116 protein-coding genes and 4 tRNA genes (1 of these 120 cut by a window edge) are annotated in these 111,523 nt (G+C 67.8%); 38 read left to right on the forward strand and 82 right to left on the reverse strand.

Going from position 1 to position 111,523, the window contains the following annotated elements:
* The 18 genes from ACFYO1_RS20535 to rplJ form a co-directional block, all read right to left on the reverse strand.
* Positions 1-12, reverse strand: the beginning of a protein-coding gene (locus ACFYO1_RS20535; protein WP_387233155.1) for a glycerophosphodiester phosphodiesterase family protein. It extends 1,053 nt beyond the left edge of the window; 12 of the gene's 1,065 nt are visible here — the first part of the coding sequence; it begins with the start codon at positions 10-12; its stop codon lies beyond the left edge, outside the window.
* Positions 13-64: 52 nt separating this feature from the next.
* On the reverse strand, positions 65-202 hold the full coding sequence (locus ACFYO1_RS20540) for a hypothetical protein (protein WP_387233157.1): 138 nt from the start codon (positions 200-202) through the stop codon (positions 65-67).
* 9 nt (positions 203-211) lie between these two features.
* Complete coding sequence (locus ACFYO1_RS20545) at positions 212-1,246, reverse strand: alpha/beta fold hydrolase (protein ID WP_387233160.1); 1,035 nt, start codon at positions 1,244-1,246, stop codon at positions 212-214.
* Between the two features lie 221 nt (positions 1,247-1,467).
* Positions 1,468-5,421, reverse strand: coding sequence for a DNA-directed RNA polymerase subunit beta' (locus ACFYO1_RS20550; RefSeq protein ID WP_387233163.1), 3,954 nt, complete (start codon positions 5,419-5,421; stop codon positions 1,468-1,470).
* A gap of 142 nt (positions 5,422-5,563) precedes the next feature.
* Positions 5,564-9,070, reverse strand: coding sequence for a DNA-directed RNA polymerase subunit beta (locus tag ACFYO1_RS20555; RefSeq protein ID WP_387233166.1), 3,507 nt, complete (start codon positions 9,068-9,070; stop codon positions 5,564-5,566).
* 411 nt (positions 9,071-9,481) lie between these two features.
* Positions 9,482-10,219 carry a hypothetical protein gene (locus ACFYO1_RS20560; protein ID WP_387233169.1) on the reverse strand — a complete coding sequence of 246 codons (738 nt, stop codon included), beginning with the start codon at positions 10,217-10,219 and terminating at the stop codon, positions 9,482-9,484.
* Positions 10,220-10,230: 11 nt separating this feature from the next.
* Entirely contained in the window at positions 10,231-10,947 is a 717-nt protein-coding gene (locus tag ACFYO1_RS20565) for a hypothetical protein (RefSeq protein ID WP_387233172.1), read from the reverse strand.
* Between the two features lie 29 nt (positions 10,948-10,976).
* A complete protein-coding gene (locus tag ACFYO1_RS20570) occupies positions 10,977-12,218 on the reverse strand; it encodes an MCE family protein (RefSeq protein ID WP_387233175.1) in 1,242 nt (413 codons plus the stop codon).
* Positions 12,215-13,453, reverse strand: coding sequence for an MCE family protein (locus tag ACFYO1_RS20575; RefSeq protein ID WP_387233177.1), 1,239 nt, complete (start codon positions 13,451-13,453; stop codon positions 12,215-12,217). The genes ACFYO1_RS20570 and ACFYO1_RS20575 overlap by 4 nt, the downstream gene beginning before the upstream one ends.
* Positions 13,450-14,703, reverse strand: a complete 1,254-nt coding sequence (locus tag ACFYO1_RS20580) for an MCE family protein (protein WP_387233180.1) — start codon at positions 14,701-14,703, stop codon at positions 13,450-13,452. Before ACFYO1_RS20580 ends, ACFYO1_RS20575 begins: the two co-directional genes overlap by 4 nt.
* Position 14,704: 1 nt before the next feature.
* On the reverse strand, positions 14,705-15,715 hold the full coding sequence (locus ACFYO1_RS20585; RefSeq protein ID WP_387233183.1) for an MCE family protein: 1,011 nt from the start codon (positions 15,713-15,715) through the stop codon (positions 14,705-14,707).
* Positions 15,715-16,791 carry an MCE family protein gene (locus ACFYO1_RS20590; protein ID WP_387233186.1) on the reverse strand — a complete coding sequence of 359 codons (1,077 nt, stop codon included), beginning with the start codon at positions 16,789-16,791 and terminating at the stop codon, positions 15,715-15,717. Before ACFYO1_RS20590 ends, ACFYO1_RS20585 begins: the two co-directional genes overlap by 1 nt.
* Entirely contained in the window at positions 16,788-18,140 is a 1,353-nt protein-coding gene (locus ACFYO1_RS20595) for an MCE family protein (RefSeq protein ID WP_387235249.1), read from the reverse strand. Before ACFYO1_RS20595 ends, ACFYO1_RS20590 begins: the two co-directional genes overlap by 4 nt.
* Positions 18,137-18,901, reverse strand: coding sequence for an ABC transporter permease (locus tag ACFYO1_RS20600; protein ID WP_223884852.1), 765 nt, complete (start codon positions 18,899-18,901; stop codon positions 18,137-18,139). The genes ACFYO1_RS20595 and ACFYO1_RS20600 overlap by 4 nt, the downstream gene beginning before the upstream one ends.
* Before the next feature lie 105 nt (positions 18,902-19,006).
* Positions 19,007-19,801, reverse strand: coding sequence for an ABC transporter permease (locus tag ACFYO1_RS20605; protein WP_150399750.1), 795 nt, complete (start codon positions 19,799-19,801; stop codon positions 19,007-19,009).
* Positions 19,802-19,812: 11 nt separating this feature from the next.
* Positions 19,813-20,889, reverse strand: coding sequence for an ABC transporter ATP-binding protein (locus ACFYO1_RS20610; protein WP_387233190.1), 1,077 nt, complete (start codon positions 20,887-20,889; stop codon positions 19,813-19,815).
* A 275-nt stretch (positions 20,890-21,164) separates the two neighbouring features.
* Positions 21,165-21,545, reverse strand: a complete 381-nt coding sequence (rplL, locus tag ACFYO1_RS20615; protein ID WP_378723419.1) for a 50S ribosomal protein L7/L12 — start codon at positions 21,543-21,545, stop codon at positions 21,165-21,167.
* Between the two features lie 65 nt (positions 21,546-21,610).
* Entirely contained in the window at positions 21,611-22,156 is a 546-nt protein-coding gene (rplJ, locus tag ACFYO1_RS20620) for a 50S ribosomal protein L10 (RefSeq protein WP_150399753.1), read from the reverse strand.
* Between the two features lie 411 nt (positions 22,157-22,567).
* Here rplJ and ACFYO1_RS20625 point away from each other — a divergent pair, with 411 nt between their 5' ends.
* Positions 22,568-24,190, forward strand: a complete 1,623-nt coding sequence (locus ACFYO1_RS20625) for an MFS transporter (protein WP_387233195.1) — start codon at positions 22,568-22,570, stop codon at positions 24,188-24,190.
* 49 nt (positions 24,191-24,239) lie between these two features.
* On the opposite strand, the gene ACFYO1_RS20630 is transcribed toward ACFYO1_RS20625, so the two are convergent.
* The 11 genes from ACFYO1_RS20630 to ACFYO1_RS20680 form a co-directional block, all read right to left on the reverse strand.
* Positions 24,240-24,770, reverse strand: coding sequence for an NADPH-dependent FMN reductase (locus ACFYO1_RS20630; RefSeq protein WP_387233198.1), 531 nt, complete (start codon positions 24,768-24,770; stop codon positions 24,240-24,242).
* A gap of 106 nt (positions 24,771-24,876) precedes the next feature.
* On the reverse strand, positions 24,877-25,593 hold the full coding sequence (gene rplA / locus ACFYO1_RS20635) for a 50S ribosomal protein L1 (RefSeq protein ID WP_378720659.1): 717 nt from the start codon (positions 25,591-25,593) through the stop codon (positions 24,877-24,879).
* A gap of 77 nt (positions 25,594-25,670) precedes the next feature.
* Complete coding sequence (gene rplK, locus ACFYO1_RS20640; protein WP_378720658.1) at positions 25,671-26,105, reverse strand: 50S ribosomal protein L11; 435 nt, start codon at positions 26,103-26,105, stop codon at positions 25,671-25,673.
* A 96-nt stretch (positions 26,106-26,201) separates the two neighbouring features.
* Positions 26,202-27,008, reverse strand: coding sequence for a transcription termination/antitermination protein NusG (nusG, locus tag ACFYO1_RS20645; protein ID WP_387235253.1), 807 nt, complete (start codon positions 27,006-27,008; stop codon positions 26,202-26,204).
* A gap of 118 nt (positions 27,009-27,126) precedes the next feature.
* Entirely contained in the window at positions 27,127-27,513 is a 387-nt protein-coding gene (secE, locus tag ACFYO1_RS20650; RefSeq protein ID WP_387233201.1) for a preprotein translocase subunit SecE, read from the reverse strand.
* A gap of 29 nt (positions 27,514-27,542) precedes the next feature.
* A tRNA-Trp gene (locus ACFYO1_RS20655) sits at positions 27,543-27,615 on the reverse strand.
* A gap of 296 nt (positions 27,616-27,911) precedes the next feature.
* Complete coding sequence (locus ACFYO1_RS20660) at positions 27,912-28,970, reverse strand: fused (3R)-hydroxyacyl-ACP dehydratase subunits HadA/HadB (protein WP_387235256.1); 1,059 nt, start codon at positions 28,968-28,970, stop codon at positions 27,912-27,914.
* Between the two features lie 190 nt (positions 28,971-29,160).
* A complete protein-coding gene (gene rpmG, locus ACFYO1_RS20665; RefSeq protein ID WP_150399758.1) occupies positions 29,161-29,331 on the reverse strand; it encodes a 50S ribosomal protein L33 in 171 nt (56 codons plus the stop codon).
* 42 nt (positions 29,332-29,373) lie between these two features.
* A tRNA-Met gene (locus ACFYO1_RS20670) sits at positions 29,374-29,449 on the reverse strand.
* Between the two features lie 109 nt (positions 29,450-29,558).
* Positions 29,559-29,631, reverse strand: a tRNA-Thr gene (locus ACFYO1_RS20675).
* Between the two features lie 213 nt (positions 29,632-29,844).
* Positions 29,845-29,927, reverse strand: a tRNA-Tyr gene (locus ACFYO1_RS20680).
* A gap of 164 nt (positions 29,928-30,091) precedes the next feature.
* Between ACFYO1_RS20680 and ACFYO1_RS20685 the strand changes: the two genes are divergently transcribed.
* Positions 30,092-30,583 carry a YajQ family cyclic di-GMP-binding protein gene (locus ACFYO1_RS20685; RefSeq protein WP_378720656.1) on the forward strand — a complete coding sequence of 164 codons (492 nt, stop codon included), beginning with the start codon at positions 30,092-30,094 and terminating at the stop codon, positions 30,581-30,583.
* A gap of 20 nt (positions 30,584-30,603) precedes the next feature.
* The gene (locus tag ACFYO1_RS20690) at positions 30,604-31,077 is read left to right on the forward strand and encodes a MarR family winged helix-turn-helix transcriptional regulator (RefSeq protein WP_387233205.1); all 474 of its coding nucleotides are present in this window, start codon (positions 30,604-30,606) and stop codon (positions 31,075-31,077) included.
* Here the strand turns inward: ACFYO1_RS20690 and htpX are convergent.
* Together htpX and ACFYO1_RS20700 are read right to left on the reverse strand one after the other, a co-directional pair.
* A complete protein-coding gene (gene htpX, locus ACFYO1_RS20695; protein WP_387233208.1) occupies positions 31,071-31,946 on the reverse strand; it encodes a zinc metalloprotease HtpX in 876 nt (291 codons plus the stop codon). The genes ACFYO1_RS20690 and htpX overlap by 7 nt on opposite strands.
* Before the next feature lie 196 nt (positions 31,947-32,142).
* Positions 32,143-33,165 carry a polyprenyl synthetase family protein gene (locus ACFYO1_RS20700; RefSeq protein ID WP_387233211.1) on the reverse strand — a complete coding sequence of 341 codons (1,023 nt, stop codon included), beginning with the start codon at positions 33,163-33,165 and terminating at the stop codon, positions 32,143-32,145.
* A 183-nt stretch (positions 33,166-33,348) separates the two neighbouring features.
* On the opposite strand from ACFYO1_RS20700, the gene ACFYO1_RS20705 reads away from it, so the two are divergent.
* The 3 genes from ACFYO1_RS20705 to ACFYO1_RS20715 all read left to right on the forward strand — a co-directional run bounded on the left by ACFYO1_RS20705 (position 33,349) and on the right by ACFYO1_RS20715 (position 35,616).
* Positions 33,349-34,614: a geranylgeranyl reductase family protein gene (locus tag ACFYO1_RS20705; RefSeq protein ID WP_387233214.1), complete on the forward strand. Its 1,266-nt coding sequence runs from the start codon at positions 33,349-33,351 to the stop codon at positions 34,612-34,614.
* Positions 34,615-34,692: 78 nt separating this feature from the next.
* On the forward strand, positions 34,693-35,121 hold the full coding sequence (locus tag ACFYO1_RS20710) for a helix-turn-helix transcriptional regulator (protein WP_387233216.1): 429 nt from the start codon (positions 34,693-34,695) through the stop codon (positions 35,119-35,121).
* Between the two features lie 57 nt (positions 35,122-35,178).
* Positions 35,179-35,616, forward strand: coding sequence for a VOC family protein (locus tag ACFYO1_RS20715; RefSeq protein WP_387233219.1), 438 nt, complete (start codon positions 35,179-35,181; stop codon positions 35,614-35,616).
* A 52-nt stretch (positions 35,617-35,668) separates the two neighbouring features.
* Here the strand turns inward: ACFYO1_RS20715 and ACFYO1_RS20720 are convergent, their stop codons facing one another.
* Positions 35,669-36,175, reverse strand: coding sequence for a DUF2505 domain-containing protein (locus ACFYO1_RS20720; RefSeq protein ID WP_387233222.1), 507 nt, complete (start codon positions 36,173-36,175; stop codon positions 35,669-35,671).
* Between the two features lie 40 nt (positions 36,176-36,215).
* Between ACFYO1_RS20720 and ACFYO1_RS20725 the strand changes: the two genes are divergently transcribed.
* The 4 genes from ACFYO1_RS20725 to ACFYO1_RS20740 all read left to right on the forward strand — a co-directional run bounded on the left by ACFYO1_RS20725 (position 36,216) and on the right by ACFYO1_RS20740 (position 42,968).
* Positions 36,216-36,668 (forward strand): DUF3592 domain-containing protein, encoded by a 453-nt coding sequence (locus ACFYO1_RS20725; protein WP_387233225.1) that lies wholly within the window; start codon positions 36,216-36,218, stop codon positions 36,666-36,668.
* A gap of 84 nt (positions 36,669-36,752) precedes the next feature.
* On the forward strand, positions 36,753-37,892 hold the full coding sequence (locus ACFYO1_RS20730; RefSeq protein ID WP_387233228.1) for a glycosyltransferase family 4 protein: 1,140 nt from the start codon (positions 36,753-36,755) through the stop codon (positions 37,890-37,892).
* Between the two features lie 85 nt (positions 37,893-37,977).
* On the forward strand, positions 37,978-38,682 hold the full coding sequence (locus tag ACFYO1_RS20735; protein ID WP_364723478.1) for a demethylmenaquinone methyltransferase: 705 nt from the start codon (positions 37,978-37,980) through the stop codon (positions 38,680-38,682).
* A gap of 113 nt (positions 38,683-38,795) precedes the next feature.
* The gene (locus tag ACFYO1_RS20740; protein WP_387233231.1) at positions 38,796-42,968 is read left to right on the forward strand and encodes a molybdopterin-dependent oxidoreductase; all 4,173 of its coding nucleotides are present in this window, start codon (positions 38,796-38,798) and stop codon (positions 42,966-42,968) included.
* A 20-nt stretch (positions 42,969-42,988) separates the two neighbouring features.
* Here the strand turns inward: ACFYO1_RS20740 and ACFYO1_RS20745 are convergent, their stop codons facing one another.
* Positions 42,989-44,023, reverse strand: a complete 1,035-nt coding sequence (locus ACFYO1_RS20745; RefSeq protein ID WP_387233234.1) for an aldo/keto reductase — start codon at positions 44,021-44,023, stop codon at positions 42,989-42,991.
* An 82-nt stretch (positions 44,024-44,105) separates the two neighbouring features.
* Here ACFYO1_RS20745 and ACFYO1_RS20750 point away from each other — a divergent pair, with 82 nt between their 5' ends.
* Entirely contained in the window at positions 44,106-44,738 is a 633-nt protein-coding gene (locus ACFYO1_RS20750; RefSeq protein WP_387233236.1) for a TetR-like C-terminal domain-containing protein, read from the forward strand.
* 45 nt (positions 44,739-44,783) lie between these two features.
* On the opposite strand, the gene ACFYO1_RS20755 is transcribed toward ACFYO1_RS20750, so the two are convergent.
* On the reverse strand, positions 44,784-45,362 hold the full coding sequence (locus ACFYO1_RS20755) for a TIGR03086 family metal-binding protein (RefSeq protein WP_387233239.1): 579 nt from the start codon (positions 45,360-45,362) through the stop codon (positions 44,784-44,786).
* 218 nt (positions 45,363-45,580) lie between these two features.
* Between ACFYO1_RS20755 and ACFYO1_RS20760 the strand changes: the two genes are divergently transcribed.
* Together ACFYO1_RS20760 and ACFYO1_RS20765 are read left to right on the forward strand one after the other, a co-directional pair.
* A complete protein-coding gene (locus ACFYO1_RS20760; protein WP_150399775.1) occupies positions 45,581-45,817 on the forward strand; it encodes a hypothetical protein in 237 nt (78 codons plus the stop codon).
* Between the two features lie 131 nt (positions 45,818-45,948).
* On the forward strand, positions 45,949-46,164 hold the full coding sequence (locus tag ACFYO1_RS20765) for a hypothetical protein (RefSeq protein WP_387233243.1): 216 nt from the start codon (positions 45,949-45,951) through the stop codon (positions 46,162-46,164).
* Positions 46,165-46,182: 18 nt separating this feature from the next.
* Here ACFYO1_RS20765 and menD read toward each other — a convergent pair whose 3' ends face one another.
* The 3 genes from menD to ACFYO1_RS20780 form a co-directional block, all read right to left on the reverse strand.
* Positions 46,183-47,826 carry a 2-succinyl-5-enolpyruvyl-6-hydroxy-3-cyclohexene-1-carboxylic-acid synthase gene (gene menD / locus ACFYO1_RS20770; protein ID WP_387233246.1) on the reverse strand — a complete coding sequence of 548 codons (1,644 nt, stop codon included), beginning with the start codon at positions 47,824-47,826 and terminating at the stop codon, positions 46,183-46,185.
* A gap of 161 nt (positions 47,827-47,987) precedes the next feature.
* Positions 47,988-48,437: a DUF6918 family protein gene (locus ACFYO1_RS20775; RefSeq protein WP_150400817.1), complete on the reverse strand. Its 450-nt coding sequence runs from the start codon at positions 48,435-48,437 to the stop codon at positions 47,988-47,990.
* An 85-nt stretch (positions 48,438-48,522) separates the two neighbouring features.
* Positions 48,523-49,179, reverse strand: a complete 657-nt coding sequence (locus ACFYO1_RS20780; RefSeq protein WP_387233249.1) for a PaaI family thioesterase — start codon at positions 49,177-49,179, stop codon at positions 48,523-48,525.
* Positions 49,180-49,272: 93 nt separating this feature from the next.
* On the opposite strand from ACFYO1_RS20780, the gene ACFYO1_RS20785 reads away from it, so the two are divergent.
* The 3 genes from ACFYO1_RS20785 to menE all read left to right on the forward strand — a co-directional run bounded on the left by ACFYO1_RS20785 (position 49,273) and on the right by menE (position 52,102).
* A complete protein-coding gene (locus ACFYO1_RS20785) occupies positions 49,273-50,166 on the forward strand; it encodes a 1,4-dihydroxy-2-naphthoyl-CoA synthase (protein WP_150399779.1) in 894 nt (297 codons plus the stop codon).
* Between the two features lies 1 nt (position 50,167).
* Positions 50,168-50,560, forward strand: a complete 393-nt coding sequence (locus ACFYO1_RS20790) for a VOC family protein (RefSeq protein ID WP_387233253.1) — start codon at positions 50,168-50,170, stop codon at positions 50,558-50,560.
* 408 nt (positions 50,561-50,968) lie between these two features.
* On the forward strand, positions 50,969-52,102 hold the full coding sequence (menE, locus tag ACFYO1_RS20795; RefSeq protein WP_387235259.1) for an o-succinylbenzoate--CoA ligase: 1,134 nt from the start codon (positions 50,969-50,971) through the stop codon (positions 52,100-52,102).
* Here menE and ACFYO1_RS20800 read toward each other — a convergent pair.
* Both ACFYO1_RS20800 and ACFYO1_RS20805 read right to left on the reverse strand, forming a co-directional pair.
* On the reverse strand, positions 52,099-52,542 hold the full coding sequence (locus tag ACFYO1_RS20800) for a TA system VapC family ribonuclease toxin (protein WP_387233256.1): 444 nt from the start codon (positions 52,540-52,542) through the stop codon (positions 52,099-52,101). The genes menE and ACFYO1_RS20800 overlap by 4 nt on opposite strands.
* Positions 52,542-52,772 carry an antitoxin gene (locus ACFYO1_RS20805; protein ID WP_387233259.1) on the reverse strand — a complete coding sequence of 77 codons (231 nt, stop codon included), beginning with the start codon at positions 52,770-52,772 and terminating at the stop codon, positions 52,542-52,544. The genes ACFYO1_RS20800 and ACFYO1_RS20805 overlap by 1 nt, the downstream gene beginning before the upstream one ends.
* A 92-nt stretch (positions 52,773-52,864) precedes the next feature.
* Between ACFYO1_RS20805 and ACFYO1_RS20810 the strand changes: the two genes are divergently transcribed.
* Positions 52,865-53,851, forward strand: coding sequence for an ATP-binding cassette domain-containing protein (locus tag ACFYO1_RS20810; RefSeq protein WP_387233262.1), 987 nt, complete (start codon positions 52,865-52,867; stop codon positions 53,849-53,851).
* Positions 53,848-54,684 (forward strand): ABC transporter permease, encoded by an 837-nt coding sequence (locus tag ACFYO1_RS20815; protein ID WP_387233264.1) that lies wholly within the window; start codon positions 53,848-53,850, stop codon positions 54,682-54,684. The genes ACFYO1_RS20810 and ACFYO1_RS20815 overlap by 4 nt, the downstream gene beginning before the upstream one ends.
* Before the next feature lie 72 nt (positions 54,685-54,756).
* Here the strand turns inward: ACFYO1_RS20815 and ACFYO1_RS20820 are convergent, their stop codons facing one another.
* Positions 54,757-58,140, reverse strand: a complete 3,384-nt coding sequence (locus ACFYO1_RS20820) for a BTAD domain-containing putative transcriptional regulator (RefSeq protein ID WP_387233267.1) — start codon at positions 58,138-58,140, stop codon at positions 54,757-54,759.
* Between the two features lie 87 nt (positions 58,141-58,227).
* Between ACFYO1_RS20820 and ACFYO1_RS20825 the strand changes: the two genes are divergently transcribed.
* Together ACFYO1_RS20825 and ACFYO1_RS20830 are read left to right on the forward strand one after the other, a co-directional pair.
* The gene (locus ACFYO1_RS20825) at positions 58,228-58,695 is read left to right on the forward strand and encodes an SRPBCC family protein (RefSeq protein ID WP_387233270.1); all 468 of its coding nucleotides are present in this window, start codon (positions 58,228-58,230) and stop codon (positions 58,693-58,695) included.
* A gap of 36 nt (positions 58,696-58,731) precedes the next feature.
* On the forward strand, positions 58,732-59,601 hold the full coding sequence (locus ACFYO1_RS20830; RefSeq protein WP_387233273.1) for a 1,4-dihydroxy-2-naphthoate polyprenyltransferase: 870 nt from the start codon (positions 58,732-58,734) through the stop codon (positions 59,599-59,601).
* 14 nt (positions 59,602-59,615) lie between these two features.
* Here the strand turns inward: ACFYO1_RS20830 and ACFYO1_RS20835 are convergent, their stop codons facing one another.
* From ACFYO1_RS20835 to ACFYO1_RS20855, 5 genes are all read right to left on the reverse strand, one after another.
* On the reverse strand, positions 59,616-60,002 hold the full coding sequence (locus ACFYO1_RS20835; RefSeq protein WP_150399786.1) for a phage holin family protein: 387 nt from the start codon (positions 60,000-60,002) through the stop codon (positions 59,616-59,618).
* A gap of 83 nt (positions 60,003-60,085) precedes the next feature.
* Positions 60,086-60,682 (reverse strand): Clp protease N-terminal domain-containing protein, encoded by a 597-nt coding sequence (locus tag ACFYO1_RS20840; protein ID WP_387233277.1) that lies wholly within the window; start codon positions 60,680-60,682, stop codon positions 60,086-60,088.
* Positions 60,682-60,903 (reverse strand): helix-turn-helix domain-containing protein, encoded by a 222-nt coding sequence (locus tag ACFYO1_RS20845; RefSeq protein ID WP_150399788.1) that lies wholly within the window; start codon positions 60,901-60,903, stop codon positions 60,682-60,684. The genes ACFYO1_RS20840 and ACFYO1_RS20845 overlap by 1 nt, the downstream gene beginning before the upstream one ends.
* A 152-nt stretch (positions 60,904-61,055) precedes the next feature.
* On the reverse strand, positions 61,056-62,141 hold the full coding sequence (locus tag ACFYO1_RS20850) for a PLP-dependent cysteine synthase family protein (protein ID WP_387233281.1): 1,086 nt from the start codon (positions 62,139-62,141) through the stop codon (positions 61,056-61,058).
* A complete protein-coding gene (locus ACFYO1_RS20855) occupies positions 62,138-62,491 on the reverse strand; it encodes a DUF4229 domain-containing protein (RefSeq protein ID WP_387233284.1) in 354 nt (117 codons plus the stop codon). The genes ACFYO1_RS20850 and ACFYO1_RS20855 overlap by 4 nt, the downstream gene beginning before the upstream one ends.
* 183 nt (positions 62,492-62,674) lie before the next feature.
* Between ACFYO1_RS20855 and ACFYO1_RS20860 the strand changes: the two genes are divergently transcribed.
* Together ACFYO1_RS20860 and ACFYO1_RS20865 are read left to right on the forward strand one after the other, a co-directional pair.
* Positions 62,675-62,884 (forward strand): BldC family transcriptional regulator, encoded by a 210-nt coding sequence (locus ACFYO1_RS20860; RefSeq protein WP_040739417.1) that lies wholly within the window; start codon positions 62,675-62,677, stop codon positions 62,882-62,884.
* A 118-nt stretch (positions 62,885-63,002) separates the two neighbouring features.
* Positions 63,003-63,212 carry a hypothetical protein gene (locus ACFYO1_RS20865; RefSeq protein ID WP_378723288.1) on the forward strand — a complete coding sequence of 70 codons (210 nt, stop codon included), beginning with the start codon at positions 63,003-63,005 and terminating at the stop codon, positions 63,210-63,212.
* A 29-nt stretch (positions 63,213-63,241) separates the two neighbouring features.
* Here the strand turns inward: ACFYO1_RS20865 and ACFYO1_RS20870 are convergent, their stop codons facing one another.
* The gene (locus tag ACFYO1_RS20870; RefSeq protein WP_387233287.1) at positions 63,242-63,454 is read right to left on the reverse strand and encodes a hypothetical protein; all 213 of its coding nucleotides are present in this window, start codon (positions 63,452-63,454) and stop codon (positions 63,242-63,244) included.
* A gap of 492 nt (positions 63,455-63,946) precedes the next feature.
* On the opposite strand from ACFYO1_RS20870, the gene ACFYO1_RS20875 reads away from it, so the two are divergent.
* The 4 genes from ACFYO1_RS20875 to ACFYO1_RS20890 are packed head-to-tail and all read left to right on the forward strand — an operon-like array spanning position 63,947 to position 65,973.
* Positions 63,947-64,357 (forward strand): hypothetical protein, encoded by a 411-nt coding sequence (locus ACFYO1_RS20875; RefSeq protein WP_387233290.1) that lies wholly within the window; start codon positions 63,947-63,949, stop codon positions 64,355-64,357.
* Positions 64,347-65,120 (forward strand): hypothetical protein, encoded by a 774-nt coding sequence (locus tag ACFYO1_RS20880; RefSeq protein WP_387233293.1) that lies wholly within the window; start codon positions 64,347-64,349, stop codon positions 65,118-65,120. The genes ACFYO1_RS20875 and ACFYO1_RS20880 overlap by 11 nt, the downstream gene beginning before the upstream one ends.
* Positions 65,117-65,590: a roadblock/LC7 domain-containing protein gene (locus tag ACFYO1_RS20885; protein WP_387233295.1), complete on the forward strand. Its 474-nt coding sequence runs from the start codon at positions 65,117-65,119 to the stop codon at positions 65,588-65,590. The genes ACFYO1_RS20880 and ACFYO1_RS20885 overlap by 4 nt, the downstream gene beginning before the upstream one ends.
* 11 nt (positions 65,591-65,601) lie before the next feature.
* On the forward strand, positions 65,602-65,973 hold the full coding sequence (locus tag ACFYO1_RS20890) for a hypothetical protein (RefSeq protein ID WP_387233297.1): 372 nt from the start codon (positions 65,602-65,604) through the stop codon (positions 65,971-65,973).
* 96 nt (positions 65,974-66,069) lie between these two features.
* Here the strand turns inward: ACFYO1_RS20890 and ACFYO1_RS20895 are convergent, their stop codons facing one another.
* Positions 66,070-66,534: a hypothetical protein gene (locus ACFYO1_RS20895; protein WP_387233300.1), complete on the reverse strand. Its 465-nt coding sequence runs from the start codon at positions 66,532-66,534 to the stop codon at positions 66,070-66,072.
* Positions 66,535-66,696: 162 nt separating this feature from the next.
* On the opposite strand from ACFYO1_RS20895, the gene ACFYO1_RS20900 reads away from it, so the two are divergent.
* On the forward strand, positions 66,697-66,873 hold the full coding sequence (locus ACFYO1_RS20900) for a hypothetical protein (protein WP_387233303.1): 177 nt from the start codon (positions 66,697-66,699) through the stop codon (positions 66,871-66,873).
* A gap of 1,158 nt (positions 66,874-68,031) precedes the next feature.
* Here ACFYO1_RS20900 and ACFYO1_RS20905 read toward each other — a convergent pair.
* Complete coding sequence (locus ACFYO1_RS20905) at positions 68,032-68,520, reverse strand: HIT family protein (protein WP_387233306.1); 489 nt, start codon at positions 68,518-68,520, stop codon at positions 68,032-68,034.
* Positions 68,517-69,287: a GntR family transcriptional regulator gene (locus tag ACFYO1_RS20910; protein WP_387233309.1), complete on the reverse strand. Its 771-nt coding sequence runs from the start codon at positions 69,285-69,287 to the stop codon at positions 68,517-68,519. Before ACFYO1_RS20910 ends, ACFYO1_RS20905 begins: the two co-directional genes overlap by 4 nt.
* A 621-nt stretch (positions 69,288-69,908) precedes the next feature.
* Between ACFYO1_RS20910 and ACFYO1_RS20915 the strand changes: the two genes are divergently transcribed.
* The 3 genes from ACFYO1_RS20915 to ACFYO1_RS20925 are packed head-to-tail and all read left to right on the forward strand — an operon-like array spanning position 69,909 to position 73,005.
* Positions 69,909-71,567, forward strand: coding sequence for a replication initiator (locus ACFYO1_RS20915; RefSeq protein ID WP_387233311.1), 1,659 nt, complete (start codon positions 69,909-69,911; stop codon positions 71,565-71,567).
* Positions 71,568-71,578: 11 nt separating this feature from the next.
* On the forward strand, positions 71,579-71,785 hold the full coding sequence (locus tag ACFYO1_RS20920) for a helix-turn-helix transcriptional regulator (protein WP_387233314.1): 207 nt from the start codon (positions 71,579-71,581) through the stop codon (positions 71,783-71,785).
* Entirely contained in the window at positions 71,782-73,005 is a 1,224-nt protein-coding gene (locus ACFYO1_RS20925) for a tyrosine-type recombinase/integrase (protein ID WP_387233317.1), read from the forward strand. The genes ACFYO1_RS20920 and ACFYO1_RS20925 overlap by 4 nt, the downstream gene beginning before the upstream one ends.
* On the opposite strand, the gene ccsB is transcribed toward ACFYO1_RS20925, so the two are convergent.
* From ccsB to hemL, 7 genes are all read right to left on the reverse strand, one after another.
* Positions 73,002-73,967, reverse strand: coding sequence for a c-type cytochrome biogenesis protein CcsB (gene ccsB / locus ACFYO1_RS20930; RefSeq protein WP_387233320.1), 966 nt, complete (start codon positions 73,965-73,967; stop codon positions 73,002-73,004). The genes ACFYO1_RS20925 and ccsB overlap by 4 nt on opposite strands.
* A 2-nt stretch (positions 73,968-73,969) precedes the next feature.
* Positions 73,970-75,610, reverse strand: coding sequence for a cytochrome c biogenesis protein ResB (locus tag ACFYO1_RS20935; RefSeq protein WP_387235262.1), 1,641 nt, complete (start codon positions 75,608-75,610; stop codon positions 73,970-73,972).
* 62 nt (positions 75,611-75,672) lie between these two features.
* A complete protein-coding gene (locus tag ACFYO1_RS20940; protein WP_387235264.1) occupies positions 75,673-76,515 on the reverse strand; it encodes a cytochrome c biogenesis CcdA family protein in 843 nt (280 codons plus the stop codon).
* A gap of 28 nt (positions 76,516-76,543) precedes the next feature.
* Positions 76,544-76,795, reverse strand: coding sequence for a hypothetical protein (locus ACFYO1_RS20945; RefSeq protein ID WP_387233323.1), 252 nt, complete (start codon positions 76,793-76,795; stop codon positions 76,544-76,546).
* Positions 76,792-77,433 (reverse strand): TlpA disulfide reductase family protein, encoded by a 642-nt coding sequence (locus ACFYO1_RS20950; RefSeq protein WP_387233326.1) that lies wholly within the window; start codon positions 77,431-77,433, stop codon positions 76,792-76,794. Before ACFYO1_RS20950 ends, ACFYO1_RS20945 begins: the two co-directional genes overlap by 4 nt.
* Positions 77,430-78,101, reverse strand: a complete 672-nt coding sequence (locus ACFYO1_RS20955; RefSeq protein ID WP_387235267.1) for a histidine phosphatase family protein — start codon at positions 78,099-78,101, stop codon at positions 77,430-77,432. Before ACFYO1_RS20955 ends, ACFYO1_RS20950 begins: the two co-directional genes overlap by 4 nt.
* Before the next feature lie 152 nt (positions 78,102-78,253).
* Positions 78,254-79,591 carry a glutamate-1-semialdehyde 2,1-aminomutase gene (hemL, locus tag ACFYO1_RS20960; protein WP_387233329.1) on the reverse strand — a complete coding sequence of 446 codons (1,338 nt, stop codon included), beginning with the start codon at positions 79,589-79,591 and terminating at the stop codon, positions 78,254-78,256.
* Between the two features lie 164 nt (positions 79,592-79,755).
* On the opposite strand from hemL, the gene ACFYO1_RS20965 reads away from it, so the two are divergent.
* Complete coding sequence (locus ACFYO1_RS20965) at positions 79,756-80,139, forward strand: hypothetical protein (RefSeq protein ID WP_387233332.1); 384 nt, start codon at positions 79,756-79,758, stop codon at positions 80,137-80,139.
* Between the two features lie 7 nt (positions 80,140-80,146).
* Here ACFYO1_RS20965 and ACFYO1_RS20970 read toward each other — a convergent pair whose 3' ends face one another.
* From ACFYO1_RS20970 to hemB, 6 genes are all read right to left on the reverse strand, one after another.
* Positions 80,147-80,389 carry a hypothetical protein gene (locus ACFYO1_RS20970; RefSeq protein WP_378723273.1) on the reverse strand — a complete coding sequence of 81 codons (243 nt, stop codon included), beginning with the start codon at positions 80,387-80,389 and terminating at the stop codon, positions 80,147-80,149.
* A gap of 154 nt (positions 80,390-80,543) precedes the next feature.
* Positions 80,544-80,780 carry a hypothetical protein gene (locus tag ACFYO1_RS20975; protein ID WP_387233336.1) on the reverse strand — a complete coding sequence of 79 codons (237 nt, stop codon included), beginning with the start codon at positions 80,778-80,780 and terminating at the stop codon, positions 80,544-80,546.
* Positions 80,781-80,824: 44 nt separating this feature from the next.
* Positions 80,825-81,073, reverse strand: a complete 249-nt coding sequence (locus ACFYO1_RS20980) for a hypothetical protein (protein ID WP_387233339.1) — start codon at positions 81,071-81,073, stop codon at positions 80,825-80,827.
* Positions 81,070-81,618: a hypothetical protein gene (locus ACFYO1_RS20985; RefSeq protein WP_387233342.1), complete on the reverse strand. Its 549-nt coding sequence runs from the start codon at positions 81,616-81,618 to the stop codon at positions 81,070-81,072. Before ACFYO1_RS20985 ends, ACFYO1_RS20980 begins: the two co-directional genes overlap by 4 nt.
* A 312-nt stretch (positions 81,619-81,930) precedes the next feature.
* Positions 81,931-82,455: a hypothetical protein gene (locus ACFYO1_RS20990; RefSeq protein WP_387233344.1), complete on the reverse strand. Its 525-nt coding sequence runs from the start codon at positions 82,453-82,455 to the stop codon at positions 81,931-81,933.
* Entirely contained in the window at positions 82,452-83,429 is a 978-nt protein-coding gene (gene hemB / locus ACFYO1_RS20995; protein WP_150399819.1) for a porphobilinogen synthase, read from the reverse strand. Before hemB ends, ACFYO1_RS20990 begins: the two co-directional genes overlap by 4 nt.
* Positions 83,430-83,662: 233 nt before the next feature.
* On the opposite strand from hemB, the gene ACFYO1_RS21000 reads away from it, so the two are divergent.
* The 3 genes from ACFYO1_RS21000 (at position 83,663) to ACFYO1_RS21010 (ending at position 85,950) form a co-directional block, all read left to right on the forward strand.
* Positions 83,663-84,448 (forward strand): hypothetical protein, encoded by a 786-nt coding sequence (locus tag ACFYO1_RS21000; RefSeq protein WP_387233348.1) that lies wholly within the window; start codon positions 83,663-83,665, stop codon positions 84,446-84,448.
* Between the two features lie 30 nt (positions 84,449-84,478).
* Positions 84,479-85,561: a tetratricopeptide repeat protein gene (locus ACFYO1_RS21005; protein ID WP_387233351.1), complete on the forward strand. Its 1,083-nt coding sequence runs from the start codon at positions 84,479-84,481 to the stop codon at positions 85,559-85,561.
* A gap of 116 nt (positions 85,562-85,677) precedes the next feature.
* A complete protein-coding gene (locus tag ACFYO1_RS21010) occupies positions 85,678-85,950 on the forward strand; it encodes a hypothetical protein (RefSeq protein WP_378723263.1) in 273 nt (90 codons plus the stop codon).
* Between the two features lie 61 nt (positions 85,951-86,011).
* Here ACFYO1_RS21010 and ACFYO1_RS21015 read toward each other — a convergent pair whose 3' ends face one another.
* From ACFYO1_RS21015 to ACFYO1_RS21040, 6 genes are all read right to left on the reverse strand, one after another.
* The gene (locus ACFYO1_RS21015) at positions 86,012-86,245 is read right to left on the reverse strand and encodes a hypothetical protein (RefSeq protein ID WP_387233356.1); all 234 of its coding nucleotides are present in this window, start codon (positions 86,243-86,245) and stop codon (positions 86,012-86,014) included.
* A 211-nt stretch (positions 86,246-86,456) separates the two neighbouring features.
* Positions 86,457-88,022: a bifunctional uroporphyrinogen-III C-methyltransferase/uroporphyrinogen-III synthase gene (locus ACFYO1_RS21020; RefSeq protein ID WP_357385440.1), complete on the reverse strand. Its 1,566-nt coding sequence runs from the start codon at positions 88,020-88,022 to the stop codon at positions 86,457-86,459.
* A gap of 73 nt (positions 88,023-88,095) precedes the next feature.
* Positions 88,096-89,175, reverse strand: a complete 1,080-nt coding sequence (gene hemC, locus ACFYO1_RS21025) for a hydroxymethylbilane synthase (protein WP_387233359.1) — start codon at positions 89,173-89,175, stop codon at positions 88,096-88,098.
* A 49-nt stretch (positions 89,176-89,224) separates the two neighbouring features.
* Positions 89,225-90,700, reverse strand: a complete 1,476-nt coding sequence (locus ACFYO1_RS21030; RefSeq protein WP_387233362.1) for a glutamyl-tRNA reductase — start codon at positions 90,698-90,700, stop codon at positions 89,225-89,227.
* Positions 90,697-91,545 (reverse strand): redox-sensing transcriptional repressor Rex, encoded by an 849-nt coding sequence (locus ACFYO1_RS21035; RefSeq protein WP_387233365.1) that lies wholly within the window; start codon positions 91,543-91,545, stop codon positions 90,697-90,699. Before ACFYO1_RS21035 ends, ACFYO1_RS21030 begins: the two co-directional genes overlap by 4 nt.
* Positions 91,546-91,797: 252 nt before the next feature.
* Positions 91,798-92,058 carry a glutaredoxin family protein gene (locus ACFYO1_RS21040; protein ID WP_387233368.1) on the reverse strand — a complete coding sequence of 87 codons (261 nt, stop codon included), beginning with the start codon at positions 92,056-92,058 and terminating at the stop codon, positions 91,798-91,800.
* Between the two features lie 257 nt (positions 92,059-92,315).
* On the opposite strand from ACFYO1_RS21040, the gene ACFYO1_RS21045 reads away from it, so the two are divergent.
* Positions 92,316-93,269 carry an HAD family hydrolase gene (locus ACFYO1_RS21045; protein WP_387235270.1) on the forward strand — a complete coding sequence of 318 codons (954 nt, stop codon included), beginning with the start codon at positions 92,316-92,318 and terminating at the stop codon, positions 93,267-93,269.
* 150 nt (positions 93,270-93,419) lie between these two features.
* On the opposite strand, the gene ACFYO1_RS21050 is transcribed toward ACFYO1_RS21045, so the two are convergent.
* The 9 genes from ACFYO1_RS21050 to ACFYO1_RS21090 form a co-directional block, all read right to left on the reverse strand.
* Positions 93,420-94,445 carry a lysophospholipid acyltransferase family protein gene (locus tag ACFYO1_RS21050; RefSeq protein ID WP_387233371.1) on the reverse strand — a complete coding sequence of 342 codons (1,026 nt, stop codon included), beginning with the start codon at positions 94,443-94,445 and terminating at the stop codon, positions 93,420-93,422.
* Entirely contained in the window at positions 94,442-95,476 is a 1,035-nt protein-coding gene (locus ACFYO1_RS21055) for an NAD-dependent epimerase/dehydratase family protein (RefSeq protein ID WP_387235273.1), read from the reverse strand. Before ACFYO1_RS21055 ends, ACFYO1_RS21050 begins: the two co-directional genes overlap by 4 nt.
* 216 nt (positions 95,477-95,692) lie before the next feature.
* Complete coding sequence (locus ACFYO1_RS21060; RefSeq protein WP_003402602.1) at positions 95,693-95,794, reverse strand: 30S ribosomal protein bS22; 102 nt, start codon at positions 95,792-95,794, stop codon at positions 95,693-95,695.
* 262 nt (positions 95,795-96,056) lie between these two features.
* Positions 96,057-96,341 carry a helix-turn-helix domain-containing protein gene (locus ACFYO1_RS21065; protein ID WP_375911616.1) on the reverse strand — a complete coding sequence of 95 codons (285 nt, stop codon included), beginning with the start codon at positions 96,339-96,341 and terminating at the stop codon, positions 96,057-96,059.
* 194 nt (positions 96,342-96,535) lie between these two features.
* Positions 96,536-97,393 carry a pyrroline-5-carboxylate reductase gene (gene proC / locus ACFYO1_RS21070; RefSeq protein WP_387233374.1) on the reverse strand — a complete coding sequence of 286 codons (858 nt, stop codon included), beginning with the start codon at positions 97,391-97,393 and terminating at the stop codon, positions 96,536-96,538.
* Positions 97,394-97,566: 173 nt separating this feature from the next.
* Complete coding sequence (locus tag ACFYO1_RS21075) at positions 97,567-98,448, reverse strand: thioesterase family protein (protein WP_387233378.1); 882 nt, start codon at positions 98,446-98,448, stop codon at positions 97,567-97,569.
* Positions 98,449-98,712: 264 nt separating this feature from the next.
* Positions 98,713-99,618 (reverse strand): sugar phosphate isomerase/epimerase family protein, encoded by a 906-nt coding sequence (locus ACFYO1_RS21080; protein WP_387233381.1) that lies wholly within the window; start codon positions 99,616-99,618, stop codon positions 98,713-98,715.
* Positions 99,619-99,632: 14 nt separating this feature from the next.
* Positions 99,633-101,174 (reverse strand): hypothetical protein, encoded by a 1,542-nt coding sequence (locus ACFYO1_RS21085; protein ID WP_387233383.1) that lies wholly within the window; start codon positions 101,172-101,174, stop codon positions 99,633-99,635.
* Positions 101,171-102,202, reverse strand: coding sequence for a hypothetical protein (locus ACFYO1_RS21090; RefSeq protein ID WP_387233386.1), 1,032 nt, complete (start codon positions 102,200-102,202; stop codon positions 101,171-101,173). Before ACFYO1_RS21090 ends, ACFYO1_RS21085 begins: the two co-directional genes overlap by 4 nt.
* A 65-nt stretch (positions 102,203-102,267) precedes the next feature.
* Here ACFYO1_RS21090 and ACFYO1_RS21095 point away from each other — a divergent pair, with 65 nt between their 5' ends.
* A complete protein-coding gene (locus tag ACFYO1_RS21095; protein WP_387233389.1) occupies positions 102,268-103,143 on the forward strand; it encodes a hypothetical protein in 876 nt (291 codons plus the stop codon).
* 79 nt (positions 103,144-103,222) lie between these two features.
* Positions 103,223-103,555 carry a hypothetical protein gene (locus ACFYO1_RS21100; protein ID WP_387233392.1) on the forward strand — a complete coding sequence of 111 codons (333 nt, stop codon included), beginning with the start codon at positions 103,223-103,225 and terminating at the stop codon, positions 103,553-103,555.
* A gap of 81 nt (positions 103,556-103,636) precedes the next feature.
* On the opposite strand, the gene ACFYO1_RS21105 is transcribed toward ACFYO1_RS21100, so the two are convergent.
* The 3 genes from ACFYO1_RS21105 to ACFYO1_RS21115 all read right to left on the reverse strand — a co-directional run bounded on the left by ACFYO1_RS21105 (position 103,637) and on the right by ACFYO1_RS21115 (position 106,116).
* On the reverse strand, positions 103,637-104,326 hold the full coding sequence (locus ACFYO1_RS21105; RefSeq protein ID WP_069160635.1) for a response regulator transcription factor: 690 nt from the start codon (positions 104,324-104,326) through the stop codon (positions 103,637-103,639).
* Complete coding sequence (locus tag ACFYO1_RS21110) at positions 104,323-105,558, reverse strand: sensor histidine kinase (protein ID WP_387233396.1); 1,236 nt, start codon at positions 105,556-105,558, stop codon at positions 104,323-104,325. The genes ACFYO1_RS21105 and ACFYO1_RS21110 overlap by 4 nt, the downstream gene beginning before the upstream one ends.
* Positions 105,559-105,711: 153 nt before the next feature.
* Positions 105,712-106,116, reverse strand: coding sequence for a winged helix-turn-helix transcriptional regulator (locus ACFYO1_RS21115; RefSeq protein WP_387233399.1), 405 nt, complete (start codon positions 106,114-106,116; stop codon positions 105,712-105,714).
* A 92-nt stretch (positions 106,117-106,208) separates the two neighbouring features.
* On the opposite strand from ACFYO1_RS21115, the gene ACFYO1_RS21120 reads away from it, so the two are divergent.
* Complete coding sequence (locus ACFYO1_RS21120; RefSeq protein ID WP_387233402.1) at positions 106,209-106,868, forward strand: NADPH-dependent F420 reductase; 660 nt, start codon at positions 106,209-106,211, stop codon at positions 106,866-106,868.
* A 93-nt stretch (positions 106,869-106,961) separates the two neighbouring features.
* Here the strand turns inward: ACFYO1_RS21120 and ACFYO1_RS21125 are convergent, their stop codons facing one another.
* Both ACFYO1_RS21125 and ACFYO1_RS21130 read right to left on the reverse strand, forming a co-directional pair.
* Complete coding sequence (locus ACFYO1_RS21125; protein ID WP_387233405.1) at positions 106,962-108,983, reverse strand: CocE/NonD family hydrolase; 2,022 nt, start codon at positions 108,981-108,983, stop codon at positions 106,962-106,964.
* Positions 108,984-109,178: 195 nt separating this feature from the next.
* Positions 109,179-111,236 carry a CocE/NonD family hydrolase gene (locus ACFYO1_RS21130; protein ID WP_387233408.1) on the reverse strand — a complete coding sequence of 686 codons (2,058 nt, stop codon included), beginning with the start codon at positions 111,234-111,236 and terminating at the stop codon, positions 109,179-109,181.
* Positions 111,237-111,523 lie beyond the last annotated feature (287 nt).

Consider the following 111,523-nt stretch of genomic DNA (forward strand, 5'->3'; position numbering starts at 1 on the left):
CGTTCGACGCATGCCTCCATTGTGACGGTCGCCGCCGACGTCGCGATGACTCTCGCATGAACCCTCAGCGATGCTTTATCCGCTCCTCGTCGGACTGGCCGGAAGTGTCTTCGCCTCGATCGCGCAGATCATCCCAGGCCGCGAGCACGACGATGCCGATGAGTAGCAGTGCGCCGAGCGCGACCGCGAATGTGTAATGCACGGCCCGGAATCAGGCCAGGCCACCGGGTTTACCTAGTAGGTCGGCTAGCGCGGTGTCGATGAACCGGGTGTCGTCCGGGTTCGTGCCGTGGCCGGCGAAGTGACCCCAGATGCCGGGGATGACCCGGAGTTCGGCGTCGGGGATGTGCGAGACCGCCCAGGCTTCGTCTTCCGGCGGGAAGTAGAGGTCCTTCTCGGCGGGCAGGACCAGGGCGGTCGCCTTGATCGAGGCGAGGGCGGCCTCGGTGTTGCCGTCGAAGCCGGGGGTGCGCCCGACGTCGGCGTTCTGCCAGGTCCAGAGCATGGTCAGCAGGTTGTTGGGGTCGCGGTCGTCGAGGAAGAAGCCTTCCCAGAAACCGATGAGGAAGTCTTCGAGCGAGGTGTAGCCGAGCTTCTCGTACTCGTGCTCCCAGTAGAAGGCCTGGGAGAAGCCCCAGCCCGCGTAAACCCTTGCCAGGGCGCGCAATCCGGTGGTCGGCCAGTTCTCGCCGTACCAGCCGCCGGCGAACGCGGAATCGGCGGTCAGGGCCGCCTTCACGCCCTCCAGGAAGACCTTGTTGTGCACGCTCGTCCGGGCCGAGCCGCAGAACGGGGCGATCCGTTCGACCATCTCCGGATGGCTCACCGCCCACTGATAGGTCTGGCCCGCACCCATCGACCAGCCGGTGACCAGCGCGAGCCGCTCGATGCCGAAATGCTCTGTCACCAAACGATATTGCGCGGCCACCTGGTCGTAGACGGTGATGCCGGGGAAGCGCGCGCGATCGTAGGGTTGCAGGGTGTTGCTCGGCGAGCTGGACAGGCCGTTGCCGAGCATGTTCGGCACGATGATGAAATACTCGGCCGGGTCCAGCGCCAGGCCCGCGCCGATCAACCACTCGTTGTCCCAATGTCGCCCGGAGTACCACGTCGGATAGACGATCGCGTTGCTCTTGTCGGCATTGAGCTCGCCGTAGGTGGCATACGCCAGGAAGGCGCCGCGCAAGGTGGCGCCGTGCTGCGTGGTGAAGTCACCGAGATCGAAGATCTGGTGGTGCTCGGGCATGAAGCGACTCGCTTTCGCAACGGGCGGAACAGGATTCGGCAGGCCGCAGCCGCGCTCACGCACCACCCAACCCCTTCAATTGAAAATATTCTTACAGAAAATATTCCCCCAAAAGTAAATTTCCCATCACTCTTTCGACACCCCGGCCGATCGGCTACCAGAACACAAACGGCCCCCGCTCCGAGGGGAGCGGGGGCCGGATGTGGTTGAGCGGTACCGGGTCAGCGGTAGTCGCTGAAACCGTAGTCGTCGAGCGGGACTGCGGCGCCGGTGGTTTGGCCGAAGCTGTCCGGGCTGTAGTAGGTGTCGTCGTAGGACGGCACCGCGTACGCGGCGGCACGGGCTTCTTCGGTCGGCTGCACCGTGATGTTGCGGTAACGGTTGATACCGGTACCGGCCGGGATCAGCTTGCCGATGATCACGTTCTCCTTGAGGCCGATGAGCTTGTCGGAGCGGCAGTTGATCGCCGCGTCCGTCAGGACTCGAGTGGTCTCCTGGAAGGACGCCGCCGACAGCCACGAATCCGTCGCGAGCGACGCCTTCGTGATACCCATCAGCACCGGGCGACCCGCCGCGGGCTCGTTGCCCTCGGCGACGACGCGACGGTTGGAGGCCTCGAACTCGGACCGCTCGGTGAGCGAACCGGGCAGGAACTCCGTGGCACCCGAATCGATGATCGTCACGCGACGCAGCATCTGGCGCACGATGACCTCGATGTGCTTGTCGTGGATCGACACACCCTGCGAGCGGTAGACCTCCTGGACCTCGTGGACCAGGTGGATCTGCACCTGACGGGGACCCATGATGCGCAGCACCTCGTGCGGATCCGCCGCGCCTTCCAGCAGCTGCTGGCCGACCTCGACGTGGTCACCGTCGGAGAGCAGACGCTCGGTGCCGTCGTCGTGCTTGAAGACACGCAGACGCTGACGCTTCGAGAGCTTGTCGTAGACAACCTCTTCACCACCGTCATCCGGGATGATGGTGATCTTGTAGAAGCGGTCGTCGTCTTCCATCCGCACCCGGCCACTGACCTCGGCGATCGGAGCCTTGCCCTTCGGCACGCGGGCCTCGAACAGCTCCTGCACTCGGGGCAGACCGCCGGTGATGTCATCGCCCGCGACACCACCCTGGTGGAAGGTACGCATGGTCAGCTGGGTACCGGGCTCACCGATGGACTGCGCGGCGACGATGCCGACGGCCTCACCGATATCGACGAGCTTGCCGGTGGCCATGGAACGGCCGTAGCAGGTGGCGCAGACACCGGTGCCGGTGGTGCAGGTCAGCACGGAGCGGACCCGAACCTCGGTGATGCCTGCCCCGAGCAGCGCGTCGATCGCCGGGTCGCCGAGGTCGGCGCCCTTACCGATGACGAGGTTGCCGTCGGCGTCCACCGCGTCCGAAGCGAGCGTGCGAGCGTACGCGGAGGTTTCCACGTGCGCGTCGCGGATGAGCGAGCCATCCGCCTGCTTGTCGGCGATGTGCACGATGATGCCGCGCTCGGTGGCGCAATCGTGCTCGCGCACGATCACGTCCTGCGAGACGTCCACCAGACGACGGGTCAGGTAACCCGAGTCGGCGGTACGCAGCGCGGTGTCGGCCAGACCCTTACGCGCACCGTGGGTGTTGATGAAGTACTCGAGCACGGTCAGGCCCTCACGGAACGAGGACTTGATCGGGCGCGGGATGAACTCACCCTTCGGGTTCGTCACCAGGCCCTTCATACCGGCGAGGGTACGGGTCTGGGTGAAGTTACCCGTGGCGCCCGACTCGACGATCGTGATGATCGGGTTGTCCGGCGGGTAGTGCGCACGCAGTGCCGTACCGACCTCTTCGGTCGCTTCCTGCCAGATCTTGACCAGGGCGTTGTTGCGCTCCTGGTGATCGAGCGCACCACGCTGGTACTTCTTCTCGATCTGATCGGCAAGCGCCTCGTAGCGCTCCATGATCTCGGTCTTCTCCGGCGGCACGAGCACGTCGGACATGGAGACCGTCACGCCGGAACGGGTGGCCCAGTAGAAGCCCGCGTCCTTCAGCTTGTCGACGGTCTGCGCGACCACGATCATCGGGTAGCGCTCGGCCAGATCGTTGATGATCGTCGCCTGACGCTTCTTCGGCATCTGCTCGTTGATGAACGCGTAGTCCGCCGGGAGCAGCTCGTTGAACAGCACGCGACCGAGGGTGGTCTCGGCCAGCCACGCGTCGCCGCGGTTCCAGCCCTCCGGGAACAGCTTCGCCTCGATGTCCTTCGGCGGGCGCTGGTGGGTGAGCCGGACCTTGATCAGCGAACGCACGGTGAGCTCACCGCGGTCCACCGCCATCTGCGCCTCGGCGGGCGAGGAGTAAACGGCGAACTCGGCCTTGTCCTTGCCCGCGGCCTTGTACTCGCCCTTCGCGCCCTCTTCGAGGCGGGTCAGGTAGTACAGGCCGGTCACCATGTCCAGACGCGGCATGGCGAGCGGCCGGCCGGAGGCCGGCGACAGGATGTTGTTCGAGGACAGCATCAGGATGCGGGCCTCGGCCTGCGCCTCCGCGGACAGCGGAAGGTGCACGGCCATCTGGTCACCGTCGAAGTCGGCGTTGAACGCTTCACAGACGAGCGGGTGCAGCTGGATCGCCTTGCCCTCGACGAGCTGCGGCTCGAACGCCTGGATGCCGAGGCGGTGCAGGGTGGGCGCGCGGTTCAGCAGCACCGGGTGCTCGGCGATGACCTCTTCGAGGACATCCCACACCTGGGGACGCTGACGCTCGACCATCCGCTTGGCGGACTTGATGTTCTGCGCGTGGTTCAGGTCGACCAGGCGCTTCATCACGAACGGCTTGAACAGCTCCAGCGCCATCAGCTTGGGCAGACCGCACTGATGCAGCTTGAGCTGCGGGCCGACCACGATGACCGAACGGCCCGAGTAGTCGACGCGCTTGCCGAGCAGGTTCTGACGGAACCGGCCCTGCTTGCCCTTGAGCAGATCGCTCAGCGACTTCAGCGGGCGGTTACCCGGTCCGGTGACCGGACGGCCACGACGGCCGTTGTCGAACAGCGCGTCGACGGACTCCTGCAGCATCCGCTTCTCGTTGTTGACGATGATCTCGGGCGCACCCAGATCGATCAGTCGCTTGAGGCGGTTGTTGCGGTTGATCACGCGGCGGTACAGGTCGTTCAGGTCCGAGGTGGCGAAGCGGCCACCGTCGAGCTGAACCATCGGGCGCAGCTCCGGCGGGATGACCGGAACGGCGTCGAGCACCATGCCCATCGGCGAGTTGCCGTTGGTCTGGAACGCCGCGACGACCTTGAGCCGCTTGAGCGCGCGCAGCTTCTTCTGGCCCTTACCGCTGCGGATGGTCTCCCGCAGGCTCTCGGCCTCGGCGTCGATGTCGAAGTTCTCCATCAGCTTCTGGATGGACTCCGCACCCATGGCGCCGGTGAAGTACTCGCCGTAGCGGTCGATCAGCTCGCGGTAGAGCACCTCATCGACGATGAGCTGCTTGGGCGCCAGCTTGGTGAAGGTGGTCCAGATCTCGTCGAGCCGGTCCAGCTCACGCTGGGACCGATCGCGCAGCTGACGCATCTCGCGCTCGCCGCCGTCCTTGACCTTGCGGCGGACGTCGGACTTGGCACCCTCGGCCTCGAGTTCGGCCAGGTCGGCCTCGAGCTTCTGGGCGCGGGCCTCGAGGTCGGCGTCGCGCTGGTCGGCGACCGCCTTCTTCTCGACCTCCATCTCGGCCTCGAGCGTGCTGAGCTCGTTGTGGCGCAGCTCGTCATCGACGGCGACGATCACGTAGGCGGCGAAGTAGATGATCTTTTCCAGATCCTTCGGCGCCAGGTCGAGCAGGTAGCCCAGGCGCGAGGGCACGCCCTTGAAGTACCAGATGTGGGTGACGGGTGCGGCCAGCTCGATGTGGCCCATCCGCTCACGGCGCACCTTGGCGCGAGTCACCTCGACGCCACAGCGCTCACAGATGATGCCCTTGAACCGGACACGCTTGTACTTGCCGCAGTAGCACTCCCAGTCCCGGGTGGGACCGAAGATCTTCTCGCAGAAGAGCCCGTCCTTCTCCGGCTTGAGCGTGCGGTAGTTGATGGTCTCCGGCTTTTTCACCTCGCCGAAGGACCACTGGCGGATGTCGTCCGCGGTGGCCAGGCCGATCCGGAGTTCATCGAAGAAGTTGACGTCTAGCACGTAACTTCACCTTTCACGGAGCTTGCGGAGTGAAAGTTCAACTTCACTGCCCCTATTCGGGTCGAATTCGAGCAAAAAGTTCACTAGTGGGTGGAACGCGGGGCCGGATGCCGTTCGAAGCGAACGACATCCGGCCGACCGCCTAGTTCGCCAGATCGTCGACGGTGGCCGCTTCGTTCCTGGACAGGTTGATGCCCAGGTTCGCCGCGGCGCGCTCCAGATCCTCGTCGTCGCCGTCGCGCATCTCGATCGCGGCGCCGTCGGAGGACAGCACCTCGACGTTGAGGCACAGCGACTGGAGTTCCTTGAGGAGCACCTTGAACGACTCCGGAATGCCCGGCTCCGGAATGTTCTCGCCCTTGACGATCGCCTCGTAAACCTTGACGCGACCGACGACATCGTCGGACTTGATCGTCAGCAGCTCCTGCAGCGTGTATGCCGCGCCGTAGGCCTGCATGGCCCAGCACTCCATTTCACCGAAGCGCTGGCCACCGAACTGGGCCTTACCGCCGAGCGGCTGCTGGGTGATCATCGAGTACGGGCCGGTCGAGCGGGCGTGGATCTTGTCGTCGACCAGGTGGTGCAGCTTCAGGATGTACATGTAGCCGACCGCGACCGGGTACGGGAACGGCTCGCCGGAGCGACCGTCGAACAGCGTCGCCTTGCCGTTGTCGTCGACCATGCGCTCACCGTCACGGTTCGGCAGGGTCGAGGCGAGCAGACCGGTCAGCTCCTCCTCGCGGGCGCCGTCGAACACCGGGGTGGCGATGTTCGAGTCGGACGGTGCCGCCAGCATCTCCTCCGGCAGCGCCTTGGCCCAGTCGGGACGAGTCCCGTCCTCGCCGACGCCGACATCCCAGCCCGCCTTGCCGATCCACCCGAGGTGGGTCTCCAAGATCTGGCCGATGTTCATACGACGCGGCACACCGTGGGTGTTCAGGATGATGTCGACCGGGGTGCCGTCCGGCATGAACGGCATGTCCTCGGTCGGCAGGATCTTGCCGATGACACCCTTGTTGCCGTGGCGGCCGGCGAGCTTGTCGCCGTCCTGGATCTTGCGCTTCTGCGCCACGTACACGCGCACCAGCTCGTTCACCCCGGGCGGCAGATCGTCGTCGTCCTCGCGCGAGAACACGCGAATGCCGATGACCTTGCCGGACTCGCCGTGCGGCACCTTGAGCGAGGTGTCGCGCACCTCGCGCGCCTTCTCACCGAAGATCGCGCGCAGCAAGCGCTCTTCCGGGGTCAGCTCGGTCTCACCCTTCGGGGTGACCTTGCCGACCAGGATGTCGCCGTCCCGGACCTCGGCGCCGATCCGCACGATGCCACGCTCGTCGAGGTCGGCGAGGACCTCGTCGGAGACGTTCGGGATGTCCCGGGTGATCTCCTCGGCACCGAGCTTGGTGTCGCGGGCGTCGATCTCGTGCTCTTCGATGTGGATCGAGGTGAGCACGTCCTGTTCCACGAGGCGCTGCGACAGGATGATCGCGTCCTCGTAGTTGTGGCCCTCCCACGGCATGATCGCGACGAGCAGGTTCTTGCCCAGCGCCATCTCACCGTTCTCGGTGCACGGACCGTCGGCCAGCACCTGGCCGACCTCGACCCGCTGGCTCTCGTCCACGATCGGCCGCTGGTTCGCGCAGGTGCCCTGGTTGGAACGGGCGAACTTGCGCATCCGGTAGCTCTTGCGGGTGCCGTCGTCGGCCATCACGGTGACGTAGTCGGCCGAAACCTCTTCGACCACGCCGGCCTTCTCGTTCACCACGACGTCACCGGCGTCGACGGCGGCGCGCAGCTCCATGCCGGTGCCCACGACGGGGGCCTCGGAACGGATCAGCGGCACAGCCTGACGCTGCATGTTCGCGCCCATGAGGGCACGGTTGGCGTCGTCGTGCTCGAGGAACGGGATCATGGCCGTCGCGACCGACACCATCTGACGCGGCGAGACATCCATGTAGTCGACCTCGTCGGCGGCGACGAGCTCGTTCTCCTCGTTGCCCCGGCGGCAGAGCACCCGGTCCTCGAGGAAGCGTCCCTCGGCGTCGACCGGCGAGTTGGCCTGCGCGCGAACGTGGCGGTCCTCCTCGTCGGCGGTGAGGTACTTGACCTCATCGGTGACCCGGCCGTCGACCACCTTGCGGTACGGCGTCTCGATGAAGCCGAACGGGTTGACCCGCGCGTACACCGACAGCGAACCGATCAGGCCGATGTTCGGGCCTTCCGGGGTCTCGATCGGGCACATGCGGCCGTAGTGCGAGGTGTGCACGTCGCGGACTTCCAGGCCGGCGCGCTCACGGGACAGACCACCCGGGCCGAGCGCCGACAGGCGGCGCTTGTGGGTCAGACCCGACAGCGGGTTGTTCTGGTCCATGAACTGCGACAGCTGGGACGTTCCGAAGAACTCCTTGATCGCGGCGACCACCGGGCGGATGTTGATCAGGGTCTGCGGCGTGATCGCCTCGACGTCCTGAGTCGTCATCCGCTCGCGGACCACGCGCTCCATCCGGGACAGGCCGACCCGGATCTGGTTCTGGATCAGCTCGCCGACGGTGCGCAGGCGACGGTTACCGAAGTGGTCGATGTCATCGACGTCGACCGGGACCTCTTCGCCGCCGGGCGCGGTCATCACGCGATCACCCGCGTGCAGGCGCACCAGGTACTCGATCGTGGAGACGATGTCTTCCTTGGTGAGCACCGATCCGGTGACCTGCTCGCCGAGGTGGATGCCCAGCTTCTTGTTGATCTTGTAGCGACCGACGCGCGCCAGGTCGTAACGCTTCTCCTTGAAGAACAGGTTCTCCAGCAGGGTCTGCGCGGACTCCTTGGTCGGCGGCTCGCCCGGACGCAACTTGCGGTAGATGTCCAGCAGCGCCTCGTCCTGACCGGCGGTGTTGTCCTTCTCCAGGGTCGACATCATGATCTCGGAGAAGCCGAAACGCTCGACGATCTCCTCGTTCGTCCAACCGAGCGCCTTGAGCAGCACGGTGACCGGCTGGCGACGCTTGCGGTCGATGCGGACACCAACGGTGTCGCGCTTATCGATGTCGAACTCCAGCCAGGCGCCACGCGACGGAATGACGCGCACGCTGTGCAGGTCCTTCTCGGTGGTCTTGTCGACGGAGTGGTCGAAGTAGACACCCGGCGAACGAACCAGCTGCGAGACGACGACGCGCTCGGTGCCGTTGATGATGAACGTGCCCTTGTCGGTCATCATCGGGAAATCTCCCATGAAGACCGTCTGGCTCTTGATCTCACCGGTGTTGTTGTTGATGAACTCCGCGGTGACGAACAACGGCGCCGCGTAGGTCATGTCCTTGTCTTTGCACTCGTCGATGGAGGCCTTGACCTCTTCGAACCGAGGGTCAGAGAAAGACAGGGACATCGAGCCGGAGAAGTCCTCGATCGGCGAAAGCTCCTCGAGCACCTCCTCGAGTCCCCCGACTAGCCCGACATCGCCGCGAAGGGCGACCTTTTCACGCCATGACGGCGAACCGATCAACCATGCAAATGAGTCCGTCTGTAGATCGAGAAGTCCGGGCACCTCCAAGGGTTCACGGATCTTCGCGAAAGACACCCGCAATGGGGCTCCGGGGATTCCGGCAACTGCCTTGGTCTGGGTGGAGACTGCCAAGATGCGTCCTTCCAGCACCTCACGCGCGCCGCGTGGTGGTCCGCGACCGTCGCTTGTCTGCTACGAATTCCGCTGGTTACAACCCGAACGAAACCCGAACAGGCAACAACGGAAGTAACACCGGAAGGGTGGAACTTACGTGTGCAAATCGAGGTATGGACAGGAGGCAGCCAGCGCAACGTCCAACCGTACACCAACCGTCACGGGGGTGTCAACCTACCACCCGTGCGCACATTCACGTGGCTGGCGCGCCGTGTCCGAATCGCTGGCTGCGTCGAGGACGACGGGGCGTAATGGAGCCACTGTGACAGCTGCCGCTGTTGTGAATAGCGTGACGGCTCCAGCGAAACTCGTCAAGTAGGCGGCCTCGCGCAAGCGCTCTCAGCGGCCTCGACCAGGCATGGCGAGATCCCCTGCGCCCCTGCAAGATCACTGGTCGACGATGTCGCTGGCGAGCCAGCGATCCCCCACCTTCTGCATGTGCAGCACGATCGGACCCGCGACGCTCTGCTGGGCGGCGCCGTTCTTGGTGGCACTGACCACCAGGTTGACCAGCAGCTCGGCCCGATCGTCGGTGAGCAAGGTCACAGCGATCGGATCGGCCTTGGCATCGGCGCTGGTCTGGGCCTGTTTTACCGCCGAGATAGTGGTGTCGGCGTACTTGTCCAGATCGGCGAGCATCTTGCCGGTGAGCACCTGTTTGGCGGTCTCGCGGTAGCTGTCGATGTTCTTCACGTCGTAGGCGTAGACGGTCTTCAGCGCGTGATCGGCGGCCGCCCGCACCTCCTCGGTGGCCTTGTTGTCGACGTAGGCCTTGTTCGAGTCGTCGACGCCGGGGCGCGACGCGGCGACGGCCGCGAATCCGCCCAGCAGCAGCGCGGCGATGAGCATCGCGGCGACCAGCGACCAGAACGAGCGACCCGATGTCGAGGCACCGGAACCGCGGGACGGTCGCTTCAGGCCGCTCAGGATCTTCTTCTTCTGCCCGCCCGCCGTCGGCTGCTCGGGACGCTTCGCTTCCTGGACCGGACGTGCGGCGGGCCGGGTGGTGCTCGTCACCCGCGGCTTGCGGACCGGCGTCGTACGCGGCGCGGCGGCCTTGGCCGGCTGCTCACCCGACGGACGGCGCTTGGAGGTGACCCGGTTGATCGGCTTACGAGAGGTCATGACTGGTTCTCCTACGATCCCGGCTTGGGCGCGGCGGGCGGCTGGTCGGCGGGCGGCGCCTGCGGCGACCCGCCTTGGCCGCCGCTCAGCAGCACCGGCTGGCTCAGCGAGGAGATCTGCTCGGCCTTCCAGACGTCGCCGGTCTTGGTCACGTCGACGTTCCAGCTGTAGCGGTACTCGGCCGGCGGCTTGTCCTTGGCCAGCTCGGTCACCTGCAGCACGACCAGCGCGGACGCCTTGTCCTTCTCGCTGTTCAGCGTGGTGAGCGCGGAACCGAGGACCTTGGAGGTCATGCCCGTGTTGGTCTGCTTGGCCAGCGTCTCGGCCTGGTCCTTGTTCTTGTTCGCCGAGTCGAGCAGCGCGCCGGTCATCGAGGAGCGGGCCAGCGCGAGCGAGCCGGGAACGTCGTCGAGGTTCATCGAGGTCATGTTGAGCGCGGCCTGCCGGGCCGCGTCGAGCGCGGTGTCGCGGGCGTCGGCACGCGGGGCGTCGCTGATCGCCGAACGGACCCAGCCGGTGCCGAACCAGATGGCCGCGACCAGGGCGACGACCAGCAGACCCGCCGAGCCGACCAGCGCGACCGTGCGGACGAGCCCGCCGCGGTCCGAGCCGGGCGCCTGCTCGGCCGCAGCGCCGGCAACCACGTCGGAAGGCAGCCCGCCGTCCGCGGGGTCCGGCGATTCCGGCGGCTCGTTCGAATCGAGCCGCTTGGTCAAATCTGAGGTCACGCCAGACACCCTAACGTCGTCGTTCCTGGTCACCGCTTCGGCGTAACCCCCATCAGGGTTGCCATCTGCACGGCGATCGGATTCAGGTTCAATCGATCCGGGTCGGTCTTGGGGGTGGAATCCCAGGGCTGCACGACATTCGGATCGGCCAGATCGGCCTTCGAGCCACCGCGCACGGTGGTCGGGTTACCTTGCGGCACAGTGCACTTCGCGTCCTTGTTGAACGGGAACTCATCGCGGGTGTCGTCGAAGTCCGGGTTCTGCGCCTTCATCTGCTCGAGGATCCGCTGCGTTCCCTCGTAGCCGACGGTACAGGCCGGCGGATTGTTCGCCTCCAGCACGAGACCGAAGTGCGTGGTGCCGTCGCCGGGTGCGGTGGACGAGCCGCCGATGGACAACTGCGGCAGGAACTGCAGCAGCGGGCGGATCGCGTAGAACTTCGGCGAGATGGCCAGCAGCAGCTGGCGCAGGTTGCCGAGGTCCTGGGTGAGCGCACCGCCGCTCTCGCGCAGCAGCGCATCGATCTGCTGGCCCGCGTCGTTGCCGGTGCCGATCAGCCGCCGGATGTCCGGGTCGCTGGAGCGCAGCTGCGCGGTGAGCTTGTCCAGGCCGTCGCTGAACTCACGGATGGCGCCGGACTGCTCGGCCTGGGTGCCCAGCGCGACCCTGCTGTCCCGGATCAGCCGAATGGTCTGCGGCAGCGTCTCGTTGAACGTGGTGGTGAACTTGTTCAGCGAATCGACGAAGACCTGCAGGTCGTCACCCTTGCCGTCGAACGCCTTGCCCAGCTCGCGCACGGTGGTGTTCAGCGCCGCCAGATCGACCGAGCGGGTGAAGGTGTCGACGCTGGCGACCAGCTGCTCCACCGGCACCGGCGTGGTCGCCGAGGTGATCACCGAACCGTCGTGCAGGTAGGGCGAGCCGTCGGTGTCCGGCTGCAGGTCTACGTATTGCTCGCCGATCGCGGAACGGTTGGCCACCACGGCCTTCGCGCTCGCCGGGATCTTCGGCGAACTCGAATCGACGATCAGGTGCAGCACCACACCGTCGCCGGTGAGCTCCAGCTCGCCGACCCGGCCGACCGGCACGCCGCGGTAGGTCACCTCGGCGCCCTTGTAGATGCCGCCGGTCTGCGCGGCCTGCACCTTCACCTCGTACTGACCGAGGCCGACCATGTGGTCAAGCCGGATGTACTTGGCGCCGACGAAGACGACGCCGACCACGGCGACGATGACGAAGGCGATCAACTGCCAACGGACCAGCCTGGTCATCGAGTTCCACCCACTCCCAGTTGCTCGAGAATCGCCCCGACCGGGTTGGGCGGTACGCCCGGCGCGGGCGGCTGCGCCATGTTCGGCGGCAGCGGCAGGATCGACACGGTCGGCCAGCCCGGCCGCGGGCCGTTGCCGTTGTAATACGGGTTCGTCGGATTCACCGGCACCGGCGGGCCGAGCGGCGGGGTGTAGACCGGATCCGGTTTGCCCACACCGAGATTGCTCAGCGTGACGCCGATCTGCTGATCCACCGACAGCCAGGTGTTGACCGACCCGCCGAAGGTGGACTCCAGCGTGGAGTCGGGGAACGGATAGGTCGGGATCAGCGGCAGGGCGGTGATCAGGTCCGGCGCGGCCTTGCCCAGCTCCTGCAGCGTCGGGCGCAGCGAGGTCAGGTCGCGGATCAGGTCGTCCTTGGAGTGCTGGAGCACGTCGAAACCGGCCTGGCCCACGCGATCCAGCTGGGTGAGCAGCCCGACCAGCTGCGGACGCTGCTCCTCCAGGATCCGCACACCCTCCGGCAGCTGGTCCAGGATCTTGCCGATCTGATCGGTCTGCCTGCTCACCCGGCTGCTCAGCACATCGAGCCCGTCGAGGGCCCTGGTGATGTCGTCGACCTGGTCATCGAGGCCCTTGATCAGGATGTTGGCCTGATCGAGCAGCGAACGCACCCGATCCTCCCGACCGCCGATGGTCTTGTTCAGCTCGGTCACGATCGGTTGCAGCTGCGCGACGCCACCGCCGTTGAGCAGCAACGACATCGCGCCGAGCACCTGCTCGATCTCGGTGGCGTGCCGGGTGTGGTCGACCGGGATCACCGAGCCGTCGGTCAGTTTCTTGGTCTCCGGCTCGGCCGCGGGCTTGGACAGCTCGATGAACTTCTCGCCGAGCAGATTCGACTGGCGCACCTCGGCGCGCGCGTTCGCGGGCAGGTCCACCGACGAGTTCACCACGGCCCGCACGGTGGCGGTCCACTGGTCCTTGCCGATCTTGATGTCCTCGACCCGGCCCACCGGCAGGCCCTCGACCTTCACCGCGGACTGCGGCACCAGGTCGAGCACGTCGTCGAACTGGATATCGATGTACATCGGATGGTCGCCCACGTCGGCGCCGCCGGGCAGCGGCACGCTGTAGATGCCGTCGGACGCACACGAGGTGACCAGGGTCGCGGTCACCCCGATGGCCAGCGCGGCACCGAGACCGCGTGTGACGAAACGGATTCGGCTACTCACCGCTCACCTCCCTGCGACGGCGGAAGCCGGTCGGACGGGATGCCGGGCACCGTGCCCGGCACCGGAGCGCGCTGCTCGTTCTCCCCGCTGAGCACGCCGAACGGCAGGATCAGCGTCGGCGTCTGCACGCCGGCGGTGATCTGATCGGAGATCTCCTTGCAGTGCTCGAGGATCGGCCGCATCTGCCTGCCCAGCGCCTCGAACTGCGGATCGCCCGGCCGCAGCTTGGACACGTCGATCAGCTTGCACATCACCCCGAACGGATCCTGCAGGTCGGTGAAGTTGGCGCGCATGTCGAGGGTGCCGGACTCGGCGTTGTGGATGTTGATCAGGTTGCTCAGCGCGAGCGGCAGCACCGGCAGCGCGGCGGCCAGGTCGTCGCGCTGATCCGACAGCGTCTTGGTGAGCGTGACCAGGCCCTCGGCATTGCTGGCGATCAGGTCGCGGTTGTTGTCGATGAACCGGGCGACGTCGCCGAGCGCGACCGACAGCAGGTTCAGCGCGGCGCCGAGATCGCTGCGTTCGCTGGCCAGGAAGCTGGACAGGTCGGCGAGCTGGACGTTGAACTGGCGCACCTGCGCGTCGTTGTCGGCCAGCATGGTGACGAAGTTCTGCAGGTTCTTGACCGTGTCGAAGATGTCGCCGCGCGCGTCGGACAGGTACTTGGCCGCCTTGGACAGCTGGGTGAGGCTGTTGGCGAGGGCCTCACCGTTGCCGTCCAGGTTCGCCGCGCCGGTGCGCACCAGCTGGTTGACCGCGCCGTCCTTGTTCGCGCCGTTGGGGCCCAGCGCATCCGAGAGCTCGGTGATGCTCTTGTACAGCTGGTCCACCTCGACCGGGGTGACCGTGCGGTCGCGCGGAATCGTCGCGGTGCGCGGCATCTTGTCCCCGCCGGTGTAGACCGGGGTGAGCTGGATGTAGCGGTCGGACACGATCGACGGCGTGATCTGCGCGGCCCTGGCGTTCGCGGGGATGTCGAAGGAGCGATCGACACTCATCACGATCTTGACCTGATCGCCTTGCGGCTCAACCGAATCCACCCGGCCGACCGGCACGCCGAGCACCCGCACGTCCGAGCCCTCGTAGATGCCGACCGAGCGATCGAAATAGGCGGTGATCTTGGTGGTGGTCAGCCGATCGACCGTCCACCACAGCACGCCGGCGGCGACCACGGCCACCACCAGGACGAGCGCGATGGTGATCTTGGTGCCGCGCCCCGAATTGCGCAGCGCCTGCAACCGGTCCGCCATGTCAGTTACCTCCCATGTTGCGGATCGGCGGACGGGCGCCGGGGATCTCCGGCAGCGCGGGCGGGATCAGGTTGACGATCACCGCGTCGAACCAGCGGCCGGTGCCGAGCACGTTGGCGTAGATCCCGTAGAACGGGGCCGCCAGCTCCAGGGTCTTGGAGATGTTCTGCTGGTTGGCATTCAGCAGATCGATCGAGCCGCGCAGGTTCTTCAGCGCCGGCCCGATCTGCTCCTCGTTGTCGTGCACCAGCGCGGTGAGCTCCGCGGACACCGTCTTGGCGCCGGAGAGCAACTGCGCGATCGATTGCTGCCGAATGTTGAGCTCGGCCAGCAACTGCCCGCCGTTGGCCAGCAGCCGCTCGAACTCCGCGTTGCGATCGGCCAGCACCTTGGTGGTCTGCCTGGTCGCGGCGAACAGCTTCTTCAGCTCCTCGTCCCGCTTGGCCAGCGTCTCCGACAGCCGGGCGACGCCGTCGATCGAGCCGCGCAGCTCCGGCGGCGTGGTGGCGAACGCGTCGGAGAGCACCCGCATGCTGGTGGCCAGCTGGGCGGTGTCGATCTGGTCGATGTTCTTCGCCGCGTCGGTGAACGCGTCCACCACGTCGTACGGAGCGACGGTGCGGGACAACGGAATCCGGCTCGCCGGGTCGGCGGCGCGGGAGCCCTTCGGGTCCAGCGCCAGGTACTTCTGGCCGAGCACGGTCTTGATCTGGATCGAGGCGGTGGTCTCGCTGCCGATCCAGGCGTCCTGGGTGCGGAAGTCGACGAGCACCTTGGGTCCGTCGAGGCGCACATCGGACACCGAGCCGACCTTCACGCCCGCGATGCGGACCTCGTTGCCCTTCTTCAGGCCCGCGGCCTCGGAGAATTCGGCGGTGTACTTGGTGCCGGCACCGATGATCGGCAGCCGGTCCAGGAAGAACGCGGACACCGTCACCAGCAGCACCATGACCAGGCCGAGCACGCCCATGAAGACGGGGCTGCGGCGTCCGAGCAGAATCCGGTCGTCCATCAGCGGGCCTTCCCGGAGCAGCGCGGCGCGGCATTGGTGTAGATGGGCTGGTTGATCGTCGGCAGTCCGGCGGGCAGGTTCAGGTTCGGGGCGTCCGCCGTGCCCGGCCCGACGACGATGTCGATACCGCACAGATAGAACTGGAACCAGGAGCCGTAACTGCCCACCCGGCCGAGCTTTTCCATCTTGATCGGCAGGTTGCGCAGGACGTCGTTCACGTCGTCCTGGCGATCGTTGATGGTGCCGGCCAGCTGATTCAGCCCGGCGATCGAGCCCTGCAGCGTCGGGCGCACCGGCACGAGCAGATCGGCGGTGGCCGAAGCCAGGTTGCCGAGCGAGGTGACCGAGCGGCCGATCGTGTCGCGTTCCGCGGACAGGCCGCTGACCAGCGCCTCGGTGTTGACGATCAACTTGTCGAACTGATCGTCACGCTGGTTGACCGTGTCGAGCACCGCGGTCAGGTTGCGCACCAGTTCACCGATCACCGCGTCCTTGTCCGCGATCTTGTTGGTCAGGCTCGCGGTGGTGGCGACCAGGTCGTGGATGGTGCCCTGCTCGCCCTGGAACACCTGGATGATCTCGAAGGAGAGCTTGTTCACGTCGTCGGCGGTCAGCGTGCGGAACAGCGGACGGAATCCGTTGAACAGTGTGGTCAGGTTGAGCGCGGGATTGGTGCGCTCGAGCGGAATCGTGCCGCCCTCGTTGAGCTTTCGGCCCTGCTCGCCGGTGCCCTGCTCCAGCGCGATGTAGCGCTGGCCGACCAGGTTGCGGTAGCGGATGCTCGCGGTCGTCGAGGCGGGCAGCCAATTGCGGTCGGTGAGTTCGAAACTCACCTCGGCCAGGCGCTTGTCCACGATCGCGATGTTGGTGACCTTGCCGATCCGCACACCGGCGACGCGCACCTCGTCACCCTTGTTCAGCGAGGTGACGTCGGTGAAGCGAGCCTTGAACTTGGTGCCGTTGCCGCTGTAGTTCGCGATGGACAGCGCGAGCACCGTGGTCGCGAACACGGTTACGACGACGAAGATGACCAGCTTGGTGAGCGGGCCACCGAGGCCACGGAGTCGCTGCTTCATCGAACGCTCACCTCGCTACCCCGGAACGCGGGCGCGCCGGCCCTGGTCACCCAGCTCGGCACCTGGTCGGGCGCAACGCCATTGGCGGCGCCGTAGATCGCGCCGAGCGACTGCTGCTCGACCGGCGACCCGGCGATGGTCGGCACGCGACCGGCCGGGTAGACGCCGAACTGCGGCGGCGACATCTTGCCGGTCTCCAGATCGCCGGGATTACGGCTCGGCACCGCGTAGGAGCCGTCGTTGTTCGCGCCGCCGGTGTACTGGCCGGGGTCGACGCCGAGCGGCTTCTCCGGAATACACCACGGGCCGCGGTCGTCGAGCCAGCGCGGCTCGTCCTGATTCGGCAGGTACTTGCCGCGCGGGTTGGTCAGCTCGATGCTCACCCGGGTGCCCGGATTCTTGGTGCCCTTGCCGAGGATCTCGTCGATGCGCGGCTTGAGCTGAGCGAAGTTCGCCATCACGCACGGGAAGGTCGGCGAGTAGGTGGCCAGCTGCTCGAGCAGCGGACGGGAGTCGGCGGACAGGTCGATGATGTTGTCCCGGTTGGCCACCAGGAAATCGGCGCTGTTCGAGGAGGCGGGGGTCAGCACGGCGTACAGCGAGTCGATGTCGAAGCGCCGTTGCACGATGGTCGCGTTGGTGGTGCGCAGGTTGTCCAGCGCGTTCACCAGCTGCGGCGCGGCGTCGGCGTAGGTGGCGGCCACCTCGGCGAAGCTGCGCAGGTCCGCCTGCAGGTCGGGCAGCACGCCGTTGACCTGACGGAAGATGTTGTCCAGCTTGTCCACGCTCTCGCCGAGCGCCAGACCCTGACCGGACAGCGCCTGCGACAGCGCGCCGAGGGTGGCGGCGAGATCCTGCGGCGGGATCGCCTGCAGCAGCGGCATCAGGTCGTCGAGCAGCTTGCTCAGCTCGATGGCGTTGCCGCTCTTGTCCTGCTGCAGGGTCACCCCGTCGGTCAGGTGCTTCGCGCTGCGATCGGCGGGAATCATCAGGTCCACGTATCGCTCGCCGAACAGCGTCTTCGGCAGCAGCCGCGCGGTCGCGTTGGCGGGGATCTGATCGGCCTTGTCCGGGTGGATGGCCAGATGCAGGGTCACCTTGCCGTTCTCGGAATTGCTCGACCGGACGTCGCCGACGGTGATGCCGCGGACCTTCACGTCCGCGTTCTTGGTGAGCGCGTTGCCCACGCTGTCGGTGACCAGGTCGACGTCGACCGTCTTCACGAACTGCTTGTTGTAGATCGCGATGGTGGTCGCGAGAAACAGCGCGACCACCACGAAGAACGCGATGCCGAGCAGCCGGACGCGGAGCTTCTCGGTGGACCGCCAAGCCTGCACACCGCGGGTCATCCGGCCACCCGCACCGTCGTGGTCGTCCCCCAAATAGCCAGGCTGAGGAAGAAATCGAGCACATTGACCAGCACGATCGCCGCGCGCACCGCGCGACCCACCGCGACGCCGACGCCGGCCGGTCCGCCGGTGGCGTGGAAGCCGTAGTAGCAGTGCACCATGATGATCACGAACGCGAACACCAGCACCTTGACGAACGAATAGAGCACGTCCTCAGGTGGCAGGAACAGGCTGAAGTAGTGGTCGTAGGACCCACTGGACTGCCCGTTGAACCAGATGCTGATCATCCGCGAGGCCAGGAACGTGCCGAGCAGGCCGACGATGTAGAGCGGGATCACGGCGAGGAAGCCGGCGATCACCCGGGTGGTGACCAGGAACGGCACGCCGGGCACCGCCATCACCTCGAGCGCGTCGATCTCCTCGGAGATCCGCATGGCGCCGAGCTGCGCGGTGAAACCACAGCCCACCGTCGCCGACAACGCCAAAGCCGCGACCAGCGGGGCGATTTCGCGGGTGTTGATGTAGGCGGTGAGGAAGCCGGTCAGCACCGAGCTGCCGAGCGCGTCCAGCGCCTTGAAGCCCTGCAGGCCGACCACGACGCCGACCGAACCGGACATGAACACGATGACGCCGATGGTGCCGCCGATCACCGCGAGCGCGCCGCTGCCGAAGGTCACCTCGGCGAGCAGCCGCATGACCTCCTTGCGGTAATGCACGGCGGTGCGCGGGATCCAGGCGATGGCACGGGTGTAGAACGACATCTGCTCGCCGGCCCGATCGATCACCTTCAGCGGTGAACGCGCGATACTGCCCGCCCGGCGAAGCGATTTGGCGAGAGCGGGGTTGCGGTACTGGGTGGCCACCGGTCAGGCGCCCTTGGCCGGGACGACCTGCAGGTACACCAGGGTGAGAATGAGGTTCACGAAGAACAGCACCAAGAACGTGATCACCACGGATTGGTTCACCGCTTCACCTACTCCCTTCGGGCCACCCTTGGGGTGCAGACCCTTGTATGCGGCGATCACACCGGCTATCAGACCGAACACCAGCGCCTTGAACTCACCGATCCACAGGTCCGGCAGCTGCGCCAGCGCGGAGAACGAGGCGAGGTACGCGCCGGGCGTGCCGCCTTGCAGCAGCACATTGAAGAAATAACCGCCCGCGATGCCGACCACCGACACCAGGCCGTTGAGCAGCAGCGCCACCACGGTCATGCCGAGCACGCGGGGCACGACCAGCTTGTGCACCGGATCGACGCCGAGCACTTCCAGCGCGTCGATCTCCTCACGGATGGTGCGCGAGCCGAGATCGGCGGCGACCGCCGACCCGGCCGCGCCCGCGATGATCAGCGCCGTGACGATCGGCGCCGCCTGCTGCACGGTGGCGAGCACACTGGTTGCGCCGGTGAAGGATTCGGCACCGAGCTGTTTGATGAGCGAGCCGGTCTGCAGCGCGACGACCGCGCCGAAGGGGATAGCGACGAGTGCGCTGGGCAGGATCGAGACACTCGCGATGAACCACGACTGCTCGATGAACTCCCGCCACTCGAACGGCCGGCGGAACGTCTTGCGCAGCACGTCCACGAACAGCGCAAAGATGTTGCCGGCCTGGCCAAACCCCGACTCCAGAGGAGTCCGCAATCGCGCCAGGGAGGAATTCACGATCGCAGATGTTACCCGTTAGTTGTGTTGTGTCGAGTGGTGGTCTCGTACGCGCCGCCCTGGTAACCACCCAGGTCGCTGTTGTTGTACGCGAGCACCTGCGTCTCGTCGTTCTGATCAAGTGATTCGCGAATCGCGGTTTGCGCCGCGTGCGGCAGGGTGTGCATGATCTCGCGGACCCGCTCCTTGCGGCGGTTGACTGCCTGCCGGACCGGCATGCCGGGGGTGGCCTGCATCTGCGGGATGATGCCCTCGACCTCTTCGGCGCCGCCGTGGTGATGGCCGCCGTCGAACATCGCTTGCTCGCGGGCCATCTGGGCCTCGTCCTTCTCCTCGGACATGCCGATCGGGCCCTGCATTCGTCCGTTGAGGAACTGCTTGACCACGGGCTCGTCGGAGGTCAGCAGGACCTCGCGCGGGCCGAACATGACCAGCTGGCGGCGGAACATCATGCCGATGTTGTCCGGCACGGTGCGGGCCAGGTTGATGTTGTGCGTGACGATCAGGATGGTGGCGTCGATCTGCGCGTTGATATCGATCAGCAGCTGGCTGATGTAGGCGGTGCGCACCGGGTCGAGGCCGGAGTCCGGCTCGTCGACGAGGATGATCTGCGGGTCGAGCACGAGGGCGCGGGCCAGTCCGGCACGCTTGCGCATACCGCCGGAGATCTCGCCGGGTAGCTTGTCTTCGGCCCCGAGCAGACCGGTCAGCTCCAGCTTCTCCATGACGATCTTGCGAATCTCGGATTCCGGCTTCTTCGTGTGCTCACGAAGCGGGAACGCGACATTGTCGAAAAGGTTCATCGAGCCGAACAGCGCGCCGTCCTGGAACAGCACGCCGAAGAGCTTGCGGATCTCGTAGAGGTCCTTGTTCGAGCAGGTGGTGATATCGGTGTCGCCGACGAAGATCGAGCCGCGCTCCGGGCGCAGCAGGCCGATCAGCGACTTGAGGAAGACCGACTTACCGGTACCCGACGGGCCCAGCAGTGCGCTGACCTCACCGGTCGGCAAGGTCAGGGAGACATCCTGCCAAATTCGCTGGGATCCGAAGGACTTGGTAATACCTTCGGTTCTGACCTCGACGCCCACGCCAACCTCCACAATTTCTCAGCGAGCTGCCCACCAGCTAACCGCGTGCTCGGTCTCGCGGTGTGTCACGTCACAGTGGGTCGGGCCACTGTATCTCAAGAGCGAGACGGGGCACACCCCAACCTGACTGAAGAGTAACCCCGTTTCATTCGCTATTTCCGCATTGTTGGCGCAGGTCGCCACAAATAGCAAACGGGCGGCCCCCAAGAGGGGACCGCCCGTCGGCGATGTGGCCTCGAGCATTCGCTTTCGCGAGCGCTCTGAACGGCCGGGAATTACTTGACCGAGACCTTGGCGCCGGCCTCTTCCAGCTTCGCCTTGGCAGCCTCGGCGGCATCCTTGGCGACCTTCTCCAGGATGGCCTTCGGCGCGCCCTCGACGAGGTCCTTGGCTTCCTTCAGGCCCAGGCCGGAGACGATCTCGCGGACCACCTTGATGACCTGGATCTTCTTGTCGCCCGCACCCTCGAGGATGACGTCGAACTCGTCCTGCTCCTCGACGGCGTCCGCAACGGCGCCCGGGCCGGCCGGACCGGCGACGGCGACCGGAGCGGCGGCGGTGACCTCGAACTTCTCTTCGAACTTCTTGACGAAGTCCGACAGCTCGAGCAGGGTCATGTTGCCGAAGGTCTCCAGCAGTTCGTCAACGTTGGCCATGATGTTGTTCCTTTCGGTAGTTGTTGTCTATGAGGGCGACGCGCACGCGAACACCCGCACGGGGGTTATTCCGCGGCAGCGGTTTCGCCACCGGCTTCGGCCTGCTTCTTCTCCACGAGCGCGGCGGCGAGGCGAGCCACCTGCGACGCGGGAGCGTTGAACAGACCGGCGGCCTTCGCCATGTTGCCCTTCATCGCACCGGCCAGCTTGGCCAGCAGGACCTCGCGGGACTCCAGGTCGGCGATTTTCTCGACCTCGGACACGGACAGCGGCGCGCCGTCCATGTAGCCGCCCTTGATGATGAGCGCCTTGTTGTCCTTCGCGAAGGTCTTGAGGGCCTTCGCCGCGGTGACAGGCTCGCCGCTGATGAAGGTGATCGCGGTCGGTCCGACGAACAGATCGTCGAGGCCTTCCACGCCAGCTTCGGCAGCAGCGCGCTTGACCAGGGTGTTCTTGGCGACGGAGTACGTGGCTTCGGCGCCCAGCGCGCGGCGCAGCTCGGTGAGCTTGCCGACCGACAGTCCACGGTATTCCGTGACCACAGTGGCAGTGGAGCTCTTGAACTGCTCCGCGATCTCCTCGACCGCAGTGACCTTCTCGGGTTTTGCCATACTTCGCCTCCTCTCTGATGGTCGGTTCGAAACGGACTACCGATCAGGGGACGGCGACAAAACAAACGCCCCGGACGCAGGGCGTTCCGGGGCGCACAAATAACTCACGGCCTCGGTTCTCCCTGCGTGGGCCGCCGGCAATGTCGCCGGACCTTCGATCGAACCCATGCGGGCTCGACGACCAACGGTCTTCGGTAGAACGGATTGGGTAGGAATCGAACTAGTCGATAACTGTCATCCAATGTACCTGGACCACCCCCCAACTGCCAAAACGGGGTGCGCCCGAACGCAATCGGCACCATTCAGCGACCGAATCGACGTGCCGCTCGTCACATCCGGCCGCGCGATGTGTCCGAGATCGCCGCCCGAAGGTGTTACCAACGGTGACAGTTACTGTTTGACTGCTCAACTATGGCAACCTCCATAGTCGATCCACCGGTGCTGCTGGAACGACGTAACCAGCGCTTTCTCGCCTTGGCCGTGATCTGCCTGGCTGAGCTGCTAGTCGTCCTGGACAACACCATCGTGAACGTGGCACTGCCCTCCATCGGGGTGCAGCTGCACACTGGCGTCAGCGGCCTGCAATGGGTCGTCGACGCGTACACCCTCACCTTCGCGGGCCTGTTGCTCGCGTTCGGCAATCTCGGCGATCGGCTCGGCCGCCGCCGGGTGATGATGGTCGGCCTGGTCGGCGTCGGCGCCATGTCGGTGGCCGGCGCGCTGTCCGGCACGATGGGCGGGGTGATCGCCGCCCGCGCCGCGATGGGCGTGTTCGCCGCGGCCGTGTTCCCCGCGACGCTGGCCCTGATCATCAACATCTTCCACGACAAACGCGAACGGGCCCTGGCCATCGCGGCATGGACCGCGATGGCCGGCTTCGCCATCGCGATCGGCCCGATCTCCGGCGGCTGGCTGCTCGAGCACTTCACCTGGCACTCGGTCTTCTGGATCAATGTGCCGGTGGCACTGATCGCACTGGTGGCGACGCTGCTCTGGGTGCCGGAATCGCGCTCCACCACCGTCGGCCGGCTCGATCTGCCCGGCATCGGATTGTCCATCGCGGGCATCACGCTGGTGGTCTGGTCCATCATCGAGGCGCCGCGCTTCGGCTGGCTGTCCACCACCACGGTGGGCGCCGGCGCGGTCGGCCTCATCCTGCTCGTCGCCTTCGTCGTCTGGGAATTGCGCACTGCCGCACCGATTCTCGATATGACGCTGTTCCGCAATCGGCGATTCTCGATGCCCGCCCTGTCGATTGCGGTCTGCTACTTCTCGATGTTCGGATTCCTTTTCCTCATCACCCAGTATTTCCAAGGGGTGCGCGAATACACGCCGCTCGAATTCGGTATTGCCTCACTGCCTTTCGCGTTTTCGGTGGCAATCGGCGCACCGATCGCCACCTTGCTCGCGCAGCGATTCGGGCCTACTCCGGTGATCGTGATCGGCCTGCTGAGCACCGGGCTCGGTCTGTATCTGGGCGGTCAGGTGACGGTGGACAGCCCGTATGTCACCGACGTGCTGCCCGCGATGGTGTTCATGGCGCTCGGCGTCGGCATCGTCCAGGGACCGGCCACCGAATCGATCATGGGCTCGCTGCCGCTGAACGAGGCGGGCGCCGGATCCGCGGTGAACGACACCACCAGGGAGATCGGCGGCACCCTCGGCGTCGCGGTGCTCGGCTCGATCGTGGCGTCGTATTACACGACCAGGATCGCCCCGCGCATCGACGCGCTGCCGGCCAGCCTGATGAGCGAGAACGAGAAGGGGCTGGTGAAATCAAGCCCGCTCAGCGTGCTGGAGATCCGCAAGCGCCCGCTCTCCCCGTTCTTCGAGAGCCAGCGGGAGAACCTCATCGTCGCCATGAAGACGGCCGCACTGCAGGGCTCGCACACGGCGTCGCTGGTCGCGGCGGCCGCGGTGGTGGTGTGCGCGGTCGTGGTGGCGATCTTCCTGCCGTGGGGCGCGCCGGAGGGTGAGTCGGTGCTGCTCGCCTGGCGGAAAGAAGCGCAACCGCAGGAGGATTCGGCCGGCTGAGGCCGGTTGCGGCGGCCGGGATTCGGCGGATCCCGGCCTTTGCCGTGGATCAGGCAGTCGCCCTGGCGACCAGCCGGTTCAGCGCTGCCGCGGCGCCGGTACGGAATTCGGCGGTGGTGACCAGCCCGTCCGGTCCGACGTCGTCGCGGCCGACCGGCAGCCGGACGCACTCGTCGGGGACCACGTCCGCGCCCACGTAACCCAGGACCAAGGCCAGCGTCGCGACGGCGCCTTCGCCACGGCCGGGCGCGGCCACCGTGATCCAGGCGGTCGGCTTCTCGTACAGATCGGCATTGCCGACGGTCCAGTCGAGCAGGTTCTTCAGGCTCCCCGGCAGCGTCCCCGCGTATTCGGGGGTGCAGAACAGCACCGCGTCGGCCTGCGAAAGCTGTTCGCGCAGTGCGAGAACCGACGGGTGCCCGGTGCCGTCGTCGTCCGGGTCGAAGGCGGGCAGTGCGGCGAGGCCGTCGAACCAGCGCGCGTCCACGTCGCCGGTGGCCAACGTCTGCACCGTGCGCAGGGCAGCGGAATTGGTCGAAGCACCGCGCGTGCTCCCGGAGATGAGCAGGACAACCGTCACGTCAGGGCCAACGACGCCGCGCGCGGAATTAGTCCGCCCCACGAACGCGTCCGAGCGGGAACGCGATTCGCGTTCCCGCCCGGACGGACGTGCTGGGTGCTGCTACTTAAGACGCATCCTCGTCGAGGAGGTTGCGGGTGCGGTTCGGGTCCACCGGGATGCCCGGTCCGGTGTTCGTCGAAACCGTCACCTTCTTGACGTAGCGGCCCTTGGCGGTCGACGGCTTCACGCGGAGGATCTCCTCCAGCGCGGCACCGTAGTTCTCCACCAGCGCGGCATCGGCGAAGGAGGCCTTGCCGATGACGAAGTGCAGGTTGGCCTGCTTGTCGACGCGGAAGTTGATCTTTCCGCCCTTGATGTCGTTGACCGCCTTGGTCACGTCGTTGGTGACCGTGCCCGTCTTCGGGTTCGGCATCAGGCCACGCGGTCCGAGGACACGCGCGATCCGGCCGACCTTGGCCATCTGGTCCGGGGTGGCGATCGCGGCGTCGAAATCGAGCCAGCCGCCCTGGATCCGCTCGATCAGGTCCTCGGCGCCGACGGCGTCCGCACCGGCGGCCTCGGCCTCGGCGGCCTTCTCGCCGGCCGCGAACACGATGACGCGGGCGGTCTTACCGGTGCCGTGCGGCAGGTTGACCGTGCCGCGAACCATCTGGTCCGCCTTTCGGGGATCGACGCCGAGACGGACGGCGACCTCGACGGTCGCGTCGGTCTTGGTGGTCGCGGTCTCCTTGGCCAGCCGCGCCGCGGCGAGCGGGGAGTACAGCGTGTCGCGATCGACCTTCTCGGCCGCGGCGAGATACGCCTTGCTTCGTTTTGCCATGATTCTCTGTCCTCAGTTTCTGGTTTCAGCCGTGGTTATCGGGCCTGGCCGGCCCTCCCACCTTGGAGCGAGTTCGCTCAGCCCTCGACGGTAATCCCCATCGAACGAGCGGTACCCGCGATGATCTTCGCCGCCTGATCGAGATCGTTGGCGTTCAGATCTTCCTGCTTGGTCTTGGCGATCTCGCGCACCTGATCCATGGTCACCTTGGCGACCTTGGTGCGGTGCGGCTCAGCCGAACCCTTCTGCACACCGGCGGCCTTGAGCAGCAGCCGAGCGGCGGGCGGGGTCTTCAGCTTGAAGTCGAACGAGCGATCCTCGTAGACCGAGATCTCGACCGGAATGACGTTGCCACGCTGCGACTCGGTCGCGGCGTTGTACGCCTTGCAGAACTCCATGATGTTGACGCCGTGCTGACCGAGCGCGGGACCCACCGGAGGGGCGGGGTTCGCCTGGCCGGCCTGGATCTGAAGCTTGATGATCCCGGCGAGCTTCTTCTTCTTGGGGGGCATCTTTCTTTCCTAGGTGTCTGTTTTCCTTGCTCTTTGCAAGTCCTGGTGAATCAACCCGTGACCCGGGCCGATTCATTCCGTCGGGGACGGAACGTCTTAGATCTTCGCGACCTGGGTGAAGCCGAGCTCGACCGGGGTCTCGCGGCCGAAGATCGACACGAGCACCTTGAGCTTCTGCTGCTCGGCGTTGACCTCGGAGATGCTGGCGGGCAGCGTCGCGAAGGGGCCGTCCATGACGGTCACCGACTCGCCGACCTCGAAGTCGACCTCGATGGCGGGCTTGGACACCGACTCGGTGGACGACTCGGACGTGCCCGCGCCCGCGGCGGCCGGGGCCTTCTTCTGCTGGGCCGCGGGGACGAGGAACTTCACCACGTCGTCGATGGACAGCGGCGACGGGCGCGAGGTGGCGCCGACGAAACCGGTGACACCGGGGGTGTTGCGCACCGCGCCCCACGATTCGTCGTTGAGTTCCATCCGGACCAGGATGTAGCCGGGCAGCACCTTGCGGTTGACGTTCTTGCGCTGGCCGTTCTTGATCTCGGTGACCTCTTCGGTCGGCACCTCGACCTGGAAGATGTACTCCTCGAGGTCGAGGTTCTGCACGCGGGTCTCGAGGTTGGCCTTCACCTTGTTCTCGTAACCGGCGTACGAGTGGATGACGTACCAGTCACCGGGGGCGCGACGCAGCGCGGACTTCATCTCGGCGACCGGATCGGCGGGTTCGGCATCGATCGGGGCGGCAGCGGCTTCCGCGTCGTCGGTCTCCGGCTCGGAGTCGACGGAGCCCTCGGAGTCCACGTCCTCGGAGTCTTCGACGGTCGCGGCGTCTTCGGTCGTGGGATCCACCACCGCGTCCTCGACCGGGAACTCTTCGTTTGTGTCGTTCTCCGGGGTGCTCACTGGGGCACTCGCTTCCTGTGTCGTCACGTACATCCTCTGCGTGCCGGGGCCGGGCGCGCGGCGGAACCAGTCCGCCCGGGTCTGCCCCGGAGATCGGCCGGCGTCGGCTCGTTCTGCTCTAGCCGAACAGCCAGTTGACACCCTTGATGAACGCCACATCCAACCCGCTGATGAACGCGACCATGAAAATCACGAACACCAGAACAACGCTCGTATAGGTGACCATCTGCTTCCGGTTGGGCCAGATCACCTTGCGCAGTTCCGCGATTACCTCACGCAGGAACTTGATCAAACGCTTGAACGGATTACGCGTTCCGCGTTCGGCCCGATCGGTCTTGGTTGCCTTGCGCGACGTGGGTCGATCCAGAGTGGCGATCGAACCGGTATCGGACGACGCGCTGCGAGTCCGCCGAGCGGTTCGCTTGCCACTAGGACGAGCTACCCCGGCGGTGTCATCGCCGTCGTCGGTCGCATGTGCGCCCAGGCGATCTTCCCGCTCGCTCACGTCGATCCTTTCGTCGCTGGCATCCAGGGCAGGGGCGACAGGACTTGAACCTGCAACCTGCGGTTTTGGAGACCGCTGCTCTGCCAGTTGAGCTACGCCCCTTCGGTTGGATCCGTGTTGGCCGTCCAACCACTGTTCGGTATTCAGTTGTTCTTCTGGTCTCACATAACACGCGCGCTGCTTGGCAGTTGCCGATTCCCTCGGCGAATCCTTGCGAACTCGCCTGGAACCGGCTCTACAGAGCAGCGCGCAACAGCTGGTGACCCCAGAAACCTGAGTGTACGTTACCGCCCGCGTCGTTTGCCAATCAGGGTCAAGCGACCAGGTCAGGCTGTATCCACTTGACCTGATCGGCACCCTTCACGGCCACGCGCGCTACCGCTCCCGGGTCCGACCGCTCAAGCCAGTTGGACGGTTGCCGTCGCGCGCCCGAAGATCTTGCGCCCCGCCGACTTCGCCACGATGGCGATGACCGCGGTCCGCGTCTCCGGGTCCACGGACTTCACCTTACCGGTGTACTCGATCTCGGCGGCCTCATCCGTCCCCACATAGACCGGGCTGGTGAAGCGGACGTTGTACTCCTTGACCGCGCCGGGATCGCCGAGCCAGGAGGTGACGAAGCCGCCGCCGAGGCCCATGGTGAGCATGCCGTGCGCGACCACGTCCTCGAGGTCGACCAGCTTGACCACCTCGTCGCTCCAGTGGATCGGGTTGGCGTCGCCGGAGACGCCGGCGTAGTTCACCAGGTCACCGCGGGTCAGCCGGACGATCCGAGTGGGGAGTTCGTCGCCGGCCGCGATGTCGTCGAAGTTGCGCGCGCGCTTGCCCGGCGCGACCTCGGGCACCGTGGGGGCGACCACGGGGGCGGGCACCCTGGTGCGCGGGCGGTGATCCGGGGCGTCCTCGCCGATGCCGTGCATCAGCACGTTGCGAACGACGTCGTTGAGGTTCGGGTCGATGTCGCCGCCGCTACGGCCGATCAGCGTGGTGTAGGTGGTGAGCACCAGCTCGTCGTTCTGTGCGGTGACGATGTTCTTGGTGACGATGATGTCGCCGCCGAACGCCTGCCGGAACGAGTGCAGGTAGACGTCGCAGACCAGCTGGTCGCCGACCCGGATCGGCCGGTGGAATTCCAGGATCTGGTCGGTCTGCAGGATCTGGCTCAGGTCGTAGCCGGTGACAATCTGCTCGAAGAGCTTGCGCTGGGCCAGAATGCCGACCAGGGAGATGAAGGTCAGCGGCGCGAGCAGGCCGTCGTAGCCGTACTCCTGCGCGAGGTCCTCGTCCCAGTGCACCGGGTGGTAGTCCTGCACGGCGCGCGCGTATTCGCGCACCTTCTCGCGGCCGACCTCGTAGTAGTCGTCGACGCGGTAGTGGTGACCCACCATCGAGGCCGCGTGTGCTGCGGCGTCGAAGGACTCGACCGCCTGAACCGCTTCGTCTGTACCGGTGTTGATTGTCACGGGAGGACTGTACCTATCTGACCCCGAGGCCCGGAGTCGGCGGAGCGTCTACTACCGCGCTACTCGACCGGGAAAATGCGTCAGGGCCGGACAAACGTCCGGCCCTCGCACTGTCACGATCCAGATTGCCGAGAGCGATCAGGCCCTCGACGCCGATCCACGCGGCAGCATCACGCGTGGCGGACTAGCGGGATTCTTTGTGTCCCCGGTGCGTGCCGCAGTTCGGGCAGAACTTCTTCAGTTCCAGCCGATCCGGGTCGTTGCGCCGGTTCTTCTTGGTGATGTAGTTGCGGTGCTTGCACTCTTCGCAGGCCAAGGTGATCTTTGGCCGGACATCGGTGGACTTCGCGGCCACGACATTCCTTCTTTCGGGTCAACCAGTTGGTCTGATCGGTTTTGGTAGCGATGGCCGGACTTGAACCGGCGACACAACGATTATGAGTCGTTTGCTCTACCGACTGAGCTACACCGCCACGGGGTCGCATTGCTGTAGTGCCGCGCCCGGCCCCACGAGTGGGAGCTAGCCCCACCAGAGTGAGAACTATAAGCGATGCCGAGTCGGTCACCACCGGCAATCCGGCGAGCCCCCTAACGGAATCGAACCGTTGACCTTTTCCTTACCATGGAAACGCTCTGCCGACTGAGCTAAGGGGGCATGACTACTTTCGCACCAGGCTCCGAACACCCGACCCCGGCGCGGCGAAGTCTTGAACGAGGTTACACACCTAACGGTCAGAGCTCCAAACCGGGTGGTCAGAAGCCTTTTTCGGCAGGCGATCCGGTTCCCGGCGAGCACCGGAGCCGCGGAGCGGAGGTCCGCAACGAAAAACCCCCGCGGATCGGAACTTCGATCCACGGGGGCTTTCGGTGGCAGATGTAGGATTCGAACCTACGTAGGCTTTCGCCGACGGATTTACAGTCCGCTCCCATTGGCCGCTCGGGCAATCTGCCGTGCACTCAGTGCGGAAAGCAGAATACATCGCACCTCCACCCTGAATGCAAACCGGCTGGCCATCGGCCGTGCGGCGGGACTACCGTCGCCCTCCGGGGTACAACTAACGGTGACCGATCAACCGGTCGAGCGAGCAGTTGGACCGCCAGGACAGGAGCGAAGTGTGGCCGATTCGTCATTCGATGTCGTCAGCAAGGTCGAACGTCAGGAGGTCGACAACGCGCTGCATCAGGCGGAGAAGGAGCTGACCACCCGGTACGACTTCCGCAATACCGGCGCGTCCATCGAGTGGTCCGGCGAGGACAAGATCGTGCTGACCGCCGAGGCCGAGGAGCGGGTCAAGGCGGCGCTGGACGTGTTCAAGGAGAAGCTGATTCGTCGCGACATCTCGCTGAAGGCGTTCGACGCCGGCGAGCCGGTGGCGTCCGGCAAGACCTACAAGATCACCGGAACGCTGGTGCAGGGCATCGACACCGAGCACGCGAAGAAGATCACCAAGAAGATCCGCGACGAGGGTCCCAAGGGCGTGAAGGCGCAGATCCAGGGTGAGGAACTGCGGGTGAGCAGCAAGAAGCGCGACGACCTGCAGGCCGTCATCTCGCTGCTGAAGGGCGAGGATTTCGGCATCGCCCTGCAGTTCGTCAACTACCGATAGCGGGCTCGCGGGCTCCGGCGATGTCGTCCGAACAGCAGCGGGCCGGTCTCGGCGTCGACGAGGGGATCCGCACCCTGCTGCTGCTCATGCCGCGGGTGGTCGGGCGCGCCAAGCGATTACGGGTTCCGGACGAGCTCCGGGAGTTCTCGCTCGCGCCCCGGCACCTGTCGCTGCTGGCGATCTTGGTCTTCGAGGGGCCGAAGACGGTGAACGATCTCGCCGCGCGGCTGGAGGTGGCGCCGACGACGGTGAGCCTGATGGTCGGCGAACTCAGTCGCAGCGGCCTGCTCGAACGCACCGCGGACGAGCGGGACCGTCGCCGCACGTTCGTGGGAATCGTTGCGGCCCATACGGATTCGGTCAACAAATGGCTCGGCGGCAGCGCCCGCGCCTGGCGCAGGGTGCTCGAACCGCTGACGCCGGAACAACGGGGATTGTTCGTCGACACCTTCCGTGCGTTCGAGGCGGAGCTGGCGGTCGAAGACCCTCAGTAATCCCGTCGCCCGCCGGCCATTTCCTCCAGCCGGGCGATGCGCTGGGCCATCGGCGGGTGGGTGGAGAACCAGCGAGCGGCGCGCTCACCCACGCGAAACGGGTTGGCGATCATCAGGTGTGACTGCGCGGTCAATTGCGGCTCAGGGGGCAAGGGGGCGGCTTGCACGCCGCGCTCCAGCTTGCGCAGGGCCGAGGCGAGGGCCAGCGGGTCGCCGGTGAGCTCGGCGCCGGACTGGTCCGCCTGGAATTCGCGGGAGCGCGAGACGGCCAGTTTGATCAGGCTCGCGGCGATCGGGCCGAGCAGCGAGATGAGCAGCACGCCGAGGATGTTCGGCCCCTCGCCGTTGCGGTTGCCGCCGAACGCGGAGGCGAAATAGGCGAGGTTGGCCAGGCCGGAGATGACCGCGGCGAGGGCGCCGGCCACCGAGGAGATCAGGATGTCGCGGTTGTAGACGTGGGATAGCTCATGACCGAGCACCGCGCGTAGCTCTCGTTCGTCGAGGATCTGCAGGATGCCGCTGGTACAGCAGACCGCGGCGTGCCGGGGACTGCGGCCGGTGGCGAAGGCATTGGGCGCGTTGGTCGGGCTGATGTAGAGCCGCGGCATGGGCTGGCGGGCGGTGGTCGCCAGTTCGCGCACGATCCGGTAGATCACCGGCGCCTCCAGCTCGCTGACCGGCTGCGCGTGCATGGCCCGCAACGCGAGTTTGTCGCTGTTGAAGTACGCGTACGCGTTCATGCCGACGGCCAGCACGATGGCGATGATCAGGATCGTCGGGCTGCGGAACAACGCGCCCGCGACCACGATCAGCGCCGACAGCCCGACCATCAACCCGAACGTCTTCAGCCCGTTCGCATACCCGTGCATGTCCGCCTCTCCGCGCCTTCAGGCCAGACTCGACTGCCGCGAGATCAACGTCGGCGTCCGGCGGTAGCAGCTCGTGTCAGTGAGCCCGTACCCGGCGAGTTACCCATGTGCTCACGAAATCAGTAGACACGTGTTCAACGACGAGGGCAGGGCAATGGTTCCTGATCGAAACGTAGCGACTGCTGCGCCGTCGAACTCAGCCGACACGCTCGATCGTGTAGCGAACCAGGTGTTCGAGGGCGTCGTTGGCCGGGCCCGCGGGCAGCTTCGACAGCTCGGCGTAGGCGACGTCGGCGAAGCCCTGCAGCTTCTCCTTCGCCAGCACCATGCCGCGGGAGCGGGACAGCAGGTCCAGGGCCTCGTCCACCTCCGCGTCGGTCTGCAGCGGGTGGGCGAGCAACTTGCGCAGGCGGTCTCCCTCGGCGCCCTCTTCCCGCAGCGCGTAGAGCACCGGCAGCGTGTGCACGCCCTCGCGCAGGTCGGTGCCGGGGGTCTTGCCGGACTGCTCGGCGGCCGAGGAGATGTCGATGATGTCGTCGGAGATCTGGAAGGCGGTGCCGACCGCGTCGCCGAGCCGGGCCAGCCGCTCGACGTGCTCGGTGTCCCCGCCGGAGAAGGTGCCGCCGAAGCGGCCGGACGCGGCGATCAGCGAGCCGGTCTTCTCCCAGACCACGCGCAGGTAGTGCTCGACCGGGTCCTGCGATTCGCGCGCGCCCATGGTCTCGCGCATCTGGCCGGTGACCAGCTCGGCGAAGGTTTCGGCGATGATCCGCACGGCGTCCGGGCCGAGGGTCGAGGTGAGCCGGGAGGCGTGCGCGAACAGGTAGTCGCCGGCCAGGATCGCGATGTTGTTGCCCCAGCGCGAGTTCACGCTCGGGGCGCCGCGGCGCATGGTCGCCTCGTCCATCACGTCGTCGTGGTACAGCGTCGCCAGGTGCACGAGTTCGACCACGGTGCCCGCGGTGATCAGCGCGGGATCGGTCGGGTTCGGGCCGAGCTGACCGGTGAGAATGGTGAACAGCGGACGGAAGCGCTTGCCGCCGGCCTTGGCCAGGTGCAGCGCCGCCTCCTGCAGGAATTCCTCCCCGTCGGACAGCTCGGTGACCAGGAGCTTCTCGACCTCTTCCAGGCCGTTGCGCACGGTCGCCGCGAGTTCGGCGTCGACGAGGTCGACCCCGGCCACCACCGTGCTCTCGTCCTTCACAGCCGATGTGCTCATTTCTTCTCCCACCGATCCGTCCGACCCCACGATAGAGAACCTAGCGTGTCCCCAGCCGATGGCCCATGAACACCATCACTATGCGGTGTATCAGACACTTTTGCACACCGCCGCCCGTGCGCCCGGCGCGCCTGCGTCGCCCGCCGTCGACACGAACAAGATTGCCCTGCAAGTATGGAGCGCATGGGTTCACCGGATGTCATCCCCGCGGGCGGGGACGCACTGCCCGCCAGGGCCGAGGTGCTGGTCGTCGGCGCGGGCCCGGCCGGTTCGGCGTCCGCGGCCTGGGCCGCACGGGCAGGCCGCGAGGTGGTGTTGCTCGACTCCGCCGTCTTCCCCAGGGACAAGACCTGCGGCGATGGGCTGACCCCGCGCGCGACGGCCGAGCTAGAACACCTCGGACTAGGCGACTGGCTGCGCGCGCACACGGTCAACCACGGCCTGCGGATGACCGGCTTCGGCCGGGAGGCGCTGCTGCCGTGGCCCGCCGGTTCCTTCCCGACGTATGGAAGTGCCGTCCCGCGTACCGAACTCGACGACAAGCTGCGCGAGACCGCGATGAAGTCCGGCGCGCGGATGATCGACGGCGCCAAGGTGGTCGATGTCACCCGCGACGGTGACCGGATCACCGGTGTGATCGTGCGGACAGCGGCCGGAAACCACACCATCGAATGCGCGACGCTGATCGTCGCCGACGGGGTGCGCTCGCCGGTCGGCCGGCTGCTCGGGCGCACCTGGCACCGGCAGTACGCGTACGGGACGGCCGCCCGCGCCTACATCAGGTCCGGCCGCAGCGACGATCAGTGGATCACCTCGCATCTGGAACTGCGCGACGCCGACGGCGAGCTGGTCCCCGGCTACGGCTGGGTGTTCCCGCTCGGCAACGGCGAGGTCAATATCGGGGTCGGTTCGCTGGCCACGGAGAAGCGCCCGTCGCACATCGCGCTCAAGCCGCTGCTCGAGCACTACACGAAGCTGCGGTTCGACGAGTGGGAGTTCGAGGGTTCGCTGCGCGCGGTGGCCTCGGCGCTGCTGCCGATGGGTGGCGCGGTGTCGAACGTGGCGGGGCGCAACTGGGTGCTGGTCGGCGACGCCGCGGGGTGCGTGAACCCGCTGAACGGCGAGGGCATCGACTACGGCCTGGAGGGCGGGCACATGCTGGCCGAACTCCTGGACGAGCCGGATCTCACCCGCATCTGGCCCGAGCTGTTGCGCGCGAAGTACGGCCGCACCTTCTCGGTGGCCAGGCGGATCGCCGGGCTGGCCACCCATCCGCGGATGGTGCCGATCGGCGGGCCACCGGTGATGCGGTCGAAGTACTTGCAGCGCACGGCGGTTCGGGTGATGGGCAACCTGGTCACCGACGAGGACGTCGACCTGACCGCGCGGGCCTGGCGAGCGGCCGGGCGGATGTCGATGCGCGCCGACCAGCTCGCTCCCTTCGCCTGACGGCGCGGACCTGCGGTTTCGCCCGCTCGGGCGGTACGCTGACACCGGCCTTGCCGCACGAGGAACAGGTGATCGGCCATGGGCGGACAACAAGCGGATGGACTGCCCGCGTTGTCCTTGCTGCCGCATCTGCGGCGGGCGCGGGATCTCGCGGATCGACGCTACGCCGATCCGCTGCGTCTCGATGAATTAGCCGCTGCGGCAGGGGTTTCCAAGTATCACTTCCTGCGCGCGTTCGCCGCGGTCTACGGGCTGACACCGGCCGCGTATCTGGCGCAGCGGCGGATCGAACGCGCGCAGGATCTGCTGCGGTCGTCCAATGTCACGGTCACCGAGGTGTGCATGCTGGTCGGCTACAGCAGTCTCGGTTCGTTCAGCAGCAAATTCCGCCAGCTCGTCGGGGTCACGCCGTCGGAATATCAGGCCAAGTTCGCCGACGGGGCGCCGCGCATTCCAGGGTGCTACGTGTTCATGCACGGGCTCAGCGATCGCAAGCGAGACGGCTGATCGGATCCCGCAATTTCGGAGAAGCCAGGCGCCGGCGCCCGCCCATAGCCTGATCGCATGACATCGATAACGAACGTCTCCCTGGTCACCGTTTACGTCACCGACCAGGACGAATCGAAGCGGTGGTACCTGGACAAGCTGGGATTTGTCGAGGTCTCCGATATCACCATGGGCGACAACGGGTTCCGCTGGCTGACCGTCGCGCACCCGGACCACCCGGAGCTCGAGGTGACGCTGATGGTGCCCGGCCCGCCGCTGGACGACCACCTGGCCGACGCCATCCGCCGCGCGCTGGCCAACGGCACGCACGGCGCGCTCGGGCTGCGCACGGAGAACTGCCAGAAGACCTTCGAGGAACTCACCGCGAAGGGCGTGGAATTCATTCAGCCGCCCGCGGAACGGCCCTATGGCACCGAGGCGATCATCCGGGACAACTCCGGGAACTGGCTGGTGCTGGTGGAGCAGAAGGAATACTCCCCCGCGGATTTCGCCTGACCGAGGCCCCCGTCGTTCCGGCGGACACCGGAACGACGGGGCGGGACGGGGATCAGGCGGTCGCCTGCGCGGCGACCCACTCCTCGACGAACGTGCGCTCGCTGTTGAGCACCCGGTGATGCAGCTGCTCGGCCAGCGGCTCGATGGCGCCGCCCACCACCGGCACCTTGACCTGCACGGTGCCGACCACCTCGATCTCGGAGCCCTCCGCGGTCGAGCGCATCTCGTAGGTGCCCGACATCTCGGTGCTGATGCCGGTGGTCTCGCCCGCGAAGGTGCCCTTGGCGACCTCGCCGGTCAGGGCCTGCCAGTTGTCCGTGCGGGCGAGCGTGAGCTGGCTCTTGAGCACCTTGCTCACCACGCTGGGAATCTTGTCTTCCGAGGCTTTTTCGGTCATATGGATGCGGATGGTGCCTTCGCCCTCGGGGTGCGAAAGGTCCAGGGTTGCGGTCTCGGCGTCGGCGAAACGCGCCTGCCAGACCCTGTCGTCGGTGAGTGCCCGGTGAAGATCTTCGACCGGGACGGCATAAGGCACGGTGAAGCTGAATTTTCGGGACATGCGCGACACCGTATCGGAGACGGTCAGTAGGCTTGTTGCGGTGTTGGAAACCACGCAGTCTGATCGGCGGTCCATCCGCCTGCGGCGGGCCAGAATCGGCGTGCTCACGGCTGCGACGGTGGTCAGTGTGCTGGTCGTGCTGCTGGTCTTCGCCGCCTGGCGCAACGACTACCTGATCAGCTCCGACAAGGGCGTGACCAGCGCCGAGGTGCTCTCCGCCGGGCGGCTGCGCTCGGCGGTCATGTACGTGACCCCGGACGGGGAGACGCACAACCCGAAGGTCGGCGTGCTGTACCCGACCAATCTCACCGCGGGCGAACGCATCCGGGTCGAGTACAACCGCGCGGATCCCGATCTGGTGCGGGTGGAGGGACGCGATGTGCGCGTTGCCATTCCACCCGCGTTGTCGGTGATCGTCGTGGCCTGGCTGATCGCGCTGCCGACCCTGTACCTGCTGGCCCGGCTCGGCCGGCGCAGGCCGGCATCGAGCTGAGCTACGCGAGGAGTTCGCTCGATCTTTAGGTGTCCTTCACGCTTGTGTGGCGGCACGGCGCGCTGCGGGCGGCACCCTGAGAGGGTGCGTGTAGCGATCGTTGCGGAGTCGTTTCTGCCGAATATGAACGGCGTCGTCAACTCCGTGCTGCGGGTGGTCGAACACCTGGACCGGCACGGCCACGACGCGTTGATCATCGCACCGGACACCCCGCGCGGACTGCCGCCGGCCGCACGCTGGCACGAGCGGTTCCGGGTGCACCGGGTGCCCGCGGTGATGGTGCCGAAGATCAGTTCGCTACCGGTGGGTTTGCCGCAGCCGGGCATCGTCGCGGCGATCGAGAACTTCGACGCGGACGTGGTGCATCTGGCCTCGCCGTTCCTGCTGGGGGCCGGCGGGCTCGGGGCGGCGATGCGGCTCGATCTGCCGACGGTGGCGATCTATCAGACCGATGTCGCCGGGTTCGCCAAGAGTTACGGGCTCGCGCTGGCCAGCCGGGCCGCCTGGGCCTGGACCCGGCGCATCCACGAGGGCGCGACCAGGACCCTCGCACCCTCCACGGCCGCCGCGGAAGACCTGGCCCAGCACGGCATTCCGCGCGTACACCGCTGGGGTCGTGGCGTGGACATCGCCCGGTTCAACCCGGCCGCGCGCCGCACCGAACTGCGGGACACCTGGCGGGCCGGGGACAAGCTGGTGGTCGGCTTCGTCGGGCGGCTCGCGCCGGAGAAGCACGTCGAGCGGCTCGCGGTGCTCGACGGCGACCCGGACATCCAGCTGGTGATCGTCGGCGACGGGCCGGAACGGGATCGGCTCGCGCGCATGATGCCGACCGCGATCTTCACCGGCGAACTCGGCGGCGCCACCCTGGCCGAGGCGTACGCCAGCCTGGACGTGATGGTGCACGCGGGCGAGCACGAAACCTTCTGTCAGGGCGTGCAAGAGGCACTCGCCTCCGGCATCCCGGTGATCGGGCCCGACGCGGGCGGCCCGCGCGACCTGATCGCGCACTGCCGCAACGGATATCTGCTCCCGGTCGACCGTTTCGCCGAACTGCTGCCGAGTGCCGTTGCGGCACTGCATGATCCGGTGCTGCGCGCCCGATTCGCCGGCGCCGCACGCAAATCGGTGCTGCACCGCACCTGGCCGGCGATCTGCACCGAGCTGATGGGGCACTACGCGGACGTGACCGGCACCCGAATGCGGTTACCGCATACCGCGTGACGGGCGCGTCCGCCTGCGCTTCGATGTGACCGGGAATTCCCTGGACCTGACTCGGCACGGCATACCGCGAGCGTTAGGGTCAAGCGTGGCGAAAACAGAAACAACCAGGGCGTCGTTGGACAAGCAGCCGCACGAGGTGGCGACCATGTTCGACGGTGTCGCACGCCGGTACGACCTGACCAACACGGTGATCTCCGGTGGTCAGGATCGCTACTGGCGCTGGGCGGTGCGCAAGGCGCTCGCGCCACGGCCGGGCGAGCGGGTGCTCGACCTCGCCGCGGGCACCGGGGTGTCCACGGTCGACCTGGCGAAGTCCGGCGCCTGGTGCCTGGCCGCCGACTTCTCCCAGGGCATGCTCGCCGCCGGTAAGCACCGGAAGGTGCCGATGGTGGCGGCCGACGCGATGGCGCTGCCGTTCGTCGACGAATCGTTCGACGCGGTGACCATCTCCTACGGCCTGCGCAATGTCGCCGATCCCGACGCCGCGCTGCGCGAGATGCTGCGCGTCACCAAACCGGGCGGCCGGCTGGTCATCGCCGAGTTCTCCACGCCGATCGTGCCGGGTTTCCGCACGGTGTACATGGAATACCTGATGAAAGCGCTGCCCAAGGTGGCGCGCGCGGTCAGCAGCAATCCGGACGCGTATGTCTATCTGGCCGAATCGATCCGGGCCTGGCCGAATCAGCGCCAGCTCGCCCTGCGGATCGCCGACACCGGGTGGTCCTCGGTGAAGTGGCGTAATCTCACCGGCGGGATCGTCGCGCTGCACCGGGCGTACAAGCTCGGCTGAGCAGCGACCCGCATCACACCTCACCGACGGCTTTCCCGCTGATGAGGGTCATTGTCATCTGTCGATAACGCGCGGTAAAGCCGCCGCAACCGGCGATGGCCATGATCGGGGGCATGGTGGACGCAGGCACGAAAACCGCGGTCGGCACCGCGCGGACGGCATGCTCGTACTGTGGCGTCGGGTGCGGCATCACGGTGCAGACCCGCGCGGGCGCCGACGGAGCGCCGGTCATCGCCAAGGTCAGCGGGGACAAGCTGCATCCGGCGAACGCGGGCAGGCTGTGCACCAAGGGTGCCACCCACCTGGAACTGATGCGCACGCCCGGCCGGATGGCGACCGCGTACCGACGGCCCGAGCGCGGTCAGGAGCCGGTGCCGGTGCCGGTCGACGACGCGGTGCGCGAGGCGGCCGACCGGTTGCGCGCGATCCTGGACGAGCACGGACCCGACGCGATCGCGCTGTACGTCTCCGGGCAGCTGTCGCTCGAGGCGCAATACCTGGCCACCAAACTGGCCAAGGGCTATCTGCGGACCGTGCACATCGAGGCCAACTCGCGGCTGTGCATGGCGAGCGCGGGCACCGGATACAAGCAGTCGCTCGGCGCGGACGGGCCGCCCGGCTCCTACGACGACTTCGAGCACGCCGATCTGTTCTTCGTGATCGGCGCGAACCTGGCCGACTGTCATCCGATCCTGTACCTGCGCATGGCCGATCGGCTCAAGGCCGGCGCGAAACTGATCGTCGTCGATCCGCGGCGCACCGACACCGCGACGCGCGCGGATCTGTTCCTGCCCATCGCGCCGGGCACCGATCTGGCGCTGCTGAACGGCCTGCTGCACCTGCTCGTCGAAAACGAGGACATAGACCGGGATTTCATCGCCGAGCACACCGAGGGCTGGGACGGAATGGCCGAGTTCCTCGCCGACTATCCGCCCGCACGAGTCGCCGCGATCACCGGGCTCGCCGAAGCCGATATCCGTACTGCCGCACGGTGGATCGGCGAGGCGGGCGAATGGATGTCGCTGTGGACGATGGGGCTCAATCAGTCCACCCACGGCACCTGGAACACCAACGCGATCTGCAATCTGCACCTGGCCACCGGCGCGATCAGCCGTCCGGGCAGCGGGCCGTTCTCGCTGACCGGACAGCCGAATGCGATGGGCGGGCGGGAAATGGGTTACATGGGACCCGGACTGCCCGGCCAGCGCAGCGTGCTCTCCCCCGCCGACCGCACGTTCGTCGAGACCGCCTGGGGGCTCGCGCCCGGGACCATACGCGACGAAGTGGGGCCGGGCACCATCGAGATGTTCCGCGAACTGGCCGCGAACAAGATCAAGGCCGCATGGATCATCTGCACGAATCCCGTTGCCACCGTGGCCAACCGCAAGACCGTGCTGGACGGGCTGGAGGCCGCCGAGCTGGTGATCGCCCAGGACGCCTATACCGAGACCGCCACCAATGCGTATGCCGATCTGCTGCTGCCCGCCACGCTGTGGGCCGAAGCCGACGCGGTGATGGTGAATTCGGAGCGCAACGTCACGCTGTTGCAGCGGTCCGTGGATCCGGTGGGTGACGCTCGCCCGGATTGGCAGCTGATCGCGGAGGTCGCGACCGCGATGGGGTTCGCCGGATTCGAGTTCGCCTCCAGCGCCGAGGTTTTCGCCGAGATCAAGCAGTTCGCGAATCCGGCGACCGGATACGACCTGCGCGGCATGGATTTCGAGCGGTTGCGGGAAGGGCCGATGCAGTGGCCTTGCCCGGACGGTGCGCGCCCGCGCAATCCGATTCGGTACGTCAACGACGGGGGCAGCCAGCATCCGCACGTCGACGCGGACGGTCACCGGCCGCGGCTGGCGTTCGCCACGCCCAGCCGGCGGGCGGTGTTCTGGCCGCGCCCGCATCTGCCGCCGGCGGAAATGCCCGACGACGATTTTCCGTTCCTGCTCAATACCGGCCGGTTGCAGCATCAATGGCACACCATGACCAAGACCGGCAAGATCGGCAAGCTGACCAAGTTGACCGGGCAGCCGTTCGTCGAGGTGCATCCGGCCGACGCCGAACGGCTCGGGATCCGCGTGGGTGATCAGCTCGAAATCGCCTCGCGGCGTGGACGTGCCGTGCTGCCGGTGCAGATCAGCGATCGGGTGCGGCCGGGTGATTGCTTCGCGCCGTTCCACTGGAACGACGAGCACGGTGAGTATCTGACGATCAACGCGGTCACCAACGACGCGGTCGATCCGGCGTCGTTGCAGCCGGAGTTCAAGGCGTGCGCGGTGTCGCTGCGCCGGGTGGCCGTGCCGGAGACCGAGGCGACGGAATCGCCTGCGGTGCCGACGCCTTCGATGGCGGCCGCGCATCCGCTGGCCGCCGCGTTCGGGTTGGACGCCGTCACGACGCCGATGCTCACCGAGACCGAGCGGATCTACCTCAGCGGGTATCTCGCCGCGCTGCAGTCGATTCCGGTGACTGGGCTGCCGGTGCTGCCCGCCGCCGCACCGATGTCCGCGCAGAGCAGGGTGTGGGTCGACGGCGTGCTGGCGGGGATGTACTCCCGGGCTACGGCCGCTGCCGACGCCGCGCCCGCGCATCCGGTGACCGTGCTGTGGGCGTCGCAGACCGGGTCCGCGGAGGAACTCGCCGCGACGGTCGGCGCGCGGCTGGCCGAATGCGGTTTCGCGCCACGGCTGCTCGACATGGATTCGTGCGCGCTGGACACGCTGACCGGAGACGTGCTGGTGATCAGCAGCACCTTCGGCGACGGCGGGCCGCCGGACAACGGCGCCGACTTCTGGAACCGGCTCGACGGCACCGCGAGGCAACTCACCGGCGTGCGCTACGCGGTGTTCGCGCTCGGCGACTCCGCCTACGACGACTTCTGTGGACACGGACGCAAATTGGACGAGAAGTTCGCCGAATACGGTGCGACGCGGCTGCTTCCGCGGGTCGACAGCGAACCGGATTTTCAGGAGCCCGCCGAACGCTGGCTCGACTCGATCGTGGGCGTGCTCGGCGAGTCGATGGACGGTGTTGTGCCGGAACAGGATCCGACGCCAGGCGCCCCGGACCGGACGGCTCGCACCCGCGGCAACACGCTGACGGCGGTGCTCACCCGGGCCGCCGCCCCCGCGCCGGGGCGGATCCGGCGGGAGATCGCGCCGTTCACCCGGCAGGCGCCGGTGCCGGCGCCGCTGGTGCGCAACGAATCGCTCACCCGTGCCGGATCCTCGAAAGAGGTGCGGCAGTTCGGCTTCGACCTGCGCGGGCTCGAAGCCGATTACGAGGTCGGCGATTCGCTCGGCGTCTGGCCGACCAACGACGCGACGCTGGTGGACGAATGGCTCGCCGGCACCGGTCTCGACGGCCGCCGGATCATCGAGGTGGACGATCGGGAACTGCCGCTGGCCGAGGCGCTGCGCACGCACTACGACATCAGCAAGGTGAGCAACGACCTGCTCGCCTTTATCGCGGAACGCAATCCGAACGTCCGGCTGGCGAAACTGTTGCGGCAGAACAATCGCAACGAGCTCGACAACTACCTGTGGGACCGTCAGGCCGTGGACGTGCTGCGCGATTTCCCGGTGCGCGCCGACCTGGTGGACTGGCTCGGCACGCTGAAAAAGCTGCAACCGCGCCAGTATTCGATCTCATCCAGCCCGCTGGTCAGCCCCGACGAGGTGCAGCTGACCGTCGGCATCGTGCGCTACGGCGATCCCGCGGCCACCGGCGCGGTCGCCCGGCGCGGCGGGGTCTGCTCGACCTTCCTGGCCGACCGAGCCGGAGCCGGCTCCGTGCCGATCTTCCTGCAACGCGCCCCGCACTTCCGCCCGCCCGCCGACCCGGCCGCACCGATGATCATGGTGGGCCCCGGCACCGGCATCGCCCCGTTCCGCGGCTTCCTCCAGGAACGCCGGGAACTCGGCTGCACCGGACGCAACTGGCTGTTCTTCGGCGAACAGCACGCCGCCCGGAACTTCTACTACCGCGCCGAATTGGAAGACATGTTCCGCTCCGGCTTCCTCACCCGGCTGGACCTGGCCTTCTCCCGCGACCAGCGCGAACGGATCTACGTGCAGCACCGCATGATCGAGCACGGCGCCGAACTCTGGTCCTGGCTCGCCGACGGCGCCCACCTCTACATCTGCGGCGACGCCACCAGAATGGCCAAGGACGTAGACGACGTACTCCTGCGCATCGCCCGCGTCCACGGCAACCTCGACGAACCCGGCGCCCAAGCCTTCCGCAAACAACTCATCACCCAGAAACGCTACGTCCGCGACGTCTACTGACCGCCGCCAAGCGACTCCAGCTACACCGCAGGGGGGTTGAGGCGGGTGAAGTCGGGGAGGCGGTGATATGGGTAGTAGGGGTAGGGCGGGGTGGTGGCGCTGGCCTTGTCGAGGAGGGCGATCTGGTCTGGGGTGAGTTCCCAGCCGACGGCGCCGAGGTTTTGGCGGAGTTGGGTTTCGTTGCGGGCGCCGACTATGACGGTGGCGACGGTGGGGCGGCGCAGGAGCCAGTTGAGGGCGATCTGGGGGACGGTTTTGCCGGTTTCGGCGACCAGTTCGTCGAGGACGTCGACCACGTCGTAGAGCTTCTCGTCGTCGACCGGGGGGCCGGCTTCGGCGGTTCGGTGCAGGCGGCTGCCGGCCGGAATGGGTTGGCCGCGGCGGATTTTGCCGGTGAGGCGACCCCAGCCGAGGGGGCTCCAGACGACGGCGCCGACGCCTTGATCCTGGCCGAGCGGCATCAGTTCCCACTCGTAGTCGCGGCCGACCAGGGAGTAGTACACCTGGTGGGCGACGTAGCGGGTCAAGCCGTGCTTGTCCGCCGCGGCAAGGGATTTCATCAGCTGCCAGCCGGCGAAGTTGGACGCGCCGAGGTAGCGGATCTTGCCTGCGCGGACCAGATCGTCCAGCGCGGCAACGACTTCCTCCACGGGGGTGCCCGCGTCGAAGGCGTGCAGCTGGAACAGGTCGATGTAGTCGGTGCCGAGCCGGCGCAGCGCGGCCTCGACCGCGCCGATCAGCCGGGCCCGCCCGGAACCGGCCTGCGCGGGGCCGGGCCCGGTGGGCAGCGAGGCCTTGGTGGAGAGCAGCAGCTGATCGCGGCGGCCCTTGATGGCCGCGCCGAGCACCTCCTCCGAGGCGCCGTCGGAGTAGACGTCGGCGGTGTCGAACATGGTGACGCCCGCCTCCAGGCTGATGTCGACCAACCGCCGCGCCTGCTCGGCATCGGTGTCGCCCCAGGCACTGAACAGTTCTCCCCGCCCGCCGAAGGTGCCCGCGCCGAAGCTCAGGGCCGGGACGAGCAGACCTGATGCGCCGAGCCGCCGGTAGTCCATCGTGACTCCTAAAGGGTCTATAGTTCCGTTAACTCGTCGCACGGTACACCCTATCGGCACTAAATGAAACTGGAGACCCATTATGACCGAAGATGACGCCGCCCCCGGCTCGGTTCGCCCAGGTGGACGCACGGCTCGTGTCCGCGAGGCCGTGCTGCAGGTGACCGGCGATCTCCTCGCCGAGCGCGGCTTCGCCCACCTCGACCTCGCCGAGGTCGCGGCCGCCGCCGAGGTCGGCAAGACCACCGTCTACCGGCGCTGGCGCACGCCGACCGGCCTGGTCACCGATCTGCTGGTCGACATGGCCGAGCAATCGGTGACGCATGCCGACACCGGATCGCTGCTCGGCGATCTCACCGCCAATGCCCGCCTGGTCGCGAAGACCCTGACGGACCCGCGGCAGGGCAAGCTCTTCCAGGCCGTCATCGCCGCCGCCACCTGCGACGAGGCGGCCGCCGCCGCACTGCGGCGGTTCTACGACGTCCGGCTCACCGAATGGTCGCCCTGCGTCGAACGCGCCATCGAACGCGGCGAAGCACCGGCGGGCACCGATGCGCGGGCCGTGCTGTCGGCCGTGGCCGCCCCGCTGTACTACCGCCTGCTGGCCAGCGGCGATCCGATCGACGACCACGCCGCGACCGCGGCCGCCCGCGCCGCCGTCGACGCCGTCATCGCGGGCACGTTCGTCTCCTCGGCATCCACGCACGCCTCCTGATGTCCCGCAGCGGAATTCGCAAGCGATCTCCGTGCGCCGTCGCGGCTACGCGCTCCAGTCGGCGCTGCGTCCGGTGAGCGCGAGCACGCGGTCGAGCGCCGACGCCTCGGCCGGAACCGGAATCACCGGACCGAACAACCCCGGCGTGCCCTCGGGCGGAACACCATCGAGCATGTCGAGCAGCGTCGCGAGGTCATCCGCGGTCGGGCTGAACGGCTGCCCGGTCGCCTTGGCCAGATCCCATCCGTGCACCACCAGTTCGTCCAACGCGATCCTGGCCATCACCGGCGCCGCCTCACTGACCCCGCCCGCCTCGGTCACGCCGTCCCACGCGCTCGGTTCGCGCCACGCCCCGACGAGCGCCTTCAGCTGCGCGGGAATGCGCGTGCGCCAATCGCCGGCCAGCGCACGTTCCGCCCCGATGGACGGCGCGACCGAACCGCCGACCGCCTCCTTCGTCGCGGCCTGCCGGAACGCCTCGGTCAGGTCGACCACGTGCGCGAGCAGGTCACGCACGGTGGTGTCGGCGCACGGCGAGTGCGCGTCGAGCTGATCGTCGGTGATCCGGCAGACCACCGTCTCGAGTGCGGTGGCGGCCGGTTCGAAATCGAAATCCTGATTCATCGGTTCTCCTGGGGGCACGCTGGACGTCTCTGGTTGTGCAGACGACGCGGTGCGTCGGGATTCATCGGTGCCCGCCCGGACCGAGGGCCCGCGCCCGCCCCGGCGCGCTCCGCCGGGCGAATTCACCACCCTGCCGCGGCCGCCCGACGCCGCCCGCGCGACCGCGTCGCGACCAAGTCGTGACAGCGAAAAGCGCTGGAAAAGAGGACAATTGGTAGATGAAGGGTGATCGAGTGGAGATCGTCGTCGACTTCGGCGACGGGTCTCGCAATTACGAAGTGGTCGCTACCCGGGCCGGGCGGCGAGTCGAAGTGCGCATCGCGCGCGGAGTGGTGGAGGTCACCGAGGTGACCCGAACCGGGACACCCGTGCGGACCGCGCGATTCATGGCCGGTCGCACGCTGGCGCTGGTCGAATTCCCGGCCGACGGAAACGGAGCGCGCGCGGGCGAGTAGCCGATACGGCAGGGTTGCTCGCGCACCGGACGTGGCGCATGCTCGGAGGTGCTGGACCGCTGTCCGCCTTGATTGCGGCGTGCCCGCGCGGGTACGCCCTCGACCGAGGCCCCTGCCGAGAGGAGCGCACAATGACCGATCGCAGCACGTCCGACGACCTGTACGCGGTTCCGGAAGCCGACCTCGCCGAGCAGTCGATCCCCGCCTACCCGAACGCCGACGAGTACGCGGACGACCGATCAGACCAGGACGGGCCGGAAGTAGCCGAGACCTGGGAAGCCGATCCGGCAGACGTGATCGAGCAATCGATCACCGTCCCCCTGGACGACGACATCGACCACGCCTGAGGTCAGCGAAAGATCTTGTCAGGGCGCGATCTTCGCGCGCACCGTGGCGTGCAACTCACGCAGGCTGGATCGTTCGGTAGCCACCTCGAGCACCCGCGTCCCGTGCGCGTTCCCGGCCAGCTCGACCGCCAGCCGCGCGGGATCGACCTGCTTGTGCGGAATCCGGTAGGCAGCGCACAACGCGGCAAGATCCATCCCGTGCGGCGTGCCGAAGACCCGCTCGAAGACGCCCGCGTACTGCGGATCGCCCTGCTCGAGCAGCTCGAAGATGCCGCCCCCGTCGTCATTGGCCACCACGATGGTCAGGTCGGCGGGCCGCGGCTCGCCGGGGCCGATCAGCAGCCCGGACGCGTCGTGCAGGAAGGTCAGGTCGCCGATCAGCGCGACGGTCCGGCCCTCGTGCCGCAGCGCGGCCCCGACCGCGGTGGACACCGTGCCGTCGATGCCCGCGACGCCGCGGTTGGACAGCACCCGGATGCCCGGCCGCGGATGCGATACCAGCGCCGCGTCGCGCACCGGATTGGACGCGCCGAGCAGCAGCTGATCGCCGTCGCGCAGCGCGTTCATCACGACCGCGGCCACGTGCAGCCCGGTCGGCTTCGGGTGGGCGTCGAGTTCCTCGCGCACCACCTGCTGTGCCTTCGCGTTCAGCTCACGGCAGTACGCCAGCCACTCCGGCCGGGGCGCGCCGGAGGTGACCGCCCGGGTCCCGGTGCCGAGCACGTTGCCGGAGACATCGGGCCAGCGCGGTCCGGTGGTGAGCGCGTAGACCCGAACCGCCGGGTCGGCAAGGACTTTGGACACCTGACGATGCAGCGTCGGCCGTCCGGTGATGATCGCCTGGCGCGGCCTCAGCAGCGGCAGCGCGAGCGGATGCAGCGCGGGACCGTGCATCGGCGCGGTGGGTTCGGCGACGGTGGGCAGGTCGGCCAGTTCCGGCCGCAGCCCGGCGCCGTGTCCGGAGATCACCACGGTGTCGGGGGTGAGATCGAGGTCGAGCGGCACGTCCAGCGTGGCGTACTGGGTCTTGGTCCACGCCTGATCGTCGGCGCGGCCGGCCGGGGCGAGTTCCCCCGGCGCGAGATTCGGCACCAGCGGCTCGCGCAGCGGGATGTCGAAGTGCACCGGGCCCGCGTTGCCGGAGCGGGTGCCGCGGGCGGCCGCGAGGACTCGGCACACGGCCGAGCGCCACTGGCTGTTCTGATGCCCGTAGGCCGCGCAGTCGGCGGTCACGGCCTCCTCCTCGGCCAGGCCGAGGCTGATGGTGGCGCGGACCTGGCTGCCGAACAGCCCGAGCTGTTCGACGGTCTGGTTCGCGCCGGAACCGAGCATCTCGTACGGCCGGTTGGCGCTGAGCACGACCAGCGGAATGCGGGCGTAGTTGGCCTCCAGCACGGCCGGGCCGAGATTGGCCACCGCGGTACCCGAGGTCATCACGACGGGCACCGGCAGGCGGCTGGCCACCGACAAACCGATGGCGAGGAACCCCGCGGTCCGTTCGTCGATGCGCATGTGCAGCCGGATCCGCCCCGCGGCGTCGGCGGCCTGCAGCGCGAAGGCCAGCGGGGCGTTGCGCGAGCCGGGGCACAGGACGACATCCCGCACCCCGCCGCGCGCGAGTTCGTCCACCACGACCTGCGCTTGTGCTGTAGACGGGTTCACGTCTCCAGCCTCTCAGACAGTGGGCCCCGCGTCTTCGTCGCCCTGCTCACACCGGGCGGGTCGACGGCGGCGGGCCGGACAGCAGAACGCGCCGCACATCGGAAAACCCGGCCGCGGGCGGCCGGTCGATGTGCGACGCGTTCGACGTGCACGAGGTCGATTCAGTTGGCGTGCTTCTGAATCAGGTCGCCGACGCGCGGCAGCGCCTCGATGACATTCTTCTTCGCCGACGAACGCATCGACGAGTAGACCTTCTTCAGCGCGGGCCGGGTGGAGGCTTCGGCGCGGGCGTCGGTGACGGACAGGAGTGCCTCGGCGACCTGGTCGGACTTGGCGACCAGCAGATCACCGAACTTGCCCGACGCTCCCGCCGCGGTGAATTCCTGCCAGAACGGGTCCAACTGCGCAACGAGTTTGGGCGCCAACGACTCCAGGCCGTCGGGCACGATCGACGGGCTGATCTTCTTGACCGCCGCGTAGCCACCCTTCACTGCCAGGCCGGACGCACCACCCTTGTCCGAGACCTCGGCATCAAGAACCTCGACGGCATCGGCAAGGAAAGCCGGGCGCTTGGCGTCGTCGAGCAGGGATTCAGACAGTGCTGCAACCACTTTCAGGTCCTCCGGAATAGGTTTCGATGAACGAGCAGGCGCAACTATACGCATCCCCGCGCGACTGGTCGCGGCACTCACCGGCTCAAGGCTGCCAGGGCAGCAATTGCACCATCAATCCTTCACAATCCGCGAGCAGATTGCCCTGCTCATCGAGCAATTCGCCGGTGATGAAGGTCTTGCGCCCCTCGATCCGATCGACACGGCCGCGCACCGTCAGCGGCGTTTCCAGCGGAGTGATCTTGCGGTAGTTCACATGCAGGAAAGCGGTGCGGCTGATCGGCCGGCCGGCGTAGTGCACGATCATGCCGAGCAGTTCGTCGAACAACAGCGGCAGCACGCCGCCGTGCACCGCGCCGTTGCCGCCGAGGTGGTATCGGCGGAACTCGCCGGTCATCCGGATGCCGTCCGGACCCGCCTCGGCCAGTTGCCACGGCGGCAGCAGAAGGCTTCCGCGGCCGGGCAATTCGACCGCACGGCCGGCCGGGCCCTGGAGTTCGGGTGCGCGGTGCGGCTCGAGCAGCGCGATGAGTTGTTCGGCCTGAGCGAGCGCGGCGCCGAAGACCTCGTCCGGCGCGTCCACGGAAACCGCGAGATCCTGCAGGGTCCGCATGGCCTCGACGAACGGCCCGAAGTGGGGGCCGATCTTCGCGCGGGATGCCTTCGGGAATCCCCCGTGCCGTTCGTACCGGGACTCGTCCACCGCGCTACGGTCGATAACCGGTTTCACTCGATCGTTCATACCTGCACGGTAACCCGTTATTTTACACCGTCAAGTGGCAGATCTTCGCACGCAGCTCGAGCGGATCAGGAGCCGAGGGCAATAATCACTAGGGTGACGTTCAATCCGAAGTTGTGGCGACCCGTCCCCGGGTTCGAGAACCTGACCGACATCACCTATCACCGGCACATCGAACAGGGCACGGTCCGTGTCGCTTTCGATCGTCCCGAGGTGCGTAATGCGTTTCGCCCGCATACGGTCGACGAACTCTATCGGGCCCTGGACCACGCGCGGATGACCTCGGACGTCGGCGCGGTGCTGATCACCGGCAACGGCCCCAGCGAGAAGGACGGCGGCTGGGCCTTCTGTTCCGGCGGTGACCAGCGCATCCGCGGCCGCAACGGTTACCAGTACGCCAGCGGCGACACCGCGGACACCGTCGACCAGGCGCGCGCGGGCCGGCTGCACATCCTCGAGGTGCAGCGGCTGATCCGGTTCATGCCGAAGGTGGTCATCGCGCTGGTGAACGGCTGGGCCGCGGGCGGCGGGCACAGCCTGCACGTGGTCTGCGACCTCACCCTGGCCAGCCGCGAGCACGCCCGGTTCAAGCAGACCGACGCCGACGTGGGCAGCTTCGACGGCGGGTACGGCAGCGCCTATCTGGCGAAAATGGTGGGCCAGAAGTTCGCCCGCGAGATCTTCTTCCTCGGCCGCCCGTACACCGCCGAGGAGATGCACCAGATGGGCGCGGTGAACAAGGTCGTCGATCACGCCGAACTGGAAAACGTCGCGCTGGAATGGACCGCCGACATCAATGGCAAATCCCCACAGGCCCAACGCATGTTGAAGTACGCGTTCAACCTGCTCGACGACGGACTGGTGGGCCAGCAGCTGTTCGCCGGCGAGGCGACCAGGATGGCCTACATGACCGACGAGGCTGTCGAGGGCCGCGACTCGTTCCTGGAGAAGCGCAAGCCCGACTGGACCCCCTACCCCTGGTATTTCTGACATGGACGTGCTCAGCAGCCGAATCATCCTGCGCCCGGCCGACTACGAGCGGACGCTCGGTTTCTACCGCGACGGGCTCGGATTGGCCATCGCGCGAGAGTATCCGGGCGGCACTGTTTTCTTCGCTGGACAGTCGCTGATCGAGGTGGCCGCGCACGGCGGGTCGGACACCCCGTCCTCGTTCGACGGCGCCATCTGGCTCCAGGTTCGCGACGCGGCGGACGCGGCGGCGGAGCTCGCCTTACAGGGCATCGTCATCGATCGGGCGCCGGTGCGGGAGCCGTGGGGACTGATCGAAATGTGGGTGCGCGACCCGGACGGGGTGCCGATCGTCATCGTGGAAGTGCCCGCGGATCACCCGATCCGCCGGGATACGCGCAGGCCGAAGGACTGATATCGCAAGAGCCCGGCCCATAGGACGGCGGAGCCGAGTTGCCAAGGGCCGCTGCGGCGAGGACGATAGCGCTCGGATGGCCCCCGACCGCCGATGTCCGGCCCGGCCACCGTGCGTAACCCGTCCGACGAGTGAATCGCAGTCTCGATGCCTGGCGTACCTGAGCCCCATTTCCCGGGGGTGGCCGTACATGTCTCGCGCCACCCCAGCAAACCGACCACCCGTTCCGCGTTCGGCGACGCGGCCATGACACGATCGCTACCGTGAGCAAGCGCAGTGGGCGAGCCGTAGGCACAGCGCCTCTGGGAACGATGGGGCCGAACGGCGAGGTGAAGTCGTGACTGTTCCGCGAACGGTGGGGGTTGGCGCCGGGGTGAAATCGTGAGCCGTACTTTGCGCACGCTGCCGATGCCGACGGGCTCGGGTGCGGGCGAGGTACTTCCGCATCTGCGCGAAGCGCTGGAGGGCAACGGCCCCGCGTGGCTGCCGATCCCGACCAGCGATCGGCGCGAGGCCCGGCGCCTCAGCGACGCCCTCGCACCCGGCGAGACCATCGATGACGACGTCGCCCTCGTGGTGACCACCTCCGGCACCACCGGCGTGCCCAAGGGCGCGATGCTGAGCGCCGCCGCGTTGCGGGCCAGCGGCACCGCCACGCACGACCGGCTCGGCGGGCCGGGCAGCTGGCTGCTGGCCCTGCCGACGCACCACATCGCGGGCATTCAGGTGCTGCTGCGCAGCATCTTGGCCGGCACCCAGCCCACCATCCTCGACGTCTCCGGTGGCTTCCTGCCGGAGGCGCTGGCCGGCGCCGTGTCCGGCATGCGCGGCGAGCGGCGCTACACCGCGCTGGTGCCGACCCAGCTGATCAAGGCGCTCGACGCACCCGTCGCCGCAGCGGCACTGGCCCAGCTGGACGGCGTCCTGGTCGGCGGCGCGGCCACCCCGCCGCCGGTCTACGAGCGCGCGAAAGCGGCCGGTATCAACGTCGTTCGCACCTACGGCATGAGCGAGACCTGCGGCGGCTGCGTATACGACGGAGTCCCGCTGGACGGCACGCAGGTCCGCATCGAGGACGGCCGGGTGCTGCTCGGCGGCGCGATGATCGCTTCCGGCTACCGCGGCCAACCGGACAATCCCGCCTTCGCCGAGCCCGGCTGGTTCCGCACCGAGGACGCGGGCACCTTCACCGACGGCAGGCTGAGCATCACCGGCCGGCTAGACGAGGCCATCATGACCGGCGGCCTGCTGGTGATCCCACAGGTCGTCGAGGCCGTGCTGATGAACCACCCGGCCATCCGCGAATGCGTGGTGCTCGGTCTGCCGGACGAACGCCTCGGCCAGCGCGTCGCGGTCGTGGTGGTCCCCGCCTCCGGTGCCACCCCCACCCTGGACGAACTGCGCGAACATGTGATCGCCGAACTGGATTCGATCGCCGCCCCGCGCGAACTGACGCTGGTCGACGAGATCCCTATGCGCGGTCCGGGCAAGCCCGACCGCACCCGGCTGCGGGAAAACCTGCTCGCCGATTCGAGCCGCTAGCGCCGTTCGACTCGGTCCGGGAACGGATCGCGGACCGAGATGGCCGGATATCGGCGGAAGTCCCGATCCCGGGTATAGATCGTCGATACGCCGTGCTCGAGCATCAATGCGGCGATCACCGCATCGGGCACGTCGTTGCCGCGCCCGCCACCGATCTGGGTGTAGCAGCGCCAGAAGTTCGCGCCCTCGGCGACCACCCGGATCGACGGCGATTGCAGAACCGCCTCCACCGCCTGGTGGGCGATCGCGATGGGCAGCGGTGACGAGCAGATCGCCGGATGCGTGACGATCCGCAGATAGCTGTGCAGCACCGGCCAGAACACTGTTGTCAGTTCCGGCCCACGCAACAGCTCCTGCATGAGTTCCGACGCTTGCCGATGGACCGGCGATCCGCTGTCCGAGGCGTAGACGAGGATGTTCGTGTCGACGGTTCGCGACATCAGGCATCCGCGTCCAGGGCCGCGTACAAGGCGTGCTTGTCCTCGATATCGACGCGAAGACCGAGGTTCTGGCTCGGCCAGGCGATATCGGCGACGAGCCGAGGCTCGTCGCGCGCCAATTCACGGGCCAGCAGTTCGGAAACCAATTGCCCCAAGGTCTTCCCCTCTCGTTTTTGCCGCCGTCGAAGTTGCTCCAACACGACCGCGTCGATATCGATTGTGGTGCGCATGCATCTGATGCTACTCGCTGGGGCATCTGATGCAATCCCCGTGTCATCGTCGTGCAAGGACCGTGCAAGAAGGGTGCCGCACAGTCATATCCATGACTTCTTTCACACCCACTTCAGCACTCGCCGTCGAGGCGGACGGGCTGGTCAAGGTGTTCGGGGAACAGCGCGCCGTCGATGGTGTGAGCCTGGCGGTGCCGCAAGGCTCGGTGTACGGCGTGCTCGGACCGAACGGCGCGGGCAAGACCACGACCATCAAGATGCTCGCCACCCTGCTCCGCCTGGACGGCGGCAGCGCCCGCATCTTCGGCCACGACGTGGTCGCCGAACCGACGGCCGTGCGGTCGCTGGTCGGCGTCACCGGGCAGTACGCCTCGGTCGACGAGGATCTGTCCGCCACCGAAAACCTGATCCTGTTCTCCCGCCTGCTCGGCCTCAGCCGCTCCGACGCCCGGCGCAAGTCGGTCGAGCTGCTCGAGGAGTTCGATCTGACGGAGGCGGCGACCAAGCCGCTCAAGAACTTCTCCGGCGGCATGCGGCGCCGGCTCGATCTGGCCGCCAGCTTGATCGCGACCCCGCCGCTGCTGTTCCTCGACGAGCCGACCACCGGCCTGGACCCGCGCACCCGCGCCCAGATGTGGGAGACCATCCGCAGGCTGGTCCGCGAGGGTGCCACGGTGCTGCTCACCACCCAGTACCTGGACGAGGCCGACCAGCTCGCGGACCGGATCGCGGTGATCGACCACGGCAAGGTGATCGCCGACGGCACCGCCGACGAACTCAAGGCCTCGGTCGGCGGCTCCTCGCTGCACCTGACCCTGGTCGACCGGGATCAGCTCGACGAGGCGCGCCGCGTCGTCAGCGAGTTCCTGGCCGCCGACGCCGTGATCACGCCGGAGGCCGGCCGGCTGACCGCGCCGCTCCAGGACGCCGGCCTGACCGCCGACCTGCTGATCCGCCTGCGCGAGCGGCAGATCGGCATCGACGAGATCACCGTCAGCAAGCCGAGCCTCGACGAGGTCTTCCTCACCATCACCGGCCGTCCGGCCGACGACACCGACACCGAAAGGAGCGCGGCATGACCACGATCACCGCTCCCGCCCCCGCCCGCCGGGCCGCGCCCGTCAACCTGCCCGAGGTCAGCAATCACATCAGCCTGCGCAGGTCGATCGAGACCTCGTTCACCATGGCCTACCGCGGCCTGCTGAAGATCAAGCACAACCCGGAGCAGCTGTTCGACGTCACCGTGCAGCCGATCCTGTTCACCGCGTTGTTCGCCTTCATCTTCGGCGGCTCGATCGGCGGGTCCGTGCACGACTACCTGCCGACCCTGATTCCCGGCATTCTGGTGCAGACGGTGATCCTGACCTCGGTCGTCACCGGCACCCAGTTGCGCGAGGACATGGACAAGGGCGTGTTCGACCGGTTCAAATCCCTGCCGATCGCCCGCATTTCGGCGCTGGCCGGCGCGCTGATCGCCGACATGGTGCGCTACACCCTCGCCACGGTGCTCACCGTGCTGGTCGGACTGTGCCTCGGCTACCGGCCCGGCGGCGGCTTCGCCGGCGTGGTGGCCGCCGGACTGGTGATCATCGTGTGCTCGTTCGCGGTCAGCTGGATCTGGGCGCTCGTCGGTGTCACCGGCAAGAGTGCCTCCGGGGTGCAAGGCATTTCGATGATGATCATGTTCCCGCTGACCTTCATGTCCGGCGCGCTGGCCCCGGTGAGCAAGATGCCCGGCTGGTTGCAGGGCCTGAACCACGTGAACCCGGTCTACTACATGGTGAACGCGGCCCAGGATCTGATGAACAGCAATATCTACGGCAGCAACCTGGCCTGGTCGTTGATCGGCTCGGCGGTGGTGATCGCGGTCTTCGCCCCGCTGGGGGTGAAGGCGTACATGCGCCGGGCGTGAGCACCGAAACCCGATGAGGGGCAACGCAACGCCGGTCGGCCATGGGCCGGCCGGCGTTGCGTTACCCGGTGCTCAGCGCGCGGCCTGCAACTCACCGAGCAACCGCATGATCCGGTCCACCGAGTCCCGCCGGCGCGTGCGCATCACCTTCGCCCTGGCCTCGGCCAGCGGGCCCCTGCCGAGCCGCCGGTCCATCAATTCGGCCTGCGTGGACCAGCGCATCGACGGAAAGTCCTGACGACAGAAGGCGTTCGGCGCCAATGCGAACAGCTCCAGACCGCGGGCCCGGTCCTGCCCGGTGGCGACCAGATACGCCCCGACCGCGGCGGCGACGGCGCCGATCTGCGGCAGATCCCGGAACTGCGCCATCGTCGGCAGCACGAGATCGATCAAATTCCTGGCCAGTTCGTCCGTGCCGTCCAGCACATCGTGCAGCACGCGCGCGCCCAAGACGGCGGCGCCGAGCATGAGCCCGCCCGGCCCCGGATTCGCGTCGTCTTCCGGCCAGCCGGACAGCTCCAACGCTCGTTGGTAGCGGTCTAGTCCACCCTCGATATCGCCCTCGGCGAGCGACGCCTCGGCCGAACTCTGCATGATCGTGGCGAGCAGATGATTCTTCCCGCCCACGGTGCCGTCGAGATGCGACGACTCGAACGCGAACGCCAGTTCGCGCCGGGCCTCGGCCAGACGCCCGGAGCCGAGCAGCGACGCGACCAGCATGGCGCGGGTCTCGACGGTGTCCTCGTACGCGCCCAGCCGTTGCAGCATGCCGAGTGCGCGGCGGTAGTACGCGACGGCCTCCTCGTACTCGGCGATCTGGCCGTACACCTGGCCGAGGTGCCGGCACACCATGGCCACGCTCCAGACATTGTCACCGCCGAAGACCTCGAGCGCACGGACCGCGTCCACCGTCGAACCACGGACGTCGCCGAGGTTCTCCTTGATGTTCGCGCGCAAAAGCAGGGCCGTAGAACTGGTTTCGGGATCCGTCGAGCGGACGGAGTGCGCTATGAACCGGGCGAGCCCCCGGCCGTCGGAGCGGGTCAGCACGATCTGCCCGACGAATCGGTTGGCCAGGCTGAGATCGGTTCTGTCGCGTAGCAATCGGCGGACCCTGGTGCGCAGCCGCGCGAGGTCCCGCGGGTCGCCGCGGCTGAAGGCCAGGTGCATGAACATCGTCTGATAGCTCATCAGCACCAGGTCGCCGGACGGCGCGTCCGGGCCGGAATCGGCCGGGTGGAGTTCGGCGATCCTGGGCGCCCAGGCGATTACCTCCAGGTGCGAACCGCGCAGCACCCACAGCATGCTGATCACCGGGAAAATCGTGTATGCGGTCCCGGCGTCCCGCCGTTCGAGCGCATAGCGCAGTGCCGCAAGCAAATTGTCCAGTTCGGTCGCCACCGAGAGGGCCAGCTCCACCTGATCGCCGGTGAGGTAGCGCGCCGCGGCATCGGTGCAATAGTTCTTGGCCCACAGCATCAATCGCTCGGCCATCAGGTCGGACTCGGCCGGGCAGCCGGTCAGCTGTTCATCGCCGTACTCGCGCACCGTCTCCAGCATGCGGTAGCGGGTGCCGAGGACCTCGTCGTCGAGCATGGTGAGCAGCGACTGGTTCACCAGCCCGTCGACCGCGGCCGCGACGTCGTCGACCTCGGGCCCGCTGACCACCGCCTCGGCGGCGGACAACGTGAAACCCGCCGGGAATCGGCACAATCGGCGCAGGGCCACCTGCTGCGAGGCGTCCAGCAGGTTCCAGCTCCAGTCGATCACCGCGTGCAACGTGCGGTGCCGCTCCGGCGAACTGCGATCGCCGTGGCGCAGCAGTGTGAACCGGTCGGTCAGCCGCAGATTGATCTCCTCCACGCTCATCACCCGGACCCGCGCGGCGGCGAGTTCGATGGCCAACGGCAGTCCGTCGAGGGTGTGGCACAGATGCGCGACGGTCTCCGGTTCCAGCCGGACGCCGGGACGCACCGACCTGGCCCGCGCCGCGAACAGCTCGGTCGCGGGCGATCCGGCCGCGTCGATGGTCAACGGCGGCAACGGATATACCGCCTCGGCGGTGATCATCAGCGGCGCCCGGCTGGTGGTCAGCACGGTCAGCAGATCCGCGCTGCCGATCAGGTCGGCGACCACGACCGCGACGGCTTCGATCAGATGCTCGCAGTTGTCCAGCACGAGCGTCATCGGACGCGCGCCGACCGCGTTGCGCAGCCGCTGCCGGCTTACCGCCGCTACCTGCCGATTCCGCACGGCGGGTGTCGCGTTGAACGACGTGTCGCTCAGGCCGAGCACCGCGCTGATCGCGGCCTCGATCTCGAGCACGACATCGTTGTCTTCCGCGCGGATCGATGCCAGCTCTACCAGCACCACCGAGCGGGTGCGGGCGATCCGCGCGCCGACCTCGTTCGCGATCCGAGTCTTGCCGGACCCGCCGGGACCGAGCACTGTAACCACCCGCGAGGTGCGCAGCAGTGCGTCGAGCGCGGTCAGATCGGCTTCGCGACCCAGCAGTGGGTTGGGCGCGGCGCGCAGCCCGATCGCCGAGGGCATGGCGAAGTCCGTGGCGCCGTCGGGCTGTTCGATGCCGCTTCCGAAATGGGTTGCCGTGTCTCGGATCCGCAAAGCCGGCGCGGCCGGCCGCCGCGTGCTGTGATCGAGCGGTTCTCCGCGCAGGATCGCGGTGTTCAACTCGACCAGCGCCGCACCGGGATCCGCGCCGAGCTGATCGACCAGCCGAATCCGGAACGCGGCGAACGACTCCAGCGCCTCGTTGGGCCGGCCGGCCAGGGCGAGTAGTCGCATCAGCGTGAGCTGAGCGGGCTCGTCCAGCGGGTGGAGGCCGGCCTGGAATCGGGCGATCCGCAGCGCGCCGTCGAGGTCGCCGGTCGTCTCGCGGGCGGCGAGTTCGAGTGTGTCCAGTTCGGCAAGCCGGCTCGTCGCGACCGCGTTCAGGGCGTCGGCCACTTCGCCCGGCGGCAGATCCGCGCCGGGCTCGCCACGCCACAGCGTCCGCGCCTGCGCGATCGCGTCGAGGCAGCCCGCGTCGTCACCGGCGGTCCGGCACTCGCGAGCCTGGCGGACCAGGGCGGCCACGAGCGCCAGATCCACCTGGTCGGCGCGCAAGGTCAGGCGGTAGCCGGCCGGGCCGATCTCCAGCGCGCCGTCCGGCAGCGCGGACCGCAGGCGCGAGACCTGGGTGTGCAGCGCGTTCATCGGCGCGCGCGGCGGCTGCTCACCCCACACGTCGTCGATCAGCGACTGCGCGCTGCGGCTGCGGCCTGGATGCAGCGCCAAGGCCGCGAGCAGGAGACGGGACCGTGCACCGGGCAGCGCGGTCAGCGCGCCGTCTCGGCGCAGCGCGATCTCGCCCAGCAGGGCGACCACGACCGGTTCACCTGCGGGCGCGCGCACCACTCGACCGCGACCGTCCGGGCCGCCTTGTTCCGACAACATCCCGCGGTAATCGTATGCGAGCAGGGCTGGTCGAGCCGACATGGTTTTTCACCCCATTTCCGGTGGTCGGTCGCCTACGCTGTCCGCATGGCTGAGTTCGAAGTGGTCCGGCAGGCCGTGATCTCGGCCGAGCCGTCGCGCATCCACGGTTTGATCGACAACCTGCACGAATGGACGAAATGGTCCCCCTGGGAGGACCTCGACCCGCAGTTGCGGCGCACGTACACGGGCCCGGACGCCGGCATCGGCGCCAAGTACGCCTGGGTCGGCAACCGCAAGGCCGGTGCGGGCAGCATGGAGGTCGTCGCCAGCGCCGATCGCGAGATCGGCATCCGGCTGGTCTTCGAGAAACCGTGGAAGGCCACCAATCAGGTGCTGTTCGAGCTGAACCCGACCGAGTCCGGCGCCACCGAGGTGGTCTGGCGGATGACCGGGGAGCAGCAGGGCCTGATGAAGGTGCTGTCCAAGATCCTGCCGACCGACAAGCTGGTCGGCAAGGATTTCGAGAAGGGCCTGGCCCGGTTGAAGGCGGTCGCGGAGGCCGACGGGCGCTGAGCGGCCGATGTCGGCCCGCGACACTATGCTGCGGGGATGGCTACAGCAGCGCAATGGATCGAGGGCGCACGTCCACGCACCCTGCCGAACGCAATCGCCCCGGTGCTCGCGGGCACCGGCGCCGCCGCCTCGCTCGACGGCGCCGTGTGGTGGAAAGCCGTTCTCGCGCTGCTGGTTTCGCTGGCCCTGATCATCGGCGTCAACTTCGCCAACGACTACTCCGACGGCATCCGCGGCACCGACGACGTGCGGGTCGGCCCGGTGCGGCTGGTCGGGCAGAAGCTGGCCTCGGCCGCGGCGGTGCGCAATGCCGCGATCCTGAGCCTGGGCATCGCCGCGGTGGTCGGCCTGGTGCTCGCCGCGACGACGGCCTGGTGGTTGCTGCTGGTCGGCGTGGCCTGCCTGGCCGGTGCCTGGTTCTACACCGGCGGCAGTAAGCCCTATGGCTACAGCGGCTTCGGCGAGATCGCGGTGTTCGTGTTCTTCGGCCTGGTCGGCGTGCTCGGCACCGAGTTCGTGCAGGCGGAGCGGATCGACTGGGCCGGGGTGGTGCTGGCGGTGTCGGTCGGCGCGTTCTCCAGCGCGGTGCTGGTGGCGAACAACCTGCGCGACATCCCGACCGACTCGCAGTCCGGAAAGGTCACCCTGGCCGTCAAACTGGGCGACCCGCGCACCAGGACGTTGCAGCTCGCGCTGCTCGCCGTCCCGTTCATCGGCACGCTGCTGCTGGTGGCGCGCACCCCGTTCGCGCTGGTCGGCCTGCTGGCCATTCCGCTCGCGGTGCGGGCCAATGCCCCGGTCCGCTCCGGTAAGGGCGGCCTGGAACTCATTCCGGCACTGCGCGACTCCGGCCTCGCGATGCTCGCCTGGTCGGCACTCACCGCAGTGGCCATCAGCTTGGTCTGAGGTAGCCGCGCGGGCTAGTCGTCGCCGTCGGGGACCAAAATACCGAGCACCCAGTTGACGATCGAGACGATCAGGCCGCCGATCACCGCGGCCCAGAAGCCGTCGACACGCAGGCCGTAATCGGTGGTCTCGGTGATCTTCGCGGTCAGCCACAGCATGAGCGCATTGATCACCAGTAGGAACAGGCCGAGCGTGACGATCACCAGCGGCAGCGACAGCAGCTTGACGATCGGTTTGACCAGCGCGTTCACCACGGTGAACACCGCGGCGACGGCCAGCACGACGAGCACCTTGCCGACATTGCCGTTGTCCGCCGGACTGATGATGTCGATCTTGTCGACCCAGGCGGCGGCCAGCCAGATGGCCACCCCGTTGATGATCAACCGAATCAGAAGCTGCATGCGCCCATGCTAAGGCGGCAGGGCGGACATGTGTCGACTCGAAACGCGATTCGCGGCTGCCCCGCCGACCCATGTCCACCGGCTCAGGCCGCGCGGTCGAGCAGCGCGTGCACCTTGGATCGCAGGTCGTCGACCGACTGCGAGCCGCCGAGCAGACGCACGGTGGTCTGATTGGGCGCGCGCAGGATGCCGAGCAGCACGTGCGCGGATTCGATGGTCTTGTCCTTACGGGCCAAGGCTTCCCGCAGGGACAGTTCGAGCACCTTCTTCGAGTCCCTGGTGAACGGGATGTGGCCGAAATTGCCGCCCCGACCCCAGCCGAACGGGCTGCGCCTGCTCTCGGGGATCGCGCGGTCGAGCGCGTCCTCGCCGAAGCTCGCCTCCAGCGACTCGCGCACGGCGTCGAGGTCGATGCCGATCGACCGCAAGGCCTCGGCGTCCTCCTCCCCCAGCGGTTCGCTGCCGAGCGGATCGCCTGGTCGCTGCGCCGCCAGCGCGCTCATCACCCCCGCGTGCGTGACGCCCGCGTCGGCCAGCAGCGCCTTCAGCTCGTCTTCGCTCTGCGACAGCAGGCCGAGCAGCACGTGCTCGACCTCGATGGTCGACGAGCGCAGTTCCCGCGCGTCTTCCTGGGCCAGCACGATGGCCTTGCGCGCGGTCTTGGTGAACCGTTCGAACATCAGCGGTTCCTGCCTCTCTGATTGTGCTTCTGGTGGGCTGCCTGCTTGCTGACCTCGAGCGCTTCGGCGATCTGCTGCCATGACCAGCCCTGTTCGCGGGCGTTGGCCACCTGGATCGCTTCCAGACGTTCGAGCAGCCGGCGCAGGGCGAGTACCGCGCGCAACCCGACCTTGGGGTCGGGGCTGCCCGCGGCGGCCGCCAGAGTGGTTGCTTCTGTCATGGCGTCAATTTTGATTGACGCAACCGGCAGATGTCAACAAAAATTGACGACGAGGTTGTTCGCGCTCGGCGAAGAAACACGAAGGCCGCCTCCGCCCGGGTGCTACGTCCCGAACGACGGCGGCCTTCGATCGGCCATGCGGCGGGGTGCGGTCAGCCCGCCCACTCGCCGGTGGCGGCGAACTTGTCCAGGATCGCGGTCGGCTCGGCCAGGCTCAGCCCCTGCGACTCGACCCAGGCGTCGTCGAAATACGTTCCGGCATAACGATCTCCGCCGTCACACAGCAGCGTCACCACGCTGCCGCCGCGGCCGGCGGCGAGCATTTCGGCGATGATCGCGAACACGCCCCACAGGTTGGTGCCGGTGGAGCCGCCCACCCGGCGGCCGAGCACCTTGCTCGCATACCGGGCCGCCGCAATGGATCCCGCGTCCGGCACGCCGATCATCCGATCGACCACCTGGCCGACGAACGACGGCTCCACCCGCGGGCGGCCGATTCCCTCGATCCGCGAAGACATTCCGGTCTCGTAGCCCGAGTCGGCGGTCTCGTAGCCGCCGTAGAAGGCCGAGTTCTCCGGATCGACCACGGCCAATTTCGTTGCGTGCCTGCGGTATCGGATGTAGCGGCCGATGGTCGCGCTGGTGCCGCCGGTGCCCGCCCCGACCACCACCCACTCCGGGACCGGATGCGACTCCAAAGTCATTTGCTCGAAGATGGATTCGGCGATGTTGTTGTTGCCCCGCCAGTCGGTGGCGCGCTCGGCATGGGTGAACTGGTCCATGTAGTGCCCGCCGCACTCGGCGGCCAGCTGAGCGGCCTCGGTGTACATGTCGGGTGGGCGCTGGACGAAATGACAACGGCCGCCCTGCGCCTCGATCAGCGCGATCTTCTGCGGCGAGGTGCTGGCCGGCATCACCGCGACGAAATCCAGGCCGAGCAGCTTGGCGAAATACGCCTCGCTGACCGCGGTCGAGCCGGAGGACGCCTCCACCACCGTGGTGCCCTCGGTGACCCAGCCGTTGCAGATCGCGTACAGGAACAGCGACCTGGCCAGCCGGTGCTTGAGGCTGCCGGTGATGTGGGTGGATTCGTCCTTCAGATAGAGCTGGACGTTCCACGCGACGGGCAGCGGGTACCGGATCAGGTGGGTGTCGGCGCTGCGCTGAGCGTCGGCGTCGATCAGCCGCACCGCGTTGTCGACCCAGTCGCGGGGGGTGCTGCGATCACAGGACTTCACGATGCCCCCTGATTGTCCTCAGGCGCCTCGCCGCGCAACCGGGCCCGCAATTGGGCCTTGTCGTGCCTGCGGCGTTCGTCCACCACCGCGATGTCCTCGTTCACCCGCACGCGCAGCCGCTTGAACAGCGTGAGCGAGAGCGGCATGGCGATGATCAGCGCGAACAAAGCGGCCACCACCAGCGGAATGTCCACCTTCACCAGCCGCGCGACCAGCACGATCAGCACGGTGATCAGCACGACCAGGACCAGCCTGGCCAGGGTGTACAGACCGAGGTTGCGGGCGAGCCGACGGCCCGCGCCAGCGGTTTGCTGTCCTGGAACACCATCTGGTGGAGTTGCGTCACTCACGTCGCTCAGCCTATGCGAAGCTGTTGCCCGCCCGCGGCGCGCGCCCGTTGCCGAGGTCGGGAGGATATCCGATTTGTCTATTACTTCCCCTTTACCAACAGTAGGTGGTTCGAGTACCTAGGGGTTTCAGTGCAACGATGTCGCCATCTGATGAGGGAACTGTCGAGAACGGAGAGGTTTGCTATGAGTGCGATCACCGTCGGCGGCCAGGACACCCTGCTGACACCAGGGCAGGTTGCTGCCATGTTCCACGTCGATCCCAAGACGGTCACCCGCTGGGCCCATGCCGGGCGTCTCGGGTCGTTGCGCACACCGGGCGGGCATCGCCGGTTCCGCGAATCAGAGGTAATGCAGCTGCTCAAGTCGCTCACCACCGAGGCGACCGCACGCTGACTGCGGGCCGCGCGGGCCCATCGTGCCGGGGCCCGCGCCCACCCGGCGTACCGATTTCACGTCAGCGGTGTGCGAGAGCTACGCACGGGACTACCCTCGTAACCAGGAGGTGAGCGACGTGACGTACCTGTTGGCACTCATCGCGGTCGTGGCAGTCGCGGTGCTGTGCTGGAAGGCGTTCGGCCCCGAGAGATCTGCCGGACCGACCGCTACCCACACGCGATCACCGCAACGCAAGCGTGTCGTCGGACCGGACGACGATCCAGAGTTCCTCTGGCGGCTATCCCGCCAGCACCGCAACGGAGACTCCGACTCCACCGAGCGCTGAGCGCTCGGCCCGGATCCCGCTCCCGCGGCTCACATCTCACCATCGGCGTAGTTGCGCGCGTGCAGTCCTTCGCTCGCGCGCAGTCGATTCGCGAGCATTGCCAGATAGTGCTGCGCCTCCACGGAGAGCCCGGCCGCCGTCTGCACCAGCTTGCGCAATGCGCCGTTGTTCAGCTGCTCGACCAAGCTTCCGTCCGCGTCGACCACCGCAGCCGGGAGATAGGTGAAGTAATCGGAATCCAAGAGCCCGTCTCCTCAACCGTCTGTGCGCCGGATCGACGCATCGCATATAGACAGGACACGGCGTTTCGCCGAACGGCACGCCGAGAGGCCCGTGATCTGCGCCACTTTCGCGAATCTCGCTATCAGCCGAGAAGTGGAGTGATGCCCGTTACTTTTCCCCGAATCGGCTATTGAGCCGAACTGATTCCGGTGTAGCCGCACTGAACATCCCGCGCGGACAGCGGGTTACGGCCGGCGGTGCGTACCGATGCCGGCGGTAGTGCGTTAGCCGAGCTAACTATCAGTTTGCGGCGGCTCGGAGTTGCTCGCCGTCACCGGCGCACGGCCGGGCCATCGATCGCGGCCGACCGGCTCATCGGCACCCGAGATAATTCCGACCGGTCCGGCCGAAATAGTCGAAACCAAAAGGTATTTTAGAGCAAAGTTTTGCGGCATTTACCGCGCGTCACGCACCCGCACTGTGTAGCCTCTGGAATTCTCGAGCCCCCGGATATGACAAGTGGTGACGCGGTGATCGGTGTGGACGGCTGTCTGGAACGCATCATGAACATTCCCGGCGCGCGCAGCGCGATCCTGGTGGATGGCGCGAGCGGGCTGGCGATCGCCGCGGCGGGCCGGCAGGACGTGGTCGACCAGCACGAGGACGCGGCGGCCACCACCGACGTGATGCGCACCGTGCTCGACTGCAGCGCGCTGAGCACCGGCGACGGCGACGAGGACCTCACCGAGCTGATCGTTTACGGCACCAAGGGATTTCATCTGCTGAATCCGTTACCCGGCGACTTCGACGGCCGGCTTTTCATCCACGCCCTATTCGACGACGCCACCGGGAATTTGGCGATGGCGCGATTCCAGCTCCGTGGAATCATCGCCGAATTCGTCGGGCCGGGTCATGAGCGGTGAACTGACAGAAGAACTTTCGCGGCTCGAAAACGAGAAACGCACCGGCGTACTGTTTCTCGGCGACGGCGCGTTCCAGCTCACCGACGGGGCGATCACCTCGGCGGACTGCCTGCGCACGAGCGGCCTTGCCCGGCTCGTCCTGGAGGCGGGCGTGGCGACGGCGGAGGACTGGCGGCGCGCCGAAGCCGGCGAGGCCGACCGGTTGCTGGCCCGGCCACGGCTGGAAACCCTTGCGCTGCTGTCGGTTTTCGACGCCGCCTACTTTCTGCTCGCGGCCGAATCGGTGCCCGAATTCCGGCCCGCGCCACCGCATTGGCTCGCCGCGATCTGCCGGATCGCGCCGCACGCACTCGTTCAGGAGTGCGTGCGGCGCGGCGATCCCGAGGCCACACCGTGGCCCGCGCGACTGGTCGATCGCGCACCCGTCGTGCCGGTGCGCCGGGGCAGGCGGCGGGTCGTCCTCACCGGCGGGCAGGCCGAGGTGCTCGCCGCCGCCGACGCGCGGCGCAGCGTCAGCGGGATCGGCGACCATCTCGGCCGGACCACCTACGGGTGTCTGGTGGCGGTGCGTGAACTGACCGCGGCCGGACTCATCGAACCGCCCACCGCCGTGGTCCCCGCCGAGCCGCCGGCCACCCCGGTGGCGGCCGGTCCGCCCCGTCGGCGCCGGGCGCGGCCGTCCGCCCCGGTGCCCGCCCCGGACCGCTGGAAACCCGACGCCGACTTACTAGTTCGCCTGCGGGCGGCTTTGGAGGATGCGTGACCGCGCGGAAGAAACTGCTCGGCGAACTGATGGGAAGGTTGACCAAGGTGTCGATATCCGCACCTGAACCGAACGCGGCGGTGCTCGCGGAGCTCAAGGCGCTACGCGCACGCGTCCCCCGGCTGACCGGCACGCTGGTCGCCTCCGGTGACGGCCTGCTGGTCGCGCACGACCTACCCGCGCACATCGAACCCGCCGGGATGGCCGCGCTGGCCGCCGCGCAGCTCTCGCTGTCCTACCGGCTGGTGACCACCGCGAACGGCGGCGGATTCCATGAGGTCGTCGTGCACGGCACCGAGGGGCACGTGGTCGTCTACGCCGCGGGCTGGACCTCGCTGACCGTCCTGGCCGGCCCCGAGGTGAATGTCGGCCGCCTCCATCTGGAATCGCGGCCGGTGGCGCGCGCGATCGCCGAACAGATGGCCACCATCGCGAACCGCGGCAACGACCAGGCAACGAAATCCGAATGAAAGGAACAGACATGTCCAACCTGGATCTGTCACTGAAGGACATGATGGTGATCGACGGCGCGCTCGGCGCCGCCGTCGTCGACTACAACAGCGGTATGGCGCTAGGCACCCTCGGCAGTTCCAAGGCGCTGGACCTGCAGGTCGCCGGCGCGGGCAACACCGAGGTGGTGCGCGCCAAAATGCGCACCATCGAACAGCTCGGGCTCACCGACACCATCGAAGACATCCTTATCACCCTGTCCGGCCAGTACCACATCATCCGTCCGATGACCGGCCGCAAATCCAAGGGCCTGTTCCTCTACCTCGCTCTCGATCGCAACCGCGCGAACCTCGCCCTCGCCCGGCACCGCCTCAAGGGCATCGAGGAGGACCTCGAGGTGTAGTTTGCCCGCGCCGCGTGCCATCGCCTGGGTGGCACCGGCCCGAATTCGGCAGTCCCGCAGCCGGTCTCGATCGCGGGGCGGGGCTGCCGTCGTCGGCTAGCCCCGATGGAGAGTGCCGGTGGCGCCACCTGCGCGGTACCGCATCGAATCGTCCGGCTGGAGCCGGATCACCGAGTTCGCGGCGGCATCGGCGCACTCCGCGCCGCCGACCGGCCGCACGGCCAGCGTCAGCTCGGTCTCATCGACGGTGACCACCCGCCCGACCCTGGTGCACCTGCTCCCCGATGTCTTATCCGTCTGCGCCCACATGACAAGTTCTTCGGAGTTCTTGCCCGGCTTGACCGTCAACTCGACATCGAACACCCGCGCCCCATCTTCGGCCACGCCTTTCCATTGCCCCAGAAAAGCTTTCGGAATGCTCCAGACCGCCGAGACCGGCGTCGTATCCACCGGCCGATCCACCGTGGAGGTCTCCGCGCCGCCACCCGCCCCCCGATTCGATTGCGCAACAACCACAATCGCCACCACGACGATCACCACCGCAGAGACGGCAGCGGCCACCACCAACCACCGGCCCGCCCGACCCGGCGGCGATACGCCACTTCTCTCCGACGATCCCCAACCCATCAATTCCAGAATAGGCCGGGTCTACGCCGCGAGCACCCCGCACCGAACGATCTCGCGGCCGGAGTGCCCCCTGCGCCACGGGGTATCCGCCGGGGTATGGGCAACCATCCACAGCGGACACCGTTCTACGGCATGCTGATGATGCTCACCGCCATGATCACCGGCCTGTGGGTGAGCGACCTACCGTGGCTCGCCCTCCGCATAGCCGCCTACCTCGCACTCCTCGCGATGGCCCTGACCGGATTCGTCATGACCTTCCGCGACTACTCCTGACCGCCCGCGCGATCGGCCGACCGGCTCAGTTGAGTCCGGCGTAGGAGTGCAGGCCGCTGATCACCATGTTGATGATGAACATCGGTCTCGGCGTTTGTGCTGATGGGCCGCCCTTGGCCCAGTGGGCCTGAACTGGCCATTCGTGGTGGCAGCGTTGGGGGGGATAGGGCACCGCTGGGCAGCACTGCGTACTCACTGCGTATCCTTCTTGCGGGCTACTTCGATGTGAACACGCTGCCTTGTTAACCAATCGGCAGCCGACTCAGGGCGATTTCACAGTTACGCGGTGCGCTGGCCAAACCTAGGCCAATAAATTTCTCGCGTGGCTGGTCCTTTCACTGAGAGGGCAGTCATGCAATACCTGATGGACGCAGGATTCCTCGCTGCTATCAGCCTGGCGATCCGGTCAAGTTGGCGCTGGGGAACGGTGCTGGTGCTGGGTCTGTGCGCGATGCGAAAGGCAACGCCCGCGGACAGGGTAAAGGTGCTTACAGCCGCGGCTGAGTTGCTTCGGGAACGAGGTGGCGGCCGTCGAAGGCGCTGACGGGTAATGACTGTGGGGCCTCTTCCTCCGGGAGGAGGCCCCTGCTCTTTGGGACCGGAGGGTCGCAGCTTCAAATCCTGTCACCCCGACAACGATTCGAGCCGAACGGCGCAGGTCAGAGGCAGTGCTCGGCTTGCGGCCGTTCGGGCCGATTACCCGACAGCACCCCATTTTGACCGCTGTTGTCCGGTGCTTGTTGCACGTAGGTTTGCACGCCCTTCACGGATAGGTTGTCTATCCGGCACCTAGAAACCCCGCTTCCTCATACTGGCCGTCCTGTGCTGAGGGAGGGATAGTCAAGGGTGCCGTAGGCATCGCGTAGCGACGCGAAGCGCCCTTTACTCTCCCGGTGCGAAGTCAGATCATGGGGCCATGAGGAGGCGGGCACCCAGCTGGACCACGTCGATCTGTAGACGAGACGTATCTGCCTGAGCTGGCCTGATGGTGCAGGCAGTGCCGGCCGATTGAGGCTGATCAGGATCAGTGGATTTCGGTCCTGCGGGTCGCCGCCGACGCGCCGCCGTGCCGGGTGCCCCGCCAGCGCAGCCAGGGGTGCCCGTTGCGCGTCGTGCGCGCGGCGGCGGCGGCCCGCAGGGCCGCTGCCGCTCTTGATCCTATATAGCCAAATTCGGCAGCAACTCGGTTCGCAGCGCGCGGGCCTGCGTCAACAGTTCGTCGTCGGGTATCTGCGGTTCCGAGCCGTCCTGGGGCAGCAGGGGAAACGGACGCCCTGGCGCAGGGTCTACGACGTACCTCGGCACCAGGTGAGTATGGAGGTGCGGGACCGTGTTCCCGAGCGTCTCATAGTTCATCTTGAGTGGCTGGTAATAGCGCGTGAGGGCCTTCGCGACCTGCATGACTGAGCGCCAGTACTCTGACGATTCTTCCCCGGATAACTCGTAAGGTTCCGTGATGTGCCGACCTCGCCAAATGACAAGCGTGTAACCACGTTGGATATTCGCGCGCTGGAGAACGGCGTCGACGTTTGGCGATCGAAAAATGCGCACACCGTAAGCATCCGATTCAGGACGGGCTGAATCACACATTTCGCAGCCGATTCCTTGAATGAGATCATTCCAGTCGGCAGGCCAATTCTTAGTCATCGGGTGATGTCCTTCTCCGACCATTCGTAGGTAAATTCATGCCGGTCGGCGGCGTAGATGTCATGTGCGACTTGCAACGTCCGACCTTCGGAGTCGTAGTCGACATCCCACATGCGAACGATCGGCACACCCGGCGAAAGTTGAAGTAGCTCAACCTCTTCCGGTGTCGGCATCCGTGCTTGGAACATCTCGATGCCACGTACGAAGGCATGGCCGAGCGACTCGATGAGTTCATCGGGGCCCTCCGGAAGAGCCTCCGGCGATTCGAGGCGCGTGCCAGCAGCAATCCACAAGGGGTAGTAGCTGGTGGAAATTACTGCGGGTTCTCCATCGAGGAGCTGAAGGCGCTGTCGAATAACAACGTCCTCGCCAGGTGGGACTTGCAGCCAGATTGCCGCGTCAGGTGGTGTTGCGATACGACCGATGCGGAGCATTTGCCGTGAGGGTACCTGACCTTGGTCGATCGCCATCGTATCGAAAATCGGCTTGCCCGATGAGCGATGCTCGGCATGTCGTCGTGCAGCTGATACCCGGCGAACGGGAGGGCGCTTGCGAACGAATGTGCCTCTCCCGAATTGCGAGTCGAGCAAGCCTTCGGATCGTAGAAAAGCGATCGCCTTGTTGGCGGTGCTCTTGGAGGTCTTGTACTGCTCGATCAGTTCCCGCTCAGAGGGCAGGAGCGTCCCCGGCGCTCGTTCGCCGGACAGGATCGACTCCCGCAGGTCGGCGGCGATTTTCTTGCTGAGCGGTTGGCGTTCATCGGTCACCGGATGCACCTCCTGGTCTCAGCGTAGCAACCACCCTAGAGAGATCTCCTCAGGGTGATTTTGCCGAACTTCTTGACATACCTCCCCAGGGAGGTTCATTCTAATGCATACCCTAGGGAGGTCACCCCAGGGAGGATGATCCGAAGACCTGGAGGTCAAAGTCATGGCAATGCAACTCGCTTCCCCCGGTTCCGAGTCGGCCAACGCGCTTCGCCCGCCGCGACTGAATTTCGCGGGTTGGTGCATGTATTGCCTTGGGCGGGAATGCCGTTCGGCTCGGTGCATTGAGCAGCATGCCCGTTCGGAGTGGGAGGTGTGCGGTCGGTGCGGTGGCAGTGAGTATGTGAACGGCCATGTCGATCCCGAGACGGCATCGCAGCGGTGCAACTGCCAGGGCGGTGTCAGCGAGGTTGCGACGGCTCAGTGGGTGGCAGAGGTGATTGAGCTTCGGCCCGAGTCCGTCACGGCTCCGGCCCCGGTGGTTTACGAGACTTGGCCGTCCGATGGTGGTTCGCCGGTGCGCTGGAGCGAGGCGAATTCGGCTGCTCGGCTGGCCGGTCTGCGGACGCACGGGGTGATCGGGTGAGCGCTGCGCAGGCCGTGAGCGAGAGCGCTCACCCGATGACGCGGGAGACAGCGGCGGATCGGCGGGCTCGGTTGAACTTCGTGGAACTCGCGGGGTCGTTGGCCGAGAAGCATGGGGTGTGTCGTCGTCCGATTCCGATGCTGGCCGTCACCGATGAGGGCGAGGCGAAATACGTTGGTGCGCCGTGTAAGTCGACGTTGGAGTGCGTGTGCCCGGGGTGTGCCACACGTGCTCTGCGGCTGCGGCAACAGCAGGCCCATGAGGGCTGGCACATCGAGGAGGAACCCGTGATCGAGAAGAACGAACCGACCGAGCATCAGGCCGATCTGCTGGCCTCGCGGGCGGTGTTGGCCGAGGAGTACGCCAAGGCCCGTGACGCCGAGGACGACGAGGCCATGGACGCGATAGCCGAGGTCGTTGACGGCCTGGACGAGGAGCTGCGCGGGTCCGGTATCCGGGGCAAGTTCCCGCCGTTGGAGGCCAAGCCGCGGCTTGCTCGGAAGCGTTCGACGCGTCGTCGCCAGGAGCAACCGGACCTGCCACGCAAGAAGGTTGAGAAGACCACGGTGGGGCGGGTGTATGCGGGCAAGTACCGGCCCTCGATGTTCCTGACCCTCACCCTGCCCTCCTACGGCCGTGTGGGCTCCGATGGTGCCCCGGTCGACCCGGCCACCTACGACTACCGGCAGGCCGCGCGCGACATCATCCACTTCGCGGCGCTCTATGACCGGTTCGTGCAGAACTACCGTCGTGCCTCCGGGCGCGATATCCAGTACTTCGCCACGGTCGAACCGCAACGGCGGGGTGCTCCGCATGTGCACATGGGTGTGCGTGGCACCGACCCGAAAGCACTCATTCGGCAGATCGCTGCCGCGACCTATCACCAGGTGTGGTGGCCGCACTTCGACCAGGAGGTCTACTCCATGGACCGGATGCCGTTCTGGGACTACGCGGCCGGCCGATTCGTGGACCCGGACGCCATTGACCCGGATTCCGGTGAGCGGGTGCCGGTGCCGACATGGGCTGAGGCCCTGGACGCCATGGACGCGGTCGATGACCTGGAACCTGCGCACGTGATCCGCTTCGGTGTCCAGATCGACGCCAAGGGCATCCTGGGCGGCACCGAGGAAGCCTCCCGCCATATCGGCTACCTGACCAAGTACCTGACCAAGTCCATCGGTGACGTGATCGAACCGACCTCCCAAGCGGCGGCTGATCACTACGACCGGTTGCATGCCGAGCTGGCGCTCACTCCGTGCTCGCCCACCTGCGGGATCTGGTTCCGCTACGGCATCGTCCCCAAGGGCGCGAAGGCCAAGACCATTCCGGGTGTGTGCAAGGGCAAGGCGCACCGCCGTTCGACCCTGGGCCTGCGTGGTCGCCGGGTGCTGGTGTCGCGCAAGTGGACCGGTAAGGACCTCGCCGACCATCGGGCCGACCGCACCGAGTTCGTTCGGCAAATGCTGGAAGGGGTCGGCATCGTGCGTGCCGAAGCGCAGGGCGCGACGGTGACCAAGGTCGAACCGGGTGACCCGAACTGCCCGCCGGTTGAGCACCTGATCATGGCGTTGGTGTCGCAGAAGATCACCCAGCGCGCCGAGTACACCATGGCGCAACTCGCAGCGGCGGAAGATCCGGTTCCACGCGAAATCGTTGAGCCGCAACATGATTCAGCAATTCAGGACGTAGCGTAGGAGTAACGGCAATGAGTGAAGATGAGACGTTCCTTCGGGCGAAGGACTGCGAAGCGCTGACCGGGATTCCGGAAGCCACGTGGCGCTGGTGGGCTCATGTCGGGCGCGGGCCCGCCAGCTTCAAACTGGGTGCGCGCCGCCGTGTCTGGCGGAAGTCGGTCGTGTTGGCGTGGATCGCGGAGCAGGAAGCGAGCGCAGCCCTCGGTGATGCCGCATGACCGGGGCTCGCCGGAATCGTCGTGCGAGCGTTGAAGATCTGTGGACCAAGGACGAACGGCAGCCGGACGGCACGGTGCTGCGGGTACCGTCCAAGCTCGATGGCAAGGGAAAGCGTTGGCGCGCAAGGTATGTCGATGACAGTGGCATCGAGCACAGCATGCGATTCGTCCGGAAAGCGGATGCGAAAACGTGGCTCGATGCGCAGGTCGCGACGCTGGTACAAGGCACTCACGTTGCGCCGCGTGACTCACAGCAGACTGTTGAGCAGTGGGCGACCGAATGGCTGAAGGGCTACGCGAACCATCGTGAAACCACTGTCGAGTTGGCGTCCTGGCACGTCAAGAAGATCAACGCGGGGCTCGGGTCGATGCAGCTGGCGGCGGTTCGGCCCTCCACGGTGAAGAAGTGGATGGTGGCCCTCAAGGCTGAAGGTTTGGCGGACAGCTACGTCTATAGCCTGCATTCGCGGCTGGCGCAGATTCTCGGTGACGCGATGCACGATGGGCTGCTGGCACGCAACCCATGTTCGCGCAGGACCTCACCGAACACCGGACAGCAGAAGGTCTATGTGGCGACGCCGGAACAGGTCTGGGCGTTGCATGACGCGATGCCTGCGCACCTTCGAGTTGCGGTGCTGCTCGGCTCGTTCGTGGGCCTGCGCATCTCGGAGGCGGCCGGCCTTCGGACCGACGATGTCGACTTCGGCAACTGCATCGTGCATCCTCGCGTCCAGTGGCCTGCGCGGGACCTCAAGACCGAATCGAGTACCAAGTCGGTGCCGGTGCCTCCGGAACTCGTTGCGATGCTTGAAGAGTCGGCAAAGGCATTTCCCGGCAAGAACTTGGTGTGCGATGTGTTCGGCAAGCCGGTCTCGCCGTGGGTCATCGCGTGGAACTTACGGGCGGCGAAAGCGAAGGTTCCCGGCCTGCCTGAGGAGTTCAGCTTTCAGGACTTCCGCCACTTCTATGCCTCTCTGCTGATCCGTCGTGGTGCTGACATCAAGGCGGTGCAAGCCCGTCTCCGGCACGGAAGCGCGATCACTACTCTGCGCTACTACGCACACTTGTGGCCGGACGCGGACGAGACAACACGCCTCGCGGTCGGTGCCGCTATCCGTGAGTGGCCTGGTTCCACTGCGTACTCACTGCGTACCGAGGCAGACGAGTCGGCGACACAAGACGACGAAGGCGAACCGAACGCGCAGGTAGAAGGTGTTTAGTTGAGTCCGGCGTAGGAGTGCAGGCCGCTGATCACCATGTTGATGATGAAGAGGTTGAAGAGCATTGCTATGAAACCGGCTACGTTGATCCAGGCGGCCTTGGTGTCGCGCCAGCCGGAGGTGGCGCGGGCGTGCAGGTAGGCGGCGTAGAGGACCCAGGCGATGAAGGAGCAGGTTTCCTTGGGGTCCCAGCCCCAGAAGCGGCCCCAAGCGGCCTCGGCCCAGATGGCGCCGAGGATGACGCCGGCGCCGAAGAGGGGGAAGCCGATGATGGTGGCCTTGTAGGCGAGGCGGTCGAGGGTGCGGGCGTCGGGCAGGCGGCGCGCGATCAGGCCGAGGATGGTGCCCGACTCCGCGCCTTCGGGCTGACGCAGGCGGTAGAGGAACAGCAGGCTGGAGACGCCGGCGAAGAGGAAGACGCCGCTGCCGATGCTGACGATGGTGACGTGGATGGGCAGCCAGAACGACTTCAGCGCGGGCACCACGGGGGCGGCATCGGCGTAGAGGATGGTGCCCGCGAGGAACAGCAGGATGAGCACCGGCACGAGCAGGAAGACCCACATGGCGCGGTACTTCTGCTCGCGCAGGAACAGCGCGCCCATCAGCACCGCGGCGGCGGTGGCCATGGTGACGAACTCGTACATGTTGCCGAGCGGGAAGCGGTGGGTGGCGAAGCCGCGCAGCACGATCGAGCCGATGTGCAGCACGATCGCCACGACCAGGACCGAGAACGCCATGTTGCCGAGCCGCTCGGACAGCGACTTCGCCGGCGGCCCTACCACCCGGCCGGGCAGCGCGGGATCGCTGGGACCACCGACCGAGACGAGTTCGCGCTCCGCGACCTGACGGCTGCGCGCGGTGGCGTACTGCCAGATCAGCAGCACGAGCACCAGCGCGTAGACCACGATCGCGGTCTTGAACGAGAAATCGCTGTAGCGCGCGATGGTCTCGTTGATCGGCATCTCTACTCTCCCGTGGTCTTCGTGTCGGCCGCCGAGCCGGGCCGCACGTCGAGCAGGCGCGCGCGTAGCCGGTCGAACTCGGTGCCCCAGCCCGCCTGATCGGTCCGAGCCAGCCCGCCCATTTCTACTACGGTGCGTCGTTGGTCAACGGTACCGGCTGCGTTCTCGGCGGGGTAGACCCGGACCCAGATCCGGCGCCGCTTGATCAGCAGCGACACCAGCAGGCCGAGCATCATGGTCACCGCGCTCACCAGCACCCACTGCTGGGCCGGATCGTGCGAGACCTGCAGGTTGGCGAATTCTTGTGCGCCGTCGAAGGTCACCTTGGTGCCGTTGGGCAGGCTGGTCGACTCGCCGGGGCGCAGGTTCACCCTGGCCTCCTTGCTCAGTCGCCCCTGCTTGACCTGCTCGGGGTCCAGCGCGAACAGCGACTGCGGCTTGCCGGTGTCGAGGCCGGTGTCGCCGCGATAGATGTCGACGGCGACGGCCGGATCCTTCATCGTGGGGAACGACGAGGTCAGCAGGCTGCCGTGGAACAGCGCGGTCGGCGCGAACAGCCCCTCGATGGCGATCTGGTTCTTCCGGCGCTCCTCGTCGGTGGCGTACATGCCGCCGGGCGGGTCGATGCGCAACACGCCGCTGGACAGGAAGGTCCGCGCGTCCTCGGGCCGCCACTGCAATGTCTCGGTGCGGGTCTGCCCGTTCGGGAAGGTGACGGTGAAGGTCGGGGCGTAGCCGTGGCCCTGCAGATAGATCCGGTCGCCGGCCACGCGCAGCGGATGGTTCACCTGGATCCGGGTCGAGCGCCAGGTGTTGCTCTGCAGATCGGCGCCGGACTGATATTCGATGTTCGAGGTGAACATCTCGGCCTGACCGTTCTCCAGGTAATCGCCCTTGAAGTCCTTGACCCGCACGCAGATCGGCGCCATACCGGTGCCGTCGTTGACGTTGCCCGCCTTGAACGAGTCGAAGACCGCGGGCGAGGTGGTGCAGAAGCCGGGGCCGTCGTTCGCGATGACGATGACGTTGCCCTCGTAGCCGAACAGCTTGCCGACCGCGATGGCGACCAGCAGACAGACCAGGGCGAGGTGGAAGACGAGGTTGCCGAGCTCGCGGGTGTAGCCCTTCTCCGCGGCGAGGGTGATCTCGCCGTCGCGGTCGCCCGGCCGGACCTCGGTTCGCCAGCCGCGCAGCTCTTTCCGCACGCCCGCGATCACCTCGCCGGGCGTCTGCTCGGCGCTGCCGGTGTAGTGGTGCGGCAGCCGGGTGAGATTGCGCGGCGCCCGCACGGGCGGGGTGCGCAGGGCGCGGTAGTGATCGAGGCAGCGCGGCAGGATGCAGCCGACCAACGAAATGAACAGCAGCACATAGATGGCGGTGAACCAGAAGCTGCCGAACACGTCGAACAGCTCGAACCGGTCCATCCACGGGCCGAGCGTGGGCCGGTTCTGGATGTACTGGTCGACCTTCTGCGCGTTCAGGCTGCGCTGCGGCAGCAGGGCGCCGGGGATCGCGCCCAGCGCGAGCAGGAACAGCAGCACCAGCGCGGTGCGCATGCTGGTGAGGCCGCGCCAGGTGTTGCGGACGAAGGCCCAGGCTTTGCCGAACGGCGATTGCCGCGGTGGCCGCGCCGGTGCGGTCATCGGCTTTTCGGGCCCACCCGTCGCCCGACCGCCACCCCGCATCGAATCAATGCTGTTGATACTCATATCGGCAGCGTCACCTCGGACACGAACCCGTCACGCACCCAGCCGACGAACTGGTCCCACACCCCCGTGACCAGCGCGATGCCGACCGCGACGAGCAGCAGGCCGCCGATGATCTGAATGGTGCGCGAGTTGCGGCGCAGCCAGCCGACGCCGCGCAGCGCGCCGGCCGACCCGAACGCCAGGATGACGAACGGCAGGCCGAGTCCCAGGCAGTAGGCGACGATGAGCGCGACCCCGCGCGCCGCGGTGGTGCCGTCGGTGCCCGCGGCGACCGCCATCACGCCGGACAGCGTTGGCCCGAGGCAGGGCGTCCAGCCGAGCGCGAACACCCCGCCGAGCAGCGGCGCGCCCGCGATGCTGGTCAGCCTGCGCGGTTCCATCCTGGTGTCGCGCTGCAGCGCCGGGATCAGGCCGATGAAGACCAGGCCCATCAGGATGGTGACCACGCCGCCGATGCGTTGCAGCAGTTCACGATTCACGTTCAGGGTCTGGATGACGCCGAAAACCGTTGCGGTGGCGAGCACGAACACGACGGTGAACCCGGCGACGAACAATCCCGCCGCGCCGGCCACCCGCATCCGCCCGGCTCGCGCGGCCTGCTTCGCCGACGCGACGGCAACCGAATTCGGTTGCGCCCCTTGGGCTTGCGCGACAGTGGCGGGCGGCGCCTCCGCGCCGACCAGCCCGGCGAGGTAGGACAGATAACCCGGCACCAACGGCACCACGCACGGCGAGGCGAAGGACACCAGCCCGGCGAGCAGGCAGGCGCCCAGCGCGAGCAGCAACGGTCCGGTGGCGGCGGTCTGCTGGAACGAATCCCCTACGGCGGCCAGCACCATCACGCGGCCACCGCGATCACGCGGGGATTCACACGCCCTCCCCCTCCGGCGTCTCCGCGGCCGGGTCGGTGTCGCCGCGCAGCACGACGCGCTGTTCCGTGGTCTCGCCCGCCGGGTCGAACAGCACGCCGAAGTCGAGCAGCGAGTCCGCCGCGACGCTGCGTGGCACGGTGGCTATGCCCTTCCATCGGTCGTCCACGGCCCAGGCGCCGCCGATTCGGCGGGCGCCCTGCCGGGGGCGACAGGCACGCAGGCTACGGGTACGACGATCGCGATTCACTGTGCTTCCTCCGAGGCGATTTTTTGAACAATCGGTTGCAGATCGTCGGCCAGCAGGGGGCGCAGGTACACCGCGGCGACGCGGTGCTGACGATCCAGGATCAGGGTGGTGGGAATGACACTGGTCGGGAAATTCCCACCGAGGGCGAGCAGGGTGCGCATGGACGGGTCGTAGATGGACGGATATTCGACCTTGTTGTCTACGACGAAGTCCTGCGCCTTGTCCTGCTGCGGGTCACGGACGTTGATGCCGAGAAAGGCGACGCCGTTGTCTTTCGTTGCCGCATAAACCTTTTCGAGCGCGGGCGACTCCGCGCGGCAAGGTCCGCACCACTGCCCCCACAGGTTGATTACCACGACTTTGCCCGGGTAATCCTCCACCGAGGTGGTTTTCCCCTTGGTCATCAGATCCGGTCCGGACAGCTTGCCGATGGTGCCGCGCGCGCTCGGCGGATCGTAGAAGATCTCGGTTTTGCCGCCGGGCGAGACGAATTCGAAGGTGCCGCCGGAGGCCACCGCGTCGCTACCGCCCGAACAGCCGGCCAGCGCGGCGACCAGGCCGGCACAGGCGAGCAGAACGGCGGCGGCCCGCCTGGCCGAAAAGGCAGGCGGGGCAACGGACGCGGTGCGGTGGATCATGCGCCGTGTACCGAGGGGTCCGAACCGCCGGCGGGCTCGGAGTACACGATGTCCACGAGCGTGTCGCCGTGGTAGACCAGCGAGGTCAGCGACGCGAGCGAGCACTGCCGCTGGCGCGGGTCGTGCCAGAGCCGCTGGCCCTGCAGGAACCGGCGCAGGGTCCAGACCGGCAGCTGATGCGACACCAGCACGGCCTCGCGCCCGGCCGCCTCGACCCGTGCCTTGTTCACCGCGGCCAGCATCCGGTGCGCGATCTGCAGGTACGGCTCGCCCCAGGACGGAGTGAACGGGTCGCGCAGCTTCCACCAGTGCCGCGGCTTGCGCAGCGCGCCGTCGCCGACGGAAACCCGCAGGCCCTCGAAGGTGTTACCGGCCTCGATCAGGTTCTCGTCCGTGCGCACGATCAGCTGATGCTGGGCCGCAATCGGTTCCGCGGTTTCCTGAGCCCGCTGCAGGGGCGAGGCGATGACCACGGCGATGTCGTGATCGGCCAGCGATCGCGCGACCGCGCCGGCCTGCGAGCGGCCGGTCACCGATAGGCTGAAGCCGGGGAGCCTGCCGTAGAGGATCCCGTTCGGGTTGTGCACCTCGCCGTGGCGCAGCACGTGCACGATCGTCTCCACCGGGTCACCGTCCTGCGCCGGCTTCGGCTTCGACTCCGACACCATTGCCGCACCGGCGTTTTCATCGACTGCGGGAATCTGCTCGGCCGGGCCCGACGCGGCGGCGGCGAACTGCGCGCCCGCGTCGATGACGGCGGAATCGGTGGCGGGCTGCGCTAGCTCGCGCGGGTCGGCCTCGGGCTGATCGTGATCGGAGCTCACGCGCGGGATCCTTCGGGAGTGGCGGCCGCGGCCGCGTGTGCGGCGGCGGGCAAGGCGGCGGCGATGCGGTCGAACGCGTCCTCGTCGAGTGCCGCGGAGACGAACCAGGTCTCGAACGCGCTCGGCGGCGCGTACACGCCGCCGTCGAGCAGGGCATGGAAGAACGCGGGGTAGCGCCAGGTCTGGCTGGCCTTGGCGGTGGCGTAGTCGGTGACCGGGCGTTCGGCGAAGAACACGCTCACCATATTGCCTGCGAACTGAACCTGGTGCTCGACGCCTGCGGCACTGAGCGTTTCGCCGAACAGCGCGCCGAGACGCTGCGCGTTGCGGTCCAGCGCGGCGTACACCGCGTCGTCGGCCGCCCGCAGCGTGGCCAGGCCCGCGGCGACCGCCACCGGGTTACCGGAGAGCGTTCCGGCCTGGTAGACCGGGCCGAGCGGGGCCAGGTGATTCATGATCTCGGTGCGGCCGCCGAACGCGGCGGCGGGCAGCCCGCCGCTCATCACCTTGCCGAACGTGTACAGATCCGCGGTGACGCCCGCGTGACCGAACCAGCCCGCGCGACTCACCCGGAAGCCGGTCATCACCTCGTCCATGATGAGCAGCGCCCCGTGGTCTGCGGTCAGCGCGCGCAGACCCTCGTTGAACCCGGGCAGCGGCGCCACCGTGCCCATGTTGCCCGCGGCGGCCTCGGTGATCACGCAGGCGATCGAGTCCGGATGCGCGGCGAACACGGCGGCGACGGCCTCGAGGTCGTTGTAGGGCAGGACGATCGTGTCGGCCGCCTGCGCGCCGGTGACGCCCGGCGAGGTCGGCAGCCCGAGAGTTGCCACGCCGGAGCCCGCGTCGGCCAGCAGCGCGTCGACGTGGCCGTGATAGCAGCCGGAAAACTTGATGATCTTGGCCCGGCCGGTGTAGCCGCGGGCCAGCCGCACCGCGCTCATGGTGGCCTCGGTGCCCGAGTTCACCAGGCGCACCCGCTCGACCGGAGCGACGCGTTCGATGATGGCCTCGGCCAGTTCGATCTCCGCCTCGGTGGGCGCGCCGAAGGACAGGCCGCCGACCGCGGCGCGCTGCACCGCGTCGACCACCGCGGGATGCGCGTGGCCGAGAATCATCGGTCCCCAGGAGCAGACCAGGTCGACGTACTCATTGCCGTCGGCGTCGACGAGGGTGTAGCCGTGGGCGGACGCGATGAATCGCGGTGTCCCGCCGACGGAGTTGAAGGCCCGCACCGGGGAGTTGACACCCCCGGGGATGGCCGAACAAGCCCGGTCGAAGAGCTGAGCGGAAACCGGCACCGATGCGCTGGTCACGCGCGGAGAAGAACTCACGACCTCCAGTGTCTCAGCCCCGCTGAAACGGTTCGACGACAGGGTGTAGTGGGGGTGATCCACACCGCAACACGCCGGGACGCTGTTTACGCCGTATTTGATCGCCACGAGATTGCCGATGCGTAATCTCGGGCGTCACCATTCATCTGCCCCGGAGGATTTCTATGCGGTTTGCCATGGTCAGTGCTGCTGTTTCCACCGCGCTCGTCGGTGCGGCCGTCGCGTTCGGCGCGGGCCCGGCCGCCGCGGTGGAACCGGTCGCGCAGCCCGACCGGATCGGCCTGCAACTGAGTCATGAGGAGACCCAGACGATCGCCGACGGGCCGATCCCGGCCATTGTCACCATGTTCGTGCCGCTCAACCGGATCGGCGTCGGCCTGAAGGCGGACACCGGGATCTACAAGGACGAGAACGGCGGCGTGCACGCGTCGCTGCGGCAGGCGATCATGGAAGCGGCCAATCATTCCGACGGAACGATCACCCTCTTCGTCAATGCCCCTGGCACCCGCAACGGCCGCGTGCTCGACATGTATCAGAACTGGAGCTGAGCCGGGCTCAGCTGTACATGCACGGCGCCTGGGCCGAAATGGTGTGCAGATAGCACATGAACGCGTTGTACGGCCCCGCGGAACCGGAGTCGGGGACCAGCACCGGCGCGTCGACCTGGCCGGTCGATACGTCGACCGCGCCCGCGGGCTCGAGCGGAAGTCCGGGGTTCGCGCCCGCCGGCGCGGCGCCGATCCCGATCGCGGCGGATATCGCCAGTGCGGCACAGACTTTCACAGCAAGCCGGTTCATCAATCCCTATTCCTTGGTCGGCACACGAATACGGCCGAAATACTAACGGCCGCAGAGGTAATCCTGACAACGCACGGACGGCCGCGAGCAGCCCGCCCGGCGCCCCTGCACGCTAGTCGATGCCGGCCCGAACCTGCTCCGCAACAACCGATTTCTAGGTGATGCCGATGCACCACAGGGCGAACCCGGTGGTCACCAGGCAGGCCAGCGGGGCGGGTAGCGCGTGCAGCAGCGGCGACGGTGGTGTCTGCACCAGAACGGGCGTCACCGTGGGTGGCGCCGGGGAAACCTCGGCGGGCGCGGCGACCGCCGGGGCCACCGTTGCCGCGCCGATCATGCCGACGGCTGCGGCACCGAGGAGCGTCCGCTGGAGGGTGACTGTCGGTTTCATGGGTCCGATATTCCCGCGATGGGCGGACCGAAACGGGCGCTGCGTCAGCGATCTCGGCGCACGCGCACGACGCGGCCGGCCGCGTCGATGGCGCACAGACCCGCGATCGCGACCAGGACCGCGGCGAGCAGCAGCCACGGCGTGACGTAGCGGGTCGCGACGAATTCCGGCGCCTGGCCGATAGCGGCGAAGGTGGTCTTCTGGATGCCCTGCTGCCAGCTCAGCACCGCGGCGACGAGCCCGAGCACCACCACGCCGAATTCGGTGGCGGCCACCGTGATCGATCCCCTCATCGGTCGACTCCGTTCTCGCTGTGCCGGTCCTCGGTCCGGGTCTCCGGCTCGTCCGCGGCTGCTGGTTCCGGCGGTTGGCCGATGGCCGTGGTCAATTCGGCGCGCAGGGTGCGATGGTCTTTCGCCCACGCCTGCACCAGGCTGCCGCCGGTCAGGCGCAAGCCGATGCCGGTGCGGCGGCGGGGTACGCCGCTCAGTTCGCCGAGCGCGCGGGCTTGTTCCCAGTCCTCGTCGTCCCAGGCGTCTTCGTCGCGTTCGGGCAGGACTGCGTCGATCGAGCTGAGCGGGAGGGTTTCGGTGCCTTCACGCAGCGTGTCGGCGGTGAGTTCGACGCTGACGTGGCGTCGGCCCGCGATCACTTGCAGCACAACGAACATGGCGATCAGCGAGCCGCAGAACAGCAGCGCGAACCAGTGCACGGAACTACCGGTGGCCAGTTCCACCACGAAGATGATCAAGCACAGAATGGGGCCGTAGGCGACGGTGCGCCAGCGGGCACCGGGCTCGGCGAAGAGGATGCCGGACTCGTCCGGCCGCTCGCTCACGCGACGCCCATGGCGTCGCGAATCGGCAAGGCGGAGCGCGGAATCAGCGAGTGAGACCGGGCAACAGCAACACGGCGACGGTGACGACGCCGAACAGGATCAGCAGGCTCAACACGGCCAATTCCCGCCGAATGCTCTGCGGCTGTTGGATCACCACTCGCATTGATGCCTCCGATTCCCCGGAGCCATTCGACGAGTTCCCGCACGCGAGGTGTGACAACGTCTGACAAGCAACTACCGGTTCCCATGTCCACTGTGACAACCCTCACGATACATGCCTGCGTTGCCCCGACAAATTCGGGCACCAACCGTTCACCGCCGGCTCACCTGGAAATAAGCGGTCGATTCCGGCCGGTGCGACAGGTAGATCGCGCCGCCCGCGAGCACCGCCTGCACGATCGCGGCGCCGCCGGCGAGCAGTGAGGCGGTGCCGGTCACCGAGCCGAACGCGAACAGCGCGCCGACGCCGATCACCACCAGCCACACCCCCGCGATGGTCAGCATGGTGCGCGCCCATAGCTTGCCGCGGGCGAACTGATGCACGATCAGCAGTGCGAGCGCGGCGACGCCGAGCCCGATGAACACCACGACGACGTAGACCAGCGCGACCATCAGCTCGGCGCTGGCCAGGGTGACCTGCGGGTCCTTTTCCCTGGCCTGGTCGAAGACCTGCTTGGCGAAGGTGTGCCGCTGTGGCAGCGCCGCCACCATCGACGCGATCAGCTGCACCACGCCGAATCCGATCACGCCCCACCACAATTGCCGCGCGGTGCCGACGTCCACCGGCATCGGCGCGGGTGCGGGCGCGGCGCCGATCGGTCCCGGCAGGTTCGTCACGACAACCAGTGTGCGGCTTCGGTCGCCCAGTAGGTGAGCACGAAATCCGCACCCGCCCGCCGGATGCCCATGAGCGATTCGAGAATGGCGCCGCGGCGATCGATCCAGCCGCGCTCGGCGGCCGCGGTGATCATCGAGTACTCACCGGAGATCTGATACGCCGCGACCGGGACCGGCGAGCGGTCCGCGACGTCGCGCAGGATGTCCAGGTAGGACATGGCCGGCTTCACCATCACGATGTCCGCGCCCTCGGCCAGGTCCAGCTCGAGTTCGCGGATCGCCTCGCGGCGGTTCGCCGGGTCCTGCTGATAGGTGCGCCGGTCACCCTCCAGCGACGAGGCGACGGCCTCGCGGAACGGGCCGTAGAACGCCGAGGCGTACTTGGCCGCGTAGGCCAGGATGCCGGTGTCGGTGCGGCCGACCGCGTCCAGGCCGCGCCGGATCGCGCCGACCTGGCCGTCCATCATGCCGCTGGTGCCGAGCAGGTCCGCGCCGGAGGCGGCCTGGGCCAGCGCCATCTCGACGTAGCGGTGCAGGGTGGCGTCGTTGTCCACCGAGCCGTCGGCGGCGAGCACGCCGCAGTGGCCGTGATCGGTGAATTCGTCGAGACAGGTGTCGGCCATGATCACGGTCGACTCGCCGACCTCGTCGGCCAGCGCGCGCAGGCCGCGGTTGAGGATGCCGTCCGGGTCGCTGGCCTGGCTGCCGGTGGCGTCCTTGTCCTCGTGGCGGGGCACGCCGAAGAGCATCAGGCCGCCGACGCCCGCGGTCACCGCCTCGACGGCCGCCTTGCGTAGCGAATCCATCGAATGCTGGTAGACGCCGGGCATCGAGCTGATCTCCCGCGCCTCGTCCAAGCCGTCGGCCACGAACATCGGCAACACCAATTGCCGTGGCTCGAGCGTGGTTTCGGCTACGAGACGACGCAATGCGGGGGTACGGCGCAACCGCCGCGGGCGGTCCAATCCGGTCATAACCGCACGATACGCCCGGCGCCGGAGGCTGTCGCGAGCGCCCGCCGCCTGGCCGGCGGGGTGCTTCGGCGCCGCCGCGACGGAGCTGGACGTTTTCGCCGCGCCACCGGCCCGGCATGCACACAACGCGCGGATCGACCCTGGATCGCAGGTAACGGTGTGCGAAATCACACCTGTCGCGCAGGCCGATGGCGCATACTCCGACAGGAGGGCGAGACCCCCTGGGGGACAGCATGACCGAACCGCACACCGAAATTTCGCTGGCCCGAGCCGCCGACTTCGAGTCGTGGATCGCGGTACTGCTTTCGGACTGGTGGCCGGTGCTCACCGGCGGACTCACGGCACCGGCGACGACGCTGCGCGCGTGGCGGGCCGCCGACGGCAGCGGGCAGATCTTCCGCGTCGAGTTCATCGCGCGGCAACTGGCCGAGCCGGAGCTGATGACGGTGGCCCGGCGCGCCTTCGACGATCTGGGCATGACGCCGGACGAGCGCGAGCTGACCCAGAGCCTGGGCCGCCATCTGGTCGGGCACACCGAGGACGCCACCGTGCAGCTGCGTTTCTCCGACACCGCGCACACGATCTTCCTGCGGCTGCAGAGCAGGCCGTGCCAGGTCTCGGTGGCCGCGGGGCGGCAACTGAGCGCGATGCCGGACGCGACGCTGCCGTTCCCGAACACCGCGACCGGGCCGATGGACATCCGGGTCGCGCGCAACAGCGCCCGGCATCTGCTCGCTCAGCACAGCGCGCGCTTCGCCGTTCCGGTCGATCCGTTCCAGCTCGGCCCGCAGGGCCACGTCTCCGATGTCGGCTGGGCGTTCGTTTTTCCGTGGTCGACCACGTCCTGGTACACCGACGGCACCGCACCGGCCCTTTCGCCGGGTACCAAGGGACCGATCGTGGTCGTGAAGGACACTGGGGACACCTGGTTGCTCGACAGCCTGAGCAGCTACGAATCACAACTCGCCGAATACGCCGACACCCACGGCTATCGGCACGGCACACCCGACCCGGCGTGAAAGGCCCGCGATGATCCGCTGTGATGCCCCATGACGCAGCCTGCCCCGGGTGCCCGCCGGCTGTCCGACGGGCGCCTGTTGATTCCGTGGCAGGGCAAGCAGCCGGACGGGACCATCGCCAACGGGATGATCGAGATCGGGCCCGAGGACGAGCGGTTCGCCGAATGGAGCGCGTCGATCGCCAGCCGGGAACGCGGTGAGCTGCCCGACGACGATCATCCGGTGGATCCGTTCGGCCTGCAATTGTTCCGCGACCCGCGCCCGGATCCCGCGCCGACCGCGCACGAGCGCAGGCGTGCCACGCTGCGCGCGATCGCCGAGCGCGGGGACCTCGGCGCAATGGAGCAGCTCGCCCATCTGCTGCGGGACGCGCACGAGTTGACCGAGGCCGAGCACTGGTTCCGCACGGCCGCCGAGCGCGGCAGTGCGAGCGCGATGGCCGATCTCGGCCTGCTGCTCGGCACGCACGGGCGGATCGCCGACGCGGTCCACTGGCTGGAATCCGCGATCGCCGCGGGCTGTGCGGGTGCGGACCTGCAACTCGGACTGCTGCATCTGGAGCGCGGCAACATCGATGCGGCCGAACGCTGGTTGCGCCCCGCCGCCGACGCGGGATCGCCGGAAGCGTTGTGCAACATGGGCGTTGTCGCCAATCGGCGGGGTAGCAACGACGAGGCCGAGGCGTGGTACGAACGCGCGGCCGAAGCCGGAAATCCCACGGCCATGCGAACTCTGGGCCTCTACATGGCCCGGCGCGGCGATACCGGACGAGCCGTCGAGCTGCTCACCGAAGCGGTCCGCCGCGGCCGCACCGACGCCATGGCGATCCTCGGCTCCCTGCACCTCGATCACGGCAATACCGAGGCGGGCGAGCACTGGCTGCGCCGCGGAGCCGAGGCAGGCGACCCCGACTCGATGTTCCACCTGGCCCTGTTCCTGCGCGAACAAGATGCCCTCCCGCTCGCCGGCGACCTCTCCGAACCCGGCATCCTGCGCGCCGCCGCCGCCATCGCCACCGGCCGCACCCCGGCCCAGCAGGAAGCCAGACACCTACTGGAACGAGCCGCCGCCCTAGGCCATCCGCAGTCACTCAAACTGCTGCACGACATTTGAGCATCACGGTCGCCGAACCCCTTGCTGCCAGGGGTTTTTGTCGGTGGGGGTTGGTATGATCGAAACAGTGTTCGAGGGGATTCGCCGAATCCCCGATCGCAACGGGAGGGAAGCCTGTGCCCGCGACGAAGACCGTCCTCATCGATCGTCCCTACACTCCGCTGGAGAAGCAGCGGCTGCCCGCGGGGCGCCCGCGGTCGTGGTATGTGCGCCACAATCGGAAACTCAAGGCGATGCGGCTGACCATCGCGCTGCTGGACTCGGGGGTGTACAACCCGAGTGCGGCGAACAACAAGTGCATCCGGCACACCGCCGAGGTGATCGGCATCCGCCCGCCGTCCGATCTCACCTGCACGATGGTGCGGACGCTGCTGCGAAAGCGGTACTGAGGCAACGAGATAAAGGCAGGGGCCGATGGCGGACGCCGTCGGCCCCTGGTCGTAATGTGCGCTAAACGGTGCAGATGCTGCCGACTCCGCCGGACATCGTCTTGAGCAGGCAGACGAACCCGCGCGCGACCGCGGGCAAACCCTGCACCGAACCGGTCGAACTACCCGTCGACCCATCGATGTAGGCGGGCGCGGCGGTCGGCGCGGGCGCCGCGAAAGCCGAAGCGCTGCCGGATAATACGATGGCCAGGGTGGCGAAGGTTGCCGCACCGACGTGCACTATCGATCGTTTCATGAAAACCAGCTCTCTCTTGTGATCGCGCTAACACGCCAGGCCAAACTAGCCGCGACCCCGAGAGGTGAGATGCCCATAGTTCCATGGGCACGGTCGTCGATGTGACACGAAATCCATTGCCGCACAGCCGATATCGATACAACCTCGATACCGTGAACGAAATGCACACTGCCCGTACCGAACTCGGTACGGGCAGTGTGGCCGAACGCGATCAGCGGCTGCGGCGGCTCTTCTTCCGCGGCGGCGGCAGCAGCCCCTCGGCGCGCAGCCGGGCCGCGTGCTCGGCCAGCGCCTCGACCAGCGGGCCGACCTGCGCCACCTCGGGCTGCACATCGACGCGCAGACCGAATTCGATGGCCGTCTCGGCGGTCTTCGGGCCGATGCACGCGACGATGGTGCGCGCGTGCGGCTTACCCGCGATGCCGACCAGGTTGCGCACCGTGGAGGACGAGGTGAACAGCACCGCGTCGAAACCGCCGGTCTTGATCATCTCGCGGGTCTCGGCCGGCGGCGGCGAGGCGCGCACCGTGCGGTACGCGGTGACGTCGTCGATCTCCCAGCCGCGGTCGCGCAGGCCCTCGGCCAGCGTCTCGGTGGCGATGTCGGCGCGCGGCAGCAGGACCCGATTGACCGGATCGAAAACGTCGTCGTAGGGCGGGAAGTCGGCGAGCAGGCCCTCGGAGGACTGTTCCCCGCTGGGCACCAGCTCGGGGTTGATGCCGAACGAGCGGACCCGGTCCGCGGTGGCCTCGCCGACGCAGGCGATCTTCACGCCGGAGAAAGCCCGTGCGTCCAAACCGAACTCGGCGAACTTCTCCCACACCGCGCGCACCGCGTTGGTCGAGGTGAACACCACCCACTGGTAGCGGCCGTCGACCAGACCCTTGACCGCGCGCTCCATCTGCGCGGGACTGCGCGGCGGCTCGACCGCGATCGTCGGCACCTCCATCGGGATGGCGCCGTGCGTGACCAGCCGCTCGCTCATCTCGCCCGCCTGGTCCTTGGTGCGCGGCACCAGCACGGTCCAGCCGTACAGCGCGCGCGACTCCCACCAGGACATCTTCGAGCGCGACGCGACCACCTTGCCGATGGTCACCACCAGCGGGCCGACCAGCTCGGAGGCAGCGCTGTTCAACGTGGCCAGGGTGGCCTCGATGGTGCGCTGCTGGCGGGTGGTGCCGCGCACGGTCACCGCGACCGGGGTCTGCGGCGCCATGCCGTGTTCGACCAGGGCGCTCGCGGTCTCGGCCAGGTGCCCGGAGGTGGCGTGCAGCACCAGCGGTCCGGGGGCGGCGGCCAGCGCGGCCCAGTCGACCTCGCCGCGCACGTCGGCCTCGGTATGCCCGGAGCCCAGCGCGATGCCCGCGTAGCTCGGCACGGCCGAACCGTTGGGCAGGCCGGGCAGCACCTCGAACACCATGTGCGAGCGGGTCACCGCATTGACCTCGGCGATCACCGAGTCGGTGGTCAACGGGTCGCCGGCGACGACGCGGACCACGTCGTGGCCGTTACGGGCCTCGGCGATCAGCGTCTTGGCCACCTCGGCGGGCTCGCCGAGGGCCGGGCGCACGTCCACCGGACGCTCCCCGTCCTCGCCGGGCTCGACCGCGGTCCCGATCAGGGCGAGCACACCCTTGTCGACATCGGGATCGGTGAACGCCAGCGTCGCGCGGCCGATCACCTCACGGGCGCGCACGGTGAGCAACGCCGGGTCGCCAGGACCTGACCCGACAAAAAGGATCCGACCTGGCTGCTTCTTGGTAGCTCGACCGCTCATGCCTCCACCTCGCTGGCGCTCGGTTCCGTCATGCGCGGTGCGCACTGTGTCATGAATCGCTCGCTGCGCTCGCTCATTGGCTGTTCTCCATTGGGCTGGGTTGGGTGAAGTCTGTGGCGGGCGCGTTCACCGCCTGGGTGTTCGAACCGGCTTCCGGTTCGGGGCCGCTGGGCCCTGGTTCGACGACGCTGAGTAGTTCGCGCGCGCCCATGTCGAGGAGCTCGCGGGCCAGGGCCCGGCCGAGCCGGTCCGCCTCGGCCGGCGCACCGACGATCGAGGCCCGGACCACATCGGACCCGTCGACGGCCGCGGCGCAACCGCGCAGCGAGAGCTCGTCGAAGATCCGGCCGTCCTCGTCGATCGACTCGACCACCTCGGCGAGCGCGCCGATCGGCGCGGTGCAGCCCGCCTCGAGCTCGGCGAGCAGCGCCCGCTCCGCGCTGATCGACGCGCGCGTCGCGGCGTCGTCCAGCGCGCCGAGCACCTCGATGAGTTCGGCGTCCCCGCTGCGGCATTCGACGGCCAGCGCACCCTGGCCCGGCGCCGGGAGCATCTGCACCGGTTCCAAGGCCTCGGTCACCGCGTCGAGCCGATCGATTCTGGCCAGGCCGGCTCTGGCGACCACGACCGCGTCGAGATCGCCGTCGCTGACCTTGCGCAGCCGGGTGTCCAGGTTGCCGCGCAGCGGGACGATGTCCAGGCCGAGGCCGAGCGCGCGCAGCTGGGAGGCGCGGCGCGGGGCCGAGGTGCCGACCTTGGCCCCGGCGGGTAGTTCGCCGAGCACCAGTCCGTCGCGGGCGACCAGCGCGTCGCGCGGGTCCTGCCGGGGCGGGATGGCCGCGATGGTGAAGCGCGGGTCCTGCGCGGTCGGCAGGTCCTTATAGGAGTGCACCGCGATGTCGATGCTGCCCGCGGCCAGTTCGTCGCGCAGCGCGGAGGTGAAGACGCCGACCCCGATCTGCTGCACGGGCTCGGAGGACAGATCGCCGAGGGTCTTGACCACCACCAGCTCGGCCTCGTGGCCCGCCGCGACCAGCGCGTCGCGGATGGTGCCCGACTGGGTGAGCGCGAGCAGGCTGCCGCGCGTGCCGATCCGCCACGGCGCGCGCGTGCTGCCTGCCGTCACGTTGTCCTCTTCCTGCGCGAGTGTCATGCCCGCACCTCGGGGGTGCGGATCGCGGCCGTACCGTTCCTGGGCGCCGTCATGCCGGCTGCCCCTGTTCGTCGCCCTGCTGGCTCGCGGTGAAGTCGTCGACCAGGGCGATGTCGGCGTCGGTGAGCAGCATGCCCGCGTGGTCGCCGATCGCGCTGATCTCCATCGGGGTGGCCACCGCCTGCGCCGCACCCGGTTTCAGCTCGAACAGCTCGCGCAGCGCCTCGGCGTAGCTGTCGCCGCCCGGGGTGGACGCTAGCTGCTTGACCCGCACCGTCGGCGCGTGCAGCAGCTTGTCCACCACCCGGCGCACCGTGCGGGCCACCTCGTCGCGCTCCGGATCGGCCAGGCTGGGCAGCCGCGAATCCAGCCGCAGCAGTTCGGCTTCGACCACCTCGGCGGCGCGCTGGCGCAGCGCGGCCACGGTCGGGGTGACCTCGGCCATCCGCTGGCCGGTCAGGTATTTGGCCAGCTCGTCGGCGACGATCGCGCGGGCGGCGGCGGTGTCGTCGGCGGCCGCGCCCGCCGCGGGGTCGCGCTGCAGGGTCTCGATGTCGATGACCGTCACGCCGGGCAATCCGGCGACGGCGTGCTCGACGTCACGGGGCAGGCCGAGGTCGCAGAACACCAATGGCCGTTCGGCGGAGGCGGATTCGACGCCGCGCTCGCGCTCGGTCAGCGCGCGGTGGGTGTCGGCCAGGGTCACCACGTTGCCGACGGCGCCGGTACAGGTGATGACCACGTCGGCCGCGGCCATCGCCTCGGGGAGCCGGGACAGTTCCAGCGCCTCGGCGGCCACGCCGTAGGTGCCCGCGGTCTCGGCCAGCCGCGCGGCCCGGCCGATGGTGCGGTTCACCACGATGATCCGGTCGACGCCCGCCCGCGCGAGATGCGCCACCGCGAGGCTGCCCATGGCGCCGGCGCCGACCACGGCGGCGGTCCGCCCGGCCAGCGCGCTGGGTGATCCGGCGGCGGCCCCCGCCGCTGCCGCCCCGAGCACCTGCTGCGCCCGATCCAGCGCGACGGACACGACCGACGCTCCGGCACGGTCGATCCCGGTCTCCGAGTGCACCCGCTTGCCGACCCGCAGCGCGTGCTGGGCCAGCTCGTGCAGGGTCCGCCCGACCGCCTGCTGCGCGTCGGCGGAGGCGTACGCGCCGCGGATCTGGCTGAGCACCTGCTGCTCGCCGATCACCATCGAGTCCAGCCCGCTGGCCACCGCGAACAGGTGCTCGGCGGCAGCCTCGCTGTAGCGCACGTAGGCGTGCTTGGTCAGGTCCGGCAGCGGCAGCCCGGAATGCTTGGTGAGCAGGTCGCCGACCTCGGCGAGACCGCCGTGGAAGGCATCGACTACGGCGTAGACCTCGACCCGGTTGCAGGTCGAGACGATCATCGCCTCGGAGACGTGGCTCGAGGTGAGCATGCGGTCGATCAGCTTGGGCCGGTCGGCATCGGCGATGGCCACCTTCTCCAGCACCGAGACCGGTGCGCTCCGGTGCGAGATCCCGACCAAAAGAACACTCATGGAATAACCACCGATCCCTTGCTGCTTGGCTCCGTTGCCGGGTGCGAGGACGCCGTATGCGCGGCCGCCGAATGCTTGAGGGCCTGATGCACGGCCGAGGTGTGCGCGGTGGGCGCGCGGTGGCTGATCCGGCTGGGCCGCACCACCTCCGGCGTCTTGGCCGGGGATGCGTTGTCCGCGTTGCGCACTCGCTCGAACGACAGCATCTGCAGCTCGACCGCGAGGTCCACCCGGCGCAGCTCGACCGTGCTCGGCGCGATCAGTTCGACCGGCGCGAAGCTCAGGATCGATTGCAGCCCGGCCGCGACCAGCCGGTCGCAGGCGTCCTGCGCGGCGTCGTCGGGCACGGTGATGACCGCGATGGTCGGATCGAGCGCGGCGACCGCCTCGGCCAGTCCGGCGACGTCGCGCACCACCAACCCGGCGACCGGAAGGCCGATCACCTCGGGGTGGTTGTCGAAGATGCCGACCACGGTGAAGCCACGCCGCTGGAATCCGCCGTAACCGACCAGGGCCCGGCCGAGATTCCCGGCGCCGACGAGCACCACGCGGTGTCCCTGCGACAGGCCGAGCACATCCTCGATCCTTGTCCTCAGCCTGGCTACGTCATAGCCGACACCCCGTACGCCATTGGGTCCGAGGAAGGAAAGGTCCTTGCGCAACTTCGCCGAATTGACACCCGCCGCGACAGCGAGTTCCTCACTCGATACGATGGCAACACCCTCGTCGGCCAACGTGGCGAGGACCCGGAGATAGGTCGCCAGACGCGCGACGGTGGCCTGCGGAATATCTTTTTGCAGAGCCCTGCCGGAGACGCCGCTCGGCGCCTCATGCTGCTCTGTCACGTCGTCGGCTCCTCGTTCCGGCCCGATCGGGTTCCGGTTCGTCGCTGGACCTCTGGCCCGGGACGGTCCGGTGCCATGGTCGAAGTGTCGCTGATGCTGGGTGTCTGTACGCGGTGGGCCCGCAGCCTCGGCAAGCGGGTCCGCGTGCCACCACCGTAACTGCTTGTGCAGCCCTTCACAAAGTCGGTGAAATTGGCCTCATTTTCCGTCGCGACCAGCGCTGCGGCGGAAATGGACAGGGATCGCTATCGGTTAGCGGCTCAGGTCCGCCCGCAATCGAGCCTCGTCGACGTCGAAATAGCTGTGCTCACGACCGTTGAGCAGCACGACCGGCAAACGATCGCCGAACTCCGCGCGCAGGCCGGGATCGGTGGCCGCGGCCTCGTCCACATCCACCGTCGCCGGCTCGATGCCGAACTCGGCGCAGATCGTGCGCAACTGGTCCAGCGCGGTGACGCACAGGCCACAGCCGGATCTGGTCAACAGGGTCACCGCATGTGTGGGATTGGTCATGGCGGATATTAAATCCCCTCGCCACGCCCGGATCGGTCTGCCAGGTGCCCTGCCATGCGGGGGACCCCGCACCCCGAAGGCGGAATGAGCGCTGCGCGATTGTGTCTCACGCCGCCTTCTGCGATGACTGTCGGCCCGCCCGGTTACTGTTGACGTGGTTCGCGCGACGGGCGGAGGTATCGGTGCCGGAACGATCGAAGGTGGCAAGGGCCGGATTCATCGCGGGACGATTCGGCGAGTTTCCGGCGCGGTGGAATCTGGGCGCGATCGGCGAGGGTCTGCAGGATCAGCTGGCCCGCATCCCGCGCAGCCCCTTTGGCCCCAGCGAGGAAGAGCTGCGGGCCAACCTGGCCGGCGAGGCCAGCGCCGACGCCGCATTGTCCTTGCATGACGCGGAATTGGCGCTCGCGGAGCCCGGCGACACCTCCCCCGAGGTGCCGCGCGATCTGACCGCCGCGGCGTTCTTCGACGTGGACAACACCATGGTGCAGGGCGCGTCGATCGTGCACTTCGCCCGCGGCCTGGCCGCGCGCAAGTACTTCAAGACCTCCGACCTGGTCGACGTGGCCTGGAAGCAGGTCAAGTTCCGGGTTACCGGGCGGGAGAACAGCTCCGACATGGTCAGCGGCAAGGAGAAGGCGCTGGCGTTCATCGCCGGGCGCCCCACCGCCGAGCTGGCCGAACTGGGCGAGGAGATCTACGACGAGATCATCGCGGACAAGATCTGGCCCGGCACAAGGGCACTCGCGCAGATGCACCTGGACGCGGGACAGCAGGTCTGGCTGGTCACCGCGACGCCGGTCGAGCTGGCCCAGGTGATCGCCAAGCGGCTCGGGCTCACCGGCGCGCTCGGCACGGTGGCCGAGAGCGTGGACGGCAAGTTCACCGGACGACTGGTCGGCGACATCCTGCACGGCCTGGGCAAGGCGCACGCGGTGCGCACGCTGGCGATCCGAGAGGGGTTGAACCTCAAGCGTTGTACCGCGTACTCGGACAGTCACAACGACGTGCCGATGCTCTCGCTGGTCGGCACCGCGGTCGCGATCAACCCGGATTCGGATCTGCGCGAGGTGGCGAAGAACCGGGGCTGGGAGATCCGCGACTTCCGCACCGGGCGCAAGGCGGCCAAGATCGGCGTGCCGACCGCGCTGGCGCTCGGCGCCGCGGGCGGCGCGGTGGCCGCCGCGGTGACCCGCAAGCGCGAGCACTGAGGGCTGAGCGTCAGCGCCGGAGGCGGCAGCGCAGCGTCACCACGCAGGCGCAGCGAAGCCCTCAAATCAGACGCTGAGGGCTGAGCGGCACGAGCGCCGGAAACCAGTGCGGCCGAGGGGTTTACCGACTGGTGCCCGGCGGTCGGGCCACTACCCGGTGAACGGGTTGCGGCGCTTGGTGAGCAGCTTGTAGAGCGTCGACTGGATGGTCTCGCGGACCTGGTCGGTGACCTCGAACATGGTCATCGGGTCGTCGGCGGCCTCCGGCTCGTAGCCGGTGGTGGGGATGGGCGCGCCGAACTCGATGTACCACTTCGACGGCAGCGGCACCGCGCCGAGCGGACCGAGCAGCGGGAACAGCGGCGTCACCGGGAAGTACGGCAGGCCGAGCAGCCGGGCCAGCGGTTGCAGGTCGGCCAGCTTCGGATAGATCTCCTCCGAACCCACGATGGAGCACGGGATGATCGGCACACCGGTGCGCACCGCCGCGGCCACGAATCCGCCGCGGCCGAAGCGTTGCAGCTTGTAGCGGTCGGCGTACTGCTTGCCGACGCCCTTGAAGCCCTCCGGGAAGACGCCGGTGAGTTCGCCGGAGCGCAGCAGACGTTCGGCGTCCTCGCGGCAGGCGAGGGTGTGCCCGGCTTTGCGGGCGAGCGCGCCGAGCAGCGGCGTCTCGAAAATCAGGTCGGCGGCCAGCAGGCGCAGCGCGCGCTGCTTCGGGTGGTGATCGTGGATGGCCAGTTGCAGCATCAACCCGTCCAGCGGCAGGGTGCCCGCGTGATTGGCCACGATCAGCGCGCCACCCGCCTCCGGGATGTTCTCCATCCCGCTGACCTGCACCCGGAACCACAGCTCCGACATCGGGCGCAGCGCGGGCAGGATGACCGACTCGAGCAGGTGCTCGTCGAAGCCGAACTCGTCCACCTGATAGTCGCCGGTGAGCCGGCGCCGGGCGAACTCGGCGGTCTTGCCGATCTGCTTGCCCAGCGCGCCGCGCACCAGGTCCGACAACGATTGCGGCGCAGCGGGTTCGGTGGCGGCCAGCCGGTCGGTGAGCGAGATCACCGGGCTGGGCGCTTCGCTCTGCGCATGCTCCGGCCAGCGCCGGGCGGGCGGGCGCGGGCGCGCGTCGTCCTGCAGGTCGTGGAGTCGGATGACTTTCGCTACGTCGTTCATTGCTGTGCTCCCGTACCGGCCCCGAGCAGGCCGAGCAGTTTGTGTTCTGCGGCATCGATCCACGCGGGATCGATGACGGGCCGCAACGCTGCGCCCCCGATGAAGTCGTCGAAGGCCTGCACCGTGGTCCAGCGCGGGACGAAGCCGAGTTCGGCCCGCATCCGGGTGGTGTCCAGGCCGCAGCCGAAATGGAAGTAATCGAGCTGTTCGCCGGAGAACTCGCGCATGACCGGGCCCATCAGCACCCGGCCCGCCGTGCGGAACAGCGCGAACGGCACCGGCAGTTCGATCCGGCCCGCCCGCCGCACCGCTTGGGACAGCGCGAGCGAGCCGTCACCGGCGATGTTGTAGGTGCCGCCACGGGCACTGAGCGCGGCGTGCGCGAGCGCGGCGACCGCGTCCTCCTGATGCAGCAGCTGGATGCGCGCGTCCCGGCCGAAGACCGTCGGCGTGATCGGCGAACGGAGATACTGCACACCGCGACTCGCCAAACGCGGTCCGACAATTGGTGCCAAACGCAGAATGGCCGTTGCAATATCTGGACGCCGCCGCGCGAGTCCGCGCACGAAACCTTCGATGTCGATCATGTCGCGCGCGAACGCACCGCGCGGCGGCGTGCGCGCACTCATTTCTTCGGTGAATTTCGCCGGGTCCTTCGCGCTGCATCCGTACACCGCCGAGGTGGAGCGCACGACCACCCGGCGCACCGTCGGCGCCTTCTGACATACCGCGAACAACTGCATCGCGCCGAGCACGTTCAGGTCCTTCATCACCGCTCGGCCGGCCCCGGCCGGTGGCTTGGCCAGCATCGCGGCATGCACCACGGTGTCCACCGCGCCACCATCGATCACCTTACGGATCAACGGATTTCGGATATCCGCGCGCACGAACTCGGCGCGGCCCATGCGCCGCTGCAGCTCCCGGCTGGGGGTCATGGTGTCGACCGCGATGACGCGATCGATATCGGGATCCTGGGCGAGACGAGCGACCACGTTACCGCCGAAGAAGCGACTCGCACCGGTCACCAACACGACTTTCGGCGTGTGTCCGTCTCGAGTGTCAGAAGCCACCGGCACCGCATCCCACCTTGGCAAGCCCCCATTTCACTTATTCCCCGGTTCCTAGGGTAGCCGCTGCGTTCCCGGGTTCTGTTGGTATTTACCAGGTTCTAACGATGACTTCTATCACCGGAAACAATAAAGACCCGCCACCTCACGGTGACGGGTCCTCGAGCTGACGCGCAGCGCTTACTTGCCGAGTTTGCGCCGCTGCACACGTGTGCGGCGAAGCAGCTTGCGGTGCTTCTTCTTCGACATGCGCTTGCGGCGCTTCTTGATCACAGAACCCATAGGGTTGTTCCTCGCGTTCTCTCTACTCGGCGCGCACGCTACACACGTACGCCAACTGACCGGTCGTTCGGCAAGCCTCACGTCCAGTGTCCGCGCCGCCGGGTACCACCGGACACCACAGGTGATGCCACCGGCGGGCGAACACGAACCGAGGGTCTATCGTACCGGCACGCCCGGCCGGCCCCGAAACCGCCTGATCCAACGCCGCCGGACCAGGTCCGACGGCGTCCCGCGGACCGGGGGCCACGGATGGATCAGCTGCTCATCCGGCGTCGAAGTAGGACGTCTCGAGATAGTCGTGCACCGCTTTGGCGTGCACCCGGAACGAACGACCCACCCGCACCGCGGGCAACTCACCGGAATGCACCAGCCGGTACACCGTCATCTTGGACACTCGCATCAGGCTCGCCACCTCGGCGACCGTGAGGAACTGAGTGCCGCCGAGCATGGGTTGACCCTGCGACCCGGAACCGCCTTGCGTCCGGGAACCGGCCCGGGCGCCTGAGGGACCTGGGCCACTCGAACTTCCTGAGCTACTTGCAGACATCTTGTTAGACATCATTGCACCATTGACCTCCGGCACGCCCGCGCCGCCGGCTTCCCCACCGGCGGAACAGACACGCACGTGCTGCTTGAAGCTTAGCGGGACCAGTGGTGTTACTGCGACGGGAGTGAGAAATCAGCTTTTCCCATTGGGAACCGACCGGTTGCGTGCTTGCGAACGAGTGATGTCCGGCAGGCTCACATGGCGCTGCCGACGACCGGCCCTTCGCTCGTGCCGCCGACCTCCGCGGAGCGCTGCTTGGCCGCGTGCAGCGCCTCCAGGAAGGCGGAACGCACGCCGCCGCGCTCGAGCTCGCGCACTGCGGCCGCGGTGGTGCCGGCCGGCGAGGTGACCGCGGCGCGTAGCTCCGCCGCCCCCTGGTCGGACTCGTCGAGCAGGGCCGCCGAGCCGAGCATGGTCTGCACCACCAGCTGGGTGGCCACCTCGCGGGTGAGGCCGAGGCCGACACCGCCGTCCACCATGGCCTCGACGATCAGGAAGAAGTAGGCGGGTCCGGAGCCCGAGACCGCGGTCGCCGCGTCCATCTGCGCCTCCGCGACCGTGACCACCTTGCCGACCGCGCCGAGCACCTCGGTCACCAGCTCCAGCTGCGGCGGCCGCGCGTGCCTGCCCGGCGCGATGACGCTCATGCCCTGGCCGACCAGCATCGGCGTGTTCGGCATCACCCGCACCACCGGGAAACCGGCGGGCAGCTTCGCCTCCAGCCGCGCGGTGGGCACGCCGGCCGCCAGCGACACCAGGATCTGGTCGCGATCGGCGTCGACACTGGCGTTGTCGCTCAGCGCGGCCTTGCCCAGCGCGGTCATCACCGCATCGACGTCGGCGGGCTTGACCGCGACGACCAGCAGGTCCGCGCCGACCGCGGCGTCGGCCACCGAGTCGGTCACCCGCACCCCGAATCGCTCGGCGATCTGCGCGGCCCGCTCCGCGAACGTCTCCACGACAACCAGGTCCTTCGCCAGCCGACCGGACTCGAGCAGGCCCGCGATCAGCGCCTCCCCGATGCGCCCGCCACCGATTACCGCAATTCGCATATCCGCCTCTCCGCGCTTTCTGCCGGTCATGAGTACCGCTCTCGTTACCTCGCGGGCCGGCGGTCATGTACTTGGCCGAGATCTGGGGGCACCCCAGGAGTTACCCATGCACTGGCCGCATCAGATGTTACGTTCCGCGACACCGCGCGAACGACGGCCGCCGGTCGAAGTCCTCAGCTGATCGGAATCAGCGCCAGCTGGCGGCTCTGCGCGACCACCGCGCCGGTGGAATCGAGGATGAGCTGGTCCTCGTCGAAGAGCCGAGCGCCGACCTCATGCGTGGTCGCGATGATGCGCAACCAGCCGGGGGCGGGCTCGCGGCGCAGGAAGGTGGTCATCTGGACGGTGGGTGACCAGCCGAAATGGCCGAGGTTGTACGGGACCGGCGGGCTCATGTCCGCGCTCATCATGGCGAAGAACATGGCCACCTCCGGGTCCTGCTGATCGCCGGCGCGCGGGCGCATCCACAGGCGCAGCCGCGGCTCGGCGGTCTCGCCGTCGAGGAAGCGGGCCCACTCCCGATCGATGTAGACCTCGGCGGCCTGGCCCACGTGCACGACCCGGCCCATCGGCGAATCGGGCGCGTAGCCGACCGCGTCGGCGGGCGGCTCGACGGGCATGTCGGCGTGTTCGCGGGCGAACCGCGGCTCGGCGTCGTCGAGGTGGCCGAAGGTGAGCGCGGTGCGGACCAGGGTGCGACCGTTCTGGACCAGGTCGGCGTCGGCCAGGCAGATCTGGCGGCCGATCTTGCGGATGCGCACCTCGTATTCGACCTCGCCGGGGTCGGGTGCGCCGAGGAAGTCGGAGCTCGCGGCGATCGGCGCCATGCCGGCCAGGTCCGGCTCGACGGCGCGCAGCCACTTCAGGCCGGCCGCCGCGCTGGCCGCGACCATGGTGCCGCCGTGCACCTTCTTGCCGATGGTCCAGGTCTTGCCGATATTGCCCAGGTAGCGACCGGTGTCGGGAGCGGTCGAGGGCAGCTCGGTCAAGGCGAGCACCCGGGTGAAGGGTGCCTCGGTCTCGGTGACCGCCGCTAGGTCCAGCTCCGTCGTCATAGTCGCTCCTGTCGTCCACGGTCCGCGCGCCGGCGATCCGGGTTGCTGATACGCGGCGTTCGTACAGCGTAGAACGAAGCGGTTCGGTGGGCGCATTCCCCTCGGCCGGGCGAAGGCGATACGCGTCACATCGGGGCGCGTCGGGTCCGTTGCGCGCCGAGCGATACCTGCTCGACGCGAGCGCTTGCGGTGGTGCAAAACGATTGCGCGGGAAAGCGTTTCCCTCGCCAGGATCAATATGCTTGCGGTACAGGAAGTTTCGGGTCAGGCGTGCTGCGCCGGAGTCGGCGCGGGTGCGGTCTGCCCGTTCAAGTGCAGCCGGGCGAACGCCAGCGTCCGGTGCAGCATGGCCGCACGGTCCTGGGTGGTCCTGGCGTTCTGCGTATTGATCTCGGCGACCGCCTGACCGGTGAAACCGTTGCGGACCAGCGACTCACACACCTCGACGCACGGCTGGGTGCCTTCCCCGGGCACGAGATGCTCGTCGTGCGCGGCGCCGCGGCCGTCGGCCAGATGCAGGTGCGCCAGGCCCTGCCCCATTCGGGCGGCCAGCGCCAACGGGTCGGCGCCCGCGGTCGCGGTGTGCGACAGATCGAGGGTGTAGTGCTCGAACCCGGTATCGGTCGGGTCGTAGGACGGGCTGAACGCGGTGAGTCCGATCCCCGGCCCGCCGCGCCGCTCGAGCCGCTTCACCGAACGCGCGCCGCGGCCGAACAGCGTGTCGGCGCGCATCGGGAACATGTTCTCTACCGCGACGATGACCGGGCTGTGCTCCTCCAGCTCGCCGACCTGGTCGGCGAAGTTCTCGGCGTAGCGGCGCTGCCAGCGGAACGGCGGATGCACCACGACGGTGGTCGCGCCGAGCGCCTCGGCGGTGCGCACGCTGCGCTCCAGCTTCGCCGCCGGGTCCGCGCCCCAGACCCGTTGCGAGATGAGCAGGCACGGCGCGTGGATCGCGATCACCGGCACGTCGTATTTGCGCGAGTAGGCCTGCACCGTGGCGATGCTCTGGCTGGCCGGTTCGGCCCAGACCATCAATTCGACGCCGTCGTAACCGAGTTCGGCCGCGTACCGGAACGCCGCCTCGGTGTTCTGCGGATACACCGACGCGGTGGAGAGTCCGACCAGGATCTGTCGCCGGGTCTCGTCCGTCTGTCCGATTTTCCCCACTGCCGCTCCCTGCCTCAGTTCGTACTGAGCAGAAAGGCTAGCGGTCCCAGCGTGACGAAGACGCCCACGACCACCGCGATCACCGTGCTGAGCACGTCGTCGGTCCGGCGCAGGATCCGCACGAGCGCCACCAGACCGAGAATCACGATCATCGCCAGGGCCAGCGCCACCCAGGGGAGCATCTCCCACATCCGCTCGAAACCCTTGAACAGCAACATGCCCGCGACGGCCGCGCCGGTGCTCTGACCGCCCAGGATCATCCACTGGCGGCGGTTGGCGTCGTCCTCGGCCTTTCTGGCCTTGCGCGCGGAGCGGCGCGGCGACACCGCGCGGTCGGACTGCTCGTCCTCGTCGAAATCATCGAGCTCGTCGTGTTCATCCAGCTCGACGGGCTCGAAGAAATCGGTCTTGCCGTCGTACAGCTCTAGCTCGTCGACCGGGGCGCGGTCCTTCGAACGACCACGCTTACCCCGGCCGGCCGCTCGTTCGGCGTCCGCGCGTTCGGCGCGTTCGACCCCGTCCCGGAGCAGGTCGCCGGCCACCGTCTGGCCGGACACGAGTTGCTGGTCCTGACTGGCCAGCGACCAGGCGGCGGTCGAGATGCCCTCGTCGGGCGGCGGGTCGTTGCGTTGCGGCGCATCGGGTTTGCGTCTTCGGGCCGACCAGGCGGGCAGCGTGCCCTCGGCCGAACCGTTGCGGTGCGGGGCCCGCGGCGGCGGTTCGGGCGCCGGCGCCCAGGGCGCGCCGGGTCTGGACTCCGGCAGCGGCGGCGCGGGCTCGGGGTCGTAGTCCGTCACCGACGGCGACCAGGGCGCGGTCGACGGGGCGAGGTCCTCGGCTTCGGCCTCCGCGGCGCGGCGCCGAGCGGCCCGGCCACCGGTTACTCCGTTGCGGCCGTTGCGTTCCGGCGGCGCGGTGCTCGCTCCCCCGTGCTCGCGCAGGGGTCGCACCTCGGTGGTGGGGTCGTCGTGATCGTCGTGCCTGCGCCGGCGACCCGAGCGCGGCGTCTCGTCCGGTAGCGGATCACTCGCGTACGGATTGGGTGACGGGGCGTAGGGGTTGGGCGAGGGCGCGTACGGGTTCGGCGACGGGGCGTACAGGTCGGCGGCCGGTGTGTGCGACGACAGCGGATCCACGAGCGGGTCGTGCCGCGGCATGTCCCGGCCGGGCATCTCCCGGCCCGGCATCACCCGGTTCGATCGGCCGGGCAACGGATCGGCCTGCTCGGGCTGGGCGTACGCGGCCAGCGGGTCGTACATCGAGATCGGGCCGGACATCGGCGAATAGGCCGACGGGTCCGGCGCGGGTGGCGTGTATGCGACAGGTTCCGGCGCGGGTGATTCGTAGGCGGGCGGTTCGTACACCGGCTCGGGTTCGGCGTCCGGCGCGGCATGCGACGACTGCCCGCTGCCGATCGCGGGCATGTCTCCGGTCAGCTCGGCCACCGAGATCCCGCGACCGCCGCGGCGGCGACGGCCACCACCGGACGAGGCGCCCTGCTGCCCGTTCCTGGCCAGCAGCTCGGCGACCGACAACTGTTTAGAGTCCTCGCTCATGACGACACCGTTCCTATCGGCCCCGGTAGCGCGGCACCGCCGGGCACCGCACGGCCATCAGCGGCCGCAGGGCCCGGCAAGGGTGTCGCTCGGGGTCCGCCATTCATGTCGGTATCCAGTTTGCGCAGGATCAGACCTTCCCGCAGCGCCCAGGGACAAATCTCCAAGGATTCCAGCGATAGTGCCCGCATACTCGCCTCCGCGACCAATGCGCCGGCCACCAATTGCTGTGACCGATCGGAACTCACGCCTTCTAATTCTGCACGGTCGGCCGCCGTCATCCGCGAGATGAACGCAATCAGTTGGCGCAGACCTGAGCTGGTGAGTGTACGACGCACCCGCGGACCCGCCGCCGAGGGTGCCGCTCCGGTCAGCCGGGCCAGCGAGCGGAAGGTCTTCGAGGTGCCGACGGCCAGATCCGGTTTACCGGTGTCCAGCAGCTGTTTCGCGGGCAGCGCGAGCTCCGCGTCGAGCCAGTCGCGCAGCACGTTGACCCGGCGCTTGCCCGGCGGGTCCTCCTTCAGCCACTCCCTGGTCAACCGTCCGGCGCCGAGTTGCAACGACAGCGCGAGATCGGGTTCCTCGTCGCCGCCGCTGGTCATTTCCAGCGAACCGCCGCCGATGTCCAGGTTGAGGATGCGCCCGGCGCTCCAGCCGAACCAGCGGCGCACCGCGAGAAAGGTCAGCCGGGCCTCGTCCACCCCGGAGAGCACCTGCAACGCCACGCCGGTCTGGGCGCGGACACGCGCGAGCACGTCCTCGGAATTGGTGGCCTCGCGCAGCGCGGAGGTGGCGAACGGCATCAGCTCGACGCACTTGGAAGTCTCGGCGATGCTGGCGAATTCGGCGACCGTGGCGATCAACCGCTGCGCGCCCGCCTCGGTGATTCTGCCCTCGTCATCGATGTTTTCCGACAGCCGTAAAGTGGCCTTGGTAGAGCTCATCGGCATGGGGTGACCACCCCGATGCGCGTCCACCACCAGCAGGTGAACGGTATTGCTTCCGACATCGAGTACCCCAAGCCGCACATGAACACGGTACTGGGTGATCCGGTCCTATAGGTTAAGCGACTGAACTGTTAGCGTTCCGAGGTGTGACGGTAGGCGCATCAACCAGCGGCCCGACCCGGCCCCGACCAGCGGGGAAGATCGATCCGAGTCCCGAGGTCGACCTGGATTTCCCCCGAGAATGGATCGAGTTCGTCGATCCAGCAAACGACGAGCATCTGATCGTCGCCGATCTGACCTGGCTGCTGTCGAGCTGGACGTGCGTGTTCGGCACGCCGGCCTGCCAGGGCATCATCGCCGATCGCCCCGACGACGGCTGCTGCTCGCACGGCGCGTTCCTGTCCGACAAGGACGATCGCAAGCGGCTGCAGAACGCTGTGAAAATGCTCACACCCGACGACTGGCAGCTCATGGGCGAGGCGACGGACGCGGCGGGCAAGGTGACCAAGAAGGGCTACCTCGAGCTGGACGAACTCGAGGACGAGCCCGCTTTGCGCACCCGGCGCTTCGACGGGGCCTGCATCTTCCTGAACCGGCCCGGTTTCGCGGGCGGGGTGGGCTGTTCGCTGCACAGCATGGCGTTGCGCCGCGGCATCGAACCGCTGGAGGTGAAGCCGGACGTGTGCTGGCAGCTGCCGATCCGGCGCACCCAGGAGTGGGTGGACCGCCCCGACGGCGTGCAGATCCTGCGCACCACGGTCACCGAATACGACCGGCGCGGCTGGGGCCCCGGCGGCGAGGACCTGGACTGGTACTGCTCCGGCTCACCCGACGCGCATGTCGGCGCCCGCCCGGTCTGGCAGTCCTACGGACCCGAGCTGAAGGAGCTGCTCGGCGCGCCCGCCTACGAGGAACTGTCCAGGCACTGCAAGCGCAGGCAAGGGCTCGGGCTCATCGCGATCCACCCGGCCACGGTGCACGCGGACCGGATGCGCGACAGCGCGGGCCCGGCGTCCGCCTGAGGCCCTCGGAATGCGAGCTTGCACCCCGTTCACCTCGAAGGCATGCGATCTTCACCTGTTTGCGGTTTGATGTGCGGTCATGTCCAAGAAAGTTTTGACCCTGGCCGCCGTCGCGCTCGGCGCCGCACTCTGTCTGCCCGCAGTAGCCAACGCCGAACCGAACGGTGACCCCGCCAAGTACGCCGACTTCACCGCGGACTTCCTGCCCGCCAACACCCCCGAGGCGCCCGGCGCCGCGGCGGCGGGCAAGAATCTGATCATGAGCCCGTACGGCACCTCGCGCACCATCGCGTGCCGCGGCACCAACGCGGCGGACGTGTACGACTGCATGCAGGAAGACGATCTGGGCTGGATCTCGTTGCGCAAGATCGACGTTCCCGGCGTCGGCCCGACGTGGACCTACCTGCCCTGAGCAGTAGACAACTGAGGAACGGCCGAGGGCATCGCAGCGCCCTCGGCCGTTTGTTTTTGCCCGGCAACGTAATTGGCGGTTTTACGCCTCCAGTTTGTAGCCCAGCCCGCGGACCGTGACCAGATGCTCCGGCTTGGCCGGGTCCGCCTCGATCTTCGAGCGCAGCCGCTTCACGTGCACGTCCAGGGTTTTGGTGTCACCGACGTAGTCGGCGCCCCAGACGCGATCGATCAGCTGCCCGCGGGTGAGCACCCGGCCGGAGTTGCGCAGCAGGTACTCGAGCAGGTCGAATTCCTTGAGCGGCAGCGTCACCGGTTTGCCGTTCACCAGCACCGTGTGCCGGTCCACGTCCATCCGGACGGGACCTGCCTCCAGCACGCCGCTCTCGTTGGTGCCGTCCAGCTCGTCGCCCGCGCCGCGGCGCAGCACGGCCCGGATGCGCGCGATCAGCTCGCGCGCCGAGTACGGCTTCGTCACGTAGTCGTCGGCGCCGAGTTCCAGCCCGACCACCTTGTCGATCTCGCTGTCCCTTGCCGTCACCATGATCACCGGCACGCCGCTGCGGGTGCGCAACTGCTTGCACACGTCCGTGCCGCTCATGCCGGGGAGCATGAGATCGAGCAGCACGATGTCCGCACCGGACCGATCGAACTCGGCGAGCGCGGATGGCCCGTCACCGACAACGGTGACCTCGAAACCCTCCTTGCGCAGCAGGAACGCGAGCGGATCGGCCAGCGACTCCTCATCCTCGACGATCAACACACTCGTCATCTGCGTGCCTCCACACCATTGGGTCGGCCCGCCCCCGAGGGGCGCGGGCTTGTTTCTCTCGAGCTCACCATCGGGCCGGCGGAATCCTCTTCTCCGTCGGTCTCGTGGTGGGCAGGTATTCGCAGGGTGAACGTCGAACCGGTGCCCAACTTGCTCCACAGGGTGATCTCACCGTTGTGGTTGGCGGCCACGTGCTTGACGATAGCCAGGCCCAGCCCGGTACCGCCGGTGGCGCGCGAGCGGGCCTTATCCGATCGGAAGAAGCGTTCGAACACCCGCTCTTGGTCTTCTTTGGCGATGCCGATTCCTCGATCGGTCACGGCCATCGCGACATGGTCGCCACGTAATGACCGGCTGACCGACACATGGGAGCCGGCCGGTGAGTACGCTATCGCGTTCTCCACCAGATTTGATAGGGCTGTGACCAGCAAGGTTTCATCGCCGAGCACTTCGAGCCCGCTGGGCCGGTCGGTACTGACGGTGATTCCGGCGGCCTCCGCGGCGGTGCGCGACCGGTCCACCGCCTGCATGACGACGGTGTCCACGTCGACCACCTCGAGCTCGGGCAGCTTCTCCGCGCCCTGCAGCCGGGACAGCGCAATGAGTTCGGTCACCATTTTGCCGAGCCGCCGCGATTCGCCCAGCACGCGCTGTCCGAAATGTCGCACCGCTTCGGGATCTTCCGCGGATTCGAGCATCGCCTCGGCCAGCAGGCTCATCGCGCCGACCGGCGTTTTCAGCTCGTGGCTGACGTTGGCGACGAAGTCGCGCCGGGTGGCCTCCATCCGGGCCTGCTCCGAGTCGTCGTCGGCGAACAGGACGGTGAAGTTGGTGTCCTCGCGGGATAGCTGGCGGGCCACGCCGCGCACCGCGATGCGGCCGCGGCCGGGCACCGGGTTCTTCGCGGTCAGGTCGAACTCGGCGGACTCGCCGGTGGCCAGCACCTTCTCCACCGCCGCCCAGGCGCGCTCGTCGAGCAGCCGGTTGCGGACCAGGCCGAGTTCCTCGGCGCGCGGATTGACCAGCACCACGTCGCGGTATTCGTCGACCACCGCGATGCCGCTCTCGGAGGCGAGCACGATCAGGTCGAGCACCTGCGACATGGTCAGGCCGGAATCCGCTTGCCTGCGGGCCTGCTGCCTGGCATTCATATAGGGGATAAGTAGCCCGCCGACTGCCAGCCCTACGACAGCCGCAAGGACTGCCAGTAGGACGGCTTGCGGAACACTCACACTTGAATCGTACGGTCGCGTAGGACGTATCCAACTCCGGGTACACGATGTTTCGCGCAGGTCATGGCCACTTCCGGTGCCGTTAGCCAGTCGTTTACGTGCCGTTGGGTATGTCTCAGCCGCATTGTTGTGCGTGCTGGTGACGAGCGGATTTCAGCCGTCGCCGGGGTCCGTGCCCGTCAGGCCCGCACCGACGGCGCGGCCGTGCTTGTCCACCCAGTCGCCGAGGGCGTAGATGGGGACGAGTAGGTCGCGGCCGGCGTCGGTCAGTTCGTATTCGACGCGCGGCGGGGCTTCGGCGTAGCGGCGCCGTTCGATCAGGGTCATCCGTTCCATCCGGCGCAGGGTCTGGGTCAGCATCTTCTGGCTGATCCCGCCGATGGCGGCGCGCAGGTCGCTCGGGCGCATCGGACCGTCGCGCAGCAGGTAGACAACGACCGGTAGCCAGGAGTTGCCGAACACGTCGACCCCCATCCGGGCGGGGCAGTCGGATTCGAAATCGCCGTAGGGCGCGAACTCGACCCGTTCGGCGGTGATCGGCTCGGGCACGGCGGTCATGTGTTCCAGCATGCCAGCGCCGTTGCGCACCCGCGGGTGCCTAACGATCTTCCTAGCGTTTGCGCCGAAGACCTTTCGAGCTAGGAGTCGATATGCGAATCGGAATCATCGGTGCGGGCGCGATGGCGCGAGCGCTGGGCGGCGGGTGGGCCGCGGCGGGGCACGAGATCCTCATCGGGGCCAGATCCGCTGCCGCGGCAGGCGAATTGGCGTCGGCGATCGGCGGGCGGGCCGGAGGTATCCGGGACGCCGCCGGTTTCGGCGACGCGGTGGTGCTCGCGCTGCCGGTGACCGCCCTGGACGAGGTGTTGCGGACGGCCGACGGGTTGCTCGCCGGGCGGACGATCATCGACTGCACCAACGCCTTCGCGCCGGACACCGCGGCGGGCGCGGGCGGGACGGCATTCGTGCTTTCGGAAGACGCTGTCGCCGAACGCATTGCGGCGAGGGCGCCGGAGGCACACGTGGTGAAGGCGTTCAATGTGTGCGCGGCCGAGGTGTGGGAGTCGGCGACCCGCGTGTTCGAGGGTCGCAGGCTGGCGGTGCCGCTGTGCGGTGACGACCCGGAGGCCGTGCGGCTGGTCGCGACGCTGGTGGAAGACCTGAAGTTGCAACCGCTTTCGGCCGGTGGACTGCACCCGGCCAAGTATCTGGAGGCGGTGTCGGTGTTCGCCGTCGGGCTGTGGTTCGCCGGACAGGATGCCCGGGCCATCTTCCCGCCGCTGGACGCGGCGTTCGCCGTCGCCGACTGACCAGGAATCCGGCCTGAGCATGCACTATTCGCTCATACCCCGCGAGTTCGAGCTTTGATGCGCGATAAGTGCACGCTCAGACCGGGTTACGGTTTACCAGCCCGAGTTCCCGCGTATCGGGAGATTCACGAAACTTGGCTGGTTCTGGTCGAGCAACAGGTGCTGCGGACGCAGCCCACTGTCCACGAGCAGCGGCATCGGCGGCAGACCGCGCGGGAAGTTGCCGGCGTAGACATCGACCCGCAACCGGTGCCCCGGCTGCAGCACCGCCTCGATCCCGGGCACCGAAATGTCCAGCGCCGCCGGCTGTCCCGGCACCACGGGCTGCCTGCTGTCCAGCGACAGGTCCGGCACCGGATCGGTGTAGTCGCCGTTCGGCAGGCGGGTGCTGCGGCCCTCGTCGATGGCACGCAGCGAGGAGACCAGCTGCCCCGAGGACAGCACCGACGATCGCCCGTCCGGCGCGACGTCGTTCACCGTGACGGTCCAGTAACCGTCGGTGGCGTCGTGGACGGTGTTGAGCCGCACCGCGATCGGGCCGGAGATGGTGGTCGGCTCGGGTACCGGCGCGCTGGTGAAGGTCAGTCCGCCGAGTTCCTGGATCCGCGCGTCCTTGCTGCACCCGTCGATGATCGAGGTGACGCCGGCCGACTCCTGCGCCATGTCCCGCGAGCACACCCCGGTCAGCCCCGGTGCGACGGTGAGCTGGTCGAGGGCCGGGCTCGGCGCGCCGAACAGCGAACCGTCGTGCACGCTGGTCGCGGTCCCGCTCGGCGCGGCGGACAGATACATCCGCCGATAGTCGACGCCGGGCTGCGGGAAGGACGGCGAGCTGATCCAGCCGCCGCCCTGCTGACGCAGGGTCACCGGACCGTACTCGTCGATGCCGTTGTCGATTCCCTTGAGCCACTTGTCGAACCAGGCGCGCTGCAACACGTCCATCCGCGGCGGCAGGCCGGGCCGGCCGGACTCGTTGCCGTTGCTGATGTGGTAGCCGTCACCGACGAAGAGCTGTTTCTGCCCGGGCGGCAACGGAATCTGCCGGTACACGTCGGCCTGCGAGTTGACGAACACGTCGTGCCAGCCGCCGGTCACGAAGGTGGGCACGGTGATTCGGCTCGGATCGGTCTCCCAGGACTGCCGGAACGGGCTGTCCGCCTGCAACAGCGCCTGCACCTTGGGATCGAGCTGGTCGATCTGCGGGGTGACGAGCACGTTCAGCAGCGCGTCGACGAAGGTGAACGGATCGGCGAGCCGGTCCTTCAACCACTGCATGTCGAACTGCCCCCGGGCCAGCGCCGTGAGATCGGGCATCAGCTTCGCGCCGTTGACCGCGAGCAGCCAGGCGGGCATGAAGGTGACGCCGATGGCGCCGCCGGGTGCGACCAAGTCGCGGAACGGATTCCGGCTCGGCACCACCGGGAAGATCGCCTTCAGCGCGGGCGGGTTCTTCGCGGCGACCTGTAATTGGTTCAGGCCCGAATAGGAGACGCCGTTCATCCCGATGTTCCCGGTCGACCACGGCTGGTGCGCGGTCCAGTCGATCACCTCGACGGTGTCCTGCTGTTCCCGGTAGCGCAGCAGATCCCAATCCCCCTGGGAGAAGCCGGTTCCGCGGACATCGACGACAACCTGGGTGTAGCCGCTCTTGATCAGCTGCCGGTCCACGGTGAAGTTCCGCAGCAGGCCGCCGCCGAGCGCCCGGGTGAGATCGGTGATGCCGGAGAACGGGGTGCCGGACAGGTCGACGTCGCGGGCCACCTGCATCACCGCGTCGGACAACCACGGAACCGAGATCAAACTGTCCGCGATCATCGAGCCCAGCTTGGTGTAGGGCGTCATGTTCACGATGGTCGGCGTCGGCGTCGAAACCGGTTGTCCCGCAGCGTCTGCGGGGTGATAGACGTTGCCCTTGAGCACGGTGCCGTCGCTCATGGTGATCGGCACGTCCCAGTCGATGAAGACGTTCGGGTACTGCTGCGGGCCGTCCTCGGTCGCGGCCCACGCGGCGCCGCCGGCGCCCCCGTCCGGGCTCGCGACGGCGGAGGGTGAAAGGAAGGGGGACAAGGCCACCGCCGCGACGCAGAGCGCCGCGGTCCGGAGCGCATACCTCATTGGATCCACTCTCTTCGGGAACAGATGCTCTCTAACCGTAGGGAGGGAACCGGGAACTGTCTCAGATTCGCGGCAGAACAGCGAAAACTCGTGCAGGTTCACAAATATCCGCGCACAGAACTGATCCGGCGCCAGAAACGCGCAAGGGCGCCTTCGCTCGAAACGAAGGCGCCCTTCCGGATATTCGGGCTGAAATCACCAACCGGGATTTCCGCGCACCGGCACATTGACGAAGCTCGGCCGGTTCGGATCCAGTTGCACGTGTTGCGGTTTGAGGCCGGTGTCGATCAGCATCGGCAGGATCGGCAGCCCCTTCGGGAAGTTGCCCGCGTAGACGTCGACGCGCAGTCGGTGTCCCGGTTGCAGGATCGCCTCGGTGGCGGGCAGCGCGATGTCCAGGGTCGTCGCCTCGCCGGGCACCGTCGGTTGCCGGTGATCCAGCGAGGTGAACGCCCGCGGGTCGGTGTAGTCGCCGTTGGCCGACCGGCTGCTGTTGGCCTCGTCCACCTCGCGCAGCGACGCCATGATCTGCCCGGAGGACAGCACGGTCGACTGGCCGTCCGGCGCGACGTCATTCACCGTGGTCACCCAGTAACCGTCCGGCGCGTCCTGAACGGTGTTGAGCCGCACCGCGATCCGGCCGGAGATGGTGGTCGGCTCGGCGACCGGCGCACTGGTGAAGGTCAGGCCGTTGGACTCCTCGATCCGCGAGTCCTTCGCGCAGCCATCGATGATCGACAGGATGCCCGCGCTGCCCTGTGCCGCGTCGTTGGAGCACAGGCTGGTCAGTCCGGGCGCGACGGTCAGCCGCGCGGTGTCACCGTTGGCGTCCCCGGTGAGCGATCCGTCGTACACGCTGTTCGCGGTGCCGCTTCGGTTGGCGGACAGGTACATCCGCCGATGGGCCGGCTCCTGCGCGCCCGCGTTCTCGGTCGGCTCGGCGAACGAGTCGGTGGTGATCCAGCCACCGCCCTGCTGGCGCAACGTGATCGGACCGTACCGATCGATGCCGTTGTCGATGCCCTTGAGCCACTTGTCGAACCACGCGCGCTGCAACACGTCCAGGCGCGGCGGCAGGCCGGGCTTGGCGTACTCGTTGCCGGAATTGACGTGGTAGGTATTGCCCATCAGCAACTGCTTCTGCCCGGCGGGCAGCGGAATCTCGTTGTAGATCTTGGATTCCGAGTAGGTGAACAGGTCGTGCCAGCCGCCGGTGACGAAGGTCGGCACCTGCACCTTGGACGGATCACCCAACCAGCCCTGACGCGGGGTGGAGTTGCCGGTGAGCAGTTCCTTGGCCCGCGGGTCCAGGTCGTCGATGCGGGCGGTGGTGTAGACGTTGAGCAGAACGTCCATGAAGGTCAACGGATCTCGCACCCGGTCGGCCAGCCACTGGGTGTCGAACTGCCCGTTGAGCACCGAGGCCAGGTCGGGCACCAGCTTGAGCCCGTTGATCGCGGTCAGCCACAGCGGGATGAAGTTGAAGCCGAAGCCGCCGCCGGGGGCGAGCACGTCGTTCATCAGGTCGCTGCCCGGCACCACGGGGAAGATCGTCTGCAGCGCCGCCGGGTGTTTCTCCGCGGCCTGCACCTGGTTGATGCCGGAGTAGGAGATGCCGTTCATGCCGATGCGGCCGTTGGACCAGGGCTGCCGCGCGGCCCAGTCGATCACCTCGACGGTGTCCTGCTGCTCGCGCTGGCGCAGCATGTCCCAGACGCCCTGGGAGAAGCCGGTGCCGCGCACGTCGACGACCACCTGCGAGTAGCCGCTCTTGATCAGCTGGCGGTCCACGGTGAAGTTGCGCAACTCGCCGCCGGCGAAGCCCTTGGTCAGGTCGGTGACGCCGGACAGCGGGGTGCCGCTGAGGTCGATCTGGCGGAGCAAGCCGAACAGCGCGTCGGACAGGCCAGGGATGGCCTGCGCGTGGTCGGCCAGGTTCGACACCAGTTTGGTGTACGGGGTGAGGTTCACGACGGTCGGTGTCGGCGTATCGATCGGCCGGCCGGACGCGTCCGCGGGGCGATAGACGTTGCCCTTCAGGACAGTTCCGTCACTCATCGTGATCGGGACATCCCACTGGATGTTGATGTTCGGGTACTGCTGCGGACCGTCCTGGGTCGCCTGCCACGCCGCGCCCGCGGCACCGCCGTCGGGACCGGTGGGGACCGGTGCGGCGGACGCGCCGCTGGTGAGGAAGGGGACGAGCATCGCGGCGGCAACTGCCGCGACTGTAGCGCGCAACACGTGCTTCATCAGGCGTGATCTTCCTCTCGGACTGGTCGAACGCCCAAAGTGTACATACCTACTTGTCGGTAAGGACAAGGGGTAACACGTATCGATTTCGAATAGGGGTTCACATATAGCAACCGATGAGATCATGCCACGCCCAAAGCGCAGGTAACAGGCGTTCAGCGGAGATGCCCACCGGAGAACCAGCGCTCACTGTGCACTCGAACGAATCCGCCATTCACCACTGGCGCTCAGCCCGGCGCTGTGTCGGAGAACACGTCCGACCAGCGCGGATCGCGGCCAACCGGCGC

The sequence above is a fragment of the Nocardia sp. NPDC006044 genome, assembly GCF_042871115.1.
GTDB lineage: Bacteria > Actinomycetota > Actinomycetes > Mycobacteriales > Mycobacteriaceae > Nocardia.

Coding starts and splice junctions, on each gene's coding strand:
- ACFYO1_RS20545 (WP_387233160.1), bottom strand. CDS start 1,246: ATGCCCGAGCACCACCAGATCTTCGATCTCGGTGACTTCACCACGCAG.
- ACFYO1_RS20560 (WP_387233169.1), bottom strand. CDS start 10,219: ATGACCTCTCGTAAGCCGATCAACCGGGTCACCTCCAAGCGCCGTCCG.
- ACFYO1_RS20570 (WP_387233175.1), bottom strand. CDS start 12,218: ATGACCAGGCTGGTCCGTTGGCAGTTGATCGCCTTCGTCATCGTCGCC.
- ACFYO1_RS20580 (WP_387233180.1), bottom strand. CDS start 14,703: ATGGCGGACCGGTTGCAGGCGCTGCGCAATTCGGGGCGCGGCACCAAG.
- ACFYO1_RS20585 (WP_387233183.1), bottom strand. CDS start 15,715: ATGGACGACCGGATTCTGCTCGGACGCCGCAGCCCCGTCTTCATGGGC.
- ACFYO1_RS20590 (WP_387233186.1), bottom strand. CDS start 16,791: ATGAAGCAGCGACTCCGTGGCCTCGGTGGCCCGCTCACCAAGCTGGTC.
- ACFYO1_RS20595 (WP_387235249.1), bottom strand. CDS start 18,140: ATGACCCGCGGTGTGCAGGCTTGGCGGTCCACCGAGAAGCTCCGCGTC.
- ACFYO1_RS20600 (WP_223884852.1), bottom strand. CDS start 18,901: ATGTCGTTCTACACCCGTGCCATCGCCTGGATCCCGCGCACCGCCGTG.
- rplL (WP_378723419.1), bottom strand. CDS start 21,545: ATGGCCAACGTTGACGAACTGCTGGAGACCTTCGGCAACATGACCCTG.
- rplJ (WP_150399753.1), bottom strand. CDS start 22,156: ATGGCAAAACCCGAGAAGGTCACTGCGGTCGAGGAGATCGCGGAGCAG.
- ACFYO1_RS20625 (WP_387233195.1), top strand. CDS start 22,568: ATGGCAACCTCCATAGTCGATCCACCGGTGCTGCTGGAACGACGTAAC.
- rplA (WP_378720659.1), bottom strand. CDS start 25,593: ATGGCAAAACGAAGCAAGGCGTATCTCGCCGCGGCCGAGAAGGTCGAT.
- rplK (WP_378720658.1), bottom strand. CDS start 26,105: ATGCCCCCCAAGAAGAAGAAGCTCGCCGGGATCATCAAGCTTCAGATC.
- ACFYO1_RS20690 (WP_387233205.1), top strand. CDS start 30,604: ATGTCGTCCGAACAGCAGCGGGCCGGTCTCGGCGTCGACGAGGGGATC.
- htpX (WP_387233208.1), bottom strand. CDS start 31,946: ATGCACGGGTATGCGAACGGGCTGAAGACGTTCGGGTTGATGGTCGGG.
- ACFYO1_RS20700 (WP_387233211.1), bottom strand. CDS start 33,165: ATGAGCACATCGGCTGTGAAGGACGAGAGCACGGTGGTGGCCGGGGTC.
- ACFYO1_RS20705 (WP_387233214.1), top strand. CDS start 33,349: ATGGGTTCACCGGATGTCATCCCCGCGGGCGGGGACGCACTGCCCGCC.
- ACFYO1_RS20710 (WP_387233216.1), top strand. CDS start 34,693: ATGGGCGGACAACAAGCGGATGGACTGCCCGCGTTGTCCTTGCTGCCG.
- ACFYO1_RS20715 (WP_387233219.1), top strand. CDS start 35,179: ATGACATCGATAACGAACGTCTCCCTGGTCACCGTTTACGTCACCGAC.
- ACFYO1_RS20720 (WP_387233222.1), bottom strand. CDS start 36,175: ATGTCCCGAAAATTCAGCTTCACCGTGCCTTATGCCGTCCCGGTCGAA.
- ACFYO1_RS20740 (WP_387233231.1), top strand. CDS start 38,796: ATGGTGGACGCAGGCACGAAAACCGCGGTCGGCACCGCGCGGACGGCA.
- ACFYO1_RS20745 (WP_387233234.1), bottom strand. CDS start 44,023: ATGGACTACCGGCGGCTCGGCGCATCAGGTCTGCTCGTCCCGGCCCTG.
- ACFYO1_RS20750 (WP_387233236.1), top strand. CDS start 44,106: ATGACCGAAGATGACGCCGCCCCCGGCTCGGTTCGCCCAGGTGGACGC.
- ACFYO1_RS20755 (WP_387233239.1), bottom strand. CDS start 45,362: ATGAATCAGGATTTCGATTTCGAACCGGCCGCCACCGCACTCGAGACG.
- ACFYO1_RS20760 (WP_150399775.1), top strand. CDS start 45,581: ATGAAGGGTGATCGAGTGGAGATCGTCGTCGACTTCGGCGACGGGTCT.
- ACFYO1_RS20765 (WP_387233243.1), top strand. CDS start 45,949: ATGACCGATCGCAGCACGTCCGACGACCTGTACGCGGTTCCGGAAGCC.
- ACFYO1_RS20780 (WP_387233249.1), bottom strand. CDS start 49,179: ATGAACGATCGAGTGAAACCGGTTATCGACCGTAGCGCGGTGGACGAG.
- ACFYO1_RS20790 (WP_387233253.1), top strand. CDS start 50,168: ATGGACGTGCTCAGCAGCCGAATCATCCTGCGCCCGGCCGACTACGAG.
- menE (WP_387235259.1), top strand. CDS start 50,969: ATGCCGACGGGCTCGGGTGCGGGCGAGGTACTTCCGCATCTGCGCGAA.
- ACFYO1_RS20800 (WP_387233256.1), bottom strand. CDS start 52,542: ATGTCGCGAACCGTCGACACGAACATCCTCGTCTACGCCTCGGACAGC.
- ACFYO1_RS20805 (WP_387233259.1), bottom strand. CDS start 52,772: ATGCGCACCACAATCGATATCGACGCGGTCGTGTTGGAGCAACTTCGA.
- ACFYO1_RS20810 (WP_387233262.1), top strand. CDS start 52,865: ATGACTTCTTTCACACCCACTTCAGCACTCGCCGTCGAGGCGGACGGG.
- ACFYO1_RS20815 (WP_387233264.1), top strand. CDS start 53,848: ATGACCACGATCACCGCTCCCGCCCCCGCCCGCCGGGCCGCGCCCGTC.
- ACFYO1_RS20820 (WP_387233267.1), bottom strand. CDS start 58,140: ATGTTGTCGGAACAAGGCGGCCCGGACGGTCGCGGTCGAGTGGTGCGC.
- ACFYO1_RS20825 (WP_387233270.1), top strand. CDS start 58,228: ATGGCTGAGTTCGAAGTGGTCCGGCAGGCCGTGATCTCGGCCGAGCCG.
- ACFYO1_RS20830 (WP_387233273.1), top strand. CDS start 58,732: ATGGCTACAGCAGCGCAATGGATCGAGGGCGCACGTCCACGCACCCTG.
- ACFYO1_RS20835 (WP_150399786.1), bottom strand. CDS start 60,002: ATGCAGCTTCTGATTCGGTTGATCATCAACGGGGTGGCCATCTGGCTG.
- ACFYO1_RS20840 (WP_387233277.1), bottom strand. CDS start 60,682: ATGTTCGAACGGTTCACCAAGACCGCGCGCAAGGCCATCGTGCTGGCC.
- ACFYO1_RS20845 (WP_150399788.1), bottom strand. CDS start 60,903: ATGACAGAAGCAACCACTCTGGCGGCCGCCGCGGGCAGCCCCGACCCC.
- ACFYO1_RS20860 (WP_040739417.1), top strand. CDS start 62,675: ATGAGTGCGATCACCGTCGGCGGCCAGGACACCCTGCTGACACCAGGG.
- ACFYO1_RS20875 (WP_387233290.1), top strand. CDS start 63,947: ATGACAAGTGGTGACGCGGTGATCGGTGTGGACGGCTGTCTGGAACGC.
- ACFYO1_RS20880 (WP_387233293.1), top strand. CDS start 64,347: ATGAGCGGTGAACTGACAGAAGAACTTTCGCGGCTCGAAAACGAGAAA.
- ACFYO1_RS20890 (WP_387233297.1), top strand. CDS start 65,602: ATGTCCAACCTGGATCTGTCACTGAAGGACATGATGGTGATCGACGGC.
- ACFYO1_RS20900 (WP_387233303.1), top strand. CDS start 66,697: ATGGGCAACCATCCACAGCGGACACCGTTCTACGGCATGCTGATGATG.
- ACFYO1_RS20905 (WP_387233306.1), bottom strand. CDS start 68,520: ATGACTAAGAATTGGCCTGCCGACTGGAATGATCTCATTCAAGGAATC.
- ACFYO1_RS20915 (WP_387233311.1), top strand. CDS start 69,909: ATGACGCGGGAGACAGCGGCGGATCGGCGGGCTCGGTTGAACTTCGTG.
- ACFYO1_RS20920 (WP_387233314.1), top strand. CDS start 71,579: ATGAGTGAAGATGAGACGTTCCTTCGGGCGAAGGACTGCGAAGCGCTG.
- ACFYO1_RS20925 (WP_387233317.1), top strand. CDS start 71,782: ATGACCGGGGCTCGCCGGAATCGTCGTGCGAGCGTTGAAGATCTGTGG.
- ccsB (WP_387233320.1), bottom strand. CDS start 73,967: ATGCCGATCAACGAGACCATCGCGCGCTACAGCGATTTCTCGTTCAAG.
- ACFYO1_RS20935 (WP_387235262.1), bottom strand. CDS start 75,610: ATGACCGCACCGGCGCGGCCACCGCGGCAATCGCCGTTCGGCAAAGCC.
- ACFYO1_RS20940 (WP_387235264.1), bottom strand. CDS start 76,515: ATGGTGCTGGCCGCCGTAGGGGATTCGTTCCAGCAGACCGCCGCCACC.
- ACFYO1_RS20950 (WP_387233326.1), bottom strand. CDS start 77,433: ATGATCCACCGCACCGCGTCCGTTGCCCCGCCTGCCTTTTCGGCCAGG.
- ACFYO1_RS20955 (WP_387235267.1), bottom strand. CDS start 78,101: ATGGTGTCGGAGTCGAAGCCGAAGCCGGCGCAGGACGGTGACCCGGTG.
- ACFYO1_RS20965 (WP_387233332.1), top strand. CDS start 79,756: ATGCGGTTTGCCATGGTCAGTGCTGCTGTTTCCACCGCGCTCGTCGGT.
- ACFYO1_RS20970 (WP_378723273.1), bottom strand. CDS start 80,389: ATGAACCGGCTTGCTGTGAAAGTCTGTGCCGCACTGGCGATATCCGCC.
- ACFYO1_RS20975 (WP_387233336.1), bottom strand. CDS start 80,780: ATGAAACCGACAGTCACCCTCCAGCGGACGCTCCTCGGTGCCGCAGCC.
- ACFYO1_RS20980 (WP_387233339.1), bottom strand. CDS start 81,073: ATGAGGGGATCGATCACGGTGGCCGCCACCGAATTCGGCGTGGTGGTG.
- hemB (WP_150399819.1), bottom strand. CDS start 83,429: ATGACCGGATTGGACCGCCCGCGGCGGTTGCGCCGTACCCCCGCATTG.
- ACFYO1_RS21000 (WP_387233348.1), top strand. CDS start 83,663: ATGACCGAACCGCACACCGAAATTTCGCTGGCCCGAGCCGCCGACTTC.
- ACFYO1_RS21005 (WP_387233351.1), top strand. CDS start 84,479: ATGACGCAGCCTGCCCCGGGTGCCCGCCGGCTGTCCGACGGGCGCCTG.
- ACFYO1_RS21015 (WP_387233356.1), bottom strand. CDS start 86,245: ATGAAACGATCGATAGTGCACGTCGGTGCGGCAACCTTCGCCACCCTG.
- ACFYO1_RS21020 (WP_357385440.1), bottom strand. CDS start 88,022: ATGAGCGGTCGAGCTACCAAGAAGCAGCCAGGTCGGATCCTTTTTGTC.
- hemC (WP_387233359.1), bottom strand. CDS start 89,175: ATGACACTCGCGCAGGAAGAGGACAACGTGACGGCAGGCAGCACGCGC.
- ACFYO1_RS21030 (WP_387233362.1), bottom strand. CDS start 90,700: ATGAGTGTTCTTTTGGTCGGGATCTCGCACCGGAGCGCACCGGTCTCG.
- ACFYO1_RS21040 (WP_387233368.1), bottom strand. CDS start 92,058: ATGACCAATCCCACACATGCGGTGACCCTGTTGACCAGATCCGGCTGT.
- ACFYO1_RS21050 (WP_387233371.1), bottom strand. CDS start 94,445: ATGAACGACGTAGCGAAAGTCATCCGACTCCACGACCTGCAGGACGAC.
- ACFYO1_RS21060 (WP_003402602.1), bottom strand. CDS start 95,794: ATGGGTTCTGTGATCAAGAAGCGCCGCAAGCGCATGTCGAAGAAGAAG.
- ACFYO1_RS21065 (WP_375911616.1), bottom strand. CDS start 96,341: ATGTCTGCAAGTAGCTCAGGAAGTTCGAGTGGCCCAGGTCCCTCAGGC.
- proC (WP_387233374.1), bottom strand. CDS start 97,393: ATGCGAATTGCGGTAATCGGTGGCGGGCGCATCGGGGAGGCGCTGATC.
- ACFYO1_RS21075 (WP_387233378.1), bottom strand. CDS start 98,448: ATGACGACGGAGCTGGACCTAGCGGCGGTCACCGAGACCGAGGCACCC.
- ACFYO1_RS21085 (WP_387233383.1), bottom strand. CDS start 101,174: ATGAGCGAGGACTCTAAACAGTTGTCGGTCGCCGAGCTGCTGGCCAGG.
- ACFYO1_RS21100 (WP_387233392.1), top strand. CDS start 103,223: ATGTCCAAGAAAGTTTTGACCCTGGCCGCCGTCGCGCTCGGCGCCGCA.
- ACFYO1_RS21105 (WP_069160635.1), bottom strand. CDS start 104,326: ATGACGAGTGTGTTGATCGTCGAGGATGAGGAGTCGCTGGCCGATCCG.
- ACFYO1_RS21115 (WP_387233399.1), bottom strand. CDS start 106,116: ATGACCGCCGTGCCCGAGCCGATCACCGCCGAACGGGTCGAGTTCGCG.
- ACFYO1_RS21120 (WP_387233402.1), top strand. CDS start 106,209: ATGCGAATCGGAATCATCGGTGCGGGCGCGATGGCGCGAGCGCTGGGC.
- ACFYO1_RS21125 (WP_387233405.1), bottom strand. CDS start 108,983: ATGAGGTATGCGCTCCGGACCGCGGCGCTCTGCGTCGCGGCGGTGGCC.
- ACFYO1_RS21130 (WP_387233408.1), bottom strand. CDS start 111,236: ATGAAGCACGTGTTGCGCGCTACAGTCGCGGCAGTTGCCGCCGCGATG.